The sequence below is a fragment of the Arthrobacter glacialis genome, assembly GCF_002909445.1.
In the GTDB taxonomy this organism is placed as follows: domain Bacteria; phylum Actinomycetota; class Actinomycetes; order Actinomycetales; family Micrococcaceae; genus Specibacter; species Specibacter glacialis.
The window spans coordinates 1-82,304 of sequence record NZ_PPXC01000019.1; the positions used below are offsets into that span (position 1 = coordinate 1).

General features: G+C 62.0%; 73 protein-coding genes and 1 pseudogene. 50 read left to right on the top strand and 24 right to left on the bottom strand.

All coding sequences use genetic code 11. The features are described 5' to 3' along the window. Window positions 1-360 precede the first annotated feature (360 nt). Window positions 361-2,604, top strand: coding sequence for an alkaline phosphatase family protein (locus CVS27_RS17985; protein ID WP_103467232.1), 2,244 nt, complete (start codon window positions 361-363; stop codon window positions 2,602-2,604). Window positions 2,605-2,689: 85 nt separating this feature from the next. Here CVS27_RS17985 and CVS27_RS17990 read toward each other — a convergent pair whose 3' ends face one another. Then, entirely contained in the window at window positions 2,690-2,929 is a 240-nt protein-coding gene (locus tag CVS27_RS17990; RefSeq protein ID WP_103467233.1) for a hypothetical protein, read from the bottom strand. A 215-nt stretch (window positions 2,930-3,144) separates the two neighbouring features. On the opposite strand from CVS27_RS17990, the gene CVS27_RS17995 reads away from it, so the two are divergent. Beyond that, the gene (locus tag CVS27_RS17995; protein WP_133162985.1) at window positions 3,145-5,001 is read left to right on the top strand and encodes a hypothetical protein; all 1,857 of its coding nucleotides are present in this window, start codon (window positions 3,145-3,147) and stop codon (window positions 4,999-5,001) included. Window positions 5,002-5,078: 77 nt separating this feature from the next. Then, window positions 5,079-6,218 carry a N5-glutamine methyltransferase family protein gene (locus tag CVS27_RS18000; protein WP_103467235.1) on the top strand — a complete coding sequence of 380 codons (1,140 nt, stop codon included), beginning with the start codon at window positions 5,079-5,081 and terminating at the stop codon, window positions 6,216-6,218. Window positions 6,219-6,221: 3 nt separating this feature from the next. Here CVS27_RS18000 and CVS27_RS18005 read toward each other — a convergent pair whose 3' ends face one another. After that, on the bottom strand, window positions 6,222-6,707 hold the full coding sequence (locus CVS27_RS18005; RefSeq protein WP_103467236.1) for a DUF3515 family protein: 486 nt from the start codon (window positions 6,705-6,707) through the stop codon (window positions 6,222-6,224). A gap of 173 nt (window positions 6,708-6,880) precedes the next feature. Between CVS27_RS18005 and CVS27_RS18010 the strand changes: the two genes are divergently transcribed. Further along, window positions 6,881-7,636, top strand: coding sequence for an alpha/beta fold hydrolase (locus CVS27_RS18010; RefSeq protein ID WP_103467237.1), 756 nt, complete (start codon window positions 6,881-6,883; stop codon window positions 7,634-7,636). A gap of 21 nt (window positions 7,637-7,657) precedes the next feature. On the opposite strand, the gene CVS27_RS18015 is transcribed toward CVS27_RS18010, so the two are convergent. From CVS27_RS18015 to CVS27_RS18030, 4 genes are all read right to left on the bottom strand, one after another. After that, entirely contained in the window at window positions 7,658-9,763 is a 2,106-nt protein-coding gene (locus CVS27_RS18015) for an iron ABC transporter permease (protein ID WP_243400266.1), read from the bottom strand. Continuing rightward, entirely contained in the window at window positions 9,760-10,818 is a 1,059-nt protein-coding gene (locus CVS27_RS18020; protein WP_103467238.1) for an iron-siderophore ABC transporter substrate-binding protein, read from the bottom strand. The genes CVS27_RS18015 and CVS27_RS18020 overlap by 4 nt, the downstream gene beginning before the upstream one ends. Before the next feature lie 25 nt (window positions 10,819-10,843). Continuing rightward, the gene (locus tag CVS27_RS18025; protein WP_103467239.1) at window positions 10,844-11,689 is read right to left on the bottom strand and encodes an ABC transporter ATP-binding protein; all 846 of its coding nucleotides are present in this window, start codon (window positions 11,687-11,689) and stop codon (window positions 10,844-10,846) included. A 274-nt stretch (window positions 11,690-11,963) separates the two neighbouring features. Next, on the bottom strand, window positions 11,964-12,791 hold the full coding sequence (locus CVS27_RS18030) for a helix-turn-helix domain-containing protein (RefSeq protein ID WP_103467240.1): 828 nt from the start codon (window positions 12,789-12,791) through the stop codon (window positions 11,964-11,966). Window positions 12,792-13,026: 235 nt separating this feature from the next. On the opposite strand from CVS27_RS18030, the gene hutU reads away from it, so the two are divergent. After that, entirely contained in the window at window positions 13,027-14,706 is a 1,680-nt protein-coding gene (gene hutU, locus CVS27_RS18035; RefSeq protein ID WP_103467241.1) for a urocanate hydratase, read from the top strand. Between the two features lie 100 nt (window positions 14,707-14,806). Here hutU and CVS27_RS18040 read toward each other — a convergent pair whose 3' ends face one another. Further along, window positions 14,807-16,276 carry an MFS transporter gene (locus CVS27_RS18040; protein WP_103467242.1) on the bottom strand — a complete coding sequence of 490 codons (1,470 nt, stop codon included), beginning with the start codon at window positions 16,274-16,276 and terminating at the stop codon, window positions 14,807-14,809. 93 nt (window positions 16,277-16,369) lie between these two features. On the opposite strand from CVS27_RS18040, the gene CVS27_RS18045 reads away from it, so the two are divergent. Beyond that, complete coding sequence (locus CVS27_RS18045) at window positions 16,370-16,807, top strand: MarR family winged helix-turn-helix transcriptional regulator (RefSeq protein WP_103467243.1); 438 nt, start codon at window positions 16,370-16,372, stop codon at window positions 16,805-16,807. Window positions 16,808-16,948: 141 nt separating this feature from the next. Here CVS27_RS18045 and CVS27_RS18050 read toward each other — a convergent pair whose 3' ends face one another. After that, window positions 16,949-17,743 carry a GNAT family N-acetyltransferase gene (locus CVS27_RS18050; protein ID WP_370739533.1) on the bottom strand — a complete coding sequence of 265 codons (795 nt, stop codon included), beginning with the start codon at window positions 17,741-17,743 and terminating at the stop codon, window positions 16,949-16,951. 183 nt (window positions 17,744-17,926) lie between these two features. On the opposite strand from CVS27_RS18050, the gene CVS27_RS18055 reads away from it, so the two are divergent. Beyond that, on the top strand, window positions 17,927-18,721 hold the full coding sequence (locus CVS27_RS18055; protein WP_103467244.1) for an alpha/beta fold hydrolase: 795 nt from the start codon (window positions 17,927-17,929) through the stop codon (window positions 18,719-18,721). A gap of 66 nt (window positions 18,722-18,787) precedes the next feature. Here the strand turns inward: CVS27_RS18055 and CVS27_RS18060 are convergent, their stop codons facing one another. Beyond that, a complete protein-coding gene (locus CVS27_RS18060; RefSeq protein ID WP_165788348.1) occupies window positions 18,788-20,386 on the bottom strand; it encodes a signal peptidase I in 1,599 nt (532 codons plus the stop codon). Window positions 20,387-20,447: 61 nt separating this feature from the next. After that, complete coding sequence (locus CVS27_RS18065) at window positions 20,448-21,047, bottom strand: hypothetical protein (RefSeq protein ID WP_103467246.1); 600 nt, start codon at window positions 21,045-21,047, stop codon at window positions 20,448-20,450. Between the two features lie 296 nt (window positions 21,048-21,343). Here CVS27_RS18065 and CVS27_RS18070 point away from each other — a divergent pair, with 296 nt between their 5' ends. The 10 genes from CVS27_RS18070 (at window position 21,344) to CVS27_RS18115 (ending at window position 31,143) form a co-directional block, all read left to right on the top strand. Then, entirely contained in the window at window positions 21,344-21,760 is a 417-nt protein-coding gene (locus CVS27_RS18070; protein WP_133159066.1) for a MarR family winged helix-turn-helix transcriptional regulator, read from the top strand. 208 nt (window positions 21,761-21,968) lie between these two features. Further along, window positions 21,969-22,985, top strand: coding sequence for a thiamine-phosphate kinase (gene thiL, locus CVS27_RS18075; RefSeq protein ID WP_103467248.1), 1,017 nt, complete (start codon window positions 21,969-21,971; stop codon window positions 22,983-22,985). A gap of 22 nt (window positions 22,986-23,007) precedes the next feature. Beyond that, window positions 23,008-23,964, top strand: coding sequence for a DAK2 domain-containing protein (locus CVS27_RS18080; protein ID WP_103467249.1), 957 nt, complete (start codon window positions 23,008-23,010; stop codon window positions 23,962-23,964). Further along, a complete protein-coding gene (locus CVS27_RS18085; RefSeq protein WP_243400267.1) occupies window positions 23,951-26,158 on the top strand; it encodes an ATP-dependent DNA helicase RecG in 2,208 nt (735 codons plus the stop codon). Before CVS27_RS18080 ends, CVS27_RS18085 begins: the two co-directional genes overlap by 14 nt. A 27-nt stretch (window positions 26,159-26,185) precedes the next feature. Then, a complete protein-coding gene (gene rsmD, locus CVS27_RS18090; RefSeq protein ID WP_103467250.1) occupies window positions 26,186-26,764 on the top strand; it encodes a 16S rRNA (guanine(966)-N(2))-methyltransferase RsmD in 579 nt (192 codons plus the stop codon). Window positions 26,765-27,021: 257 nt separating this feature from the next. After that, window positions 27,022-28,428, top strand: coding sequence for an SPFH domain-containing protein (locus tag CVS27_RS18095; protein ID WP_103467251.1), 1,407 nt, complete (start codon window positions 27,022-27,024; stop codon window positions 28,426-28,428). Beyond that, entirely contained in the window at window positions 28,412-28,654 is a 243-nt protein-coding gene (locus CVS27_RS18100; RefSeq protein WP_103467252.1) for an NfeD C-terminal domain-containing protein, read from the top strand. The genes CVS27_RS18095 and CVS27_RS18100 overlap by 17 nt, the downstream gene beginning before the upstream one ends. Then, window positions 28,651-29,766 carry a Gfo/Idh/MocA family protein gene (locus tag CVS27_RS18105; RefSeq protein ID WP_279325128.1) on the top strand — a complete coding sequence of 372 codons (1,116 nt, stop codon included), beginning with the start codon at window positions 28,651-28,653 and terminating at the stop codon, window positions 29,764-29,766. The genes CVS27_RS18100 and CVS27_RS18105 overlap by 4 nt, the downstream gene beginning before the upstream one ends. 123 nt (window positions 29,767-29,889) lie before the next feature. Beyond that, complete coding sequence (locus CVS27_RS18110) at window positions 29,890-30,546, top strand: hypothetical protein (protein WP_133162987.1); 657 nt, start codon at window positions 29,890-29,892, stop codon at window positions 30,544-30,546. Window positions 30,547-30,582: 36 nt separating this feature from the next. Then, window positions 30,583-31,143: a hypothetical protein gene (locus CVS27_RS18115; RefSeq protein ID WP_103467255.1), complete on the top strand. Its 561-nt coding sequence runs from the start codon at window positions 30,583-30,585 to the stop codon at window positions 31,141-31,143. A 62-nt stretch (window positions 31,144-31,205) separates the two neighbouring features. Here the strand turns inward: CVS27_RS18115 and CVS27_RS18120 are convergent, their stop codons facing one another. Next, on the bottom strand, window positions 31,206-31,979 hold the full coding sequence (locus CVS27_RS18120; protein ID WP_165788078.1) for a spermidine synthase: 774 nt from the start codon (window positions 31,977-31,979) through the stop codon (window positions 31,206-31,208). Further along, window positions 31,979-33,175 carry an aminotransferase class I/II-fold pyridoxal phosphate-dependent enzyme gene (locus CVS27_RS18125; RefSeq protein WP_103467256.1) on the bottom strand — a complete coding sequence of 399 codons (1,197 nt, stop codon included), beginning with the start codon at window positions 33,173-33,175 and terminating at the stop codon, window positions 31,979-31,981. The genes CVS27_RS18120 and CVS27_RS18125 overlap by 1 nt, the downstream gene beginning before the upstream one ends. A 224-nt stretch (window positions 33,176-33,399) precedes the next feature. On the opposite strand from CVS27_RS18125, the gene coaD reads away from it, so the two are divergent. The 5 genes from coaD to mutM all read left to right on the top strand — a co-directional run bounded on the left by coaD (window position 33,400) and on the right by mutM (window position 36,949). After that, entirely contained in the window at window positions 33,400-33,915 is a 516-nt protein-coding gene (coaD, locus tag CVS27_RS18130; RefSeq protein ID WP_103467295.1) for a pantetheine-phosphate adenylyltransferase, read from the top strand. Window positions 33,916-34,363: 448 nt separating this feature from the next. Next, window positions 34,364-34,843 (top strand): YceD family protein, encoded by a 480-nt coding sequence (locus CVS27_RS18135; RefSeq protein WP_243399738.1) that lies wholly within the window; start codon window positions 34,364-34,366, stop codon window positions 34,841-34,843. Between the two features lie 59 nt (window positions 34,844-34,902). Then, entirely contained in the window at window positions 34,903-35,106 is a 204-nt protein-coding gene (rpmF, locus tag CVS27_RS18140) for a 50S ribosomal protein L32 (protein WP_062007003.1), read from the top strand. A gap of 62 nt (window positions 35,107-35,168) precedes the next feature. Then, on the top strand, window positions 35,169-35,984 hold the full coding sequence (gene rnc, locus CVS27_RS18145; protein WP_103467257.1) for a ribonuclease III: 816 nt from the start codon (window positions 35,169-35,171) through the stop codon (window positions 35,982-35,984). Continuing rightward, window positions 35,984-36,949, top strand: a complete 966-nt coding sequence (gene mutM / locus CVS27_RS18150; protein WP_103467258.1) for a bifunctional DNA-formamidopyrimidine glycosylase/DNA-(apurinic or apyrimidinic site) lyase — start codon at window positions 35,984-35,986, stop codon at window positions 36,947-36,949. Before rnc ends, mutM begins: the two co-directional genes overlap by 1 nt. Window positions 36,950-37,090: 141 nt before the next feature. On the opposite strand, the gene CVS27_RS20940 is transcribed toward mutM, so the two are convergent. From CVS27_RS20940 to CVS27_RS18170, 5 genes are all read right to left on the bottom strand, one after another. Further along, window positions 37,091-37,264 carry a putative endonuclease domain-containing protein gene (locus CVS27_RS20940; protein ID WP_165788349.1) on the bottom strand — a complete coding sequence of 58 codons (174 nt, stop codon included), beginning with the start codon at window positions 37,262-37,264 and terminating at the stop codon, window positions 37,091-37,093. Window positions 37,265-37,488: 224 nt separating this feature from the next. Beyond that, a complete protein-coding gene (locus tag CVS27_RS18155; protein ID WP_103467259.1) occupies window positions 37,489-38,064 on the bottom strand; it encodes a type IV toxin-antitoxin system AbiEi family antitoxin domain-containing protein in 576 nt (191 codons plus the stop codon). Window positions 38,065-38,260: 196 nt separating this feature from the next. After that, entirely contained in the window at window positions 38,261-39,280 is a 1,020-nt protein-coding gene (locus CVS27_RS18160) for an NAD-dependent epimerase/dehydratase family protein (RefSeq protein ID WP_103467260.1), read from the bottom strand. Next, window positions 39,277-41,970 carry an alpha/beta fold hydrolase gene (locus CVS27_RS18165; protein WP_243400268.1) on the bottom strand — a complete coding sequence of 898 codons (2,694 nt, stop codon included), beginning with the start codon at window positions 41,968-41,970 and terminating at the stop codon, window positions 39,277-39,279. The genes CVS27_RS18160 and CVS27_RS18165 overlap by 4 nt, the downstream gene beginning before the upstream one ends. Further along, entirely contained in the window at window positions 41,964-42,989 is a 1,026-nt protein-coding gene (locus CVS27_RS18170; RefSeq protein ID WP_103467261.1) for a 3-oxoacyl-ACP synthase III, read from the bottom strand. The genes CVS27_RS18165 and CVS27_RS18170 overlap by 7 nt, the downstream gene beginning before the upstream one ends. Window positions 42,990-43,240: 251 nt before the next feature. Here CVS27_RS18170 and smc point away from each other — a divergent pair, with 251 nt between their 5' ends. Further along, on the top strand, window positions 43,241-46,873 hold the full coding sequence (gene smc / locus CVS27_RS18175) for a chromosome segregation protein SMC (RefSeq protein WP_207767564.1): 3,633 nt from the start codon (window positions 43,241-43,243) through the stop codon (window positions 46,871-46,873). A 90-nt stretch (window positions 46,874-46,963) separates the two neighbouring features. Here the strand turns inward: smc and CVS27_RS18180 are convergent, their stop codons facing one another. Beyond that, window positions 46,964-48,184, bottom strand: a complete 1,221-nt coding sequence (locus CVS27_RS18180) for an MFS transporter (protein ID WP_243399715.1) — start codon at window positions 48,182-48,184, stop codon at window positions 46,964-46,966. A 72-nt stretch (window positions 48,185-48,256) separates the two neighbouring features. On the opposite strand from CVS27_RS18180, the gene ftsY reads away from it, so the two are divergent. The 7 genes from ftsY (at window position 48,257) to CVS27_RS18215 (ending at window position 58,472) form a co-directional block, all read left to right on the top strand. Continuing rightward, the gene (ftsY, locus tag CVS27_RS18185; protein ID WP_103467264.1) at window positions 48,257-49,447 is read left to right on the top strand and encodes a signal recognition particle-docking protein FtsY; all 1,191 of its coding nucleotides are present in this window, start codon (window positions 48,257-48,259) and stop codon (window positions 49,445-49,447) included. A gap of 515 nt (window positions 49,448-49,962) precedes the next feature. Further along, a complete protein-coding gene (locus tag CVS27_RS18190; RefSeq protein WP_103467265.1) occupies window positions 49,963-53,487 on the top strand; it encodes a choice-of-anchor G family protein in 3,525 nt (1,174 codons plus the stop codon). A 135-nt stretch (window positions 53,488-53,622) separates the two neighbouring features. Then, window positions 53,623-54,375 carry a DUF5819 family protein gene (locus CVS27_RS18195; RefSeq protein WP_133162989.1) on the top strand — a complete coding sequence of 251 codons (753 nt, stop codon included), beginning with the start codon at window positions 53,623-53,625 and terminating at the stop codon, window positions 54,373-54,375. Continuing rightward, on the top strand, window positions 54,366-55,547 hold the full coding sequence (locus CVS27_RS18200) for an HTTM domain-containing protein (RefSeq protein ID WP_103467267.1): 1,182 nt from the start codon (window positions 54,366-54,368) through the stop codon (window positions 55,545-55,547). The genes CVS27_RS18195 and CVS27_RS18200 overlap by 10 nt, the downstream gene beginning before the upstream one ends. A 355-nt stretch (window positions 55,548-55,902) precedes the next feature. After that, on the top strand, window positions 55,903-56,529 hold the full coding sequence (locus tag CVS27_RS18205; protein WP_103467268.1) for a response regulator transcription factor: 627 nt from the start codon (window positions 55,903-55,905) through the stop codon (window positions 56,527-56,529). 246 nt (window positions 56,530-56,775) lie between these two features. Further along, on the top strand, window positions 56,776-58,137 hold the full coding sequence (locus CVS27_RS18210; protein WP_103467269.1) for an ammonium transporter: 1,362 nt from the start codon (window positions 56,776-56,778) through the stop codon (window positions 58,135-58,137). Continuing rightward, entirely contained in the window at window positions 58,134-58,472 is a 339-nt protein-coding gene (locus CVS27_RS18215) for a P-II family nitrogen regulator (protein ID WP_103467270.1), read from the top strand. Before CVS27_RS18210 ends, CVS27_RS18215 begins: the two co-directional genes overlap by 4 nt. A gap of 142 nt (window positions 58,473-58,614) precedes the next feature. On the opposite strand, the gene CVS27_RS18220 is transcribed toward CVS27_RS18215, so the two are convergent. After that, a complete protein-coding gene (locus CVS27_RS18220; protein WP_103467298.1) occupies window positions 58,615-60,015 on the bottom strand; it encodes a glucose-6-phosphate dehydrogenase in 1,401 nt (466 codons plus the stop codon). A 407-nt stretch (window positions 60,016-60,422) separates the two neighbouring features. Here CVS27_RS18220 and ffh point away from each other — a divergent pair, with 407 nt between their 5' ends. From ffh to CVS27_RS18320, 20 genes and pseudogenes are all read left to right on the top strand, one after another. After that, window positions 60,423-61,997 carry a signal recognition particle protein gene (gene ffh / locus CVS27_RS18225; protein ID WP_103467271.1) on the top strand — a complete coding sequence of 525 codons (1,575 nt, stop codon included), beginning with the start codon at window positions 60,423-60,425 and terminating at the stop codon, window positions 61,995-61,997. 118 nt (window positions 61,998-62,115) lie between these two features. After that, on the top strand, window positions 62,116-62,817 hold the full coding sequence (locus tag CVS27_RS18230; protein ID WP_103467272.1) for an alpha/beta fold hydrolase: 702 nt from the start codon (window positions 62,116-62,118) through the stop codon (window positions 62,815-62,817). 46 nt (window positions 62,818-62,863) lie between these two features. Continuing rightward, the gene (locus CVS27_RS18235) at window positions 62,864-63,376 is read left to right on the top strand and encodes a GNAT family N-acetyltransferase (RefSeq protein WP_103467273.1); all 513 of its coding nucleotides are present in this window, start codon (window positions 62,864-62,866) and stop codon (window positions 63,374-63,376) included. 55 nt (window positions 63,377-63,431) lie between these two features. Then, complete coding sequence (locus tag CVS27_RS18240; RefSeq protein WP_103467274.1) at window positions 63,432-64,316, top strand: VOC family protein; 885 nt, start codon at window positions 63,432-63,434, stop codon at window positions 64,314-64,316. A 58-nt stretch (window positions 64,317-64,374) separates the two neighbouring features. Continuing rightward, window positions 64,375-64,827 carry a hypothetical protein gene (locus CVS27_RS18245; protein WP_103467275.1) on the top strand — a complete coding sequence of 151 codons (453 nt, stop codon included), beginning with the start codon at window positions 64,375-64,377 and terminating at the stop codon, window positions 64,825-64,827. A 287-nt stretch (window positions 64,828-65,114) separates the two neighbouring features. Then, window positions 65,115-65,522 (top strand): 30S ribosomal protein S16, encoded by a 408-nt coding sequence (gene rpsP, locus CVS27_RS18250; protein ID WP_103467276.1) that lies wholly within the window; start codon window positions 65,115-65,117, stop codon window positions 65,520-65,522. Window position 65,523: 1 nt separating this feature from the next. Then, on the top strand, window positions 65,524-65,766 hold the full coding sequence (locus CVS27_RS18255; protein ID WP_103467277.1) for an RNA-binding protein: 243 nt from the start codon (window positions 65,524-65,526) through the stop codon (window positions 65,764-65,766). Window positions 65,767-65,899: 133 nt separating this feature from the next. Then, entirely contained in the window at window positions 65,900-66,469 is a 570-nt protein-coding gene (gene rimM / locus CVS27_RS18260) for a ribosome maturation factor RimM (RefSeq protein WP_103467278.1), read from the top strand. Then, entirely contained in the window at window positions 66,469-67,266 is a 798-nt protein-coding gene (trmD, locus tag CVS27_RS18265; protein ID WP_103467279.1) for a tRNA (guanosine(37)-N1)-methyltransferase TrmD, read from the top strand. Before rimM ends, trmD begins: the two co-directional genes overlap by 1 nt. Window positions 67,267-67,520: 254 nt before the next feature. After that, window positions 67,521-67,880, top strand: coding sequence for a 50S ribosomal protein L19 (gene rplS, locus CVS27_RS18270; RefSeq protein ID WP_103467280.1), 360 nt, complete (start codon window positions 67,521-67,523; stop codon window positions 67,878-67,880). 17 nt (window positions 67,881-67,897) lie between these two features. Then, complete coding sequence (lepB, locus tag CVS27_RS18275; protein ID WP_103467281.1) at window positions 67,898-68,557, top strand: signal peptidase I; 660 nt, start codon at window positions 67,898-67,900, stop codon at window positions 68,555-68,557. A gap of 77 nt (window positions 68,558-68,634) precedes the next feature. Next, complete coding sequence (gene lepB, locus CVS27_RS18280) at window positions 68,635-69,501, top strand: signal peptidase I (RefSeq protein ID WP_103467282.1); 867 nt, start codon at window positions 68,635-68,637, stop codon at window positions 69,499-69,501. Then, entirely contained in the window at window positions 69,501-70,175 is a 675-nt protein-coding gene (gene rnhB / locus CVS27_RS18285) for a ribonuclease HII (protein ID WP_103467283.1), read from the top strand. The genes lepB (CVS27_RS18280) and rnhB overlap by 1 nt, the downstream gene beginning before the upstream one ends. A gap of 73 nt (window positions 70,176-70,248) precedes the next feature. Continuing rightward, on the top strand, window positions 70,249-70,581 hold the full coding sequence (locus CVS27_RS18290; protein ID WP_103467284.1) for a DUF2469 domain-containing protein: 333 nt from the start codon (window positions 70,249-70,251) through the stop codon (window positions 70,579-70,581). Between the two features lie 195 nt (window positions 70,582-70,776). Beyond that, entirely contained in the window at window positions 70,777-71,133 is a 357-nt protein-coding gene (locus tag CVS27_RS18295; protein WP_103467299.1) for a YraN family protein, read from the top strand. After that, window positions 71,133-72,687: pseudogene (locus tag CVS27_RS18300) on the top strand (YifB family Mg chelatase-like AAA ATPase). Before CVS27_RS18295 ends, CVS27_RS18300 begins: the two are co-directional and overlap by 1 nt. Further along, window positions 72,684-73,946, top strand: coding sequence for a DNA-processing protein DprA (locus tag CVS27_RS18305; protein WP_243400269.1), 1,263 nt, complete (start codon window positions 72,684-72,686; stop codon window positions 73,944-73,946). Before CVS27_RS18300 ends, CVS27_RS18305 begins: the two are co-directional and overlap by 4 nt. Window positions 73,947-74,029: 83 nt before the next feature. Beyond that, entirely contained in the window at window positions 74,030-75,064 is a 1,035-nt protein-coding gene (locus CVS27_RS18310; protein WP_103467286.1) for an LCP family protein, read from the top strand. A 55-nt stretch (window positions 75,065-75,119) separates the two neighbouring features. Next, window positions 75,120-76,055 carry a tyrosine recombinase XerC gene (locus CVS27_RS18315; protein WP_243399713.1) on the top strand — a complete coding sequence of 312 codons (936 nt, stop codon included), beginning with the start codon at window positions 75,120-75,122 and terminating at the stop codon, window positions 76,053-76,055. 212 nt (window positions 76,056-76,267) lie between these two features. Continuing rightward, window positions 76,268-76,771 (top strand): DUF3145 domain-containing protein, encoded by a 504-nt coding sequence (locus tag CVS27_RS18320; RefSeq protein ID WP_103467287.1) that lies wholly within the window; start codon window positions 76,268-76,270, stop codon window positions 76,769-76,771. 102 nt (window positions 76,772-76,873) lie between these two features. Here CVS27_RS18320 and fabF read toward each other — a convergent pair whose 3' ends face one another. From fabF to CVS27_RS18345, 5 genes are all read right to left on the bottom strand, one after another. Further along, a complete protein-coding gene (fabF, locus tag CVS27_RS18325; protein ID WP_103467288.1) occupies window positions 76,874-78,136 on the bottom strand; it encodes a beta-ketoacyl-ACP synthase II in 1,263 nt (420 codons plus the stop codon). Window positions 78,137-78,267: 131 nt separating this feature from the next. Beyond that, entirely contained in the window at window positions 78,268-78,513 is a 246-nt protein-coding gene (locus CVS27_RS18330; protein ID WP_038462997.1) for an acyl carrier protein, read from the bottom strand. A gap of 90 nt (window positions 78,514-78,603) precedes the next feature. After that, entirely contained in the window at window positions 78,604-79,665 is a 1,062-nt protein-coding gene (locus CVS27_RS18335; RefSeq protein ID WP_103467289.1) for a beta-ketoacyl-ACP synthase III, read from the bottom strand. Beyond that, on the bottom strand, window positions 79,662-80,615 hold the full coding sequence (locus tag CVS27_RS18340) for an ACP S-malonyltransferase (RefSeq protein ID WP_103467301.1): 954 nt from the start codon (window positions 80,613-80,615) through the stop codon (window positions 79,662-79,664). The genes CVS27_RS18335 and CVS27_RS18340 overlap by 4 nt, the downstream gene beginning before the upstream one ends. Window positions 80,616-80,766: 151 nt before the next feature. After that, the gene (locus CVS27_RS18345; protein WP_103467290.1) at window positions 80,767-82,050 is read right to left on the bottom strand and encodes a PucR family transcriptional regulator; all 1,284 of its coding nucleotides are present in this window, start codon (window positions 82,048-82,050) and stop codon (window positions 80,767-80,769) included. Window positions 82,051-82,304 lie beyond the last annotated feature (254 nt).

Below are 82,304 nucleotides of genomic sequence, written 5' to 3' on the forward strand. Positions count from 1 at the left end.
GAACTATGCGGACGCATGAAAAACTCCCCGGAAGTAAAGATCTGAATTAATCAGTCCAACTTCCGGGGAGCAGTTCACTGCTGAAGGAGCGTTTCGTGATTAAGCCCCGGATCTGAGCGAGGGTCTGAGGGGAGAAAGCGGTGAGGGGCCCAGTGTCTGCCGCGAGAGCGTGTGAAAGGGAGGGCAGACGGCCGTCGTTCATGTCCGCCGTGTCCCACGTCACCCGACGGGGTGAACGCATTTGGCTTGTATTGACAAGCAGTGTTCACGCTGCGATCACCGGCTTAAAACGGAAACTTTCATCTGGCTCATTATCGTTCAAAAGGTGCCAACAACGGCACCAGAGACGAAAAAGAGATCATGCGCTCATCACATCGCGTCGTCCGCCCACTTGTAGTGACTGCCGCCGTGGCGGTGGCTGCCATGACGTTTTCACCCGCCGCCTCCGCAGCAGTCCCAGGCGCTCCCTATGAAGGACTGCCCTCGGGCACCAAGATCCAGAAGTCGCTGGTGATCGGTCTTGACGGGGCTTCGATCAGCGTCATGGACAAGACGGAACTGCCGGCCATCGAGTCGGTCCGCACAGCGGGCATGACGGCCGTCAGTAACCTCTTTGCCAACCCCATGGCGCCCACGGTCTCGGGACCGGGCTGGAGCTCCATTGCCACCGGCGCGTGGCCGGACAAGCACCAGGTGGTGGACAACAGCTTCACTGGCAACAACCTGGAACAGTTCACCAATTTCCAGGACCGCCTGGAACACAGCGACTCCGCCACGTCCACGCTGGTGGCCGGCACCTGGGGACCCATCCCCGATATCATCTTCAACTCCGGCACGGACCTGAAAATCTCCGCTGGATCGGACAACAACACCACCGCCAAGGCTGTTGACTACCTCAAGAATGGCAACCCGGACAGCACCTTCGTTCATCTTGACGACGTCGACGGCGCCGGCCACAACTCTGGCAGCAGCAGCGCCAACTACCAGGCGCAGTTGAAGATCACCGACGCCAAGGTTGGCGAGATCCTCGCAGCCGTCAAGGCCCGCCCCAGCTACGCGGCGGAAGAGTGGCTCATTGTTGTCACGGCGGACCATGGCCACACGCCCACCGGCGGCCATGGCGGCAGCACCCAGTTGGAACGCCAGTCCTTCGTCATCGCCCAGGGTTCCGGCATCCCCGCCAATTCCACGCGCGAGGACGTCAAGGTCACGGACATCGCCCCCACAGTGCTCAAGCACCAGGGCGTGGCGATCGATCCGGCCTGGAACCTGGACGGCAAGCCCATCGACGAAATTGTCCCGGACGCCTTCGACACACTCCGCGGCCAGCTCAAGCCCCGCGCCGATGAAACAGCCGTGGGAGCGGACGTGCTCGGCTGGACCCACACAGCCCCCGAAGGCTGGAGCATCGACAATTCAGCCATGCCCACCGGCGGAATCGCCGAGTGGAGCGGCTGGTCCTTCGCCACCGACGAGTTCTGGACCAACATCGAGCGAAACCAGGGCCGCGAAACCAGCGTCCGCAACCGCAACGTCTTTGCTGTGGCGGACTCGGATGAGTGGGATGACAAGTCCCACGCCGCCGGAAAATTTGATTCCACCTTGGTCAGCCCCGCCTTCTCGCTCAACGGCAACCCTGCCGCCTCGGTGAACTTCGCCAGCAACTACCTCATCGACGGCCCCCAATCCGCTGAGGTCTTCATCAGCTTCGACGGCGGCACACCCCAGCTGCTCAAGGCCTACAAGATCGACACGAACAGGATGGAAAGCCTGCCGCTCGACATTCCCGCCGGCGCCAAGGAAGCACAGCTGCGCTTCAAGTACACCGGCACCAACAGTGCGTTCTGGACGGTTGATGCGGTCACGCTCACCCAGGAAGCCTGGACAGTCCCGGTCACCACCGCCAGCATCGCACAAGCCCCCGCTTCGGGCTGGTACACCACTGCCCCGACCTTGACCTTGAGCGTGCACGGAGGCGCCGCGGCCCTGGCTGCAGAGTCCGGAATTCGCACCGAGTACCAGCTGAACGACGGCGAATGGGTCACCTACGTTGCTCCCATCCAGCTCGCCGACGGGGAGACCAAGGTGAACTACCGCTCCGTCAATGGTGGTAACGGTACCGAGGAGACCAAGACCTTGGGCACCATCAAAGTGGACACCGTGGCTCCTGCCTTGACCTCGGTGGCAGCGAACCGCACCGCTGTGGCTTCGGCAACGGATGCCGGCTCCGGCATCGCAACACTGGAATACAGCGTTGATGCCGGCTCCACTTGGGCGCCGTACACAGCAGCAGTGGTTGCCGGAAACAAGGCGGCGACCGTGTTGTTCCGAGCCACTGATGTGGCTGGCAACGCCACTGCAACGCAGGAAGTCCGGTTCGTGGCCGTGGGAGCGCCAAGCGAATCAGCACAACCCTCTCCGTCAACAAGTGCTCCCGGCAGCGCCACGGCTCCTGGCACTGCCGGCACAGATCATGCGGCGCAGGACTCGGGTGGGCTGGCTTCCACCGGTGCCAGCGGCGGCTTGATCTGGCTCTCCTCAGCGGCGCTCATGCTGGTGCTCGGCGGATTGGTGCTGCGCCTGCGCAAGCGAGCCCGCGCCTAGCAGGGCTCACGCCGCAAGACGATAAAGCAATGCCCCGTTGTCTGCCGCCCCTTGGCATGGCAGCGGGGCATTGCCCGTTCCATGGTTATTCGCTGATCTTGATCCCCAGGAAGCCCGTGGTCCTCAACAGGTGGATGATGCGCTGAATGGAGCCGGTCAGGCACACAACTCCGCCACCCACCACGGCCAGCAGCAGCGCAATGAGCACCGCCGTGTTGTAGGACCCGGGAGGGAAGACTATAAGACCGGCAATGCCGGCAGTCATGATGGCCCCGCCAATGAGCATGAGTTTGATGCCGGGGCGTCGCCTTGGTGTGTCAGCCATGGTAGAAAAATCTAGCACCAAAGATTCAGGCCCTTGACACAAGCCAGCCATAAGTCGAAATTGCGCAAGCCCGCCCCTATGCTGGGGCATACGACAGTTTTTTGTGCGGGGGGTCACAGTGCTGCTCGTGGCATTTGTGTTTGGCCGTCAAGGCAGCGCACAAGGAAATTGACGCTGAAATTGGCGACTCCCACACAGAATCATTGAGGAAATCCGTGTCAAAACGTTCAGCTGTCTTCAGCCGTGCCCACGGCGTCCCATCACCTGCTGCGAGCGTAGTTGCTGTGCTGGCCGGGGTGGCACTGCTGCTGAACGGTTGTGCGCTGATGCCTGACGCCAAGGCCGCCTCACAGGAGACCCGGACAACAGCCCAAGGGGCTGTGCTGGAACTTGCTGGCGCAACCATCACCGTGCCCGGCACAGCAGTGGCCACGGACACGGCTGTGAGCGCCTCGCTGGGAAGGCCAGCGGCGGCGCCCCAGGACGGCGGCGTACTCAGGACGGTGAGTCAGAAACTGCAGCTGACTTTGGGCGCACCACTGGCCGATGGTGCTGCCATGAGCGTGACGCTCACACTGGATCCGCAAGAATACGCAAAGGGCTTCAGCCCCAGCGTTGATTCCCTGGCACTGGTCCACCAACGCAAGGATGCCGCCGAACCGGAATTAATGAGAGTGGCGTGGAATCCAGACACCAAGGAAGTTAATGCCCAGGTGCCAGCTGATGGTGAGTTTTGGGCTGTCCACGTTGACGTTTCCCAAGTATTGAAAACCGTGCAATCCGGTGTGGAGAAAACCGCGGAAATGGCGGCCAGCAAGCCAAGCTGCGTGGGGCAACAGGCAGCGGCTGCGGGCATGACATTTGATGCACCCTCTCCGGCGGGCGCCTGGATTTGTTTGCGTGAGTCCACCGGCAAGGTGGTGGTTTCCGTGAGCGCCAGTACGTCAGTTCCGCTGCGTCTGGCCACGGCCGAACAGCGATTTGGCGCTGCTGTGCCCAATCCCACGATACTTAACCCGTACTTTCAGCAGGTGTTCACACCGCTGGTGAAAGGCGCCAACGCGCGGGCGGGTGCCGTGCCCGGGGCCGCCGTGGAATTTGAGCTGTCGGCCGCCGGGGCTGATCAGACGGAGTGGACATTCCAGCCATACCCTGCCTTGTTCTTACTCAACTACCTCAGCATCATGGTGGCTGCCACTCTTGAGAGCCAGGAGAACCTAGAGGACTTTGATGCCACCACCGCCGCGTGTGTGGCTCCACTGGTGGACACCACCATGGAACAAATCTCCCTGGCCAGCAGCTGGGCTGTGCCGTTTGTCGAAGGCTTCATGGATTGTGTCGCCAAAACGGTGCAGATCAGTCCGCGGATGGATGTGATTCTTGGCTCGCTCAATGCCGTCCCGGAACTGGTGGCCAGCTCCGCAGCTGCGCTGTGGGAGCAGGGGTTTCTGGGGGAGCAGGCAAGGGAGAGTGTCACAGTGAACATTGCAGGCACCATGCAATGGGCCAGGTATTCCGGGACCCTGAATGCGGCCAAAATCAGTTTTGAACACCCGGCCGGCTGGACCGTCATGGATGGCTCAATCAACCAGCAGTTTGGGCAGCGCAACAGCGTGGTGGTTTACGATCACAGCGGCAGCAAGAAAGCTGAACTCACGGTCATGGACAGCGTCCACGCGGGCATCGCCGGGACGCTGGTGCCCGTGACGGTGCTTGGCACCGTAGCTGGAGGCGCCAAGCTTTCGGCCCCGGCACCGTTCGCTGTCCAGTCCTTGGCCATGGACTTGGGTGGCAAGGACCAGCTGCGCAAAAGCAACCTGTGGCCGCAGAATGTCAAGCTGGCCGCGTCCATCAGTGCCGCCGCCGCTGAACCCACCCAGCGGGCACCAGGTCAGCTCACCGGAACGGTCACGGTGGAAACTGGGGTGAAGTCTGCCGTCCACAACACAACCACGCGCCAGGTCAGCTTCAGCCACGTGAGCAATTTTGATGACATGGCGTCGGCACAAAACTATGCCGGGGGAAGCGAATTCGCAGCCATCCAAAAAATGCTGGCCTCGTTCACGGGCTAAACTAGGGCGTTAGTCCTGTCCTGTGGGCACTCGCCAGCACTGCTTGGCCCCGGCAATCATTCGAGGAGCCCCACCCCATGAGCATTGAACCATTGCCGCCGTCGAATACCATTTCCTGGACGCACGGCGAGGCGCAGCACAACGCCCCGTGGTACTCAGCCAGCGGTGCCGCAGCGCCCCAAAAGGTCCAGGCCGTGGATGACTCCGTGACCGCCGACGACGCCTACCGCCTGGCCGCCCAGGGCACAGCATTGTTGTGGCAGGGTGATTATCACAATGCCCGCCAGCTGCTCTCAGCCATGGCCCGGCGCCTGCCCACCTTTTCCCGGCACGACGGCGAAAGCGTCGCCCAAGCCTTCTACCGCTACCGCCAGGGACGGACACAAAGGGCAAGGATGCTGGGCCTTGTGCTGGTCCCCTTGGAGCCCGGCCCGGCCGTTGCCTTGCGCCGCGCCCCGGACGTTTCAGCAGCCTGGCAAGCCGCTGCCGGTGACGTGGACACCCTGACGGTTGCCCCGTTGCAGGACGTGCTCGGCGCCGTGGGCGCTTTCGAATGGCGCCGCAACGGATTGTTTGTGCAGGAACTCGATGACCTCATCTACCCGCACTATGGGACGTTTGCGCCCATCCGCAGCGAATACTTGGCGTTGGTGGCGCAGGCGCCCCTGCCAACCAGAGAGCTGGCCTTTGACATTGGCACGGGCACCGGGGTGCTGGCGGCCATTTTGGCCAAGCGCGGGGTGAAGACTGTCATTGCCACGGACAGTGAACCACGGGCCATTGCCTGCGTCCAAGACAACATGGAACGCCTGGGTCTGGCCGACGCCGTGGAAGCGAGCCTGACCAACATGTTCCCGGACGGGCGTGCGCCCCTGGTGGTGTGCAACCCGCCGTGGCTGCCCGGAACGGCCAATACGTTGTTGGACAACGCCGTATACGATCCCAAGAGCCGCATGCTCAAGGCCTTCCTGACGGGCTTGGGCGGACACCTGGAACCCGGGGGAGAGGGCTGGCTGATCATTTCAGACCTGGCCGAGCACCTTGGCCTGCGCTCACGAGAAGAACTGCTCGGGTGGATCGAGAAAGCTGGGCTCACGGTGCTGGATAAGGTGGACACACCAGCCAAACACCCGCGCTCCATGGACAGCAGCGACCCGTTCTTTGACGCCCGCAGCAAGGAAGTTACGTCCTTGTGGAGGCTCGGCGAACAGGTGTAGCAGCTAGCTCTTAGGGGTTTCCAAGTCCCCGGCGCCTACGCAGCTGCGGGTGGCTGGAATCTTCGCAGCCGCGGCAGAAATCTGCGTCAAGACGGTGTCCGAGGGAATCGTGTTCTCCTTTAGCACCAGTTCGGTGGCCGGGGTGCGCCCGTACGTGGTGATGGTCCATGTTTCCTCTTTTTGCTTCAGGACCCAGTCCACGCCGTTGACGCTCACGCACTTGTCCGTTGTGGGTCCGAGTACCGTCACACCGCAGCGCAACACCACCAGGGACGGCTCGCCCCAAGCTGCCGTGGCCTGGCTTGTGGTGGTCCGGCGCTTGGCGTCGGCCAAGGAATCCGGCAGCGCCACCATCATGGGGGCACACGCCGGATTGTTGGCGTCCTCGGCGGCGGTGATGGTCACGGACGGTGCACAGGCCGTCATGACAAGCAGGGAAGCGGCCGCCAGGGCCACAAGTGGACGGCGGGAAGGCACAGACAAACGCATGCTTCAAGCCTAGCTGCTGGCCACCGCGTTAATTGCCGCAGTGTACGCCCGGCCAGGCAAGGCGGTGGTCAGCCCGGCCCGGGCCAGTGGTAATCTCTGACGGGCGGACAGGCCCGGCACTGCAACGCGCAAACGGCCCCGGAAGACGGTGCCCCGAAAGACGGTTGGATCCTATGAACTACCTGAGCATCAACGGCGAAGAATTGTATTCGGAAGTTGCCGGCGCGGGAGATGCGGTCCTATTGCTGCATGGGGGTTTCTGCTCCCTGGAGTCGCTGCGCGGGCAGTTTGATGAGTTGGCGCAGAACTACCAGGTCTTTGCCTTTGAACGGTCCGGCCACGGGCGTTCGGCTGACATCAACGCCGACTACAGCTACGCCCGCGGCATTGCTGACACTCTCGCCTATCTTGACGCCCACGGCCTGCAATCGGTGCATGTGATCGGCTACAGCGACGGCGCGATCATTGGCCTGATGCTGGCACTGGAACATCCGCAGCGGGTGCGCTCGCTTGTGGCCATCAGCGCCAACCTTGATCCCGCCGTCTTCACCCCCGCAGCCGGCAACGGCCCCCGGCTGGATTCCCCGCCGTCGTCCGCGCAGGGGGAAGTGAAGCCGGATCTGGAACGAATGCACTATGGGCGACTCTCCCCGGATGGTGCCGGCCATGCCGACGCCGTCCTCGCCAAACTCATGCGGCTGTGGACCAGCGAGCCCCAGATCGATCCTGCCAGCCTGGCTGCCGTCACCGCACCGACGCTCATCATGTCCGGGGACCGGGACTCGATCCCGCCGGCCCACAGCCTGCTGATCGCGGCGTCGATTCCGGGCGCGCAGCTGTCCATAGTGCCCGGAACCGGCCACGGACTGATTGCCGAGCGCCCGGAACTGATCGGCACCCTCGTCCGGGACTTTCTGGCCCAGCTTTGACCTTGCTCCAACCGCTGGCCGCTAACCCCGCGAGCGTCGCAGCAGCCACACAAAGTAGGGGCCGCCGATCAAGGCAATCATGAGCCCGGCCGGGATCTGGGCGGGCGAAATCAGGGTCCGGCCCAGAATGTCGGCGACGGACACCAACAGCGCGCCCAGCAGCATCGAGACCGGGATGAGCCGGCCATGCCGGGCACCAACCAGGGCCCGGGCCAGGTGCGGAGCCACCAGCCCCACAAAGCCGACGGCGCCAATCGCCACCACGCTCAGGGACGCCAGAACGGCGGCCGCAGCCAGCAGCAGCAGGCGCGTGCGCTCGGATCTGATCCCGAGGATGCGCGGGGTGTCCTCATCGATGGCCAGCAGATCCAGCTGGCGGCGCATCATGAACAACAACGGCACCGCCACAAGCAGCCCCAAGGCCACCGGGGCAACATCGGGAAACGTCCGGCCGTAAGTGGTTCCGGAGAGCCAGGTCAGGATCCGGGGAGTGTTCCACGGATCGGCACGCAACAGCAGAAACGTTGTCAAGGCGCTGAGCCCATAACCGCACCCAATGCCGATCAACACAAAACGATCCGGCAGGAATCCGCCGCGCCACGCCAACAGGGCGATCAAAGCGAAGGTGGCCAAGCCCATCACCACCGCCATGATGATCAGGAGGGGGCGTCCGCCAGCCCCCGAGGTCACCACACTGACGGCACCCAAACCTGCGCCGGCCGTAATGCCGAGCAACCCCGGCTCCGCGAGGGGATTGCGAACGGTGGCTTGAACCACGCAGCCAGCCAAGCCCAGTGCAGCACCGGCCAGGGCGGCAGCAGCCACCCGCGGGCCGCGTTCATCCAGGGCACGGCCAATCAAGTCAGGCGCGGCACCTTGGAGCCACAGCGCAATGTCACCCAGCCGCAGCCACAAACTGCCTGCCAACAGACCCATGACAACGGCCACGAGGAGTAGCACCGCGGCAATCGAAAGGGCCGCCAGGAAGCGGCGGCGGGAGTGGATGCCGACCCGGGCATGGGGTGGCTGGCGGATGGGGCCCGAATCACGCATTCGCATCGCGAGGATGACGATCAGAACGGCACCGAGCATCGCCGTGGGAATGCCGGTCGGGATGGAGGTGGCACCTTCGGCGCTGAGAATGCCGCGCAGCACGGCGTCGGCGAGCAGGATCAACAGCGCGCCAAGCAGCCCGGACAGCGGCACCAGGAACAGGTGCCGGTGCAGCGCCTGGACGCGGTTGGCGATGAGGCGGGCCAGTACTGGGGCACCGAGGCCCACAAAAGCGATGGGGCCGGCTAGAGTCACCGAGATGCTGGTCAGCAGCACGGCGCAGATCACGGCGATGAGCCGGGTTGAACGGATCGGCACACCGAGTGTTGCGGCGGTGTCGTCGCCCAATTTCAGGACGTCGAGCCGCCGGCACAACAAAAATGCCACGCACAAGACCACGATGATGACAGGGGCGGCCCGGACCGAGGCGTCAACGTTGAGTTGGGCCAGCGAGCCGCTGCCCCACGCGAACAGGCCCGTGGTGTTTTCCTTGAACAGGATCAACAGCATGGCCGTGGCAGCATCCAAGGCCATGGCCGTGGCCGAACCGGCCAGGATGAGCCGGGTGGTTCCGTTGCCGGCGCTGTTGCCGGCCAGACCCAGGACCAGGGCGGCGGCCAGCAGGCCGCCGACAAAGGCAACGCCGCTGGACGCCCACAACGGCACGGCCAAGCCAAAGGCTGCCACGAGCGAGAGCGCAAAGTAGGAGCCTGCTGTGACGGCCAAGGTGTCCGGGGACGCCAGCACGTTTCGGGTGATCGATTGCAGCAGTACGCCAGCGACACCGAGGGCAAAGCCCACGGCGACGCCGGCGAACAAGCGGGGGAGGCGCGAGCCGGTCAGCACGTCGATGACCGGCACGCCGCCCACCTTCTCTTGCGCCCCGGTGACCAGGCGCAGCAGCTCCGCCGGGCCCACGCCGGAGGTGCCCTGGGTCATGTGCCACAGACCCACGGCCACGATCGCGAGGACCAGGACGGCCAGAACGCCAACCCCCGCGGCAGTGTCGCGGGGGTTGGCGTGAAGCTTTTGGGACAGGCTCCCAGGTGCTGCAGTGGGGGTGAGAGTGTTCACCCCTTGAGGAGGGCGTTAACGAACGCGTCAATGGCCTGTTGGCAGGACAGCGGCCCGCCGGCGCCCCAGACGCCTGACGGGAACGCGTAGGAGCGGCCTTCCTTGACGGCCGGCAGCGCGGTCCAGATCGGGTTCTTGGCCAGTTCGGTCACGTAGCTGTCCGCGGTGTCGTCGTTGGAGTAGAACAAGTTGGCGCCGCCCACCGCGGTCAAGCCCTCAATGTCGGTCTGTCCCAGGCCGTAGGCCGGGTCCACGCCGCCGTTTCCGTAGCTCTTGTCGATCTCATCGGTCCAGGCCGTGGTCATGCCCAGTTCCTCGCCGAGGGCGGTAAACAAGGCACCCTTGCCGTACGGGCGGATGGTGACGTTGCCGCCCTCGATCCAGCCGTCAAAGAACAGGAAGCTCGACGTCGGCAGGCCGGCGGTCTCGACCTTGGCCTTGGCGTCGGTGAGGTACTTATCAAAGCTGCCCAGGACCGCTTCGGCACGCTCGGTGCGGCCCGTGGCCTCAGCGATCATCGAGAAGACGGATTTCATGTTGCCGATGGGGTCGGCGCCGTTGGCTCCGAGGGTGGCGAGCACGGGCACGCCGCGCGCCTCGAGCTGTGTGATGAGCTCGTCGTCGGCGCCGAAAGCCTCGATGATGATCAGGTCTGGGTTCGCGGCATAAAGGGTGTCCAGGTCAGGCTCGCCGCGAGTACCGATGTCGACCACCCCTTCGGGGATGGTCTCGGCGCTGACATACGTGCCGTAGCCGGCCGAATCGGAGACCGCGACCGGGGCGACGCAGAGCGTGAGCGCATCCTCAATCTGCTGCCATTCCAGCACGGCAATCCGCTCGGCGGGCTTGTCGAGCTTGACCGTGCGGCCAACGCCGTCGGTCATGGACACTGCGCCCGTGGCGGTGGTTGTGGTGTCGGCTGCGCAGTCCTGCGAGGCGGCAGCGACTGCCGCATTTCCGGCGCTGTCAACGGTGGTGGTGCCGCAGCCGGTGAGGGCGAACGCGGCGACGGCGAGTGTTGCCGCGGCAGCCGTCAGGGAAGGAATACGGATCATGAGGATTCTTTCGGGTTGGATGAAACTAGGAAAGTTGGGCAGATGCTGCCCGGACCCGAGGCGAATGGCGCCCGAGCGGATCGATGCGAAGACGGTTGCTGTGCTCGTCGAAGCTGACCTCTACCCGGATGGAGTAGACCTCACCGATGTTTTCGGCGGTGAGCACCTCGGCGGGCTGGCCGGAGGAGTGAATACGGCCTGCGGACAACAGCAGGAGATTGTCGGCGATGCGGGCCGCGTGGTCGAGATCGTGCAGCACAATGCCCACGGCAACGCCGTGATCATCGGCCAAATCACGCACCAGATCCAGGGTTTCTATCTGGTAGCGCAGATCCAGGTGGTTGGTGGGTTCATCCAACAGCACGACGCCGGTCTCCTGGGCCACACAGGCGGCCAGCCAGACCCGCTGGATCTCGCCGCCGGAAAGCTCGCCGACGGAGCGCTCGGCCATGGTGCCAACGCCCGTGGTGCCCATGGCGTGGTCGATGGCGGTGCGGTCCTTCGCGGACAATCCGCCAAAGCCCCGGCGGTGCGGATGGCGGCCCAAGGCAACAACTTCGCGCACGGTCAAGCCCTGCGGGGCGGGCCGGGATTGGGAAAAGAGCGTGACCTCGCGGGCAAAATCCCGCGCGGAGAGCAGGGACGCAGCGCGGGCGTCTTGGCCGTCGTGCCCGCCAAGGATGGTCTCTCCCTCGTGCACGCGGTGCAGCCGTGCCAGCGCGCGAAGCAGTGTTGATTTTCCGCTTCCGTTGGGGCCCACCAGGGCTGTCACCTGGCCGGGTTCGAGGGTGAGTGAAACCCCGTGCACCACTGTGTCGCGGCCGTATTGCAACACCAATTTTTTCCCGCTGAGCGAGGTTGCCGGAATCACGCCGGGCTGCCAGTGGCAGCGGCTCGCAGATCAACGTGCGCGGTGGGGGTGGGAAGCATGGCCGGACCTAGGGCAGAAAGTGAAAGGATCAGGCGCGGTACGCCAGTCCGGGGTGGGCAGGCGCCCTGCCTAACGAGCGGTGTAACCGCTGACGCTGTTGGAGGTTAGGTTCGCCTTGCCTTAGTGAGTATATGGGGCACCCTGAGGTGTCCGCAATCTGGATTGTGGGACAGTCGATTCGGGTTTTCGGACACTCCCGGTGCGTGCTGGAGTGTTATTCCAGTGCACCGGCGAATGCGCCGGGGGTGGTGCCCAGAACGGTGCGGAACGCGGCAATGAAGGAGCTTGGTTGCGCGTAGCCCACCATCTCCGAGGTGGCGCGGACGTCCCAGCCCTCGGACATCAGGGCCAAGGCCCGGTGGACCCGCAAAGCCCGCCGCCACTGCGCGAATGACAGGCCGGTGGCGTGACGAAACGCGCGGGTGATGGTGCGTTCGCTCATGTCCAGCAGCCGGGCCCAGTCATCGAGGGAACGCCCGTCTGAGGGGTCGTTGAGCAGCGTCTCTGCAATGGGGTCAATCCTGGTGTCACCCGGCAACTGGAGTTGGAGCTGCTGCCGCGACGGCTCCAACACATCGAACACCACGGACTCGGCCCGGACCCTGGCGTCGCTGAGAAGATCCGTGCGGGCGAGATGCTTGAGCAGGGATTCCAGGAGCGGATCCATGGTGATGACAGTGGGCCCGTCAAAGCTCAGCGGTGTGCGGTGCGGAGAAAAGAAAGCGCTGTGAAATTCAACGTTCGCGGTGAGTCGCCCGGCGTGGACCTGGCCCTCGGGCAGCCACAGGCCTTCCCCCTCGGACACGGTGAAGACCAGGCTGCCCACGCGCGCCGTCAGGGTGCCGCCCCGAACCCACACGAGTTCGTGCAGGAGGTGCGAGTGTGGTTCCCACTCCAGGGGAGCCTGGGGACTTTCCGATTCGGCAAAGATGACAAAGGAGTCCAACATGCTCGCCGGTGCGGACATCCCTTGGCGGACAACGGTGCTTGGCTCGCGCCGCCACGCTCCGTGTCCGGCATCGGGGAGCGGTGCAAGGGTCATGCGAGTGAGTGTACCGGAGCCAGGAGGTGCGTGGTTGCCGTGGGGCGCCCAGCCTGTGGCGAGGCGAGGCAACAAGGTGACGTCCCGCCGTCGTAGTTCGGGATTGTCTGGAATCACAGACGCAGTGCGTGCCGAACCCCTAGGATTGCGTGGCGCTGCGGAGTTGGATAAGAACATAAGAACTTTTGCCGGACTCTTCCGGCCTTGAACGCCGAACCGCTAGCAAAGGAACCTCATGGCAACGATGCATGACCCGTCCCGCACCATCCGCGCAGCCCGTGGCACAGAACTCTCGGCCAAGTCATGGCAGACTGAGGCGCCCCTGCGCATGCTCATGAACAACCTTGACCCCGAAGTTGCCGAGCGCCCTGAGGACTTGGTGGTGTACGGCGGGACGGGCCGCGCGGCACGCTCGTGGGAGGCGTACGACGCCATTGTTGCCACGCTGAAGACCCTCGATGACGACGAAACCCTTCTGGTGCAGTCCGGCAAGCCGGTGGGCGTGTTCCGCACCAATGTGTGGGCGCCGCGCGTGCTTCTGGCCAACTCCAACCTGGTGGGCGACTGGGCCACCTGGCCGGAGTTCCGCAAGCTGGAGGCTGAAGGTCTGATGATGTACGGCCAGATGACGGCCGGGTCGTGGATCTATATTGGCACCCAGGGGATCCTGCAGGGCACCTTTGAAACCTTCGCCGCCATTGGCGAAAAGCGCTTTGGCGGCAGCCTGGCCGGCACGCTGACCCTGACGGGCGGCTGCGGCGGCATGGGCGGTGCCCAGCCGCTGGCCGTCACCTTGAACGGCGGCGCATGCTTGATCGTTGATGTGTCCGCCGAGCGCCTCCAGCGCCGCGTGGGCAAGCGCTATCTGGACGAACTGGCCCCTTCTTTGGATGCGGCCCTTGAGCGGGTGTTGGAGGCCAAGGCTGCCAAGACCCCGCTGTCCGTGGGTGTTGTGGGCAACGCTGCCGAGGTGTTCCCGGAGATCCTGCGCCGCCACCAGGCCGGTGAGTTCACCGTGGATATTGTCACCGACCAGACCAGCGCTCACGATCCGCTCTCCTACCTCCCCACCGAGTACACGGTGGATACGTGGGTGGCGGAGTCCGAGGCTGATCCGGAGGGCTTCACCAAGAAGTCCCAGAATGCCATGGCCCGCCACGTGCAGGCCATGGTGGAATTCCAGGACGCCGGCGCCGAGGTTTTTGACTACGGCAACTCCATCCGCGACGAGGCCCGCAAGGGCGGCTACAACCGGGCCTTTGAATTCCCCGGCTTTGTGCCGGCCTACATCCGCCCACTGTTCTGCGAAGGGATGGGCCCGTTCCGCTGGGTTGCCCTCTCCGGGGACCCCGAGGACATTCGCGTCACCGATGAGGCACTGAAGGAACTGTTCCCCGAGAACGCGCACCTGCACCGTTGGATCAACGCCGCCCAGGAACACGTTGAATTCGAGGGCCTTCCCGCCCGGATCGCCTGGCTTGGCTACGGCGACCGTGCCAAAGCCGGGGTGATGTTCAACCAGTTGGTGGCGGACGGCAAAGTCAAGGCACCCATTGTGATTGGCCGTGACCACCTCGACTCCGGCTCGGTGGCTTCCCCCTACCGCGAGACAGAGTCCATGAAGGACGGCTCGGACGCCATTGCGGACTGGCCGCTGCTGAACGCCATGCTCAACACCGCATCCGGAGCCACCTGGGTTTCCATCCACCACGGCGGCGGCGTGGGCATTGGCCGCTCAATCCATGCCGGTCAAGTGTCAGTTGCCGACGGTACGCCACTGGCCGCTGAGAAGCTGGCCCGCCTGCTCACCAACGATCCCGGCATGGGCGTCATCCGCCACGCCGACGCCGGCTACGAGCGTGCCATTGACGTTGCCGCCGAGCGCGGGGTTCGTGTCCCCATGCAGGAGCATTAAACTCGTCCAAAACATGAAATGACGCCGATATGGTCCGGCGCTGGTGATATATCAAGCGCGAATGACCGTATCGGCGTCATTTTCTGATGAACTTAGTGACCTACTTGGTGAGGGCGGGTTCTTTCTGCGCAGCAACGTCAAGCGGGACACTCGTGGCCGTCGCGGACTTCTTCTTGGCTGCTGCGGGGATGCATGCGGCCATGACGGCGGCGAGGAGGGAGATGCCAGCACCGAGAATCAAGGCCATCCGGAAACCAGCTTCCGAGGGGATGGGAACACCGTGGAAGTCTGTCGTCATCTGCGCCAGGACCAGGCCGACGACTGCGGCACCGGCAGTGGTACCCAGTGACCGCATCAGCGTGTTAAAGCCATTGGCGGCAGCGGTTTCACTGCGTGGTACGGCACCCATGATGATGGCCGGCATGGCACCGTAGGCCAGGGCCACACCACTATTGACCACAAGACCTGTCGCCAACAAGCCCCAGGTGCTGCCCATGCCCAGCAGGCCAACACCGTAGCCGAGCGCAATAACCGCAACGCCCAGAACCAAGGTGAATTTGGGCCCGCGTGCGTCGGAGAGCCGCCCGCCCAACAGAGCGAGCACCAGCATCATGAGTCCTGCCGGAGCCATCCACAGGCCGGCGGCCAGGATCGACTGACCCAGACCGTAGCCAGTCTCGGCAGGCATCTGCAGGATCTGGGGCATAACCAGCATGCTCGCGTACATTCCGAAACCAACAAAGATCGAGGCGATGTTGGTGAGCAGCACGCGCGGGATGACAGCTGTGCGCAAGTCAACCAGTGGATCCTTGGTGCGAGTTTCCCACATGCCCCACAACAGCAGCGAGATGACCGCGAGGGCGAACAGGCCCAGTGTCAGCGGATCAGTCCAGCCCCACGAGGAACCCTTGGAGACGGCCAGCATGAGGGAGACCAGACCAATGGTGAGTCCAATGGCGCCCAACCAATCGAAGCGTTGACCGGCTGCACCGGCGGACAGGGTGGGAATGAACTTCCAGATTGCCGCGACCACGATCAGTGTGACGACGGCGCTACCGAAGAACAGTGCTCGCCAGTTCGCGAACTCAACGACTGCTGCCGCAATCGGCATGCCGATGGCACCGCCGACGCCCAGCGTGGCGCTGACCGTGGCGATAGCAGACGATAACCGTTCCTTCGGGACAAGGTCGCGCAGCATGGCGATGCCCAGAGGTACCATTCCGGACCCCAGCCCCTGCATGGCACGTCCAATGATCATGACCTCCACCGTGGGGGCCATGGCGCATACGATCGCACCAAGCATCAGAGGCATGGCCAAGATCAAGATCATGCGTCTTTTGCCGAAAAGGTCACCCAAGCGACCCGAGATCGGCACTGCCACGGCGGCGGCGAGCAGTGTTGCCGTGATGATCCAGGCAGTGTTCGACGCCGAGGTGTTGAAGATAGTGGGCAGCTGGGGGATCAGTGGCGTAACCATCGTCTGGGTGATGGACGCGGCGATGCCTGCGGAGGCAAGGACGCCGACGACTAGTCCTGAGCGCGGGATTCCGGCTGAGGTTGCTTTGGACACGATGGCCTTTCAGAATAAATGTGCAGAGTACATAAATTATTCATAGTACATGTTCAGCTAGACTCTTAGAAACACACGGGAGGATTTGAATCGATGGAACGCCGCATCGCGGACATTGAATACGAGCAGATGCTGCTGAGCCGCTTCACAGTTGCCCAGCATCGCGATGGCGACGGGCTGGACCGAAGCGTCTACCTGCTGATGAGCCGAATCGCCAGCCAAGGCCCCATGTCAATCGGCGAACTCAGCACGGCCTTCCGCCTGGACGCGTCCACCCTGCAACGCCAAACAACAGTGGCGGTGCGGGAAGGGTTCCTCGAGCGAATTCTCGATCCGGCCGGCAGTGCTGCCCGCAAATTCTCGCTGACGACTTCGGGCCAGACCCGGCTCAGGGAGGTCAGCGAACACTCGGTGAGCGCGCTGAAACGTATTTTGGCCGACTGGCCGGATGCAGACGTGAACATGTTCGCGGATTTGATGCACAGGTTTAACGTCTCGATCGAGGACTATCGCGAAACGAAGGCCAAGTAGGAGCTCGGATGCCACATTGTGGCTCCCCGCAGGCGCCCACGCTCCTGACCGGCACCGAAAACCAGTGACGCTGACGGCCGCCGGGCTCAGGCTTGGATTACCCGTTCCGGCGCGGCGCTTTGGCATGTACGGCGTCGTGCTTCAGCGGCGCCAGTAATACGGGATGGTGGTGGAGACCTTCAGCAGGCCCGAGCGTTCCAGAATGGGGCGGGAGAATTCGGACGAATCGCTGTGGGCCAGCGTCTTTCCCTGCTCCAGGGCGGAGCGTGCCCTGGCGGCCGTCAGCGCCCGGTAGATGCCGCGGCCCCGGTAGGCCTCGAGGGTGGACCCGCCCCAAATGCCCGCGAAGTCGGTGCCGTGCACTGGCTCGAGCCGCCCGCAACTGACCATTCGGCCGTCGGCCTCGGCCACCCAGAGTTCCATGCCGTCGTTGCGGGACAGACGGGCCAGCAGGGCATCGGCCATGCGCGTGTCGACTGCCTCGCCAAAGGCTTCGTCGGCCATGGCGCTCATGGCCCGGACATCGGACTCAGCGGTGACTTTTCGCAAGCTCACGCCGTCGGGTTCGGGCACGTTGGCGCACAGGCCCTCAAGTGGGCCCACCATGATGGATTCGGCCTCTTCAGGGGCGAAGCCGTGAGACACGAGCGCTGCGGGCAGCCCGGGGGAGGCGTCGTGCATGCGGACCTTCCACTCAACCTTGTCGATCCCGGGGTCGGCGCGGTAATGCTTCAGTGCCGCGGACACCAGCCCCGGCATGTCCGCGGCCAGGGCACCTCCCAGATCCCGGTACGTGATGAAGCCGAGCCCGCCGGCGAACGTGGCCAGGCGCAGGGGACCCAATTTAGTCACGCTGAGCGCGCTGGGTGTTTCGGCGTCGGTGCGGAGTTGCTCGTCGTAGGCCTGCAGGTAGCGCTCTTTAATAGTCATTGGCATCAGCTTCTCAGGCGCGGACGGCCGGGGCAAGTGCCCTGCGCCACCCGCAGCGACGTTTGAGTGCAGTGGCAACTCAGTCCACACCACCGGATCTTGGTGGAGGCCGGCCAGGCAATTGCGCAGGAGAGCCGCAAGGGGGTCGGGGCCGGTGCCGTGCATCTGCAGGGGGAGTAACCTGATCCCATGGAATCCGAGGTGAGGAATCTGGTCCTGGGAACCGGCATCTCAGTGCCGTGCCTCATCCAGGGTGATGCGCGGGCACAGCCGCTGTTGCTGCTCCATGCGTGGGGTGAGTCCCGGCGCAGCTTTGAGCGGATGTTGCCGTTTCTGGACAACTTCAGGGTTTACGCCCCCGACCTCCGCGGCCAGGGCGATGCGGACAAGCCGGAGGACGGGTATTCCCTGGCCGAACAGGCCGGGGACGCCGCAGCAATTCTGACTGTCCTCAAGGTGCGCAGCGCGTTCGTGCTGGGTTCCTCCAGCGGCGGGTATGTGGCGCAGCAACTGGCGATCATGCGCCCGGACCTGGTTGCGGCGCTGGTCCTGGTGGGATCTCCCGTGACCCTGCAGGGGAGAGCCCCTTTCGCGGCCGAAGTTGAGGCACTGACAGACCCTGTCGCGGAGGACTGGGTGCGGGACTCACTGTCGTGGTTTCCCTTGGTGCAAGAGGTGCCGACGTGGTATCTCCAGGACCGTGTCAGCGACGGCGTCAGCATGCCGGCGCACGCGTGGAAACGGATTCTGGCGGGGTTCTCTGATGCAACTCCGCCCACTGAGGCCGGGGCCATCCAGGCACCCGCGCTGATTCTGTGGGGCGCCCGCGACAACCTGCTGCCACGCTGGCAGCAGGACGCCCTGGTGGAGCGCATCGACGGGGCGGTGTTGAAGGTCTATCCCGAGGCGGCGCACCTGGTTCTTTGGGAATGCCCCGAGCAGGTGGCGATGGATGCGACGGAGTTCCTGCTATCCCTTGGTTGATGTCCCGGCCCAGGGTGTCGCCCGCTGCAACTGCCCTGGCGGAGAAATGCGCTGCGACACGGAGTTTTAGGGCCGCAGCCCCGACGCTCGTCCGGCAGCGTAGTGCGCCGCCACTTCGCTGTCAGTGAGGGCTTTGCCATTGTAGATGGCAACATCGTCAAGCTCGCCCTGGTAAAAGGCGCTGGTACGGTTTGTGGTCCACGTATTGCCAGGGCCTGTTCCGATGATCCAAGAACCAGTCGTGACCGGGCCGGATGTGACGCCCGCCGAAAAGTTGGTTCGCACTCCGTCCACGAAGAGTTTAATGCCCGCACTGGACATAGTCGCGGCAACATGATGCCACTTGCCGTTGTTAAATGCGCCAGCTGCGGCTGGTGTTGTCAGGTACTGGACGGTATCAGGTGTCAGTCCAAATCGGAGTTGCCCATTGTTGAACATATAGAGCACCCGATTGTCGGAGGCGGCTATCGCGCCATTCTGCGGTGTCACGAAGGACATCAACTTGCCGCCACTAGTGGTGGTGGTGCGAAACCACATTTCGTAGGAAAAGACCTGAGGTGCTGCCATTCCTTGCACAGGGGTGGTGATGGAGTTAGTGGACCCGTCGAACATGGCTGCGTTGCCGCCGTCGTCCGCGCACGCGCCGTTATTTGCTGGCGCGGCCGGCCGGACGCCTTGGAAGGTGCCGTTGCCTGCTCCCGGGGTAACGGAATCTGCAACGGCGGCGTCGGCGTCTGCGTTGAACTGGTAGAAGGTGCTGGGGCTGGCGGCCAAGACTGCCGGGCTGCAGCGGAAGAAGGTATTGGCGGCGAAAGAGTTTGTTGCATTTACCGTGGTGGATGTGTAGGCCGCTTGTGCTGCCACCGGCACGGTACCGAGCACCAGAGCTGAAACAACGACGGCGGCAGTTCCGGCACGCAGACTGCGCCGACCCGTGGGGCGGGCGCGGAAAGCAGTGGGTGCCCTGCCCGTTTCGCCACCCAGGCCCAAGGCAGCCAATCCGCCGTCGGCATTGGGGCGACCGGCGGGACTGTCGCTGCTACGCGTGCCAGCTCCTCGCTCGGGCGGATCGCCCCTGTGCCGGCTACGCTGCAGTGCGCGATCCAGCGTTGTGGCCCAGCACAATAGGACCAGAGTCCCGGCGAGTAGAGCCAGTTTGAGCCATTGGGCCGAGTTGAACCAGTACCCCGGGAGGCCCGCATAAGGAATCCGTAGGAAGCCCACACCGTGGACTGCATCGGGACTAACTGTCGAGGCGTCATCGGTGGCGTTTGCATCGCCGCGCAGCACCAGTGCGCCAGTGTCATCCTGACGCACTACTCGGTGTAGCCGCAGCCGGCCTTCTTGATCGGGATCTTCAGCGAGAACAACCCTGCCCGATTTGTATTCGGTGGGATCCACAGGGCGGACCACCACAACGTCACCGGTGAAAATGCGTGGTTCCATGGAGCCACTCATGACAGTGGTCGGCTCCCAGCCCAGCAAGACCGGCAAGGATGACCACGCAGCCAAGCTGACAGCAAAAATCAGTACAGTGCGTGCCAGCGTGGCAACCACCAGTAGTACCCAGCCACTGGAGGTTGAACCGGATTCCCCGCTGACCTCCGCAACAGTCGCAGCATCGTCGTCCGGACTGCGCGGCGTCGACTGTGTTGCGGCTGACATGGCGATCCTGCCTCTCATTGCTCAGTGTCTACATCAGTGCGTCGGGCTATTGGGATCAGAGTTAGGGATTGATCTGGGATCCGGCGCCCTGGTCTGCCGTCCAGATGAAGTCAATGGACGACGACTTGGTGGCAAAGGCTGCGGAGGTGGCGGTCGGATCAAAGACCCAGTCGATCAGGTAGGACTTTGTTTCGGCTGCGGCCGTCGGCGTCCAAACGGGCACGCCCGACGTCGCAATAAACGACGTCAAGGTAACGCCGGCTGTGGTGGCGATCGGGGCGGTACTGACAGCGCAGGCAACCGCGGGCGTGGTGACCTTGACGAAGAGTGCATCGTTGAGCTCCGCCTTGGACCCAACTGCTGCGGCCGTCTTGGCTTGCATCTTCACTGTGGTACCCGAAACGATTTTGTCCGCCGTGACTGTGATGCACTTGGAACCCCAGTCGCCGGGCTTGATGTTTGTCGCTGTGAACAGGGCCGTCGCCGGTGACGAGTTGCTCAGCGCGATAGCGCCGGAGTTCCAGCTATTGGTGGGGTTGGTGGTGGTGGCGCTGAAAGCCGAGTACGAGGCCTGTGAGACCAAGAGGCCGCTGACGATCAGCGCGGCGGGAAGTGCTGACCATTTGACGATGCGGGCAGTGCGGTTGGACATGCGAGCCATGGAATTCTCCTGAGACGAGATTTTGAAGTGAAAGGTGGCCGCGTTCGTCCGGTAAGAACACACCCGGCGCAATATGTCTTGCGGTTAAAGTAAACCTATCAGGAGTAACTCGATAATCAAGTAACTTGCAGTTAAAGTAACTAGTGTCACAAACTGTGTACCTTCAGCAGCTAGGCGGGCCTCGGAGGGGCAATATTGGTCGCTTTATAGTAGAGTTAGTTGCCAGCCAAACATTTTTGTACACCTAGGGAACCGTGAATAATAGCCAGGATCATTACCGCAGAGTGGCCTCGGCCATGAGGGTCTTCAACGCAGGTTCAGACCGCCTTCGAGCCACGTTGGCCGCCAAGCTCGGCATCGGGACTTCGGAGATGCGGGCCATGTCTTTTGTCGAGGAGGCAGGCATGCTAACTCCCAAGGAGTTGTCGGTCCTGATGGACATCACAACTGGTTCCATGACGGCCATGGTTGACAGGCTGGAAGCAGCGTCCATGCTGGCACGGCAGCCGCACCCCACTGACCGCCGCAGCATCCTCCTGACGCTTACCCCTGCAGGGCTACACGCAACCCAATGGGCAGATGGTGTCTTCGCGGATGCCATTGCTGCGGTCTACCAGTATGACGAATCCCGGGACGCGGCCGGGGACGCCGTATTCCTCGAGACCGTCGGCGCAGCACTAAACGCAGCTGCCCTCGTCAAACAAGAAGCCTGACTCACTGTTGGGAGCACGGTCCCATCGTGACTCACCTGACTCCCATCCGGCCGTGAGCCAACATCTGAATGCTAGGGTTCGACATCACCTGCACTATCCAGATCCAGGTTGGTTCGTTTTCCTCAGATGCGGTGGCAGGTCCCCGGGCTCGGGCTGCCTCTGTGAGGTCGCAGCCGCCAGTGTCGCACCCACCGGCTACGGTTAAAGCATGACCCTCACAGTGGCCCAACTCTCCGAATCCGAGCTCCTGGCCCGGATTTTCCCGCGCCTGCACGCTGGCAGCTCCATGCTGCTGGGCCCGGGGGACGATTCCGCCATCATTGCCGCAGCCGACGGCCGTACGGTCATTTCCATTGACACCCAAGTCCAAGACAAGGACTTCCGTCTGCTCTGGCCCAACGGCGGCACTTCCTCCGGATTCGACGTCGGGTGGAAGGCCGCCGCCCAAAACCTCAGCGACATCAACGCCATGGGCGCCGTTGCCACGGCCATGGTTGTCAGCCTCACCTTGCCGGGGACGACGCCGGTCGGCTGGGTTGAGGACTTTGCCGACGGCTTGAGTGCGGCGATTGTTGGCCTCGGAGCGCCGCAGTGCTCAGTGGCCGGGGGAGACCTCTCCGGCGGCAGCGAACTGGTGGTCACTGTTGCCGTGACCGGTTCCCTGGACGGCCTTGCGCCAGTGCTGCGCAGCGGAGCGCAGGCAGGAGATCAAATAGCTGTCTGCGGGAACATGGGTTTTGCGGCCGCCGGTTGGGCGCTGCACGAGAGTTCAATTCTCCCGTCCACCCACAGTCCGGCGCTGGCCACCGCCGCAGCTCTTTTCTCCCGGCCCGAGCCACCCCTGTCCGCCGGGCCCGTTGCAGCACGCGCCGGAGCCACCGCCATGATGGATATTTCCGACGGACTGTTGCGCGATGCCACCAGGCTGGCCGCCGCCAGTGGGGTCACCCTCGACTTGGATGGAGCGGTGCTCCGCGGGGTGGCCCGCGCGCTTGAGGATTGCGCCGTCGTGCTTGACGCCGACCCCCTCACCTGGGTGCTGACGGGAGGCGAAGACCATGGACTGTTATCCACATTCCCGGAGGGTGCCTCACTCCCGGACGGCTTCATTAGGATAGGCTCGGTACTGTCCTTGGACGTGGCCGGATTGGCTGTGACCATTGACGGACAGAACTTCAAAGGTGCCTCAGACGGCGCCGTGGGATGGGATCATTTTGCAGTCTAAGATCGCCGCAACTGCGCCCGTAGTGCGCCGCTGGTTGGCCATGGCTGAACAAACGCTGGCCAATCATAGTGACCGGCTCAACGCCATCAACATCTACCCGGTGGCGGATGCGGATACCGGCACAAACCTTTACCTGACGGTCAAGGCGGCAGCGCATGCAGTGGCTGAAATGGAGCCTGCCGACGTGGGTGCCACCATGAGCGTTGCAGGGCGCGCAGCCATGGAGCAGGCACGCGGCAACTCGGGCACTCTTTTGGCGGTTTTCCTGGTGGCGCTGGCCGAGCCTCTCGCCGGTGCACAGCGCCTCAGCGGCCCCTTGCTGGCTGCTGCCTTGCACCGGGCTCAGTTGCGGGCCTGGAGTGCTTTGAGCGAACCCATGCCCGGGACAATTTTGTCAGTGTTGGAGGCGGCCGCCCAAGGGGCAACGTCGGTGCAATTCAGTCTCGGCGGCGATGAATCCAACCAGGCACTGGCCCAAACCATTGACGGCGCAGTGGTTGCGGCACGTGAAGCCGTGGTGCGCACGGAGTCCCAACTTGGTGTGCTGAGCGCAGCCCATGTGGTGGATTCCGGAGCCGTTGGCGTGTTGCTGATTCTTGACTGTTTGCGCTCCGTGATTGTGGGCGAGCCGTTGCAGGAGGACCTGCTGGACGGCTTGTCAGGCTACAAGGTCCAAGATCCCAACATTGCCGTGTTCATGCCGGAGCAGGAAGGCGTGGAGGTCATGTGCACCATTCAGCTGACGCCTCTCGCGGCAGCCGGATTGCGCCTCCAGCTCGACGGCCTCGGTGACTCGGTGATCATGAGCGCCGTTTCCGAACAAGCCGATGCCACCGGCGCCTACCCGTGGCGGTTGCATGTTCACGTGCCCTCTGCCACCGTGGCACTTGAGGCAATCCAGGCTGTGGGTGATCCAAGCAATGTGAGCATTTCGGCGCTAACAGCCAATGCCACCGAGGACGCCCATGACTTCATCTGAACCAGAACCGATCTACCGAGACCTGGGCCTAGAGCTGTCCAGACTTGTTGGCACCGCCACCGCCAAATCGGTGGCCAAGGCCCTGGAGATCACCACTGTGGGCGGCATGCTCCACCAGTTCCCGCGGCGCTACCTGGCACGCGGGGATCTGACCGACCTTGACCAACTTGAAGTCGATGAGGAAGTCACCATCCTGGCCAGGGTGGTGAACCTGTCAACCCGGTACATGCAGACCCGCAAGGGCACCATCAGTGATGTTGTCATCACTGATAATTCAGGTCACCCGTCGTCACTAAAAATCAGTTTCTTCAACGGTTTCAAGGCCAAGGCGGAGCTAAAAGCCGGCGTGCTGGCCATGTTTTCCGGCAGGGTGTCCCTGTACAACGGAAGCAAGGTCCTGACCAACCCCGGCTATGTCCTGCTGCCCGACGACGAGCTTGCTGAGCACGAAGTTGAGGTGCAGGCCGCCAAGCCCGTGCCGATTTATCCGGCAACGGCAAAGTTCCCCAGCTGGAAGACCCAAAACGTCATCGAGGCTTTGCTGCCCACACTGGACCTGGCGAAAATTCCGGATCCCGTCCCCAAACACATTGCTGCCCGGGAACGGCTCATGCCCCTGTGGGAGGCGTACACCGAAATCCACATGCCCAGCGACATGGACGCCTGGCCCAAGGCCCGCAAGCGATTCCGCTTTCAGGAAGCCCTGGCCCTGCAGACGGCCCTGGCCCAGAAGCGCTTCGAGTCGATGCACCAAAACGCCACCGGCCGCCCCCTTGTCCGGGGCCGGCTCCTGGATGCCTTTGACGACCGGCTGCCGTACACCTTGACGGCCGGGCAGCTGGACATTGGTGAACTGATCGCTTCCGAAGTGGCGGCGGGCCATCCCATGCACAGGCTGTTGCAGGGTGAGGTGGGCTCGGGCAAGACAGTCATTGCCCTGCGCGCCATGTTGCAGGTGGTCGACGCCGGCGGTCAGGCCGCGTTTTTGGCCCCCACCGAGGTGCTCGCCGCACAGCACCTGCACTCCATTTCGGCGCTCCTGGGCGCCCTGGGTGCCGGAGCGCTGCTGGGCGGGCCCCATGCCACCGCCGTGACCCTGCTGACCGGATCCATGCCCGTCGCGGCCAAAAAGAAGGCGTTGCTGGCGGCAGCCTCGGGCGAAGCTGGCATTGTGATTGGCACCCACGCGCTCCTCTCCGACCACGTCCAGTTCGCGGACCTTGGCTTGATTGTGGTGGATGAGCAGCACCGTTTCGGCGTGGAACAGCGCGACGCCCTGCGCGCCAAGGCGCTCAAACCGCCGCACCTGCTGGTCATGACGGCCACACCCATTCCGCGAACGGTGGCCATGACAGTCTTTGGTGATCTGGAAGTCTCCGAACTGACAGAACTTCCGGCCGGGCGGGCCCCCATCACCACCCATGTGGCGCCCCTGGCTGAACACCCCAGTTGGGAGTCGAGGGTCTGGGCGCGCTGCCGTGAGGAGGTCGACGCCGGCCACCAGGTCTATGTGGTGTGCCCCAAGATCGGTGACGGCCCGGACGCTGACGACATCGCCCCGAGTGGCGGTGACACTCGCCCCATGGCGGGGGTGCTGGACGTAGTGCAGTATTTGCGCACCGTCCCTGCGCTGGCAGGCAAACGCATCGAGGTCCTGCACGGGCGGATGGATTCCCCGGACAAGCAGGGCACCATGGCGGCCTTCGCCGCGGGTGAGATCGACGTTTTGGTCTCCACCACTGTCATCGAGGTGGGCGTGGATGTGCACAATGCCACGCTCATGGTGATCCTGGACGCCGACAGATTTGGCATCTCCTCACTTCACCAGCTGCGTGGACGGGTGGGGCGCGGCGGCCACAAGGGGACCTGCCTGCTGGTGACGAATCTGGAACCGGACCATCCCAGCCGCAAGCGCCTGGACCTGGTGGCATCCACCATTGACGGTTTTATGCTGGCCCGGGAGGATATGCAGATGCGGCGCGAAGGCGACATCCTGGGGGCCAAACAGTCAGGTGGAAACAGCGGGCTGCGCGTGCTCAGCGTGCTCCGTGATGAGGACCTGATTGCCCGGGCCAGGGCTGACGCCACCGAAATTGTGGAGAAGGACCCGGAGCTGGAATTTCATCCGGCCCTGAAGCTTGAAATTGACATGTATGTGACAGAAAAGAATGAGGCATTCCTTGAACGTGGCTAGCAAAGCGGTACACCGGACGGCACAAGCATGAGCCGCATCGTGGCAGGTGCCGCCGGCGGGTCTGTGCTGGTCTCGGTGCCGGGGGATGGCACCAGACCCACCACCGACAGGGTCAAGGAAGCGCTGTTTTCCCGGCTGGAATCCATGAACATGCTCTCCGACGTGCGCGTCCTGGACCTGTACGCGGGCTCCGGCTCCTTGGGGGTGGAAAGTGCCAGCCGTGGCGCAAAATCCGTTGAACTTGTTGAGTTCAATGACAAGGCTGCGGCCGTGTGCCAACTCAACGCCCAATTGGTCAACAAGGTCCTGGGCACCAAAGCGGTGACCGTGCAGCGCTCCAAGGTGGAGTCGTTTCTGGCCCGGGTGGCCGAGGCCGGTGTGGACCAGTGGGACCTGGTGTTCATGGACCCGCCATACCCCCTGACCGAGGAGGAGCTCGCGCTCGTTTTGTCCCTGTTGGCACCGCGCCTGAGCTCCTACGCCGTGGTGGTGGTGGAGCGCTCGGCTAGGACGCCAGAGCCCAGTTGGCCCGAGTCCCTCGAGCGCTTTGCCGAGAAGAAGTACGGCGAAACCCGACTCTGGTTCGCCGAACCCGCAGGAGACTAGCCCTTAGCCCGCCGTCACTGGACAGATCATGCCGCTATACGCTTTTTTGGGGGTATTGTCTGTCCAGTGACGGGGCTATACAACCATCAGCAATACATGGCCTGCGCCAAGAAATGGAGAGTATCTTGGTGGTAGGGAGCTCCCCATGCGGGGCGTTCCTGCATAGTTTGTTTACAACTACATAGACAGGCCGTTGAGATCGTCCCGGGTGGGGCAGGGTGTACCGCTGCGACCAATGCTCCTGAAAGGATCTGGTCATGGAGTACCTCACCCCGTTCATTCCATTGCTTGTTGTGCTACTTTCCGTGCTGATTCTCGCTTTCCTGATCCGGGCAGGCGTCAAAATGATGTGGCAGGTGGCCGAGCCCAATGAGGCACTCATCATTTCCGGGTTCACCCGTGGCAGCATGGGGACCAGCGACGGCATGGACTTCAAGATCGTCACCGGCAAGGGGGCGTTCGTCATTCCCGGACTTCAAACCGTCAGGGCACTGTCCCTGACCCTGAACGAGACCGAACTGCAGGTCAACTGCGTGACCTCCCAAGGCATCCAGGTGGTGGTTCAGGGTGTGGTGATCTTCAAGATTGGCGACTCCCCTCCGTTCATCGCCAACGCGGCACGGCGTTTTCTGGGCCAGCAGGCCAAAATGGAAAGCCAGGTGTATAACGTTTTTGAAGGCCATCTGCGTTCAATCATTGGCAGCATGACAGTGGAGGAGATCATCCGCGAACGCGACAAGCTCGCCTCCCAGGTCCGCAGCGCCAGTGGAACGGAAATGGAAAAGCTGGGCCTGGTGGTTGACTCCCTGCAGATCAAGGACCTGGAGGATCCCACCGGCTACATCCAAAACTTGGCGAAGCCACACATAGCTCAGGTCAAGATGGAGGCCAGGATCGCCGAGGCCACCCGAAACCGTGAGGCGGCTGAAAAGGAGGCGGAGGCGGCGTCACTGATTGCCGATGCCCAAAGTGTCTCCGCCATCAAGCAGTCTGCCGCGCAGGCCAACGCGGAGACGGCCAAGGCCAATGCCGCCCAGGCCGGCCCGCTGGCTGATGCAACAGCCCGCCAGCAGGTGGTGGTGCAGGAAACGCAGGTGGCCAAACTGGAAGCAGACAGGGAGGAACAAAAACTCCAAACGTCCATTCGGAAACCCGCCGATGCCAAGGCCTACGCCCAACGGACCGAAGCCGAAGCGCAAAAAGCAGCAGACATCAGTGCCGCAGAGGCCAGGGCCAGGAAGACCGAGCTGGAGGCGCAGGCAAATGCGACGGCGGCCGCCGCCACGGCAGGTGCCACCCGCGTCACGGGCGAGGCCGAGGCTGCGGCGACGAAGGCACGTGGGGAGGCTGCGGCGTCGGCCATCAAGGCCAAGGCGCTGGCAGAAGCGGACGGCATCAAGGCCCGGGCCGAAGCACTGGGAACCAACCAGGATGCTGTCATCTCCCAACAACTGGCTGAAAACATGCCGGCCATCGTGGCGGCAGCTGCGGAACCCTTTGCCCACGTGGGCCAGCTGACGGTGCTCAATGGCGGCGACGGCATCAACAACATGGTGGGCGGGATACTGTCCCAGGTGGGCAGCTACTTGCCAGCCATGCAGGCGTCGCTGAAGAACGGCCGCGTTCCCAAGCCACAGGAGCCGCCGCATGCACAGGGATCGTGACAGGAGCCTCACCGGGAAGATTGGCCGTGTTACGGGAACCATTGGACCTGACACTCTCGGTGAGGTGATGTTGGAGGTCAGGGGCGGGACAGTCGCCTATCTGGCCCGCCCGTATGACGGCGCCAGCGTCTACCGCATGGGTGCGCGGGTTCTTGTCATGTATCTGGACCCGCCACAAACCGTCTACGTTGAGCCTGTGCCGGAGTTCCTGCAACACCCGGGGTGAGGTGCTGGCGGCGTGCCACGTCACGCAAGGGGAAAGGGTGGCCCGTCACAGTAGGGTGGTACACAATCCCCGCCCCAACGGACGCTAAGGAACCCGCCGTGACGCAATTGAGAATAGGGCTCATTGGTGCCGGCGGCATTGCCGGTGTCCACATTGCCGGCTGGCAACAACTGGGCGCACAGCTCAGCATCTATTCACGTTCCGGTGCGGCGCAGCTGGTGCAGCAATACGGCATTGCCGAGGTGTCCACGCTGGAGGAACTGCTGGCTGCCAGTGACATGGTCAGCATCCTGACTCCGACCACCACGCACCTCCACTACGCCATGGCCACCATCGCCGCGGGCAAGGACGTGATCTGTGAGAAACCGCTGGCCGAGAACGCTGCGCGCGCAGCCGAGATCGCCAACGCTGCGGCCGCCGCCGGTGTCCGGCTCTTTCCGGCCCACGTGGTGCGGTTCTTCCCGGAGTATGTTGCGGCCCACAAGGCGCTCGACGCAGGAGCCTCCCCGTCCGTGCTCCGGCTCAGCCGCGCCAGTGCTGCCCCCGCGGCTAGTTCGTGGTTCTTCAACGAATCCCTCGGCGGCGGCATCATCCGCGACCAGATGATCCACGACATTGACCAGGCCCGCTGGCTCGCCGGCGAGGTGCAGCGCGTTCATGCAGCGCAAAACCCGCCCAGTATTGACGGAATCCTGCCACGCCCCGTCAGCGCCACGGTGGTCCTGACCCATGTCAACGGCGCCGTCAGCCACCTGTCGGGGGAGTGGGGCCCGGACGGCCAGCCGTTCAGCACCAGCATCAGCATCGAAGCCCCGGACGGCAGCTCCCTGTATTCATGGCCGGACGTGGCCGCCACGGACCCCGCCGCAGGGAACACGCCGGGGGACTATCTGCCCGCCCAGACGCCTGCCAGCAGCCCCTACACCCTGCAAGTTGCTGAGTTCGCCGCGGCAAGGGCGTCGGGGGAGGCGTCCCGCGTCACCCCGTACGACGGCGTCATGGCCGTTGCGCTGGCGGAGGCGGCGTACGCTTCCATCGCCTTGGGCGCGCCGGTGGAATTCTCCAGTGAGGATGTGCTGGCCCTGCTAGTCGGGGCGGACCAGCCGGCCTGACGTGCCGTGGCCGGCTTGACGTTGGGGCAGAATGGGGAAATGCGAACACTTCCCCCTGGACGCGAGCCCGGTATGCCCCCCCGCCACGATTGGTTCCGGGATCAGCGCTCAGTGCAGACGGCCATGACCGTGAAGCTGAGCCCGGCGCTGTGGGGTGCGGCGGAAGACATGAACGAGACCATCAACAAGGCGCTGTTGTCGGGGCAATTTGACGTGCTGGCGGATGAAAACCGGCTGGATGATTGGCCGGAAGAGTTGGGGCGGCTGTCCGAGCAGGTTTTCCGGCGGTCCCACCAGCAATCGCGGACGGGCGGGGAACTGCTGCAGCACGAGATTGACTTTCACCTGGAGATGAAGTTCGGGATCGGGCCCGAATCCGGTCCAGGCGACCCCCACTACCTGCAGCTAGCGCGGTATTTTGCCGCTTGTGACGTGCTGGGCAGCCAGGGCTGGTGGCGGGATCGGGGCAGCGGCCGTTCGGATGGATCGATCACGGTGCTTCGTGCCGATCGCGGTGGCATCCGCATCCACCTGTTCTGGGAGTTGCAACACGTTCACGCCAGGATTGCAGTGAGCCATATGCGCGAACCTGAGCGGCACTTCCTGTTCACCCTCTCCGACGGCGGGGTCCTGATGGCCGTGGACGGCCTCCTGCCCGAGGGGCCGGCGCTGCGCCAGGGCGAGTGGGAGGCGCTGCGGCAGGTCATGCTTTGCCTCCGGGAAATACAGTTGGACCGGCAGCAGCGCAGCTACCAGCGCATGATGGACCAGGCTCACTAAGCTGCGCCTTCCTCCCGCCCGGACGGGGTCAAACCCATGATTGACAGCTCCGTGCCTCTGTCATTACTCGTCGGGGCCCTAGTGCTTCCGGGACTCGCCGCCTGCACAGGTTCATCGCCGCAGGCGCCGCCGGGCACAGCCGAGGCCACCACAGCTCCTCCTGGCGCTGCGGATATTCGTACAGTTGATCTGGGCGGTGCACAATGGCTGTATTCCTTCAAGGGCCTGGATGTGCCCGTCACCGTGCAACTGACGGGCGGGACGGCATCGCAGGGGACGGGCGTGGAGTTGGTCACCTACTCGCTGGATGGGGTCACGTACGGGGACGTTGATGGCGACGGCGACGAGGATGCCGTGGCTCGCATCAACCGTGCGAACGACATGGCCTTTGAAGGTCTTTGGTATGTGTGGCGCACCGACGGCGCCGTCAGCTTGACCGAATACCTCAGGATTCCGGGCCTTGATGCATGGCCCGTGCAGACAGCTCCGGTGGCTGCTTGGGGCGGCATGTGGCCGCGACCGCAGCACCGGACGGCGGAGCGATCTTTGAGCTGTCCGACGCGCCACTCATGCAGCGCGACGGGTGGTCCCTCATGAGATTCAGGCTGATTGGTGCCGACTTGGCATGTGCCTGGGGTACCGCAGCCTGAGTTTCCGCCTCAGCCTGTCAGCTCGTCCAATTCAACACCTGTCAGGACCGTGGCAGGGTGCGGGCCCGCTGCCACCAATGCCTGGGCCCAGCCTTGCGGCCAGGACCCGTTCCTGCCCAGCAGGATGATGTTTCCTGGGTAACGGCGGCTAAATAGCATGCTTGTGCCATAAGCTGCCACGCTGGTCATGGCCTCCTGCAGCGCCTTGCTCTGGCTGGCCACCAGCGTGAACCCGGGCTCGTCACCAACGTTGACCGCCAGGATGCCTTCCGGCGCCAACAAGGCGGCGGCTTCGCGGTAAAAGTCTGCGCAGGCCAGATGGGCCGGCGCATCAGGTCCGCTGAAAATGTCCAGAATCACGACGTCGAACAACAGGCCCGCAGGCAGCCCGGCCAGCGCCTCGCGGGCGTCGCCCACATGGCTGGTGAGGTTGGTGCCAGCTGGCATGGGCAGCTGCTCCAGCACAAAGTCCAGCAGCTCACGCTCCAACTCCACTGCATGCTGCACCGAGCCTGGCCGGGTGGCCTGGACATACCGGGCCAGGGTCAGCGCGCCAGCGCCCAAGTGCAGTGCCGTGAGGGGCTCGCCGGGCTCCTTGAGCTGGTCCACGGCGTTGGCGATCCGGCGCAGGTACTCATAAAAAACCTCGCCGGGCTCGGCCAGGTTCACATGTGACTGCTCAGCATTGTCAATGCTCAGCACGAACGCGTTCTCATGCCAGGGATCTTTTTCAATGCTGGCGTGGACGCCGCTGGTGCGCAGGAAGCGGCTGTTTTGTGCCATTAGAGCTTGTCCTTCAAGGTGGCCAGGCGCTCCGCCGCCTGCTCCAGCAATGGAACCTTCTTGCAGAAGGCAAAGCGCAGCAGGGATCGGGTTCGCAGGGCGCCTTCGGGGTGGCAGAAGACGGGGACAGGAATGGCCGCCACACCAATCAGCTCGGGTAGTTTGCGGGCCAGTGCCGTGGCGTCGGTGATGCCCATTTTTTGGGTGTCGGCATTGATGAAGTAGGTCCCTTGTGGCAGGTACACGTCAAAGCCGGCCGCGCGCAGCCCCTCACCCAGGATGTCGCGCTTGTGGGCCAACGTTGCTGCCGTGTCGGTGAAGTAGTCGTCCTCGAGTCGCAGACCGGCCGCAATGGCGCTCTGGAACGGCGTGCCGGAGGAGTAGCTGAGGAACTGTTTCACGGTGCGTGCCGCGGCCACCAGCTCGGCCGGGCCGGAAAGCCAGCCGATCTTCCAGCCCGTGAAGGAGAACGTCTTGCCGGCCGAGGAAATGGTCAGGGTGCGTTCGCGCGCGCCCGGCAGCGTGGCCACGGGGATGTGGGTGGGGCCAAAGGTGAGGTGTTCGTACACCTCATCGGTGAGGATGACGGCGTCGTACTTGATGGCCAGGCGCACCACCTCAGTGAGCACTTCCAGCGGGAACATGGCCCCCGTGGGATTGTGCGGATTGTTGATGATGACCATCTTGGTGCGCGGGCTGAAGCTGTTTTCCAGTGTGGCCAGATCCGGCATGAAATCCGGCGCGAGCAGGGCAGCCGTGGTGTGCCTGGCACCGCTGAGGCCAATCATGGCACCGTAGGAATCGTAGAAAGGCTCGAAGGTGAGGACCTCCTCGCCCGGGCCGGTCAGGGCCAGAATGGCTGCGGCAATGGCCTCTGTGGCACCCGTGGTGACAATGACCTCATGCTCCGGATCCAGCGTGATTCCGTAGAAACGGTTCTGGTGCTCGGCTATTGCGTTGCGGAGATCCAGGATGCCCTTGCCGGGGGCGTACTGGTTGTTGCCCCGAGCGATGGCCTCTTGGGCAAGGCGGCTGAGCTCTGCGGGGCCGTCCTCATCCGGGAAACCCTGGCCCAGGTTGATGGCCTGGTGCTGATTGGCCAGAGTGGTGATCTCTTCAAAGATAGTGACACCCAGGGAGCCATCAGGGCCCATCAAATTGGCGCCTTGCGCCGTGCGTTGCCATGGGTGGGACATTACTGCTCCTTTGAAGAACCAGCCGCCACTGCGGAACGTGTGGGCGGGCGGTGAAGTGATCCATGCTGAGTAGACCCTCAATACGTTACCGGCCGGCACCTCCTACGCCCTAGTGAGAGGCGCGGGGGCACTGGCTGCCACTACCCGCCAGTAGCTTAGCTAAATGGCTAGGAAATGAGTGAAACTGCCACATGATGGCGAAGATGTCGGCTAGATTCATGACTATGCGACGCGCAGTATGCCCCGGATCATTTGATCCCATTCACAAGGGCCACATTGAAGTGATTGCCCGAGCCGCCGGACTTTTTGACGAAGTCATCGTGGCGGTATCAACCAACTACGCCAAAAATTACCGCTTCACCCTCAATGAGCGCCTGGAGATGGCCAAGACCACGTTCTCCGCATTGTCGGGCATTGTGGTGGAACCCATGGGGGAGGGGCTGCTCTCTGAGTACTGCCACGCCCGCGGAGTTTCAGCCATTGTGAAGGGGTTGCGGTCCTCTTCCGATTTTGACTATGAACTGCCCATGGCCACCATGAACCGGCAGCTCTCAGGCGTTGAGACGGTGTTCCTGCCTGGGGACAGCCGCTACCTGCACCTGTCTTCCACGTTGATCAAGGAAGTTCATACACTGGGCGGGGATGTGGCCGACTTTGTGCCCCGTGCTGTGCTGCGCCGCCTCCAAGGCGATGTGGGGCCGGATACTCGCCCCGTTCCCATCGTCCCGCCCCGGCGGTAGCCATACCCGGCCTCAATTGTGTGAACTTATGCGTTGAACTCGAGGTGGGTTCTACGCATGAGCACTCATGCGCAGAACTGGCCGTGGGTTCTACGCATCATTAAAGTCGTGAACTTATGCTCCAAACCTGGCCACGGCGCACGCAAGCAGGCCCGCGAAAACCAACGTGTCCGGCGTCGAACATCTACAAAAGAGCGGCTGAGAGTTACATCACGCGCTGCATGGGCTGGTGGGGTCGCCGTTAAGCCGTAGTCTGTCGTAGACTGGATAAGGCCAATTTGGTCTGGTACCGCTCGTTTTGATGCCCGACAGCTTTCGGGCTAAGATGGTGCGTCGGTCATATGTTCTTACAGGAGTTCTCATTAGCGAAACCACGTTGGGCAACAAGTCCAACCATGGCACGCCCCTCACCATTGGTGTAAGGGAGCTTGGGCGAAGCCCGGGCAGCATGTGGAAGTTCGAAGAACGTATACCTGTGCCGGAAGATTTTGGCACTCCGCTCATCGGCGCGACGCCTGGATCCATTTTGGATCTGGAACTCCGTTTTGAGGCCGTCCATGAAGGAATTCTTGTGTCGGGCAACGTACTTGTCGAAGTGACAGGCGAATGCTCCCGCTGCTTGGAGACGTTCGAGGATGACCTTGAAGTTGATGTGCAAGAACTTTTCTTCTACGAGGAACCGCCTGCGGAATTCCTTGATCAAGAAGAAGATCAGCAACGTTGGGTCGAGCACGATTCTATCGATCTTGAACCGGTGTTGCGGGACGCAGTGGTAACCGCCCTGCCGTTCCAGCCGGTGTGCCGGGAAGACTGTGAGGGTCTGTGTTCCGAATGCGGAATACACCTTGCAGATGAGCCGGGGCACCATCATGAGGTCTCAGATCCTCGATGGGCTGCCCTACAGGGCTTTACCGGCGAAGAAAACTAGCAAATAAGTTTTTACTTGTGGGCAGATGCCTGTGAGTTATCGAGAGAAAAGAGTTTGCCGTGGCTGTTCCCAAGCGGAAGATGTCCCGTGCCAATACGCGCGCACGCCGTTCCCAGTGGAAGGCCACCGCGCCTGCTCTGGTCAAGACCATTGAAAATGGCGAAGTTGTTTACAGCTTGCCGCACCAGGCACGAGTTGTAACCGACTCAGCCGGCACCGCACTGTTCTTGGAATACAAGGGCCGTAAGGTTGCTGACGTCTAAGACGTCCGTGCGGCCATCCGGCCGTTCGATTTAGTGGTTAATAATTATTGCAGGAGCTGCTCATGTCCTCAGGTACGGAATCCCCGAAGCTGACGGACGGGCAGAAACTGCTTTTGAAGCGTCTCGGTGTCACTATTGATGCCGGGACGCTTCGTCTTGCCCTGACACATAGGTCTTACGCCTATGAAAACGGTGGCATCCCCACCAATGAGCGCCTGGAATTTTTGGGCGACTCCATTCTGGGTTTCTCCGTCACCGACGCGCTCTACCGCGAGAATCCCTTGTTGCCCGAAGGCGAGCTGGCCAAGCGCCGCTCCGCCGTGGTTTCCACCCGGGCCCTGGCGTCGATCGGGCGGTCACTGGGCGTTGGCGAATTCATCTACCTGGGCCAGGGCGAACGCCTAACCAAGGGACGCAACAAATCCTCCATCCTGGCCGACACCATGGAGGCCCTCATCGGCGCCACCTACATGACCCATGGCATTGACGTGGCCCGTGACCTGGTCATGCGCCTGGTGGGCCCGCTGCTGGCAGACTCCGCAGTTCTTGGCGCCGGCACCGACTGGAAAACCAACATCCAGGAAATTGCCGCAGCCCAGCATATGGGCGCCATCTCCTACCAAATTACCGGTGTTGGTCCCGACCACGACCGCTCCTTCACCGCACGCCTGCTCATCGGCGGCGAGCTCCACGGCACGGGCACCGGGCCGTCCAAGAAGGAAGCGGAGCGTTCGGCAGCCGCTGTTGCCTGGGTTGAGCTGGAGAAGCTTTTCCCGCAGAACCACGACGCCGGAACCCCCTCAGGAGCCGGCTCACCCGCTGCTGCTTCCGCCGACGCCTCTGGCGGGGCAACGGCCGCAACTGCCGCCGTCAAATAATGCCTGAGCTGCCCGAAGTTGAGGTGGTGCGGCGCGGCCTTGAGCGCTGGATTGCCGGGCGCAGCATCACAGATGTTTCAGTGGTTGACCCCCGCTCCATTCGCCGCCACTCACTCGGTGCTGAAGATTTCCGCGGAAACCTGCTGGGCACCACAGTTCTGGACGTGGTGCGCCGCGGCAAGTTCCTGTGGATGCCACTAACGGATGACCCCTCGTCTTCTGCTGCGCCGCACACAGCACTTGTAGCCCACCTCGGCATGAGCGGTCAGTTGCTGGTGGAATCCCCGGAGCAGCCGCACGAGAAACATCTCAAGGTCCGGTTGTCCTTTTCACCCCGTGCGGATGCACCCGAGGAACTGCGCTTTGTTGACCAGCGCATCTTCGGCGGCCTGTTCGTCACCTCCCTGGTGCCCACCCCGGACGGGGCACCAGGCGGCTCCGGGATGGCCGGTGTTGGCGCCGGGGACGGTTGGGCTTTGATCCCCGGCGAAGCTGCGCACATTGGCCGCGACCCGTTGGACCCGTTCTTCTCGATTGCGGAGCTGCACAAGAAACTGCGGGCCCGCAAGACCGGGCTGAAACGTGCGCTCCTGGACCAGGGGCTGGTGTCCGGCATTGGTAACATCTATGCCGACGAGGCGCTCTGGGCAGCCAGGATGCATTATGCCAGGCCCACTGACACCCTGCGTCTGCCAGATACCGAACGGATCATCCATGCGGCCCATGACGTCATGACCAGGGCCCTGGATGCCGGTGGCACCAGCTTCGACTCGCTCTACGTCAACGTCAATGGGGCATCAGGCTATTTTTCCCGTTCCTTGAATGCTTATGGCCGTGAAGGTGAACCCTGCCATCGCTGCGTAGGACTGGGCTTGTCCACCAGAATTCGCCGGGACACCTTCATGAACAGGTCCTCTTACAGCTGCCCTGTCTGCCAACCAAAGCCACGCAACGCCCGCCTGTAGCCGGGTGCGAAATTGCTGCAGCCTGGGCTACGACAACGTGAGTGCTGACCTTAGCCACCAGAAACTCTGTGTAACCATGCATCTCGCAGCGGAGATCAGCAGAATCGTGAGTACTCCGGGCAGGTGGCTGGCCTAGATGTTTCATGCGGCAGCTTGCTGGGCAGCAAAATATGCAGCCATGATCCTAGCCATGAGAAGCTCTGGGTTGCTCAGATGCTGCCATTTGACGCGGATGAACCGCCAACCTTCCTCGATCAGGGCATTTTCGCGTTCGCGCTCCTCTATCAATGCTTCGGCAGTGGGCTGGACGTCCAAGTCCTTGGTGTCGCCATCGAATTCGAGGATCAGCCGGATGCCGCGCCACGCAAATCCACGCGGAAGGAGCCACTGGCAGTGTCAAGCCACACTTGTTGCTCTGGTTGCTCGATGGACAGTTCCATCACCAGGAGGCGAGTTCTGGACTCACCCGCTGATTCCGAGTCGGCACTGAAGGCCTTGATGGCCCGGCGCGCCCGTTTGATGCCCCGGCAGCCAAGGAATCATTCCGCCAGCTCCGCCAGCTCCGCAAGTTCGTTCAGGTTCAGGCCTGCATGGAGCGCCGAATCACCAATAATGACAGCCTGTTCCAAGGAACCCCTCATGGCGCACTCCAATACCGTCCTGGGCAGGCTGGTGTGGTGGGCCAAGCCAACCCCTGGAATGAACCGCTGGACGAGTTCCCTGGGGGCAATTTTGGCAAAGTGGACGGCGATATCCTGTGAGGTCCGTGCGGGTGAAGCACTGTAAGGCGTGCTGACATGAATCAGTTTTGAGCTGTTCCACAGCTGAAGATCATGTAGGCGTGCTGAACTGAAATGCGAATACACATAGCTCCCATTGCCGGCGGCAATGTGGCCGGCAAGCACCAGCTTGTCTCTGTCCCAGGGTTTGGCCCCCTGCCACGTATGCATGGGAACATACACCCCGCGCCTTAGGCGTAAGATCAGGTTCCGCTCCACGCCAGCCTCAATGATCCGCGTGTCCAATCCGGCATGGAGCAGCTGTCCCGTGGTGGCCACCACACGGTCCGAGGGCCAGAGGCTTGAAAAGGAGTTCGCTACAGTGTGGATGTCCATGGGGTTGATTCTGGAAAGAATAGGGTCTGCGGGGCAAGGGCCCAACCCGCCAAAACGGGAAATCTGTGGACAACACAGGGTCGGATCCGCATGGACACGAAATCTTTTAATGACCCTGGCTGCGAGATGCTTGGTTGCACGGTGATTCTTGTGGCTAAGGTCAGCATTCGTGCGGACCGGCCGGCAGTGTGGCTGCCTAACCCTGCGCCCGGTAGTGCGCGGCCAGCTTCGCCAGGCCCTCATCGAGGGAGACGGCAGGCGTCCAATCAAGGACAGCCTGCGTGTGGCGCTGGTCAAACCAGTGCGCTGTGGAGAGCTGCTCGGCCAAGAAACGGGTCATGGGAGGCTCATCATGAACCCAGCCGCGGCTGCCTGCAGCCGTCCAGGCCTTCTCAATAGCGGAACCGGCGCCTCTGGCCAGCCAGCCGGGAACCGAGTATCCCGGTGCCTTTACGCCGGCGGCCGCGCAAATGCCTGCAATCAGCTCACCAACCGGGCGGGGTTCGCCATTTGTCACCACGAGAGCCTGGCCGTGGGCGTAGTCCATGCGTTCCAGTCCGCGCACAATGGCCTCGGCAGCATTGTCCACATAGGTGGTGTCAATCAGGGCGCGGCCGCCGTCCAGCAGTGGAAGCCTGCCGGCGCGGGCGCGTTCCACCACGCGCTCCACCAGCTGGGTGTCGCCGGGACCCCACACAATGTGCGGGCGGATGGCTGTCGCTCTGAAGGTGGGGGAGTCTTCGGCCAGGGCCATTTCCTCGGCGGCAGCTTTGGAGCGGGCGTAGTGGCCGCGGGCAAATTCCGGGCTGGCAGCGCCTGCTCCACTGCCAACAATGGACGCGCCAAGATGGGCCACCGACGGGGAGGACACAAACACAAAGTCACGCACCCCCGCATGCTGGGCAGCCGTGATGAGTTGCCGGGTTCCAACAATGTTGGTGGCCACGAACTCATCCCACGCACCGGTGAAGGACACCTTGGCAGCCAGGTGAACTATGGCGTCGACGCCGTGGACTGCGCGGGCTGCCACATCTGGATCGGCCACGGAACCCTGCAGTGAATCCCACGGGGCGTCAACGGCCCGGCGCTGCAAGGTCACCACCGAGTATCCGCGGTCAAAGAGCAGCTGCGCCACGGAACGGCCCAGCAAACCGCTGGTTCCTGTCACTAGGACCCGGCGGCCACCGCCAACAACGCCGGGCCCGGACGTGCTCATGGACGTCCGGCCTTCTCGCCGGCAAGCATCCGCCCGGCCCAGCGGGAGAGCTTGGCACGGTCGATCTTGGAATTGTGCCGCACATCAGTGGGCATGGAATCGATCACAAGAACTGCTGCCAGTGGCATATCCACGCTCAACGCCGCAGCACGCACCTCGGCGGCCAGGGCTGGGGACGCTAGGCCGGAACGCTTTGGCGCCGGATTGGTCTCAACGATGGCCACCGCTACTTGCGTCCCGGCAGGCCCAATGCCCACCACGGCCGCGCGGGCCACTGACGGGACGAGCTCCACTGCCTGTTCGGCGGCAACAGGTGTTTTGACGCCAGCCGGGGTGCACAGAATGTGCTCCATCCGGCCCTCCACCCAGAGACGCCCTTGCGCATCAAGATGGCCAATGTCGCCGCTGCGATGCCAGCCAGGTATGGAGGTGCTGCGCTGCTGCGTGATCCACAAACGGTCGTAGCGTTCCTTGACATGCGCGGCGCTGACAAGGATTTCCCCCGTGACCGACGCATCGAAAGTAGGCGTGGGAATCACCTGTCCGTCGGCATCGATGGGCGCAATGGCCACCTGGGCGCCGCTGACGGGCAGGCCAACGCAGACGCCGTTGCCAACACCGGCAGCGCCGATCCCGGCCAGGTCAATGTCCGTCACCGGCAGCGCTTCAGTCATGCCATAAGGGGTGTGCAGGGCCGCGTTGGGCGCCAGCGTTTGCACCTGGTGCAACAGTTGTTCGGCCAGGGGGGCCCCGGCTGACAAGAGGAGTTCGACTCCGGCCAGGGCCTTTTGCTGCCCGGGCGCCAGTTGCGCAGCGGTTGCCACAACATTCACCAGGGCCGCTGGTGAGGCGAACACCACAGTGGCGTTGATGGCTGCCGCGGCATTGGCAAGGGCCGCGGCAGTGAGTGTGCGCGGCGCCGTGACATCCATGTCCGGGGTCACGGTGGTGGCGCCAAGGGCCGGTCCCAGCAGCGCGAAGGGGGCGAACCCTGCCACGAGGGCCGTCCCCGCATCCAGTGAATACGTTGCCGCCAGGGTGTCCCGCATGGCGGCCAGGCGGCGGTGCGTGTAAACAACACCCTTGGCAGGACCCGTGGATCCGGAGGTAAACAACACGGCCGCATCGGTCTCTGGATCGGCTGTGCTAAACCCGGGGCGGGTGCCGGCCAGGCGCTCCACACGCCCATTGGCCATGAGCTGCGGAATGGTGGCGGCTACGTTCAGGACCGTCTTGCGTGCTGTGGCCGTGGCAGGGGTGAAGTCTTCTGCCGCAATCTTGACGCCCGGCCAGTTGTAGAGGCGGGCGCCCAGCAGGGCCTTTTCAATGCCTATCAAGTAGTCCGGGCCGGCGCCCTTGATGGCACGGCTCATGCCACGGGTGCCGAGTCCGGCGTCGGCCACCACAATGATGGCACCCAGGCGCAGGCATGCATAGATGAGCGTGGTCAGGTTGATGCCCGGAGGCACCAGCAAACTCACCCGGTCCCCGGCCGTGACGCCGAGTTCCCGCAGTCCTGCTGCGAGGTCATCAACGTCCCGGGCGAGTTCTGCCCAGCTCAATTTCTTGGTGGAACCGTTGGGCAGCATGTCAACCACGGCCGCAGACGTCTCCGCACGGCGGGCATCGAGCTGCGCCAGCATGGGCGTAAACGCGCCTGCATCCCCGGCGTGGCCTGGGGCCGCGTCCGCCAGGGCCCCGCGGTGAGCTTGCGAGCGGCTGGGGACGTTCTGCGCCAGCCAGGCGAACGTGGGTGTGGCGATGTCCCGGTCTTCTTGCACCAAGTGGCTGGCGCCTTCAAAGCGGTGCACATCAGCGTGCGGCAGCCGGGTCAACAGATCACGCAGGTACCTGTCGGAGAATACAGGATCCTTGGGGCCCCACAGCATGAACGCGGGAACATCCAGAGTGCGAATGCCGGAGGACACGGCATCCAGGGCCGGCCACGACGGGTGCCCTTCACCGGCCGGAATGTCGGCCACAAAATTCCCCACGCCGTCGCGCCGTGCCGCGCTGCGGTACGGCGCCATGAATGCCGCACGGACATCCTCGCTCAACGCCGGCTGCGCCAGACCGTGTGTGACGGACAAGAATGCGGGCGAAGTCTTGGTGCCCCAGGGGTGCACGGCCGGATGCAAGGCAAGCTTCAAGGCCGGTGGCAGCGTGAAACCGCCCGGGTGGACTGCAGTGTTTGTTAGCACGACGCCGGCCAGCTGGTCCCGGTGTCGGGTGGCCCAGCCCAGTGAGATGATGCCGCCCCAGTCGTGGCCCACACTGACCACTGGACCAGCAAGGCCCAAGGCGTCGGTGAGGTCGCCAAGATCGGTGATCCGGTCCTCTAGCCGGCGGAAGGTGCCTGTGCGCTCGGAGAAGCCCATGTCCAGCTGGTCCACGGCTATGACACGCCAGGGACCGCCGGCAGCCACGGCGGCAGGGGAGGTGGCTCCAGCCAGCAGGGTGCGCCACAAGTAGGACCAGGTGGGGTTGCCGTGTACGCACAGCAAGGTGCCCACAGGCTCCATGCCCGTGGCAGCAACATCGTCAGCGTTGTCCAAAAAATGCCATTGGCGGCTGGTTCCCGGGGAGTCCACCGGTGCCGTTGAGGGCACGGATAGCGTCCGACGCCAGCCTGCCCTGACGCCGGGCCACGGCTCGGGAAGTTCTGTGACGGGCAAAGCCGCAGCTACCACTGAATTTCCATCATGGTGGTGTTCAGTCCAGAGCCCACGCCCATGCAGAGAACCCTGTCTCCGCTGTTGAGGGTGTGGGATTCCTGTGCCAGGGTCATGGGCAGCGATGCCGGGCCCACATTGCCCCACTTGGGGAATGTCATAGGTACCTTGGAGCGCACCAGGTTCACAGCCTTGATGATGGCGTTGGTGTAGGAGTTGGAGACCTGGTGGGTGACGTACCTGTCCATGGAGCCCCACTCCCAACCATCGGTGTGGGCCTCATCCCAGGCATCGGTGACAAGCTTCAAACCGTTGTCCAGCAGGCCCTTGGTGTCGGTGAACATGCCGTCGGGGCCGCCAACGCACAATTCGTGGTGTTCGGTGCCCGCGCGGGAAACACCGCCCAAAATGCGGTGTCCGTCTGGATGAAGATCCGCCGGGCCGATCACGGCGGCTGCTGCGCCGGAGCCCAGAGTCAAGGTGGCAAACTCGCGCAAGTAGTCCTCGCGGGTTGAGGTCTCCGCATTCAAGCGCCGGAAAGTTGTCTCCTGGGTGGCCTGGGCGTCCTCGCCGGCCACAATAAGTGCGTATTTGATCTGGCCGGAATCAATCATGTTCGCGGCGAGCGTCATTCCGTTGACAAAGCCCAGGCAGGCATTCGCCACATCAAAGTTCATGGCCGAGGACGGCAGGCCCAAACCGTTGTGAATCTTCACGGCAACTGAGGGCTCCAAGTTGCGGCGGGTGACGCTGGTGTTGATCAGCAGGCCCACCTGGCTGGCATCAATGCCGGACTCCGCCAGGGCCTTGGCGCCTGCCTCTATGGCGGCGTCGTCAAAGGATGTTCCGGGTGCCCACCAGCGGCGTTCCTCAACACCGGCAACTCGCTCAAGCAAGCGCTTGGACAGGCGCAGCCGTTTCAGGCTCGGGGCTAGGCGGTCATCAAAATCGCTGGAACGGACAACTACCGGAGCCTCAATGCTGGAGACGGCAAGCAAGGCAGTGTTGTGGTGTCGAAACGTAGCATTGCCGATCAAGTTCCAGCCTTTTTCTTGAGAGATTCGGTGACATTTGGCACCGGAAATCCAGTGACCTGATCCTGATTCACGGGATGTTCTCTGCAGCAGCCCCCATGGTTCATCAAGACCCACCCTTAACTATGCACCTTTTAGGGGTGTTCATGCACATACGCCACAACGCATACACGCGGTGCCTGCCCCGGTGCACGGAGCCATTTCACGGTAGATTGGCTTGTGAGAAACAGTCCGGCGCAGGAGAAGAAACCAGTTTGCATCTAAAAAGTCTTTCCGTGCGCGGATTCAAGTCCTTCGCCTCGGCCACCACTTTTGACTTTGAACCGGGTGTGACTGCAGTCGTGGGCCCCAACGGTTCGGGTAAATCCAATGTGGTGGATGCGCTGGCGTGGGTCATGGGCGAGCAAGGCGCCAAAACCCTGCGCGGGGGCAAAATGGAAGATGTCATCTTTGCCGGCACCTCCGCCCGTCCGCCGCTGGGCCGCGCCCATGTGGCGCTGACCATTGACAACGCCGACGGCGCCCTGCCGATCGACTATGCCGAGGTCACCATTTCACGCACCCTTTTCCGGGCAGGCGGCTCCGAGTACGCCATCAATGGCACCTCCTGCCGGCTCCTGGACATCCAGGAATTGCTCTCGGATTCGGGCTTGGGACGAGAAATGCACGTCATCGTGGGCCAGGGCCAGCTGGACAAGGTGCTGCACGCAACACCGGAGGACCGCCGCGGATTCATTGAGGAGGCGGCAGGAATTCTCAAGCACCGCCGTCGCAAAGAAAAGACGCTGCGCAAACTTGAGGCCATGAGCGCCAATTTGGCCCGCCTGAGCGATTTGACCGGGGAGATTAGGCGCCAGCTGACACCCTTGGGCAAGCAGGCAGCCGTGGCCAGGCGCGCCCAAAGCGTGCAATTTGACCTCCGTGACGCCAAGGCCCGGCTGCTGGCGGATGAAATAGTCCAACTCAGTAACGCCGTGGAAAAGGACGCTGCGGATGAGTTGGCCCTGAAAAACCGCCGCGAACTGGTGGAGAAGCAACTCCTGGCCGGGCGCACGCAGCAAGGTGATCTTGAACAGCTCGCCGCCGCCGCCACTCCAGTGTTGAATGCTGCCAAGGACGATTGGTACCAGCTCTGCGCCACCCGTGACCAGTTGAAGTCCATGGGTGCGCTGGCTGCCGAACGCCAACGCCACCTGGGCGCCCCGGACGCCGTCGCGGATCCCCATCGCGACCCCGACAGGTTGGCTGAGCAAGCCGCGCGGCTGCGAGCCGACGAGGCTGAGCTGGATTTGGCCCTGGGAGAACGCCGCTACGGGCTGGAAACCGCCATGGAAATCAAGGAAGACGCCGAGACGGCGGTGCGGGCCGAGGAGCAGCGTGTCCGTGAACTGCTGCGCGCCACGGCTGACAGGCGTGAGGGCCTGGCCCGGCTGGCGGGCAAAGTGGCCTCCGTGCGTTCCCGCGTGGAGTCGGCCGAAGCCGAGATCGGCCGGCTGCACCAAAGCAAGGCCGCCGGAGCCGAGCGGCACAACGCCGCAGCCCAAGAGTTTGCCGCGCTGGAGTCCCAGGTGGCTGGTGTGGAAGCCGGCGAGGAACGCCTTGATGCCCATTATGAGGAGGCCGCCGCAGCCCTCGCCGAGCTGGATGAGCGGATCCAGTCACTAAGCGCCGATCAGCTCGCTGCCGAGCGCGAACGTGATTCCCTCACCGCCCGGCGCGATGCCCTGGCCGTGGGTTTGCTGCGCAAGGACGCCAGCGCCCACCTGCTGACTGCCGCGCCGCCAGGGGTTGTGGCCGCCATGGCCGCCCTGATTCAGGTGGCACACGGCCACGAAACAGCCATTGCTGCCGCACTGGATGCGGCCGCCGAAGGTGTTGCCGTCAGCGATATGTCGGCAGCCCTGGATGCCTTGGCACTGATCAAGACTGACGACGGCGGACGCGTCACCCTGGTGGTCACCGGCACCCCTGCCCAAACCCCCCACCCAACGTCTGTGCACCAAGCAGCCCTGATCGCCGCAGCGCAGACCGCGGCGGACGTGGTTGCTGGTGCCGTTGTGGCCCGTACGCAGCTCAGCGGCCCGCCGGAACTGGACGCCGCACTCGATAACCTGCTGGCAGCAGTGGTGCTGGTTCCCGATCTCGCCGCGGCGCAACAAGTCCTGGCCCACCACGCGGGCTTGACGGCTGTCACGGCGCAAGGAGATGTGATCACGGCGTTTTACCTCAAGGGCGGTTCGGCCACGGCTCCGTCGTTGTTGGAACTGCAGGCAGCAGTGGAACAAACACAGGATCAATTGCGTGCCGCCACTGCCCGCGGCGAGCAGGCCAGGTTTGCGCTGGCCGGCCTGCGCTCCCAACGCCCGGAGTTGGCTGACGCCGAGGCCGGTGCCCTGGCGGAACTGCATGAATCCGATGCCCGTCTGGCAGCTGTTGCCGAACGCCTCGGCTCACTGGGTGCCACCTTGCGGTCGGCTGTGGGGGAGTCGCAACGGCATGCTGCGGCGTTGGCGGCGGCCACGGCCAACCTTGCCCAGGAGCAGGACGCCCTGGCGGAGATTGCCGCACGGTTGGCCGTTGCCCAGGACGCACCGGCCGACGGTGAGCCGTCCATGGATGAAAGGGACGCCCTGGCCGCTGCAGCCACGGCCGCCCGCGCCGTGGAGTTGGAAACCAGGCTTTCTCTGCGCAGTACCGAGGAATCACTGAACACCGTGAGAAACCGCGCGTCGGCCTTGGAACGCGCCGCCACCACGGAGCGGCTGGCCCGGGAGCAGGCAGCACAGCGGGCCAACAGGCGCCTCTTTCAGGCCAAAAAGGCCGCCGCCGTGGCACTGGCTACCGAACACATTCTGGGGTTCGTGGCGCAGTCCATTGAAATGGCTGAGCAGGTGCGCGATGCGGCCGAGGAGCACAGGGCGGCCCGTGAAGTGGAGTTGATGGCCGTCCGGGCAGCCATGGTGGCGGGCGAGAAGGAACTCGCCAAACTGACTGACTCAGTCCACAAGGATGAAATGGCCCGTGCCGCGCAACGCTTGCGCATTGAAACGCTGGAAAACAAGTCCATCGAGGAATTGGGGCTGACCGTAGACCATTTGATCACCGAATACGGGCCGGACGTTCCGGTGCCGCACGGGCCGGGGGAAGCCACGGACAAGTGGGCTGCACTGCGCGTCACGGTGGATGAATCGGGTGCCGAAGTCCGTGAGGGCGTTCCGTTTGTCCGTGAGGAGCAGGAAAAGCGCCTCAAACGCGCAGAACGCGACCTCGCAGCGTTGGGCAAGGTCAACCCGCTTGCGCTGGAAGAGTTTGCCGCATTGGAGGAACGCCACCAATTCCTGGCGTCACAGTTGGAGGACTTGAAATCCAGCCGCAGGGACTTGATGGACATCATCAAGGAAGTGGATGCGCGGGTAGAGGAAGTTTTCACGGCCGCCTACACGGACACAGCCGTACAGTTTGAGCGGGTTTTTGGCCGGCTCTTCCCAGGAGGAGAGGGCCGGCTGATCCTGACGGATCCGGCGAACATGCTCACCACGGGCATTGAAGTTGAAGCCCGGCCCGCAGGCAAGAAGATCAAGCGGCTCTCACTGCTTTCCGGCGGGGAGCGCTCGCTGACGGCCGTGGCCCTGTTGGTGGCCATCTTCAAGGCCAGGCCGTCGCCGTTCTATGTGATGGATGAGGTGGAGGCGGCCTTGGATGACACCAACCTGGGCAGGCTCATCACCATTTTTGAGGAGTTGCGCGAATCCAGCCAGCTCATCATCATCACGCACCAAAAGCGGACCATGGACGTTGCCGACGCCCTCTACGGAGTGTCGATGAGGGGCGACGGCGTCTCAACAGTGATCAGCCAGCGCATGGACCGCGAATCGTCCAACGCCTGACGCCTCCGTCTTTCCCCAACTGTGACGCACTTGTTGCTGTGGAAAGCGCATTCCGGGACGCATTTCGTGTAACAACTGCGTCAAAGATTGTCAGGAGAGCCGTGTGTCCTTGACTGGCAGCCAGAACAGGATACTCAGCAGGGCGATGGCCGTGGCCATGGCGAAGGCCGGTCCGTAGGAGAAGGTGTCCACCAGGATGCCCGCTGCGATGGGTCCGATGATGGCGCCTAAATCGGAGCTCATCTGGAAAGTGGCAAGAACCTTACCGCCGGAGCGGTTGTTGCCGATGACGTCGGCCACGGTTGCCTGTTGGGCCGGGCCCATGAGCCCGCTGCCAAGTCCTGCCAGGGCGGAAACCACGAAGAACCAGAACTCGTTACCCGTAAAGCCCAGAACCCCCATGGCCAGGCCGTTGACTGCCAGGCCCGCCAAGATCATGGGCTTGCGGCCCCACGTGTCAGCCAGCTTGCCCGAGAAGGTCAGGGCAGCGCCTGTTCCGATGGCAAAGACGGCGAGGGAAATGCCGGCCACTTCAGGCCCCGCACCCAAGGCGGCCGTGGCAAAAAGCGGCACCAGGGCCATGCGGATGCCGAAGGCGGACCAGCCATTGGCGAATCCTGAGGTAAGCACAGCCCTGTAAGCCGGCAACGCCAAGGCCGCCCGCAGCGGCAGCGCTGGCGCCTTGGCCACGGACTTGGCAGCCGAACCGTGCGGTGCGCCAACCACTGCAGGGAGCATGGTGGCCACCAAAAGTGCCACCAGAACCAGTGCCCCGGCATAGACCAGGAACGGCAGTTGCATGCCCAGGCCCGCCAGCAATCCACCCACCACGGGGCCGGCAATGTTTCCCAGCAGGAAGGAACCGGCATACAAGCTGGAGACGCGGCCCCGGGCTTGTGGCGGAGCCATCCTGATGAGCAGACCCATGGCGGCCACAGTGAACATGGTGGAGCCAATCCCGCCCAGCCCCCGGTACAGCAGCAATTGCCAATAGTTTTGGGCAAAGGCGCATGCGGCGCTGGACGCGGCAACAATGAGAATCCCCAAGATGTAGGTGCGGCGTTCACCCATCCGCTCCACCAGCCAGCCACTCAACGGCGCGAACGCAAGCCGGGTGAATGCAAAGGCGCTGACCACCACTGCCGCGGCGGCCACGCTGACATCAAAACTCTGCGCGAACTGCGGTAGGACGGGCGCCACAATGCCAAATCCAATGGCGATCAGGAACGCGGCGGCAACCAGAACCTTGATCTCGCGGCCCAAGTGAATTGGAGGTGCATCGGCAGTGTTTTTGGTGTGAGGACTTTTCATTGACATCAAGGATGAGTTTGTCACAACCAGACGGCACCTGCTGGTTCCCAACCACCGTGAGAGACTGGGGGAGTGAACGATATTCTCCCCATCATCCTGTCCATTGTTGTTGGGCTCGCCGTCATTGGTGGCCTCATTCCCGTCTTCTTGAAGGCCCGACGCACCAGCCAAGACTTCTCAGGCCCGCGAGATGCCAACGATCCAGCCCCGGTGGACACGGCCGATGCCGCCGGCTCCACCGACACGTTGGTGCAGGAACGCCCCGAAGCCCAGCTGCCGACGTCGGACCTTGAGATTGTTGAGCAGGAAGAGCTGGCCGCACCCTCCTTGGAGACGCCGCTCCCGGTTGAGGGCCGTCTTGTGAGGCTGCGTGCTCGGTTGGTTAAGTCCAATAATGCGCTGGGCAAGGGGCTCTTGGCGCTCCTATCCCGGGACACCATCGATGAGGATGTGTGGGAAGAGGTGGAGGAGACGCTGCTGCTGGCAGACGTTGGCACGGATTCCACCATGGAGCTGGTGGACACCCTGCGTGAGCGCGTGAAGGTTTTAGGTGCCCGCAGCCCGGAGCAGGTTCAGGCCATGCTGCGCGAGGAATTGATCAAGCTGGTGGATCCCACCATGGACCGGTCCTTGAACATTGACCGCCACGATGACCGCCCGGCCATCCTCATGGTGGTCGGCGTCAACGGTGTTGGCAAGACCACCACCGTGGGTAAGCTGGCGCGTGTGCTGGTGGCCGAGGACAAGGACGTGCTCCTGGGTGCCGCCGATACTTTCCGTGCCGCCGCCGCTGAGCAGTTGGCCACCTGGGGTGCCCGTGTTGGTGTTCCCACCGTGAAGTCCGACGTCGACGGGGCAGACCCGGCCTCTGTCGCCTTTGAAGCGGTCAAGGTGGGCATCGAGCAGGAAGTCGATGTGGTCATGATCGACACCGCAGGGCGCCTGCAAAACAAGGTTGGCTTGATGGATGAGCTGGGTAAGGTCAAGCGGGTCATCGAAAAACAAGCGAGCGTTGATGAGGTGCTGCTAGTTCTGGATGCCACCACCGGCCAGAACGGCCTTACCCAGGCCAAAGTATTTGCCGAGGTTGTCAACATCACTGGCATTGTGCTGACCAAGCTGGACGGAACCGCCAAGGGTGGCATTGTGGTGGCCATTCAGAAGTCACTGGGCGTGCCCGTAAAGCTTGTGGGCTTGGGTGAAGGTGCCGACGATCTGGCTCCCTTTGATGCGGAGAGCTTTGTGGATGCCCTACTCAGCTAGACCGCAGTAACGCATAGTTCCGCAATGGCTTAGTCCCAACATGACAAGCCTGCGTAAAGTGCCCGCTTCGGCGGGCACTTTTTTGGTTAAAACGTCATAACGATTCAAGCATCCTCATGGGGGATTTTGGGGATCAAGTGTGGCTGGGTGGAAATCCCGTCCGGGGACTAGCCGACTGGCTACGGGCCCTTTTTGGACGGAAACGCCATTGAATGGGGGAAATCAAAATTGCTTATTTTATGCGACTTTGAGTGCTAAATTAGGCATCCATCAGATGGGTATATGGCGTGGGCCGTTCGGGTAATTTTAATTGGCTGAGCATCTAAAATGAACGCTCCATGTGACTTTGTATCGTCTCCAGTGGGCACACCCATGTGGGCCCTACTTTTCGAAAAGTAACTGGGAGGATCAACGTGATATTTGAGACAAGGAGCCGCGCTAGCGGTCGGGCTACCCGATCTCTGCGAACCGGCTCAAAGGTGTTGGCGGGCGGTGTCGCCGTCAGCATGATGTTTATGTCCATGTCTGGAGCGAACGCGGCGTCGACCGATGACTCCGAGGCCTTGGGCCAGGTAATCTCAGCAGACCTGCTGAAGGCACAATTATTGGCATTGGCTTCAAGCCTGGCTGGAAACCCCAGCGACGCAGGCCCGAACGCCGCGCCCATTAACATCGGCCTCCCGGCCCTCGGTGGGCTGCAGCTCAATGCAGGGACCGTAACCCTGCCGCTGCTCAAGACTGCCGGCCAACCCAAGGGTCTTCTTGACCTGGGTGCCCTGGGCGTGTTGAACAGCTATGCTGCTGCGCCGTCTGCAACCTCGGCAACAGCTGCCGCCGGTGCAGTTGACGCCAACGGTGCCATCGCCTTGAACAACGCCGACGGCAGTCCCCGCGGCAATGCCAAGATCAATCTGACCGATTTGCTCGCGCAGGCTGGACTTGATCCGTTGACCAGCCCCGCTGTCAGCGAACTTGGCCTTGAAATCGGTGCCCTGGCGTCCAAGGCATCAAAGAACGCCGCCGTCATCAGCCCGGAGTACGTAGTTGCTGATGCCAAGCTCAACATCAAGAGCCCTGCCGTTGGCGCCTTGACCACATCAGTTGGAGGCGTGGTTGACGGACTCGGCGTCACGCTCAATGGTGTTGCAGGCTCCAGCAGTCCCCTGCTGGGCACCATTACAGGCATTTTGAACGGTGTCAACGTCGCTGGCATTGGCCTGAGCAACACGACCATTGGCCTCAACGGTGTTAACACGGCGCTTAACGGCGTAAAGACAAACCTGATCACCAAGAACGTTTCGGATCCCAACGGGATTGCAAACATCAATCTGGGCACCGGAATGGTCACTATCGACCTCGCCAAAGCCTTTGATGCAACAGATGGCCTCAACGGCCAGGATCCCAATACTGACGTCATCAACGCTGCAACCCTTTCGGCCATTACCGTGGCTCTGGGTGCGGCCATCGATGATTTGACGGCAACCATTACCCAGGAAATTAAGAACGCTCTCAACTCCATTCGCCTCGTTGTGAATGCCGAGGCCAGTGCCGTCCTCCTTACGGGCACGGTCACGATTGACGCGTCCTTGGGGCAGCTCCTCGGAACCGACCCGACGGCCCCCGTTGTTGACGTCACCGGTTTGGGGGCGGTCCTCGATGGAACACTGGAGGTCGCACTCAACACTGTTGCCCTGCCGCTCATCAAGACAGCTGTCGGAACGGCAGTCAACCCTGTTTTGAACAGCGTTGGCGGCCTTGTAGCTGGCGCCACCGCGCCTCTGCTGACGACTCTGTCACCCGTGATTAACGGCGTTCTGGCGCAGGTTGTCCAGCTGACAGTTAATGATCAGCCGGTTGTCGGCGCCCTCGGTGCCGGATCGTTCTCGGTGAGTGCTTTGACCCTGACGCTCCTTCCGGGACTTGCCGCACCGGCGACCGTGGCCAAGGTTAGCCTGGCCACGTCAACGGTTCGCGCCCTGGATGCGCCCATCGTCCTGGTTCCGACAGTTGTGGCTACCCCCAGCAGCGTTCAGGATGGCAACACTACTGTTGTCACCGGTGCAAACTGGCCGGCCAACACCGCAGTAACCGTCCAGATTGTCAATGGTGCAGGTGCTGTCATTGGCTCGCCGGTTACCGTTCAATCCAACGCAGCTGGCGAAATCAACGCCACCCTGACGGTTCCTGCCGGAACTCCCGCTGGCGCGGGCAAGGTCGAGGGAAGCACTGTTGCTGGCGACGAGGCGGAAACCCCGTTGACCGTTACCAATGGCAGCCCGACTGACGTCAACACCGCTGTGAATACCGCTGTGAACACCGGGACCAACACCACCGTAAACACGGCTACGAACACTGGTGACAACACGACTGTCAACACTGGGGTGAACACCGCTACGAACACGTCCACTAACACGACTGCGAACACTGGCGTGAACACCGCTACGAACACGTCGACCAACACAACCGTGAACACTGGCGTGAACACGGCTACGAATACGTCGACGAACACGGGTGACAACACGACTGTCAACACTGGCGTGAACACCGCAACGAACACGTCGACCAACACGGGTGACAACACGACTGTCAACACTGGCGTGAACACCGCAACGAACACGTCGACCAACACAACCGTGAACACTGGCGTGAACACGGCTACGAATACGTCGACGAACACGGGTGACAACACGACTGTCAACACTGGCGTGAACACCGCAACGAACACGACTGTCAACACTGGCGTGAACACTGGCGTGAACACTGGCGTGAACACGGCTACGAATACGTCGACGAACACGGGTGACAACACGACTGTCAACGCTGGCGTGAACACCGCAACGAACACGTCGACGAACACTGGCGTGAACACGGCTACGAACACGAACGTGAACACTGGCGTGAACACTGCGACGAACACGAACGTAAACACGGCAACGAACACCGCAGTGAACACGGGCGCCAACACGGCTGACAACACCATCCACCAGGACTTTGACTTGGTACCCGGTGTTGTGACGGTTGGTCAGGATTCTCTGGTACTGGGCGAGAAGTACACGCCCAATGGGACAGTGAGCGTCAAGATCAAGGACCGTGGCACGGGAATTGAAACCGTGCTGACAACCAACGAAGTTGTTTCAGCTGGTGGAGACATCGACTACACGATTAACACTGATGGCTTGGCTCCGGGTACATACAAGGTGACTGTCGTGGACAACACCACAGGAAAGTCCACCGCCAGGTATTTGGTAGTGAATGCTCCGGCGCTGCCTTTGGTGAGCGTTGACGTTACGCCGAAGACGGTCGAACAGGGTCAAAGCACACTCCTGACCGGCTCCAAGTTCTCCGCAGGCCAAACAGCAACTGTATACATTGCTCCTGTGGGCCAGGGCGCCGGGACCGTAACACCGCTCGCCATTGTTGGTGAAACGTTGTTGACGGACGTACTGGCGATCGACGCGCAGGGCAATCTTGCCTTGCGAGTCGACAGCACGAACCTTGCAGTCGGCGACTACCAACTCTTGGTTACCGACAACAAGACCACGGCTTCTGACAGCGTGACGTTCACGGTTATTGCTCTCGAAGACAACACGGCTGACAACACTGCTGCGAACACGAACGTGAACACTGCTGTGAACGGGGCTGCGAACACGAACGTGAACACTGCTGTGAACGGGGCTGCGAACACGAACGTGAACACTGCTGCGAACACGGGCACGAACACTGCTGTGAACACCAACGTCAACACCGCTGTGAACACCAACGTCAACACCGCGACCAATACCGCTGTGAACGGGGCTGCGAACACTGCCACGAACACGAACGTCAACACTGCTGTGAACACGAACGTCAACACAGCCACCAATACCGCTGTGAACACGGGCAAGAACACCGCCGCCAATAACGGCAGCGTCCACGTGTCGAAGGGCAAGCAACTCGCCTCCACAGGTGCGGAGTCCGCCGGACTGCTCATCGCTGGCGGTTCGCTGTTGCTCTTGGGCATGGCAACAATGATGATTGTGCGCAAGCGCAAGTCTGCATAGTCAGTTAGACCCCAGCTGCGCTGGGTGAAACACGCGTAGTCAGGGCTCACTCCCTTTCGGAGTGGGCCCTGACTGCGCCTCATATTCTTGGTTGCTGTTGCTACGGCCGGCAACAAAATTTGAAGAAGGCATTTCGTGAAAATTCGACGCATCGGACGGCTATCTAGCATCGTCTTGCTCATCGGTGGACTCTTGGTTGGCGGTCACTTGGCGGCAACCTTGGCGTTTACCGGCCCTCAGACACCGCTCAAACAAGCCCTCCAACCGGCCCTCAACAAGTATTTTCTGGGACCGTTGGACCAAGGCTGGAGCCTCTTCGCGCCAGGCCCGTACTCTCAGAATGAGTACTTCTTGATGCGTGCTTGCGTGAGCTCGGCGGAGGTATGCGCCAAGGGTGAAAGTGCTGGCGCGGAATTCACGGAATGGCAGAACGTCACTCAGCAGGAAATGGACTCCGCTAGGTTCAACATGTTCTCCAACCGGGAATCCAAGCAGTCACGATCCATTCATAGCCGGTTCTGGACAGCAGCTGAGAAACTGTCCGCCAAGGAATCAGCCATGGCGCAGGCCAACCACATTGAGGGGAAACCGGTTTTTGAGGTGGACCTGGATTCGGCCGAGGCGGCCAAGAAGTTTACGCCCAGCGAACTCACCACACTGCAGAACTACCAGCGGCTTGAAGATGTGGCCGTGGGATTTGCTTCCTTGAAAGCCCTGGAGCTGTGGGACGGCAAGGCCTCTATTGTTGAAGTTCGCATGCGCAGGGATCCCGTTGTTCCCTTCGAGCAGCGTCACAACAATGTTGTGGAGACCAGCTCCACATTTATCAAAATCGGCTGGCGTGACGTAAAGACATTCGACGAAGACACCATGGCGGCATGGAAATGAAAAACGAGAAGATCGACGAAATGAGCTCAAACAACGTGGCAGTGCCGAGTGAGGACACCTCCGCACAGCCTCCCACCATTCGCGCGTGGCTGCGCAGCAATCGCTGGGCGCCAGTGAAGTTCATCAACACCATACTGACGTGGTTTGTGGGCAATCGACACGCTGACTACGGCCTGGCCGTCATGCGAATTTCCACGGGAACTCTCACCCTCGGGTGGCTGTTACTCAACATTCCCGTAGCTGCCCGCATCTGGGGACCCGGATCCGCCTACTGGGATGGTTTCAGGGAAATTCTGGGCTATCAATGGCCGCTCGATCTCCTGCGCAACGCTGGTACCGGACCATTCTGGCTGTGGTACGCAGTCACGATAGTCCTGGCAATAGCGTTCCTTCTGGGTTGGCGCACCCGAATTGTCACACCGTTGCTGTTTGTCTTCTACGCCGGTATTAACGCCCAGAATGTCACCATTGCCGACGGCGGAAACTACTTTTTGCGCATCATGCTCATCTACTTGGTGTTCGCAGACATTTCCCGGCGCTGGTCGCTGGATTCACGCCGTCGTGCCAAGAAAAACCTGAAGGAAACCGAAACCGGTACTGTCCTTCACAACTTGGCCTTGATCCTGGTAGTTGGCCAGTTGTGCCTTGTCTATTTGGAAGCTGGCTTGTATAAAGTCCAAGGCCTGCTTTGGCAAAATGGCACAGCCATGTACTACCCACTGCAGTCCGACGCATACGGGGTATTCCCCTGGCTCTCGGACATGGCCACGAATTTCGGTCCGGTTGTAGTTCTAGTGACCTACTTCAGTGTTCTCATCCAGATTGCATTCCCGTTCATGCTCTTCAATAAGTTCACCCGCAGAATTGCATTAGTTGGCATCTTGGCCATGCACTTGGGGATTGCCGTTCTCATGGGATTGCCGTTCTTCTCGGGCGTGATGGCCTCGGCAGATGCTGTCTTGGTCTCCGGAACAACATGGGTGCTGATTGTTGCTTGGCTGGATCGCACTGGTCGCAACATTCTGGGCCGGCTGCCAAAAGCAGCTCCACGGGAAAAATCGGCGGCGGACAGTTCGCCTTCCGCCGCATCTCCAGCTCCGGCCAAACTGCCAGCAACACCAAATTCAGGAACCAAAAAAGATTCAGAGCCGGATTTGACGCCCATCTCCTAGTGTCTTGCACGGCTGCCCACCCCCATGGGTTGTCCGCCACGCCCAACACATGACGGAACGTATTAATACAGAACATTGCGAACTTAAACCAGGCAATGTATTGTTTTTGATCGATCTAATGTCCTGTTGCGATATGATGACCAAAAGTGAGCACAAGGGTTGTAATAGGCGGATAGTCGCCTCTGTTTCCAAATGCCCGGATTAGATGCTCGTCCAAGTTCAGTCTTCTTGCTAACCGGTCGGGTACAGACACATGACTTTTTTGCGAATAACATATTAGAAGAAAAATATTGGGGGAGTTTCTGGCGGTGAAGAGTTGAATTTGGGGATAGCAAGAAATAACTCTAAAATACGTATGGCAGTCGTGGGGTGCGACTATGTAACAGCACTGGGCTTGGCTCAGCTGTTGCAACCGGCAAGTTTCATCGACGTGCTCGGATCGTGTTCGGACTCCGATGAAATTCTGGAGCTGCTAGCAGATCATCCGCTGGACTTGGTCCTTTTGGACGTCGCCATGGGGGAGCAGGAGCTCACGCTTTCCTGCAAAGCACTCAGTAATACACCGTATCCGCCCACTATTGTGATCATGGGCGATGTGCCTGAAGATATTGGCCAGTACCTCATTGGTTGTGGCGCCAGCGCAATTTTGCGCAACGAAACCATCTCCGAGGACCTGCCAACGGCGCTGCGAATGATCCACCGAGGCGGGGCCCTCATTCTCAGCGATACGGCGCGACGGGCAATCAAGTCGCGCAGTGTATTCCTGGACAAAATACATCTCAAGAGATTCGACGACCTTAACGCCCGCGAACAACGCGTGGCCGAAGGGGTCACCTCAGGCTTGACAAACAGTCAGCTGGCGTCCTCGCTGCACATCAGCGAAGCGACAGTGAAGCTGTTGGTGTCCAATGTGATGAACAAGCTTGGGGTAGGAAACAGGGTGCAGATCGCCGTAGTGGTTACCAAGGCCCAAGCGACGTAGTTCAAGCATTAATGGCCTCAAGCAGGGTGCGTCAGCGCCTTTCTTGAGGCCATTTAACTATGGGCCGGAAACACGGCCGAAACATTCCCGACGTTTGAAGTTAACGCCCGGGCGGCGGATGTAACGTGGTGGAAATCATTGGCGCGCCGTAGTGAAACACGCAGGAACCAACATTGTAAGAGTCCAGATTGCACAGCCCCGATGGAGCGGCACGCAGTAACTCTCGCAATGAAAGGCCAGCAGCTAATGAATACTGGCGATACAGCTTGGGTCCTCATATCCGCATCTTTGGTGCTGTTGATGACCCCAGGACTAGCGTTTTTCTACGGTGGCATGACCCGGGCCAAGGGTGTGCTGAACATGATGATGATGAGCTTTGGAGCCATCGCAGTAGTAGCCGTCATATGGGTACTGTTTGGCTACTCGGCAACGTTCGGTACTGACATCGGCGGGGGACTGCTCGGAAACCCGTTTGAGAAGTTGGGTCTGCAGGGTGTTCTCGATACCGGCGACGGAATGCCTCTGGTGGGCACCATTCCGGAAGTTGCCTTTGTGGGATTCCAGGCAGTGTTTGCCATCATTACGGTTGCGCTCATTACAGGCGCCATTGCCGACAGGGCCAAATTTGGTGCCTGGATGCTCTTCGCCGCAATCTGGGTGACAGTCGTCTACTTCCCCGTGGCTCACTGGGTGTTCTCCTTCACCGAGGATGCCGACGGAAACCCCACAGGCGGTTGGATCGGCCAAGGGCTCGGCGTCATTGACTTTGCCGGTGGTACAGCAGTTCACATCAACGCCGGTGCTGCCGCACTAGCCCTGGCGCTGATTCTTGGCAAGCGAAAAGGCTTTGGCAAGGATTCCAGCCACCGCCCGCACAACCTCCCCTTCGTCATGCTGGGCGCCGGACTGCTGTGGTTCGGTTGGTTTGGCTTCAACGCCGGCTCCGCTCTGGGAGCCAACGCCGTGGCCGGCTATGCCTGGATCAATACGCTCGCCGCTCCTGCCGCAGCGATCCTTGGCTGGCTCCTGGTTGAAAAGATCCGCGACGGACATGCAACCTCCTTGGGTGCCGCATCAGGTGCCGTCGCCGGCTTGGTCGCCATCACTCCGGCCTGCTCCGCCTTGACCCCCATGTGGTCGATGGCCCTGGGCCTGCTCGCCGGGGCCGTCTGCGCCTTGGCCGTGGGCCTGAAGTACCGGATGGGCATTGACGATTCTCTCGACGTGGTCGGCGTCCACCTGGTGGGCGGTATCGTCGGAACCCTGTTCATCGGCTTCGCGGCTGATCCCAACTCGCCTGCCGGCGGCCAGGGACTGTTCTATGGCGGTGGGTTTGAACTCCTGGGCAAGCAGGCCATCGGCGCCTTGGCAGTCATGCTTTACTCGTTCATCATTGCGTTCATCATCGGTTGGATCATCAACAAGACCATGGGCTTCCGCATCAGCAGCGAACACGAAGTGGATGGAATTGACGTTTCCGTTCACGCCGAATCCGCCTATGATCTGGGCGGCCGCAGCTCCGGCAGTTTCCAGCCGATGATTGAAAAACTGCCGACGACTTCAGGGTCCAAGGAATCACACACTGAAGAATCGAAGGTTGATGCATGAAACTCATAACAGCAATAATCCGCCCGGAACAGCTTGACGAGGTACGCAACGCCTTAGAAAGCTATGGCGTCCAGGGGCTGACCGTCAGCGGGGCCCACGGCTACGGGCGCCAACGCGGCCACACGGAGGTCTACCGCGGGGCCGAGTACACCGTTGATCTGCACCCCAAGATCCGCATAGAGGTCCTTGCCAGTGACGATCAGGCCTATGACCTCATGGACATCATTGTTGCCAGTTCCAACACAGGAACCGCCGGCGACGGCAAGGTCTGGATGATTGAAGTGTATGAGGCGGTCCGCGTGAGAACCGGTGAACGCGGCGTAGCCGCTATCTAAATCAATAAACGTATGGGCCCACACACCCGAGGGTTCCTTGACCGAGCTTGCGGGGCCAGGGAGGGTGTGGGGAGACGGCGGCATCTGAGGTGAGTGAGTAACTCACCTCAGGTGCCGCCGTCGTTCTTGTGCCTTGTTCTTGCTAGTCGGAGCTGGTGGCCCATCCTTTCGGGCCCAGGCTGCCAGCGGGGTATTCCTCCATGGGGACGTTCCCGGACTTCCACGTGGCAAAGGTTGCTTCCACAATGCGCCAGCATTCCTCAGCTGTGTCCCCGCGCACCGATAGGAGGGGATCCGCGCTCAGCACACCATCCAAAACTTCGCCGTAGGGCAGCAGGGGATCACTGGCCAGCGCTGCCTCCAGATGGACGCGGTCCAGGGTGAACAAGTCCCCAGGACCATTGACGTCCAGGTCAAGGGTCAGCGTTTCCGGCCCAAAGCCAATGTGCAGGCGCGTGGGGGAGTCGGTGCCCTTGAATCCCACCGGCAGATGCGGGACGGGTTTGAACGTAACGACGGCTTCCTTGCGGGCGCGGCCCAGTGCCTTGCCGGAACGCAAAATGAAGGGAACATGCGCCCAACGCCAATTGTTCACATACACCTCAACCTCGGCCAACGTTTCAGTGTCGTTGGCGGGGTCCACACCTTCCTCGGCCAGATAGTCCGGAACCGTGCGGTCACCGATGTGCCCGCTGGTGTAGCGGGCACGCCGGCTGTGGAGGGCCGCATCACCGGAGCCGGCAGGGCCTACAGTGCTGGCCCGCAACACGGCCGCAATATTGGATCGGACATCATTTTCGCCCAACGTTGCCGGTGGTTCCATGGCCATGATCGCCATGATTTGCAGCAGGTGGCTTTGAATCATGTCGCGGCCGGCACCGGCGTGGTCATAGTAGCGGGCACGGTTTTCCAAGGTCAGGGGCTCATCAAAGATGATCTCCACTTTTTCAATGTGCTCACCATTCCAGGAATGCTCCAGTAGCCTGTTGGCGAAGCGCAGCCCCATAATGTTCAGCACAGTGGACTTGCCCAGGAAATGATCCACCCGGTGAATGTGGTCCTCGGGCACCAGCGTGGCGAGGGTGGCATTGAGCTCCTGGGCCGATTCGGTGCTGGAACCAAACGGTTTCTCCATGACCAGCCGTGTGCCTGGCGGCAGGTCACTCTTGAGAAGAATCTGGCACGCTTTCTGGCTGACGGCCGGAGGCAGCGCAAAGTACAGGGCAACCGGTCCCGCAACACCCTTGAGGAACGCGCCCAGCGCTCCCTTGGCTGTGACATCCAGCTGCAGGTAGCTGCTCTCCGACTGAACCCGCCGCAACTCGTCAATGCCGGCAGCGGTGGATTGGCCGCCCGGAGTCAGGGCGTCGGCAAAACTTCCCGTGAGCCGTTCCTGCCACTGCCCGGGGGACCAGTCGTCGCTGCCGGCGCCCACCAGGGACAGCCCGGGAGCACGCCCTGAGGCAATGAGTCGGGCAACTCCGGGCAGCAAAAGCCTGCCGGTGAGATCGCCCGAGGCTCCCAGGATGACGAGCGTCTTGATCCGATCAGCCGCGCCAACCGCCTGGGTCGGGGACCCGGCGTCGTGCGTGGCAGTCGATGCGGCAGGGGAATCACTGAGGGCTGCGGTGTTTTCTATCACCAACTCAGCATGTCACTTCGGCGTGAACAATGCTGGGCAATGCCTGTTTGTGGCGAGGACTTTTCTCTCCTTGCGGCGCTGGTGGCCCGAGACGTGAACGCGCCGGGAGTGTGCAGCGAAGTGGCCCGCTAGTTGGTACCCTTGATAGTTGAGTCCCTCAGGAAAGGGAGCGAGGTGGTGGCCAAGAGCCAACATTTCGCCGGTCTCATCCTGAATAATGTAATTGCCGCGCCCGTCATGCGCGGCCAGGTCAGATGGCCGGGTCGCGCGGGTGCTGGTTAATCCCTGACGAAAGAAGTACGCGGCGCGTGTTCAACTCCCTATCTGATCGGTTGACAGCAACTTTCAAGAACCTCCGTGGCAAGGGCCGGCTCAGCGAAGCCGACGTCGATGCCACAGTGCGCGAGATCCGTCGCGCCCTTCTGGATGCTGACGTTGCAGTGCCCGTGGTTCGCGAATTTACCTCAAAGGTCCGTGAGCGTGCCCTGGGCTCCGAGGTCAATGAGGCGCTGAATCCGGCGCAGCAGATTGTCAAGATTGTCAACGAAGAGCTCGTGACCATTCTGGGTGGCGAAACCCGCCGCATCAATCTGGCCAAGAACCCTCCCACTGTCATCATGCTGGCTGGATTGCAGGGTGCCGGTAAGACCACCTTGGCCGGAAAGCTGTCCAAGTGGCTCAAGGGCCAGGGCCACAGCCCCCTGCTGGTTGCGGCTGACTTGCAGCGCCCCAACGCTGTCAAGCAGCTTCAGGTCAACGGTGAGCGCGCAGGCGTCCCCGTGTTTGCCCCCCACCCGGGTGTCAGCAGCGAATTTGAAAGCGCTACGGGCGATCCCGTAGCCGTAGCCCTGGCCGGTCTGGCCGAGGCGAAGTCCAAGCTGCACGACGTGGTCATTGTTGACACCGCCGGCCGCCTGGGCATTGACGCCGAGCTCATGAAGCAGGCCTCGGACATCCGGGCCGCCATCAACCCCGACGAAGTTCTCTTTGTCATTGACGCCATGATCGGCCAGGACGCTGTTGCCACGGCGCAGGCGTTCAACGAAGGCGTGAACTTCACCGGAGTTGTCCTTACCAAGCTCGACGGCGACGCCCGCGGTGGTGCGGCCCTCTCGGTTGCCTCCATCACCGGCAAGCCCGTTATGTTCGCCTCCACCGGTGAGGGCCTGGACGACTTCGAGTTGTTCCACCCGGACCGCATGGCCAGCCGCATCCTTGACATGGGCGATGTGCTCACGCTCATTGAGCAGGCTGAAAAGAACTGGGACAAGGGCGAAGCCGAGCGGATGGCGAAGAAATTCGCCGACCAGGAAGACTTCACACTGGATGACTTCCTGGCCCAGATGCAGCAGATTCGCAAAATGGGCTCCATGAAGAAGATGCTCATGATGATGCCCGGTGCTGCGAATATGCGCCAGCAACTGGAGAACTTTGACGAGCGCGAGATTGACCGCGTTGAAGCAATTGTCCGCTCCATGACACCGCATGAGCGTGTGGCCCCGAAGATCGTGAACGGCTCACGCCGCGCCCGCATCGCCAAGGGTTCCGGTGTCCACGTATCCGAGGTCAACGGCCTGCTGGAGCGTTTTGGCCAGGCCCAGAAGATGATGAAGAAGATGGCCCAGGGCGGCGGCATTCCGGGCATGCCCGGCATGGCCGGACCCGGCGGCTTCAACAGTGCCCGTAAAGGCAAGCAGAGCCCCAAGAAGAAGGCCAAGTCGGGCAACCCGGCGAAGGCTGCTGCCGAGTTGAAGGCAGCACAGGAAAAGGCGAACGCCCCCAAGGGACTGCCAACAGGTGCAGCCTTCGGTGCGGGAGCCGAGGACTTTGACCCGTCAAACCTGAACCTGCCCAAGGGATTTGAAAAGTTCCTGGGCAAGTAGGCGCCGCAAAACTTGATGCTGCCGATGTGGTCTTTCGCTGGTGATATATCACCAGCGAAAGACCACATCGGCAGCATTCTTTGCGTTCACCGGGTATTTTGTCCGGTAACCTGCTCCAATGAGTAAAACCCGGATTGTGTTTGTCCACGGCGTCGACGGCTTCGGTGCTGCGGCCTGGCCGGCCCAACATCTCCTGGCGGGCCGCTACGACTGTCTCTTTCTCAAGCGGACCGGGTTCGACGCCATCGAGCAGCCCAAAGCGACCGACTTTGCAGCTGATGCACAGATAGTGCTCAACGAGCTTGGCGACGGCGGGCATGTAGTGGCGCACTCCCAAGGTGCCGTTGCGGCCATGATGGCTGCCGTGCAACGCCCCGATCTGATCCACTCCCTGATCCTGATTGAACCGTTTCTGCTCTCCTTGACGGCTGAGCTGCCAGCCACGGCCGCATACTCAACGCATCTTGCGGACCTGGCTGCACGCTCCCACGAGCTCTCCGATGAAGACTATTTGGCGGAGTTCAATACCCTGATGGCAGTTGTACCGACGACGGGCGTGGAGACCTCTGCCCGGGTGGCAGCCAGGGCCCGGTTGCAGGCGCCGTCCACGGATGCGCCGCTGCACATCATTCCCGGAGTTCCCACCACTGTCATCACCGGCGGCTGGGAGCCCCTGTATGAAGAAGTCGCCGAGTATCTGAATGCCACAGGTGCCCGGCATATTGTGCACCGGAACGGGCACAGGCCTCACGATAGCTCCGACGGGGCTGCATTGATTGAGAAGCTCCTTGAGGCAGCCGTTGCCGCACGGCTTGACTAAGCACGGGTAGGGCGCCAATGTCGGCGCCGGAAGTTAGTCTTCTTATATGTTTGAAATACGTCCAGCAGCGTTGAGCGAGTTTGCGCTCCTGCCATCCATAGAGGCGGAGGCGGACACGGCCTTCGAAGCGCTGGACCCGCCCATGAGTATTGCGAATTTCCCACCCCCGGGCACAGCAGCCGATTTCGCCGCCGCCTTCCACATTATGGTTGCGGGGAGGCCTCCGGCCGGTTTTGTCAGGCTGGAAATCGTGGACGGACTGGCACACCTGGAGCAGTTGGCGGTCACGCCCGAGTACGGCCGCCAGGGGATAGGCCGGTCCCTGGTTGCGGCAGCCAAGGCCTGGGCCCAGGAAGCAGGATTCTCCGCCATGACCCTGTGCACTTTTGCTGACGTTCCCTTCAACGGGCCCTTCTACGCGAGTTGCGGCTTCACTGAAATTCCAACTGATCATTGGACCTCGGGGCTGGCCGCTGCACGAGAACATGAATCACAGCTTGGGCTGGATGCCCTGGGCCGGCGCATTGTCATGAAAATTGCACTCAACGTTCCGGAATAAGTTGAAGCTTCAAGTAGTTTGCTACTATATGAGTACAACAAACCTTGGAGACACCATGACCGCACACAAAGACCTGCTTTCCGCCGACCTCACGATGGGTACCGTCATGCTCAGGGTGGGGGACATGACACTCATGAGCAACTACTACCAAACGGCGCTGGGCCTTGACATTGTGGCCGAAGCTGACGGCGGCCAATATTTGGGTCGGGGCAGCACTCCGCTGGTGCACCTGCAGCCTGCCGGAGGTCTGCACCTTCCGGGACGTGGCGAAGCTGGACTGTTCCACACGGCGCTACTTTTCAACGACCAGGCCGCCCTCGCCGCAACTGTTGCCACCGCTGCCCAGTACAGCCCCCAGGCATTTGCCGGCAGCGCCGACCATCTGGTGTCCGAGGCCTTTTACTTCACCGATCCCGAAGGCAATGGCATTGAGCTGTACTGGGACCGCCCCCGCGACTCCTGGTCCTGGAAAAACGGCGAAGTTGAAATGGCCACCCTGTCACTGTCGCCGCAGCACTACCTGGACCAGCACCTCACGGAGGAAGCCGTTGTGGGCCAGCGCCAATCCGGCGCCGATGTTGGTCACGTCCACTTGCAGGTCGGTGACGTGAAAACGGCTGAGAAATTTTATGTGGACACGCTCGGATTTGAAAAGACCTGCGACTTCCATGGGCAGGCGCTATTTGTGTCCGCAGGTGGCTACCACCACCACATGGCCATGAATGTGTGGAACAGCCGTGGCGCCGGGCCGCGCAAGGACACGCTCGGCCTGGGTGAGGTCCTCATCCAACTGCCCCACAAGGACGACGTCGGATCGCTCCATGAGCGGTTGACCCAGCATGGCATTGCTGTGGCCAACACAGGTGCCGAGATCCTCTTTGACGATCCGTGGATGAACCGGATTCGCGTTAGTGTTGATTCCGGAGCATCCACGCAGTAACTGCGATGGGCTCCCCGGAACCCTAAAGTGCCGGAATCCCAACTTGAAAGGCTTATGCGTGGCCAATTACTCAGAGTTCTTCATCGCCGACCACCACCAAGCAGTGGCCCGTGCCAAGGCACGGATGGCAGGCAAGTCGCCGGCTGTAGACGTTCCCGTGTTGCCGACCCCCGGTCTGAGTGACTTTGAGATTGAAGTGCTGGGTGAGTTCGCCGTCAAGGCAGTTCATGCAACAGGCGTGGCAGCCGAGCTGAGCCTGGTGGATATTGAGCTAGACACCCTGTTCGCCGTTCCCGATGCCTTGCTGGAAGTCTTTGCCGAACTGAACGCTCCGGAGGACCCCGAGGAGGTCGTGGACCTGGCAGCCCAATGGGCGGCGGCTGAGGAGATGGAATCCACTCCCGAGGTGACCGAGCCATTGCTGAAGGCCCTTGCCGCCATGGCGGCAGCGGCTGTGACTGCGGCCGAAGAGAATGCCAAGATGGGCTTGTTCTTCTACTCCGCGGATTAGTCCACACGTCCCGGCCGGGTGCTGACCTGGGCTGCGAGATGCACGGTTATCCGGGCATTTTTGTGGCCAAGGTCAGCACTCGCGGCACCATGATGGACAACACGTAGGGTGAAATGCGTAACGAGTGGCATGTGCAAGAAAACTTCTGGCATAATGGACAGGTACTCGATCCGCGCGGCCCCTCTCTCCGCGTGATGGTCCTGTCCTTAGAAATCCGCCGATCGGCCCGCCCCACGGGAGCGTGAAACGGAGTTCGACCCTTTTTCGAACCAGGAGTAACCACAAAAGTGGCTGTAAAGATTCGCCTTAAGCGCTTTGGTAAAATGCGCGCCCCGTACTACCGCATCGTTGTTATGGACTCACACTCAAAGCGTGACGGCCGTGCCATCGAAGAGATCGGCAAGTACCACCCGACCGAGCACCCCTCCTTCATCGAGGTCGACACCGACCGCGCTCAGTACTGGCTCTCCGTCGGTGCTCAGCCGTCCGAGCCTGTTGCCAAGATCCTGAAGATCACCGGTGACTGGCAGAAGTTCAAGGGCCTCAAGGGCGCCGAAGGCACCTTGAAGATGAAAGCTCCCAAGGCAGCTTTCGTTGCACCCGAAGCCAAGAGCGTAGTTATCAAGGAAGCCATCACCAAGAAGGCCAAGAAGGCCGACGCTGATGAGGCACCTGAGAGCACCGAGGCTGAGTAGCTTGTTGGCTGAAGCGCTGGAGCACCTTGTCCGCGGGATTGTTGACTCTCCCGAGGACGTCAAGGTGAGCGTCAAGACCAACCGCCGCGGGGAATCCCTCGAAGTGCGTGTTCATCAAGACGATCTGGGCCGGGTAATTGGCCGACAGGGCCGCACCGCCCGTGCATTGCGCACAGTGGTTGCTGCCTTGGCCAATGGCGAGCCGGTACGTGTTGACGTCGTCGACACCGACCGCCGCCGCTAACCTGCGTCACAGAACTTCGCACAGCCACTAGGCTGGGCAAGTTTTCAGCAGTAAAGCCAAATGTTTGGCCCCGGCACCATAATGGTGTCGGGGCCAAATTTTTTTCCATCTATACCAAGTACTAGGAGTACACATGCAGGTTCAGGTTGCCCGGATTGGCAAACCCCACGGCATTCGCGGCGAAGTGACAGCACTTGTCCTCACCGACGCCCCCGATTCACGCTTTGCCGTCGGCACTGAATTTGTGGTGGAGCCGGCCAAGCTCGGCACGTTGACCGTTAGGAGCTCGCGCTGGAACAAGGACATTCTCCTCCTCGGCTTCGAAGGCACCAACACCCGCAACGATGCGGAGCTGCTGCGCGGCGCCACCTTGTTCTTTGAATCCGATGATGACGAGGACGACGACGCTTGGTACGAACACGAACTGCTGAACCTTGAGGTTCGGGTCGGCACGCAAAAGGTGGGCAAGGTGATTGGTTTGCGCACCCAAGCCGTGCAGGACCTGCTCCTGGTTGAAGACAACGAAGGCGATGAGGTCCTTGTCCCGTTCGTGGACGAGATCGTCCCCGAGGTCAACATTGAAGAAGGCTACGTACTGTTGACCCCTCCGGCGGGTTTGTTCACCGTGAACAAGGAAACAACCGCGAGTGACGAGTCCGGCGAAGCGGCCGACATTGCTAACTCAGAAGGAACGCCCGAATAATGCGGTTTGACGTTGTCAGTATTTTCCCGGAGTACCTGGCGCCCCTGGATTTGAGCCTGATTGGCAAGGCCCGCACCGAAGGGCTCCTGGAGCTGGCTGTGCATGACCTGCGCTCCTACACGGCCGATCGGCACCGCACAGTGGATGACACACCCTACGGCGGTGGTGCCGGCATGGTCATGAAGCCTGAACCGTGGGCGCAGGCGCTCACAGATATTGCCGTGGCCTCTCCCGTGGCGGAGGGCGCCAAGCCCACGCTCATTGTGCCGTCCCCGGCTGGTGAAGTGTTCAACCAGCAGCTTGCTTATCAGCTCGCCGAGGAACAGCATCTGGTGTTTGCCTGCGGGCGCTATGAGGGCATTGACGAGCGGGTGCTGGAGTGGGCGGCTGATCAGTACACGGTCCGTCCCGTCAGCCTGGGCGACTACGTGCTCAACGGCGGCGAAGTTGCCGTGCTGGCCATGGTTGAGGCCATTGGCCGCCTCATCCCCGGTGTGGTGGGCAATCCCGAGTCCCTGATCGAGGAATCACACTCTGACGGTTTACTGGAGTACCCCGTATACACGAAGCCCTCCAGCTGGCGCGAACGTGACGTCCCTGACGTGCTTCTCAGTGGCAACCACGGCAAGATCGCCAAGTTCCGCAAGGAGCTGCAGCTGCGCCGCACGGCCGAGCGCCGCCCCGACCTGATCGATGCCCTTGACGTCTCCAACGTCAGCAAAGCGGAGAAAAACGTTCTCTGGGAACTGGGGTACGCCGTCGTCGATGGCAAGGCAGTACGCCGCGGCGACGCCTAAACCGTGACGATTCGGGTACTTCTGGCCAGCCAGGCGATTAGTCTGCCGGCATGGAGTATGGCAAAATAAGTAGATGTGCCTACTGGGCGCGTTCCTGCCACAGGGGGAGCGTTAGTCAACAGAGCGGCACACCGGTGATCCATCCTAGGAATCCGGTCTAATAATTTTCGATTCCCGTGACTGGCCAGCTTGGCCGTCCATGGAAATCGTGACACAAAGTAAATGACCTGTGGCGTTTGCCTGGAGTGAGAAAAATGCATCTTCTCGATTCCGTTGACGCAGCCAGCCTGCGCAGCGACATCCCCGCCTTCCGTGCCGGCGACACCCTCAACGTTCACGTGAACATCATTGAAGGTTCCCGCTCACGTGTCCAGGTATTCAAGGGCTTCGTCCTTGGCCGCCAGGGCGACGGCGTTCGCGAAACCTTCACGGTTCGCAAGATCTCCTTCGGTGTCGGTGTAGAGCGTACCTTCCCGGTACACTCCCCGGTTCTGGACAAGATCGAAGTTGTCACCAAGGGTGACGTACGCCGCGCCAAGCTGTACTACATGCGCAACCTGCGCGGCAAGGCTGCAAAGATCAAGGAAAAGCGCGACAACCTTCCCACCAAGTAACTGTCGGGAAAAGCACTTTGACTCAAGCGAAACGCCAGTCCAGGAAACTGGGCTGGCGTTTTGTTGTGCTGGCAGTTGTCATCATCTTTTTGTTCCTGGCGGTGATACGCAACGTCTGGATGGATGTTTACTACATTCCGTCGGAATCCATGGAACCGACACTGCTCACCGGTGACCGCGTGCTGGTTTCCAGGCTGGCTTTCGTTAACCAGCCCATTGCCCGTGGTGACGTGGTGGTATTCGACGGCAGGGGTTCCTTCACCCCGCTCAAATCAGGGGCAGCCCCCGTGCTGGACGGCGTTGTTGGCGCCGGACAGTGGTTGGGCCTGGTGCCCAATAGCAACATCTACGTCAAGCGAGTGCTTGGCGTGGCCGGGGACACCGTGAAATGCTGTTCGGCCAGTGGGCTCCTGGAAATCAACGGTGTACCCGTTACTGAGAGTTACCTGTTTCCGGGCGATGCGCCCAGCGATGTGAAGTTCGAGGTCACTGTCCCGCACGGTAGATTGTGGCTCATGGGGGACCACCGTAGTGTTTCACTGGACTCACGGTCCTTGCTGGGTGCTCCCGGCGGTGGTTTGATTTCCACCAGCAAGGTCATTGGCTCCCCGGTTGCCACAGTATGGCCGCTGGGCCGCATTCACGTCCTGAACCGCGACGGCGCAGTCCAGCCCTAGCGCCACTACGCCCTTGCGCTCAGCAATGGCGTGTACGATCATTTTTTGACCTGACTTTGCTAAGGAAATAAACGTTGATGCAACCCAGTGACTCGGAGGAAACCGGTGGCGCACAGTCCCATGACGGAACCGCCCCGGAGCCTGCTGACCCGCGGGTTCGCCATGACCTGCGGGCCCGTCACTTGAATTCGGAGACGCCGGGCCCCGACGACGACGGCACTTTGGGTGCACGTGTTGGGCGCCAGGCCTGGGCGTGGGGCAAGGAACTGCTCACCATTGTGGTCATCGCCGTTGTACTCTCCTTCCTCATCAAGACCTTCTTGTTCCGTGCGTTCTTCATACCGTCGGGATCCATGGAGAACACCTTGCAGATCCAGGACAGGATCTTTGTGAACCTGTTGGTGCCGCAACCTTTTGCGCTCAAGCGTGGAGACATTGTTGTTTTCAAGGACACCCAGGGCTGGCTGAAGGAAACACCCAAGGACGACGGCCCCGTTGGCTGGATCGGCGACGTGGCCACCTTCATTGGTTTGGCACCGGATAATTCCCAACAGCACCTGGTCAAGCGCGTCATTGGCCTGCCCGGTGACAAGATTGTTTGTTGCGACGCTGATGGGAAGTTGACCATCAACGGCACCGCCATCACCGAGCCTTACCTCTATCCCGGGGCTGCGCCGTCGGACACACCCTTTGCTGTGAGCGTCCCTGAGGGGAAGCTGTGGGTCATGGGGGACCACAGGAACAACTCGCAGGACTCCCGCTTCCACAACAGCTATGACGACACGGGGTTTGTGCCGATCGACGATGTTGAGGGCCGAGCCATTGTCATTGCCTGGCCGTTGTCGCGATGGGACATTCTGGGCAACTACCCCGATGTCTTCAAGGATGTTCCGGCACCACAGAGTTCCAGCGTTGCCGCCCAACATTTGACGGCGGGGCCGTAGTGGCCGCTGCAGCACCCACCCTTGCCTGGGAGCGTGAGCTCGCGGCCCAGGGCTACGCGATTGTTGCCGGTTGCGATGAAGTGGGCCGTGGCTCGCTGGCCGGACCCGTCAGTGTTGGTGTGGTGATCATCCACGCCGGCACTGCCAGTGAAATCCCCGGCGTCAAGGACAGCAAGCTGCTGCGCCCAGCCGTGCGAGAGGCCCTGGTGCCCGCCATTGTTGACTGGGCCGCCGCCAGTGCTGTGGGGCATTCCAGCGCCCAGGAGATTGACGCCATCGGCTTGGTAGGGGCCCTCCGGCTGGCAGGGAATCGCGCCATGGCCGAAGCTGCCGCCACGCTGTCTCCTGACTTTGTGATCTTGGACGGCAATCAGGACTGGCTCTCCGAACCCGTGCAGGGCGACCTTGACCTGTTCGCCGCCAACGTCGCACCGGCCGCTGCCCAGCCCTGGCTCACCCAGACACGGATCAAAGCAGACATGACGTGCTTGTCAGTGGCTGCTGCGAGTGTTCTGGCGAAGGTTGAGCGCGACGGCATGATGACTGGACTAGCCCGGCAGTTTCCCAGCTTCGGATGGGAATCCAATATGGGCTACGGAACGGTGTCGCACCGCGCAGCCATCGCCGAGCAGGGCCCCACCGATTACCACAGGAAGACCTGGCGCCTGATCTAAGGTTGGCGGTTGGTGCTGGCGGCGCAAGCGGCCCCGTTGGGAAAGTGAGCCTCTAGTGATGGATGATGGAAGCATGAGTGCTGAGGATCTGGAAAACTACGAAACTGACATGGAGCTGCAGCTTTACCGCGAATACCGTGACGTGGTGAACCTGTTCAGCTACGTGGTGGAAACTGAACGACGCTTTTACTTGGCAAACCATGTGGATTTGCAGGCCCGCTCGGCCGACGGCGAGGTGTACTTTGACCTGACGCTGCAGGACGCCTGGGTGTGGGATGTGTACAGGACGGCACGTTTTGTGAAGAACGTACGCGTGATCACCTTCAAGGACGTCAATGTTGAAGAATTGATCAAGTCCGATGACCTGCAGATACCCAAGGACGGCGAGTTGGGTCCGCTGGGCTAAACGCTGCTTTTAATTCAAAGGACGACGCCGGAACGCAACTTCCGGCGTCGTCCTTTGCTGTGTGCCCTGGTTTCTTTGTGTCCTTGGGCCCCGTTGTTCCTCCACAGCGCGGGCTGGCCCGCTGCTTGTCCACAATTGCCGCTGGGGGTCTACTTCCGCATCCCGTTTTCAGCCAAGCTGAGCGTGGAGGCAGTCATGAAGGCAAAAGATGTGTTGGGCCAGACCGGTGAACGGATGGCAGCAGACTATTTAGAGGACCGGGGCATTCGGGTCATCGACAGCAATTGGCGCTGTCCACGCGGAGAGATCGACCTTGTTGCGCTGGACGGCGACGAACTGGTCATCGTCGAGGTCAAGACGCGCCGTTCTCGCCGGTACGGTGATCCCCTGGAGGCGCTGACTCGGGCAAAAATTCTGCGTCTGCGCACCCTGGCCGTGCTGTGGGCCCGGGAACACCAGCACGTCCTCGGGGCTGTGCGGATAGATGCTGTGGGCATCGTCATGGACAATTCTCCGTCCCCGAGCATTGACCATCTCAGGGGTGTGGCGTGATGGGCATGGGAAGGTCGCTTGCCGTGGCCCTGGTGGGCCTGAATGGGGACGTCATTGAGGTGGAGGCGGATATTGGCCAGACCCTGCCCAATTTTGTCCTGCTGGGACTACCTGATGCATCGCTGTCGGAGGCCCGTGAGCGGATTCGTTCTGCGGCGCAAAACTCAGGTATTCCCTTGAGCCGGCGCAAGATCACCGTCAATTTGGTGCCGGCGTCGCTGCCCAAGAAGGGCTCCGGTTTCGACCTGGCCATAGTCATGGCCGCGCTCAGTGCTGCGGGGGATGTCCGTGGCACCGACGGCACCGTCTTCATCTCCGAACTGGGTCTTGACGGCCGGCTGCGCCCCGTCAGGGGAGTGCTGCCGGCCGTTCTTGCCGCACTGTCGGCAGGGTACAAACAGTTTGTGGTTTCGGCCGACAATTTGTCCGAGGCCCGCCTGGTCACGGGGGCCGAGGTCCGCGGCTACGGCTGTTTGGCGCAGGTGGCGCTGGATTTTGGTGCCGACCCCAAGGACTTGGTGATGATGGACGGTGCCGGTCTGCACAGTGCCGAGGACACTGCACCAGTGGATTCTGCAGGATCCACGCAGGCGGGTGCTGATTTGTCAGAAGTGGCCGGGCAGCCGGTGGCCAAGCTGGCGTTGGAAATTGCGGCCGCGGGCGGGCACCATTTGATGATGGTTGGACCTCCGGGCTCTGGCAAGACCATGTTGGCTGAGCGGCTTCCGGGGCTGCTGCCCGATCTCACTGACGCCGAGGCCATGGAAGTGACTGCCATCCATTCTTTGGAGCACAGAAGAACCTCATTGGTGCAGCTGCTCCGCCGCCCACCCTATGAGCGCCCGCACCATTCAGCCAGTACGGCAGCCATCATTGGGGGCGGAAGCGGTGTCCCGCGGCCCGGGGCCGCATCACGTGCCCATCGGGGCGTATTGTTTTTGGACGAGGCCCCCGAGTTTGATAAGCGGGTCCTGGACGCGTTGCGCCAGCCTTTGGAGAGCGGGGAGCTGGTCCTGCATCGCGCAGCTGGCACGGCAGCCTACCCTGCCCGCTTCCAACTAGTCATGGCCGCAAACCCGTGCCCCTGCGGGAAGGCCACAGGCAAGGGGATCAATTGCGAATGCACCCCCATGGCCCGTAGGCGCTACTTTGGTCGGCTCTCGGGCCCTTTGCTGGACCGGGTGGACATCCAGCTGCACGTCAACAAGGTCCAACTGGAGCAGCTGGCTGATTCCGGCGGGCGGGAGTCGAGCGCCCAAGTGGCACAACGGGTGCTGCTGGCCAGGGACATTGCCGGCGAGCGTCTCAAACCGTGGGGATTGAACCACAACGCCGATCTCACCGGAACGGTGTTGCGTGGCCCCCCTGCGGTTGGGCGGTCATGACACGGCATTGCTGGACAAGGCCATGGCCACGGGCGTGCTGAGCTTGCGCGGCTACGACCGTGTCCTGCGGCTGGCCTGGACGGTGGCCGATTTGCAAGGACATGAGCGCCCGGGCAGTGAAGAAGTTGGGTTGGCGCTGACACTGCGGCAACGGGGAGTGGGGCCATGAGCGGGTTTGCTGATGGGAAAACAATGGATGGCAGGGGACTGCGTGTGGCACGGGCGGCCCTGACACGATTGATGGAACCGTCTGATCTGCCGGGATTGGCCTTGATTCGTGTCTTGGGGCCCGAAGACGCCGTGGCGTTCATAGCTGGAGGGGACGCCACCAACGCCACCGTGGAGCGCCAAGTCACCCAGTTGCTCAGCGAGGCTGGCACCCAGCGGTGGACGGGGCTGTCCGAGGCGCTGGGGCGTTGGCGGCCACGGTTGGTTGATGTTGCCCCCGAGCGGGACCTTGCCACTGTTGCCAGGCTGGGCGGCGGACTCCTGGTTCCGGAGGATGGGTCATGGCCACGAGCCCTCGACGATTTGGAGCTGGGGGCACCCATTGCGTTGTGGTGCAGGGGCAGTGCCGCGCGCATTCCGGAGCAGTCCCGCTGCATTGCCGTGGTGGGTTCCCGGGACAACACCGCGTATGGGGCCAATGTGAGCGTGGAAATAGCCGGCTCCCTGGTCCAGCGAGGCTACACAGTGATCAGTGGGGGAGCCTACGGGATAGACGCCCATGCCCACCGGGGGGCCCTCAGCGCCGCCATGGCCATGCCGGGAACGTTGGGTGGCACCAGCCAAGAGACCGTCGTTGAGGATGGGAGTGGGCCACCCACCGTGGCTGTGATGGCAGGGGGAGTGGACAGGCTCTATCCGTCGGGAAATGATGACTTGCTGCGCACCATCGCCGAACGTGGCCTCATTGTGGCTGAGGTTCCTCCCGGCACCAACCCCACACGGTACAGATTCCTTCAGCGGAACCGACTCATAGCCGCTCTGTGCGGGGTGACGGTTGTTGTGGAGGCACGGTGGCGTTCGGGTGCTCTCAACACTGCGCACCATGCCGAAGCTCTCAGCCGTCCGGTGGGAGCGGTCCCCGGTTCGGTGTACTCGGCCAATTCAGCGGGCTGCCATAGATTGTTGCGGGAGGGATCGGCGGTGTGCGTGACGGACGCAAGCGATATTGCTGAACTGGCCGGGGCCATGGGCGAGAATCTTGCGCCTGAACCTTTGGCGCAAACGGCCCTGTACGACGGGCTGGGAACCTCGGACTTGCTGCTTCTGGACGCACTTCCCCTGCGAACGGCCACCTCCGTGGAGAAACTGTGCATAGTGGCCGGGTTGAGTGCGGCCACTGTCTTGGCAGGATTGGGGCGGCTGGAAGCTCTGGGGCTTGCCGAAGGCGTGGCAGGTGGCTGGAAACGCAGGAACCGGTAGTTCACAGCCGCCGGTGAATTATTGCAGCGGATGCGGAAAAAGGCAGCAGACAAGCAGCCCGCCGCCGTGGCAAGATGACCTCTATGAGCCAGGCCTCAGATGAGCAAAAGCCCGCAAGGCGCGGGCACAACCGCAGCCGCAATGTCCTGTTGATCATTCTTGCGGTGTTCCTTGCGGTTCTTCTTGCGGCTGCCGTGTTTGCTGGCAACCTGGTTCACAGCTTTGACTCAAAGACTCAAAAGATACCCCAGGCTTTTCCCAGCGAACAGCTGCGCCCAAACAAAAAGCCGTCGACCCAGGCAGCTTCGCCCATGAACCTGTTGCTGTTGGGAAGTGACAGCCGTGGCGATGCAATAGACCTGGCCGAAGAAGGAATTCCCTCGAACCAGCGCTCTGACACCATCATGTTGGCTCACATTCCAGCTGATCGGAAGAACATCTATCTGATGTCAATCATGCGCGACACCTGGGTAGAAATCCCTGGGCAGGGGGAAGCAAAAATCAATGCCGCCATGGCCTTCGGTGGCGTTCCCCTCGTGGTGCAAACGGTGGAAGGGCTTTTTCAGGACCGCATAGACCACGTAGTCATAGTGGATTTTGAGGGCTTCAAGGCCGTGACTGATGCCTTGGGCGGTATAGAAGTCAATGTGCCCGTGCCTTTCACCTCGGTCCACGGCAACTACACTTTTACCGCCGGTCCACAAACGCTCAACGGAGACCAAGCCCTGGGCTTTGTTCGTGAACGGTACGCCTTTGCCGAGGGGGACTATCAACGGGTGAGAAACCAACAAATGTTTCTCAAATCCGTCCTCAATAAAGTCCTGGATCCGGCAACGTTGTCCAATCCGATTAAGATCACGGAGTTGGTCAACGAGGTGTCACCGTATGTCAGTGTCGATTCGGACGTGAACTTGGCCATGCTGGCCTCTCTGGCGTTGAGCCTGCGCAGCGTCAGGAGTTCAGATGTCATCTCCTTCACCCTGCCCACTTTGGGAACGGGTACCAGCGCCGATGGTCAATCGATAGTGCTCAGAGACGATGCCGCCATCGCAGCATTTGCCGAGGCGCTGAAACAGGATTCACTGCGTAACTATCTGAAAAACGCTGGAGTGGGATAGCCGCCCGGCGGCGGGGGAACTTGCCCCTGCAGCTCCGACAGCGCACAGTGGGGTTGTGGATCTTGTCGAACGCTCAGCACTGCCCCCGGCCCTGGCGACGGCTGCCGATGCCTTCGAACGGTATTTGCGCATGGAGCGTGGACGTTCCGACCACACCATTCGGGCCTATCGAGGCGATGTTGACGCGTTGCTCATTCACGCAGTGGCAGAGGGGTACTCGAGTCTGGCGGAGCTGGACCTGGGCTCCTTGCGGCGCTGGCTCGGTGAGCAAAACTCTGCCGGATTGGCGCGCTCCACGCTGGCCCGCCGCGCCGCTACAGTGCGCAGTTTCACCGCATGGGCTCTGCGGGAAGAAATTATTGCCGTGGATCCGGCCCTACGACTCAAAGCCCCCCAACGCGAGAAATCGTTGCCCGCAGTGCTGCAGCAACAGCAATTGAGCAGACTTCTTGAGGGCATGGGCGCAGCTGCACAGACAGGAGATCCGGTGGCAATCCGGGACCTGGCCATGGTTGAGCTTCTTTATGCCACGGGAATCCGGGTTGGCGAGCTGACCGGTTTGGACTTGGCGGATGTGAACCGTGAGCGACGCACCGTCAGCGTGGTGGGTAAGGGCAACAAGGAGCGCGTAGTTCCTTTTGGTGTGCCCGCCGATGCGGCGCTGGGACTCTGGCTCAATGCCGCGCGTGCCTCCCTGTACAAACCACACAGCGGCACGGCACTTTTCCTGGGCCAGCGCGGCGGTCGCATCGATCAGCGTAGTGTTCGCACTGTGGTGGATCGGGTGTTTTCTTCCTTGGCAGACACCTCTGCCACGGGGCCCCACACCTTGCGACACTCGGCGGCTACCCACCTGCTCGACGGCGGGGCGGATTTGCGTACGGTGCAGGAAATTCTGGGCCACAGTTCCCTTGCCACCACTCAGCTTTACACGCACGTCTCGGTGGAGCGGCTCCGGGACAGTTACAAGACGGCTCATCCGAGGGCTTGACTGGTCGAAAGGCTCAACAATTACCCTGCGTGGCGGTGGCGGTGGCGTAATGTGCCCGGCTACGGCACAATGATAGAAAGCTAACGCTAAACAACCAAAGGCGGGCCTCAAGCCCAGACAGACAGGGTCAGTACACGCAATATCCGCGCAACAAGAATTTTCATCCTATGAAGGTCGTTGGGGAAGACGCACCTACTGCAATGGAGGATGGAATGAAGGTAGAAAACACGCGCGGTGTTTTGTTTGTGCACTCAGCCCCGGCTGTCATGTGCCCACATATTGAGTCATCCATTGCCGGGGTGATGGATCAGCGCACGGACTTGCAGTGGACTGCACAGCCCGCTGCGCCCAATGTCTTGCGCACAGAACTGCTGTGGCGCGGCGCAGCCGGCACTGGTGCCAAGCTCGCCTCTGCACTGCGGGGGTGGGCCAATGTGCGTTATGAAGTTACCGAAGACCCCAGCGCCGGTGTTGATGGTTCGCGCTGGTCGCACACCCCGGAATTGGGCATCTTCCATGCAGTCACGGACGTACACGGGAACATTATGGTCTCCGAAGACCGGATCCGCTACGCCTATGAGATTGGCAAGGGTGACCCCTCAGTGGTCTACCAGGAGCTGTCCCTGGCATTGGGTGAAGCGTGGGACGAGGAACTGGAACCCTTCCGTCACGCAGCAGCTGGTGCCCCCGTGCGCTGGCTCCACCACGTAGGCTGACCCGTTTAAACAACTGACCCGCAGTAGTGGTCGAAAATTCGCGAAAATCGCATCTTTTTCGACCACTACTGCGGGTCAGTTTGTTGTGGGAGCGGGTGGGGCCTAGCTGGGCAGCTCCACCTTGGGGCCTGTGCTGCGGATGGCTACAACAGCGTTGTGGCCGCCGAAGCCGAAGGAGTTGTTCAACGCCATGATCTCGCCCTCGGGCAGTTCACGCGGTGTGCCGGTGACGACATCCAGCGGGATTTCCGGGTCCTGGTTTTCCAAGTTGATGGTCACAGGGGCCAGACGGTGGTAAACGGCCAGAACCGTCAGCACCGACTCAACGGCGCCCGAGGCGCCAAGCAAGTGGCCCATCTGGGACTTGGTGGCTGAGACACATACGTTGTTCACGTGATCGCCCAGGGCGGCCTTCAGGGCCGTGTACTCGGGCTTGTCCCCCACGGGGGTTGACGTTGCGTGCGCGTTGACGTGGACAACGTCCTCGGGCAGGGCGCGGGCGTCAAACAACGCGGCCTTGAGGGCGCGGGTGGCTCCCAGGCCCTGGGGGTCCGGAGCTGTGATGTGGTACGCGTCGGCCGTGACCGCAGTGCCGGCCAGCTCACCGTAAATGCGTGCACCGCGGGCTAGGGCGTGCTCTTCAGCTTCCAGCACCAGCGCACCGGCGCCTTCACCCATGACAAAGCCGTCGCGGCTGATGTCGTAGGGCCGCGACGCGGTCTCCGGGGAGTCATTGCGCTTGGAGAGTGCTTGCATGGCGGCGAAGGAGGCCAACGGCATGGGGTGAATGGCTGCCTCGGCGCCACCGGCCATGACAACATCTGCCTTGCCCGAGCGGATGAGCTCGAGTCCGATGTGCAGTGCTTCGGTGCCTGAGGCGCAGGCGGAAACCGGCGTGTGCGCACCGGCGCGGGCGCCGAGGTCAAGGCTGACCGCTGCTGCCGGGCCATTGGGCATCAGCATGGGAACCGTCATGGGCAAAACGCGGCGGGGTCCCTTTTCGCGCAGGGTGTCCCATGCGTCCAGGAGCGTCCACACGCCGCCAATGCCAGTTGCGAATGCCACGGCGAGGCGGTCGTGGTCGATCTCCTCAATGCCGGAGTCTTTCCAGGCCTCACGGGCCGCCACAACGGCGAATTGAGTTGAGGGGTCCATACGCTTGGCTTCAACGCGACTCAAGACATCTGTTGCGAGAGTTGATGCTTTGGCCGCGAAGTGAACGGGAAGATCGAACTTTTCCACCCAATCCTCGGTCAGCGTGTGGGCGCCGGAGACGCCCTTGAGGGCGTTCTTCCACATGGTCGGGACGTCGCCGCCAATAGGCGTCGTTGCGCCTAGTCCGGTGATGACTACTTTGCGGGCCATGATTCAACTCTCTACAAAATTTATGGGGCAGGGCTAAAGGATGGTGATGTGGTTGGCCGGCGTCCTGCTTTCCGGCCAACCACCATGCCCTGAACCGCTTGCGCGGACAAGGAGTAAAACTCAGAGGCAGATTAAGCCTGTGCGCCTGCAATGAAGCTGACAGCGTCGCCAACGGTCTTGAGGTTCTTGACTTCCTCGTCCGGGATCTTGACGTCGAACTTCTCTTCAGCGTTGACAACAATGGTCATCATGGAGATGGAATCGATGTCCAGGTCATCCGTGAAGGACTTGTCCAGTTCTACAGCCTCGGGGGCCAGGCCCGTCTCTTCGTTGACGATTTCAGCCAAACCGGCCAAGATTTCTTCGTTGCTAGCCATTGATGGCTCCTTTTCTTGTTGTGCTGTGATCAAGGAAATGATCTTTTCAGGCATTTTTGATCGCCCCACGGATGTGGAGAGATACGTTTGTTAGGGAAGGCGCACCACTTGGGCGCCAAACACCAGTCCGGCACCAAAGCCGATCTGAAGCGAAAGTTTACCGGAGAGCTCCGGGTTCTCTGTCAGCAGCCGGTGTGTTGCCAGTGGAATGGAGGCAGCTGAGGTGTTGCCGGCATCGGCAATGTCGCGGCCAATGATGACGTGCTCAGGCAGTTTCAACTGCTTGGCCAGCTCGTCGATGATGCGCATATTGGCCTGGTGCGGCACAAAGGCGCCCAAGTCCGCGGCGGTGATACCGGCTGATTCAAGGGCTGCCTTGGCAACCTTGGCCATTTCCCACACGGCCCAGCGGAACACTGTTTGGCCGTCCTGGCGCAGGGTGGGCCACAAGCTGGCGTGTGCCTCATCGGCGGCGGCCAGATCCACGCCGTCGCCCTTCATGGCCTGCTCGCTGAAGTCGCGGATGTCCAGCTGGGAATGGGTCATGCCAATGGTGTCCCACTTGCCGCCGTCAGATCCCCACACGGTGGGGCTGATGCCGGGCTCGTCGGAGGGGCCAATGACAACCGCGCCGGCACCGTCGCCCAGCAGGAAGGAAATGGTGCGCTCGTGGTTGTCGATGACGTCCGAGAGCTTCTCAACACCAATGACCAGGACGTACTCGGCGGTGCCGGAGCGGACCAGTGAGTCGCCCTGGGCCACGCCGTAGCAGTAGCCGGCACAGGCGGCCGAGATGTCAAAGGCCGGGGCCGGGGTGCAGCCCAGCTTGTCGGCAATCAGTGCTGCCGCTGAGGGGGTGGCGTAGGGGTGCGTCACCGTTGACACCAACACGGCGCCAATCTGGGACGGCTCAATGCCTGCACGCTTAATGGCCTCGGCGCCTGCGCCGACGGCCATGTCCACCACGGACACGTCCTTGGGGGCGCGGTGTCGGGTGACGATGCCTGTCCGTTGGCGGATCCATTCATCGGATGAATCGATCCACTGGCACACGTCGTCATTGCTGACGATCACCGAAGGCCGGTACGCGCCAATGCCCAAAATGGCCGATCCTGGGCGGAGGGTGCTTTGTTTTAGCGTGGGAGTGCTCACAGGGTTCCTTCATCAGACGCGGTGTGGGCTGCCAGTAATTCCTGGGCAGCCGCAAGATCATCAGGTGTTTTCACGGCAACGGTGGCGATGCCGCTCATGCCGCGTTTGGCCAATCCAGTCAAGGTGCCGGCCGGGGTGAGCTCTATCAACGCTGTCACACCCATGGCGGACATGGTTTCCATGCACAAATCCCAGCGGACAGGCCGCGACACCTGGGCGATCAACGATCCAAGCGCCGCTTCCCCGGAAGGCACGACGGCGCCGTCGTAGTTGGAGAGCAGCGCCACCTTGGGCGTGCGCGGGGTCAGGGACGGGGCGAGGGCTTCCAAGGCCGACACGGCTGGGGCCATGTGGTGCGTGTGGAAAGCGCCGGCGACCTGCAAGGGGATGACGCGGGCCTTGGCGGGAGGCGCGGCGACCAGGGCAGCTATCTGCTCAAGTGTGCCGGCGGCAACCGTCTGGCCCTTGGAGTTCATGTTGGCAGGGGTCAACCCCGCTGCGGCAATGGCGGCCAGCACCTCATCGGCGTCGCCACCCACCACCGCAGCCATGCCCGTGGGGGTGGCTGCCGCGGCCTCGGCCATGCGGTTGGCGCGTTCACGCACAAACGCCATGGCATCAGCGTTGGAAAGGGTTCCCGTCAGCGCGGCCGCGGTGATTTCACCCACCGAATGTCCGGCAACCACTACGTTGCGGCCGGAGAGGGCGGTTGCCACATCCGGACCCAAAAGCGCCTGGGCGGCGATAAGGCCGGCTGCCACAATCAAGGGCTGGGCAACTGCCGTGTCCTTGATGGTTTCAGCGTCGCTGGTGGTGCCGTGGGTGAGCAGGTCAATCCCCGCGGCATCGCTCAAGGTGGCCAATTGGGCGGCCACGCCGGGGCGTTCCAGCCACGGCGAAAGGAACCCGGGAGTTTGAGAGCCCTGTCCAGGGCAGACTATTGCAAGCACATTAACCAGCTTTCCAAACAAAATGGCTTTTTCGCGGTGTTTTCATACACCAAGCTCTTCGCCACGATTTGTAGGAAGTCTACAATAGTGCCGCGTTCTGGGCCCCATTGGTGACTTCTTTTTGGGAACGTTCCTCTAATTCCCTGCCGCGCTAGGTGGCAGCCTTGGTGGGTGTTGCGCCTTGTTTGCTGAGTGTCGGTTTGGACACCGGTTGTTTTGTGGGAGTGGCCAGCCGGCCCACTATCAGGGCAGTCTGCAGAACAAACGCTTCCCGGGGGATCAGCGGATCCCACCCCGTGACGTCACAGACACGGCGCAAGCGGTAGCGGACGGTGTTGGAATGGACAAAAAGGTCGCGGGCGGCGGCCTCCAGTGAGTGCCCACCTTGCAGATAGCTGCTGAGAGTTTCGATCAGGCCGTTGGAAGCGGCAAGCAGCGGCCGGTAGATGCTGATCAGCAGCGCCCGCTTGGCGGAGTCATCGCCGCCAAGAACCCGCTCCGGCAGCAGGTCATCGGCCGAGACAGGCCGTGGTGCAGCCGACCAGCCCTTGGCGACGGACATGCCCGCAAACGCCGCTTTGGCCGAAGCGGTGGCGTCCTGCAAGGTGGCAGCCAGGGGGCCGTAGACCACTGCCCCGGGGGCGAAAAGTTCGCTCAGCCGGACATAGGCCGACTCCGGATCAGTCACATTGCCCAGCACCAAAATGAGTTTGTCGCCTTGGATGCCCACCATGACGTCTTCGGCGAAGCGGCCTGCAGCGCGGCGCAGCGTGGCCAGAAACAAGGCGTTGGCCTCCGAGGGGGCGGGGCCAACCATGATGGTGAACTGGCTGTGGGAGGTCCATCCCAAGGCGGAGATGCGTGATTGCAGGGCGTCGGAGTTTTCCCCTCGCAGGATCCCGTCAACAGCCAGGGCTTCCAGACGGGTGTCCCACGCACCGCGGTTTTCAGCGGCCCGGGCGTAAACGTCCGCAGCGGCGAAAGCCACTTCCCGCGAATAGCGCAGGACTGCCTCACGCAGATCAACCTGCTCCTCGGCGGCGGCTAGCTCTGGGACCCTGTCCTCCACCACCTGAACAACCGTGCGGATGAGCTGCAGGGCCCGTTGGAGGCTGATGGACCGGGTGAGTTCGGTGGGAGCTGTGCCAAAGACGTCTGAGAGCACCCAGCTGGGCGAGGAGGGGTGTTCGTACCAGGAGACAAAGGCTGTGATGCCGTTTTGGGCCACCAAACCAAGGGCGGACCTTTCATCGGCGCTGAGCCTGCGGTACCAGGGGAGAGTGGTTTCCAGCTCTCGGCGCATCATGGTGGACAGCGGGCCAATGTTGGCGCGCAGCCGCTCCAGCGTTTCCGAGGTGTTCTTGCTGTCAGCTGTCTTGGCACCGACCGTGGCCTCAGTGGGGGGAGTGGCTGCAGGTGTTTTCTTGGCTACCATCCCTTGAGGATATGTCCTAAGTCGCCAAGGTGGCTATTTGTGTGAACCCAACAACTGAACAATACGGGAAACGTCTAGTGCCGGGGCTTAACGCATAACGGGTGGTTGCCGTGACTGTAGGGGTTCTACAGTCACGGCAACCACCCGTCTATGGGTGCTGCTGGTTGTCTAGCTGTTAGCCTTCGCCGCCTGTGTTGCCGGTGGTGCCGGCGTTGACGTTGAGGAGGTCGTATTTCGTGGCTGCCTGGATGGCT

Bases quoted from the DNA above. Each gene is read 5' to 3' on its own strand.
- CVS27_RS17985 (WP_103467232.1), top strand. From the start codon at position 361: ATGCGCTCATCACATCGCGTCGTCCGCCCACTTGTAGTGACTGCCGCC.
- CVS27_RS17990 (WP_103467233.1), bottom strand. From the start codon at position 2,929: ATGGCTGACACACCAAGGCGACGCCCCGGCATCAAACTCATGCTCATT.
- CVS27_RS18000 (WP_103467235.1), top strand. From the start codon at position 5,079: ATGAGCATTGAACCATTGCCGCCGTCGAATACCATTTCCTGGACGCAC.
- CVS27_RS18005 (WP_103467236.1), bottom strand. From the start codon at position 6,707: ATGCGTTTGTCTGTGCCTTCCCGCCGTCCACTTGTGGCCCTGGCGGCC.
- CVS27_RS18010 (WP_103467237.1), top strand. From the start codon at position 6,881: ATGAACTACCTGAGCATCAACGGCGAAGAATTGTATTCGGAAGTTGCC.
- CVS27_RS18020 (WP_103467238.1), bottom strand. From the start codon at position 10,818: ATGATCCGTATTCCTTCCCTGACGGCTGCCGCGGCAACACTCGCCGTC.
- CVS27_RS18030 (WP_103467240.1), bottom strand. From the start codon at position 12,791: ATGACCCTTGCACCGCTCCCCGATGCCGGACACGGAGCGTGGCGGCGC.
- hutU (WP_103467241.1), top strand. From the start codon at position 13,027: ATGGCAACGATGCATGACCCGTCCCGCACCATCCGCGCAGCCCGTGGC.
- CVS27_RS18045 (WP_103467243.1), top strand. From the start codon at position 16,370: ATGGAACGCCGCATCGCGGACATTGAATACGAGCAGATGCTGCTGAGC.
- CVS27_RS18050 (WP_370739533.1), bottom strand. From the start codon at position 17,743: ATGCCAATGACTATTAAAGAGCGCTACCTGCAGGCCTACGACGAGCAA.
- CVS27_RS18055 (WP_103467244.1), top strand. From the start codon at position 17,927: ATGGAATCCGAGGTGAGGAATCTGGTCCTGGGAACCGGCATCTCAGTG.
- CVS27_RS18060 (WP_165788348.1), bottom strand. From the start codon at position 20,386: ATGTCAGCCGCAACACAGTCGACGCCGCGCAGTCCGGACGACGATGCT.
- CVS27_RS18065 (WP_103467246.1), bottom strand. From the start codon at position 21,047: ATGGCTCGCATGTCCAACCGCACTGCCCGCATCGTCAAATGGTCAGCA.
- CVS27_RS18070 (WP_133159066.1), top strand. From the start codon at position 21,344: ATGAGGGTCTTCAACGCAGGTTCAGACCGCCTTCGAGCCACGTTGGCC.
- thiL (WP_103467248.1), top strand. From the start codon at position 21,969: ATGACCCTCACAGTGGCCCAACTCTCCGAATCCGAGCTCCTGGCCCGG.
- CVS27_RS18085 (WP_243400267.1), top strand. From the start codon at position 23,951: ATGACTTCATCTGAACCAGAACCGATCTACCGAGACCTGGGCCTAGAG.
- rsmD (WP_103467250.1), top strand. From the start codon at position 26,186: ATGAGCCGCATCGTGGCAGGTGCCGCCGGCGGGTCTGTGCTGGTCTCG.
- CVS27_RS18095 (WP_103467251.1), top strand. From the start codon at position 27,022: ATGGAGTACCTCACCCCGTTCATTCCATTGCTTGTTGTGCTACTTTCC.
- CVS27_RS18100 (WP_103467252.1), top strand. From the start codon at position 28,412: ATGCACAGGGATCGTGACAGGAGCCTCACCGGGAAGATTGGCCGTGTT.
- CVS27_RS18110 (WP_133162987.1), top strand. From the start codon at position 29,890: ATGACCGTGAAGCTGAGCCCGGCGCTGTGGGGTGCGGCGGAAGACATG.
- CVS27_RS18115 (WP_103467255.1), top strand. From the start codon at position 30,583: ATGATTGACAGCTCCGTGCCTCTGTCATTACTCGTCGGGGCCCTAGTG.
- CVS27_RS18120 (WP_165788078.1), bottom strand. From the start codon at position 31,979: ATGGCACAAAACAGCCGCTTCCTGCGCACCAGCGGCGTCCACGCCAGC.
- CVS27_RS18125 (WP_103467256.1), bottom strand. From the start codon at position 33,175: ATGTCCCACCCATGGCAACGCACGGCGCAAGGCGCCAATTTGATGGGC.
- coaD (WP_103467295.1), top strand. From the start codon at position 33,400: ATGCGACGCGCAGTATGCCCCGGATCATTTGATCCCATTCACAAGGGC.
- CVS27_RS18135 (WP_243399738.1), top strand. From the start codon at position 34,364: ATGTGGAAGTTCGAAGAACGTATACCTGTGCCGGAAGATTTTGGCACT.
- rnc (WP_103467257.1), top strand. From the start codon at position 35,169: ATGTCCTCAGGTACGGAATCCCCGAAGCTGACGGACGGGCAGAAACTG.
- mutM (WP_103467258.1), top strand. From the start codon at position 35,984: ATGCCTGAGCTGCCCGAAGTTGAGGTGGTGCGGCGCGGCCTTGAGCGC.
- CVS27_RS18155 (WP_103467259.1), bottom strand. From the start codon at position 38,064: ATGGACATCCACACTGTAGCGAACTCCTTTTCAAGCCTCTGGCCCTCG.
- CVS27_RS18160 (WP_103467260.1), bottom strand. From the start codon at position 39,280: ATGAGCACGTCCGGGCCCGGCGTTGTTGGCGGTGGCCGCCGGGTCCTA.
- CVS27_RS18180 (WP_243399715.1), bottom strand. From the start codon at position 48,184: ATGAAAAGTCCTCACACCAAAAACACTGCCGATGCACCTCCAATTCAC.
- CVS27_RS18190 (WP_103467265.1), top strand. From the start codon at position 49,963: ATGTCCATGTCTGGAGCGAACGCGGCGTCGACCGATGACTCCGAGGCC.
- CVS27_RS18200 (WP_103467267.1), top strand. From the start codon at position 54,366: ATGGAAATGAAAAACGAGAAGATCGACGAAATGAGCTCAAACAACGTG.
- CVS27_RS18205 (WP_103467268.1), top strand. From the start codon at position 55,903: ATGGCAGTCGTGGGGTGCGACTATGTAACAGCACTGGGCTTGGCTCAG.
- CVS27_RS18210 (WP_103467269.1), top strand. From the start codon at position 56,776: ATGAATACTGGCGATACAGCTTGGGTCCTCATATCCGCATCTTTGGTG.
- CVS27_RS18215 (WP_103467270.1), top strand. From the start codon at position 58,134: ATGAAACTCATAACAGCAATAATCCGCCCGGAACAGCTTGACGAGGTA.
- CVS27_RS18230 (WP_103467272.1), top strand. From the start codon at position 62,116: ATGAGTAAAACCCGGATTGTGTTTGTCCACGGCGTCGACGGCTTCGGT.
- CVS27_RS18235 (WP_103467273.1), top strand. From the start codon at position 62,864: ATGTTTGAAATACGTCCAGCAGCGTTGAGCGAGTTTGCGCTCCTGCCA.
- CVS27_RS18240 (WP_103467274.1), top strand. From the start codon at position 63,432: ATGACCGCACACAAAGACCTGCTTTCCGCCGACCTCACGATGGGTACC.
- rimM (WP_103467278.1), top strand. From the start codon at position 65,900: ATGCAGGTTCAGGTTGCCCGGATTGGCAAACCCCACGGCATTCGCGGC.
- trmD (WP_103467279.1), top strand. From the start codon at position 66,469: ATGCGGTTTGACGTTGTCAGTATTTTCCCGGAGTACCTGGCGCCCCTG.
- rplS (WP_103467280.1), top strand. From the start codon at position 67,521: ATGCATCTTCTCGATTCCGTTGACGCAGCCAGCCTGCGCAGCGACATC.
- lepB (WP_103467282.1), top strand. From the start codon at position 68,635: ATGCAACCCAGTGACTCGGAGGAAACCGGTGGCGCACAGTCCCATGAC.
- CVS27_RS18290 (WP_103467284.1), top strand. From the start codon at position 70,249: ATGAGTGCTGAGGATCTGGAAAACTACGAAACTGACATGGAGCTGCAG.
- CVS27_RS18295 (WP_103467299.1), top strand. From the start codon at position 70,777: ATGAAGGCAAAAGATGTGTTGGGCCAGACCGGTGAACGGATGGCAGCA.
- CVS27_RS18305 (WP_243400269.1), top strand. From the start codon at position 72,684: ATGAGCGGGTTTGCTGATGGGAAAACAATGGATGGCAGGGGACTGCGT.
- CVS27_RS18310 (WP_103467286.1), top strand. From the start codon at position 74,030: ATGAGCCAGGCCTCAGATGAGCAAAAGCCCGCAAGGCGCGGGCACAAC.
- CVS27_RS18320 (WP_103467287.1), top strand. From the start codon at position 76,268: ATGAAGGTAGAAAACACGCGCGGTGTTTTGTTTGTGCACTCAGCCCCG.
- fabF (WP_103467288.1), bottom strand. From the start codon at position 78,136: ATGGCCCGCAAAGTAGTCATCACCGGACTAGGCGCAACGACGCCTATT.
- CVS27_RS18330 (WP_038462997.1), bottom strand. From the start codon at position 78,513: ATGGCTAGCAACGAAGAAATCTTGGCCGGTTTGGCTGAAATCGTCAAC.
- CVS27_RS18345 (WP_103467290.1), bottom strand. From the start codon at position 82,050: ATGGTAGCCAAGAAAACACCTGCAGCCACTCCCCCCACTGAGGCCACG.